General features: G+C 69.4%; 69 protein-coding genes and 2 pseudogenes (1 of these 71 cut by a window edge). 38 read left to right on the forward strand and 33 right to left on the reverse strand.

Annotated elements, in window-relative coordinates; translation table 11 throughout:
• The 5 genes from ACFQV6_RS11415 to ACFQV6_RS11435 form a co-directional block, all read right to left on the reverse strand.
• A protein-coding gene (locus tag ACFQV6_RS11415; protein ID WP_378027374.1) for an alpha/beta hydrolase crosses the window boundary here: on the reverse strand, nucleotides 1-739 show its 5' portion. Its footprint begins 83 nt before the window's first position; 739 of the gene's 822 nt are visible here — the first part of the coding sequence; it begins with the start codon at nucleotides 737-739; its stop codon lies beyond the left edge, outside the window.
• A 25-nt stretch (nucleotides 740-764) separates the two neighbouring features.
• Nucleotides 765-1,589 carry an alpha/beta fold hydrolase gene (locus ACFQV6_RS11420; protein ID WP_378027375.1) on the reverse strand — a complete coding sequence of 275 codons (825 nt, stop codon included), beginning with the start codon at nucleotides 1,587-1,589 and terminating at the stop codon, nucleotides 765-767.
• A gap of 419 nt (nucleotides 1,590-2,008) precedes the next feature.
• The gene (locus ACFQV6_RS11425) at nucleotides 2,009-3,463 is read right to left on the reverse strand and encodes an endo-1,4-beta-xylanase (protein WP_378027376.1); all 1,455 of its coding nucleotides are present in this window, start codon (nucleotides 3,461-3,463) and stop codon (nucleotides 2,009-2,011) included.
• 23 nt (nucleotides 3,464-3,486) lie between these two features.
• On the reverse strand, nucleotides 3,487-6,165 hold the full coding sequence (locus ACFQV6_RS11430) for an RICIN domain-containing protein (protein ID WP_378027377.1): 2,679 nt from the start codon (nucleotides 6,163-6,165) through the stop codon (nucleotides 3,487-3,489).
• Between the two features lie 11 nt (nucleotides 6,166-6,176).
• Entirely contained in the window at nucleotides 6,177-8,576 is a 2,400-nt protein-coding gene (locus ACFQV6_RS11435) for a ricin-type beta-trefoil lectin domain protein (protein ID WP_378027378.1), read from the reverse strand.
• Nucleotides 8,577-8,946: 370 nt separating this feature from the next.
• Here ACFQV6_RS11435 and ACFQV6_RS11440 point away from each other — a divergent pair, with 370 nt between their 5' ends.
• Together ACFQV6_RS11440 and ACFQV6_RS11445 are read left to right on the forward strand one after the other, a co-directional pair.
• Nucleotides 8,947-10,374, forward strand: a complete 1,428-nt coding sequence (locus ACFQV6_RS11440; protein WP_378027379.1) for a non-reducing end alpha-L-arabinofuranosidase family hydrolase — start codon at nucleotides 8,947-8,949, stop codon at nucleotides 10,372-10,374.
• 26 nt (nucleotides 10,375-10,400) lie between these two features.
• Nucleotides 10,401-11,600, forward strand: a complete 1,200-nt coding sequence (locus tag ACFQV6_RS11445; protein WP_378027380.1) for a cellulose binding domain-containing protein — start codon at nucleotides 10,401-10,403, stop codon at nucleotides 11,598-11,600.
• A gap of 79 nt (nucleotides 11,601-11,679) precedes the next feature.
• Here the strand turns inward: ACFQV6_RS11445 and ACFQV6_RS11450 are convergent, their stop codons facing one another.
• Both ACFQV6_RS11450 and ACFQV6_RS11455 read right to left on the reverse strand, forming a co-directional pair.
• A complete protein-coding gene (locus ACFQV6_RS11450; protein ID WP_378027381.1) occupies nucleotides 11,680-12,051 on the reverse strand; it encodes a GntR family transcriptional regulator in 372 nt (123 codons plus the stop codon).
• A gap of 5 nt (nucleotides 12,052-12,056) precedes the next feature.
• A complete protein-coding gene (locus tag ACFQV6_RS11455; protein ID WP_378027382.1) occupies nucleotides 12,057-12,854 on the reverse strand; it encodes a hypothetical protein in 798 nt (265 codons plus the stop codon).
• Nucleotides 12,855-13,109: 255 nt separating this feature from the next.
• On the opposite strand from ACFQV6_RS11455, the gene ACFQV6_RS11460 reads away from it, so the two are divergent.
• The 3 genes from ACFQV6_RS11460 (at nucleotide 13,110) to ACFQV6_RS11470 (ending at nucleotide 15,643) form a co-directional block, all read left to right on the forward strand.
• On the forward strand, nucleotides 13,110-13,424 hold the full coding sequence (locus ACFQV6_RS11460) for a hypothetical protein (protein ID WP_378027383.1): 315 nt from the start codon (nucleotides 13,110-13,112) through the stop codon (nucleotides 13,422-13,424).
• Entirely contained in the window at nucleotides 13,421-13,912 is a 492-nt protein-coding gene (locus tag ACFQV6_RS11465; RefSeq protein ID WP_378027384.1) for a GAF domain-containing protein, read from the forward strand. Before ACFQV6_RS11460 ends, ACFQV6_RS11465 begins: the two co-directional genes overlap by 4 nt.
• A 330-nt stretch (nucleotides 13,913-14,242) precedes the next feature.
• Entirely contained in the window at nucleotides 14,243-15,643 is a 1,401-nt protein-coding gene (locus ACFQV6_RS11470; RefSeq protein ID WP_378027385.1) for an FG-GAP-like repeat-containing protein, read from the forward strand.
• On the opposite strand, the gene ACFQV6_RS11475 is transcribed toward ACFQV6_RS11470, so the two are convergent.
• The 4 genes from ACFQV6_RS11475 to ACFQV6_RS11490 all read right to left on the reverse strand — a co-directional run bounded on the left by ACFQV6_RS11475 (nucleotide 15,633) and on the right by ACFQV6_RS11490 (nucleotide 20,791).
• Nucleotides 15,633-18,671 (reverse strand): BTAD domain-containing putative transcriptional regulator, encoded by a 3,039-nt coding sequence (locus ACFQV6_RS11475; protein WP_378027386.1) that lies wholly within the window; start codon nucleotides 18,669-18,671, stop codon nucleotides 15,633-15,635. The two genes, ACFQV6_RS11470 and ACFQV6_RS11475, sit on opposite strands and share 11 nt — an antisense overlap.
• A 217-nt stretch (nucleotides 18,672-18,888) precedes the next feature.
• Complete coding sequence (locus tag ACFQV6_RS11480; RefSeq protein WP_378027387.1) at nucleotides 18,889-19,785, reverse strand: DUF5996 family protein; 897 nt, start codon at nucleotides 19,783-19,785, stop codon at nucleotides 18,889-18,891.
• A 221-nt stretch (nucleotides 19,786-20,006) separates the two neighbouring features.
• Complete coding sequence (locus tag ACFQV6_RS11485; RefSeq protein WP_378027388.1) at nucleotides 20,007-20,648, reverse strand: hypothetical protein; 642 nt, start codon at nucleotides 20,646-20,648, stop codon at nucleotides 20,007-20,009.
• A 5-nt stretch (nucleotides 20,649-20,653) separates the two neighbouring features.
• Nucleotides 20,654-20,791 carry a hypothetical protein gene (locus ACFQV6_RS11490; protein WP_378027389.1) on the reverse strand — a complete coding sequence of 46 codons (138 nt, stop codon included), beginning with the start codon at nucleotides 20,789-20,791 and terminating at the stop codon, nucleotides 20,654-20,656.
• Between the two features lie 157 nt (nucleotides 20,792-20,948).
• Between ACFQV6_RS11490 and ACFQV6_RS11495 the strand changes: the two genes are divergently transcribed.
• Nucleotides 20,949-21,356, forward strand: coding sequence for a hypothetical protein (locus tag ACFQV6_RS11495; protein ID WP_378027390.1), 408 nt, complete (start codon nucleotides 20,949-20,951; stop codon nucleotides 21,354-21,356).
• A gap of 50 nt (nucleotides 21,357-21,406) precedes the next feature.
• Here the strand turns inward: ACFQV6_RS11495 and ACFQV6_RS11500 are convergent, their stop codons facing one another.
• Nucleotides 21,407-22,399 (reverse strand): cellulose binding domain-containing protein, encoded by a 993-nt coding sequence (locus ACFQV6_RS11500; RefSeq protein ID WP_378027391.1) that lies wholly within the window; start codon nucleotides 22,397-22,399, stop codon nucleotides 21,407-21,409.
• 211 nt (nucleotides 22,400-22,610) lie between these two features.
• Between ACFQV6_RS11500 and ACFQV6_RS11505 the strand changes: the two genes are divergently transcribed.
• The 5 genes and pseudogenes from ACFQV6_RS11505 to ACFQV6_RS11525 all read left to right on the forward strand — a co-directional run bounded on the left by ACFQV6_RS11505 (nucleotide 22,611) and on the right by ACFQV6_RS11525 (nucleotide 28,967).
• Nucleotides 22,611-24,104 carry a cellulose binding domain-containing protein gene (locus tag ACFQV6_RS11505; protein ID WP_378027392.1) on the forward strand — a complete coding sequence of 498 codons (1,494 nt, stop codon included), beginning with the start codon at nucleotides 22,611-22,613 and terminating at the stop codon, nucleotides 24,102-24,104.
• Nucleotides 24,105-24,250: 146 nt separating this feature from the next.
• Nucleotides 24,251-24,610, forward strand: a complete 360-nt coding sequence (locus tag ACFQV6_RS11510) for a hypothetical protein (protein WP_378027393.1) — start codon at nucleotides 24,251-24,253, stop codon at nucleotides 24,608-24,610.
• A gap of 75 nt (nucleotides 24,611-24,685) precedes the next feature.
• Complete coding sequence (gene secD / locus ACFQV6_RS11515; RefSeq protein WP_378027394.1) at nucleotides 24,686-27,085, forward strand: protein translocase subunit SecD; 2,400 nt, start codon at nucleotides 24,686-24,688, stop codon at nucleotides 27,083-27,085.
• Between the two features lie 86 nt (nucleotides 27,086-27,171).
• Nucleotides 27,172-27,504: pseudogene (locus tag ACFQV6_RS11520) on the forward strand (transcriptional regulator); the annotation flags it as partial.
• Between the two features lie 113 nt (nucleotides 27,505-27,617).
• A complete protein-coding gene (locus ACFQV6_RS11525) occupies nucleotides 27,618-28,967 on the forward strand; it encodes a PQQ-dependent sugar dehydrogenase (protein ID WP_378027395.1) in 1,350 nt (449 codons plus the stop codon).
• A 206-nt stretch (nucleotides 28,968-29,173) separates the two neighbouring features.
• Here the strand turns inward: ACFQV6_RS11525 and ACFQV6_RS11530 are convergent, their stop codons facing one another.
• Both ACFQV6_RS11530 and ACFQV6_RS11535 read right to left on the reverse strand, forming a co-directional pair.
• Entirely contained in the window at nucleotides 29,174-29,608 is a 435-nt protein-coding gene (locus ACFQV6_RS11530; protein ID WP_378027396.1) for a hypothetical protein, read from the reverse strand.
• 58 nt (nucleotides 29,609-29,666) lie between these two features.
• Nucleotides 29,667-30,986 (reverse strand): ROK family transcriptional regulator, encoded by a 1,320-nt coding sequence (locus ACFQV6_RS11535; protein WP_378027397.1) that lies wholly within the window; start codon nucleotides 30,984-30,986, stop codon nucleotides 29,667-29,669.
• A gap of 191 nt (nucleotides 30,987-31,177) precedes the next feature.
• Between ACFQV6_RS11535 and ACFQV6_RS11540 the strand changes: the two genes are divergently transcribed.
• From ACFQV6_RS11540 to ACFQV6_RS11550, 3 genes are all read left to right on the forward strand, one after another.
• A complete protein-coding gene (locus ACFQV6_RS11540; protein WP_378027398.1) occupies nucleotides 31,178-32,674 on the forward strand; it encodes a cellulase family glycosylhydrolase in 1,497 nt (498 codons plus the stop codon).
• Nucleotides 32,675-32,819: 145 nt separating this feature from the next.
• Nucleotides 32,820-33,290: a hypothetical protein gene (locus tag ACFQV6_RS11545; protein ID WP_378027399.1), complete on the forward strand. Its 471-nt coding sequence runs from the start codon at nucleotides 32,820-32,822 to the stop codon at nucleotides 33,288-33,290.
• A 74-nt stretch (nucleotides 33,291-33,364) separates the two neighbouring features.
• A complete protein-coding gene (locus tag ACFQV6_RS11550; protein ID WP_378027400.1) occupies nucleotides 33,365-34,453 on the forward strand; it encodes a LacI family DNA-binding transcriptional regulator in 1,089 nt (362 codons plus the stop codon).
• Here the strand turns inward: ACFQV6_RS11550 and ACFQV6_RS11555 are convergent.
• On the reverse strand, nucleotides 34,437-35,651 hold the full coding sequence (locus ACFQV6_RS11555; protein ID WP_378027401.1) for an alginate lyase family protein: 1,215 nt from the start codon (nucleotides 35,649-35,651) through the stop codon (nucleotides 34,437-34,439). The genes ACFQV6_RS11550 and ACFQV6_RS11555 overlap by 17 nt on opposite strands.
• A 232-nt stretch (nucleotides 35,652-35,883) precedes the next feature.
• Between ACFQV6_RS11555 and ACFQV6_RS11560 the strand changes: the two genes are divergently transcribed.
• Nucleotides 35,884-36,891: a hydroxyacid dehydrogenase gene (locus ACFQV6_RS11560; RefSeq protein WP_378027402.1), complete on the forward strand. Its 1,008-nt coding sequence runs from the start codon at nucleotides 35,884-35,886 to the stop codon at nucleotides 36,889-36,891.
• Between the two features lie 52 nt (nucleotides 36,892-36,943).
• Here ACFQV6_RS11560 and ACFQV6_RS11565 read toward each other — a convergent pair whose 3' ends face one another.
• From ACFQV6_RS11565 to ACFQV6_RS11575, 3 genes are read right to left on the reverse strand one after another with little or no spacing between them, the layout of a single operon-like run.
• Nucleotides 36,944-37,795 (reverse strand): carbohydrate ABC transporter permease, encoded by an 852-nt coding sequence (locus ACFQV6_RS11565; RefSeq protein ID WP_378027403.1) that lies wholly within the window; start codon nucleotides 37,793-37,795, stop codon nucleotides 36,944-36,946.
• Nucleotides 37,792-38,751: a carbohydrate ABC transporter permease gene (locus tag ACFQV6_RS11570; protein ID WP_378027404.1), complete on the reverse strand. Its 960-nt coding sequence runs from the start codon at nucleotides 38,749-38,751 to the stop codon at nucleotides 37,792-37,794. The genes ACFQV6_RS11565 and ACFQV6_RS11570 overlap by 4 nt, the downstream gene beginning before the upstream one ends.
• A gap of 30 nt (nucleotides 38,752-38,781) precedes the next feature.
• A complete protein-coding gene (locus ACFQV6_RS11575) occupies nucleotides 38,782-40,095 on the reverse strand; it encodes an ABC transporter substrate-binding protein (protein WP_378027405.1) in 1,314 nt (437 codons plus the stop codon).
• 210 nt (nucleotides 40,096-40,305) lie between these two features.
• Here ACFQV6_RS11575 and ACFQV6_RS11580 point away from each other — a divergent pair, with 210 nt between their 5' ends.
• The 5 genes from ACFQV6_RS11580 to ACFQV6_RS11600 all read left to right on the forward strand — a co-directional run bounded on the left by ACFQV6_RS11580 (nucleotide 40,306) and on the right by ACFQV6_RS11600 (nucleotide 48,741).
• Complete coding sequence (locus ACFQV6_RS11580) at nucleotides 40,306-41,823, forward strand: glycoside hydrolase family 43 protein (RefSeq protein WP_378027406.1); 1,518 nt, start codon at nucleotides 40,306-40,308, stop codon at nucleotides 41,821-41,823.
• Between the two features lie 147 nt (nucleotides 41,824-41,970).
• The gene (locus tag ACFQV6_RS11585; RefSeq protein ID WP_378027407.1) at nucleotides 41,971-42,105 is read left to right on the forward strand and encodes a ThuA domain-containing protein; all 135 of its coding nucleotides are present in this window, start codon (nucleotides 41,971-41,973) and stop codon (nucleotides 42,103-42,105) included.
• 149 nt (nucleotides 42,106-42,254) lie between these two features.
• The gene (locus ACFQV6_RS11590) at nucleotides 42,255-43,190 is read left to right on the forward strand and encodes a family 43 glycosylhydrolase (protein WP_378027408.1); all 936 of its coding nucleotides are present in this window, start codon (nucleotides 42,255-42,257) and stop codon (nucleotides 43,188-43,190) included.
• Nucleotides 43,187-45,313: an alpha-galactosidase gene (locus ACFQV6_RS11595; RefSeq protein ID WP_378027409.1), complete on the forward strand. Its 2,127-nt coding sequence runs from the start codon at nucleotides 43,187-43,189 to the stop codon at nucleotides 45,311-45,313. Before ACFQV6_RS11590 ends, ACFQV6_RS11595 begins: the two co-directional genes overlap by 4 nt.
• A complete protein-coding gene (locus ACFQV6_RS11600) occupies nucleotides 45,310-48,741 on the forward strand; it encodes a putative Ig domain-containing protein (RefSeq protein ID WP_378027410.1) in 3,432 nt (1,143 codons plus the stop codon). The genes ACFQV6_RS11595 and ACFQV6_RS11600 overlap by 4 nt, the downstream gene beginning before the upstream one ends.
• Here ACFQV6_RS11600 and ACFQV6_RS11605 read toward each other — a convergent pair.
• Together ACFQV6_RS11605 and ACFQV6_RS11610 are read right to left on the reverse strand one after the other, a co-directional pair.
• Nucleotides 48,683-49,435 (reverse strand): hypothetical protein, encoded by a 753-nt coding sequence (locus ACFQV6_RS11605; protein ID WP_378027411.1) that lies wholly within the window; start codon nucleotides 49,433-49,435, stop codon nucleotides 48,683-48,685. The two genes, ACFQV6_RS11600 and ACFQV6_RS11605, sit on opposite strands and share 59 nt — an antisense overlap.
• 20 nt (nucleotides 49,436-49,455) lie before the next feature.
• On the reverse strand, nucleotides 49,456-56,709 hold the full coding sequence (locus ACFQV6_RS11610) for an RHS repeat-associated core domain-containing protein (protein WP_378027412.1): 7,254 nt from the start codon (nucleotides 56,707-56,709) through the stop codon (nucleotides 49,456-49,458).
• A gap of 223 nt (nucleotides 56,710-56,932) precedes the next feature.
• Between ACFQV6_RS11610 and ACFQV6_RS11615 the strand changes: the two genes are divergently transcribed.
• Nucleotides 56,933-57,415 (forward strand): helix-turn-helix domain-containing protein, encoded by a 483-nt coding sequence (locus ACFQV6_RS11615; protein WP_378027413.1) that lies wholly within the window; start codon nucleotides 56,933-56,935, stop codon nucleotides 57,413-57,415.
• Here the strand turns inward: ACFQV6_RS11615 and ACFQV6_RS11620 are convergent.
• Together ACFQV6_RS11620 and ACFQV6_RS11625 are read right to left on the reverse strand one after the other, a co-directional pair.
• A complete protein-coding gene (locus ACFQV6_RS11620) occupies nucleotides 57,393-58,472 on the reverse strand; it encodes a Dyp-type peroxidase (RefSeq protein ID WP_378027414.1) in 1,080 nt (359 codons plus the stop codon). The two genes, ACFQV6_RS11615 and ACFQV6_RS11620, sit on opposite strands and share 23 nt — an antisense overlap.
• 96 nt (nucleotides 58,473-58,568) lie before the next feature.
• Nucleotides 58,569-59,582, reverse strand: a complete 1,014-nt coding sequence (locus ACFQV6_RS11625; RefSeq protein WP_378027415.1) for a LacI family DNA-binding transcriptional regulator — start codon at nucleotides 59,580-59,582, stop codon at nucleotides 58,569-58,571.
• A 218-nt stretch (nucleotides 59,583-59,800) separates the two neighbouring features.
• Between ACFQV6_RS11625 and ACFQV6_RS11630 the strand changes: the two genes are divergently transcribed.
• A complete protein-coding gene (locus ACFQV6_RS11630) occupies nucleotides 59,801-60,766 on the forward strand; it encodes a glycoside hydrolase family 6 protein (protein WP_378027416.1) in 966 nt (321 codons plus the stop codon).
• Nucleotides 60,767-60,813: 47 nt separating this feature from the next.
• On the opposite strand, the gene ACFQV6_RS11635 is transcribed toward ACFQV6_RS11630, so the two are convergent.
• A complete protein-coding gene (locus tag ACFQV6_RS11635; RefSeq protein ID WP_378027417.1) occupies nucleotides 60,814-61,035 on the reverse strand; it encodes a hypothetical protein in 222 nt (73 codons plus the stop codon).
• Between the two features lie 249 nt (nucleotides 61,036-61,284).
• On the opposite strand from ACFQV6_RS11635, the gene ACFQV6_RS11640 reads away from it, so the two are divergent.
• The 4 genes and pseudogenes from ACFQV6_RS11640 to ACFQV6_RS11655 all read left to right on the forward strand — a co-directional run.
• Nucleotides 61,285-61,518, forward strand: coding sequence for a hypothetical protein (locus ACFQV6_RS11640; RefSeq protein ID WP_378027418.1), 234 nt, complete (start codon nucleotides 61,285-61,287; stop codon nucleotides 61,516-61,518).
• A complete protein-coding gene (locus tag ACFQV6_RS11645) occupies nucleotides 61,481-61,846 on the forward strand; it encodes a siderophore-interacting protein (protein WP_378027419.1) in 366 nt (121 codons plus the stop codon). Before ACFQV6_RS11640 ends, ACFQV6_RS11645 begins: the two co-directional genes overlap by 38 nt.
• A 444-nt stretch (nucleotides 61,847-62,290) precedes the next feature.
• Entirely contained in the window at nucleotides 62,291-63,349 is a 1,059-nt protein-coding gene (locus ACFQV6_RS11650; RefSeq protein WP_378027420.1) for a lytic polysaccharide monooxygenase, read from the forward strand.
• A 278-nt stretch (nucleotides 63,350-63,627) separates the two neighbouring features.
• Nucleotides 63,628-64,530: pseudogene (locus tag ACFQV6_RS11655) on the forward strand (non-reducing end alpha-L-arabinofuranosidase family hydrolase); the annotation flags it as partial.
• Nucleotides 64,531-64,745: 215 nt separating this feature from the next.
• Here the strand turns inward: ACFQV6_RS11655 and ACFQV6_RS11660 are convergent.
• Both ACFQV6_RS11660 and ACFQV6_RS11665 read right to left on the reverse strand, forming a co-directional pair.
• The gene (locus ACFQV6_RS11660) at nucleotides 64,746-65,684 is read right to left on the reverse strand and encodes an alcohol dehydrogenase catalytic domain-containing protein (protein WP_378027421.1); all 939 of its coding nucleotides are present in this window, start codon (nucleotides 65,682-65,684) and stop codon (nucleotides 64,746-64,748) included.
• 332 nt (nucleotides 65,685-66,016) lie between these two features.
• Nucleotides 66,017-66,763 carry an SDR family NAD(P)-dependent oxidoreductase gene (locus ACFQV6_RS11665; RefSeq protein WP_378027422.1) on the reverse strand — a complete coding sequence of 249 codons (747 nt, stop codon included), beginning with the start codon at nucleotides 66,761-66,763 and terminating at the stop codon, nucleotides 66,017-66,019.
• A 141-nt stretch (nucleotides 66,764-66,904) separates the two neighbouring features.
• Between ACFQV6_RS11665 and ACFQV6_RS11670 the strand changes: the two genes are divergently transcribed.
• The gene (locus ACFQV6_RS11670) at nucleotides 66,905-67,516 is read left to right on the forward strand and encodes a TetR/AcrR family transcriptional regulator (protein WP_378027423.1); all 612 of its coding nucleotides are present in this window, start codon (nucleotides 66,905-66,907) and stop codon (nucleotides 67,514-67,516) included.
• Between the two features lie 332 nt (nucleotides 67,517-67,848).
• Here the strand turns inward: ACFQV6_RS11670 and ACFQV6_RS11675 are convergent, their stop codons facing one another.
• A complete protein-coding gene (locus tag ACFQV6_RS11675) occupies nucleotides 67,849-68,490 on the reverse strand; it encodes an NAD(P)-dependent oxidoreductase (protein WP_378027424.1) in 642 nt (213 codons plus the stop codon).
• 209 nt (nucleotides 68,491-68,699) lie between these two features.
• Here ACFQV6_RS11675 and ACFQV6_RS11680 point away from each other — a divergent pair, with 209 nt between their 5' ends.
• Nucleotides 68,700-69,380, forward strand: a complete 681-nt coding sequence (locus ACFQV6_RS11680; RefSeq protein ID WP_378027425.1) for a TetR/AcrR family transcriptional regulator — start codon at nucleotides 68,700-68,702, stop codon at nucleotides 69,378-69,380.
• A 41-nt stretch (nucleotides 69,381-69,421) separates the two neighbouring features.
• Here ACFQV6_RS11680 and ACFQV6_RS11685 read toward each other — a convergent pair whose 3' ends face one another.
• From ACFQV6_RS11685 to ACFQV6_RS11695, 3 genes are all read right to left on the reverse strand, one after another.
• Nucleotides 69,422-70,273, reverse strand: a complete 852-nt coding sequence (locus tag ACFQV6_RS11685; RefSeq protein WP_378027426.1) for an NAD(P)H-binding protein — start codon at nucleotides 70,271-70,273, stop codon at nucleotides 69,422-69,424.
• A 21-nt stretch (nucleotides 70,274-70,294) separates the two neighbouring features.
• Nucleotides 70,295-70,852 carry an LLM class flavin-dependent oxidoreductase gene (locus ACFQV6_RS11690; protein WP_378027427.1) on the reverse strand — a complete coding sequence of 186 codons (558 nt, stop codon included), beginning with the start codon at nucleotides 70,850-70,852 and terminating at the stop codon, nucleotides 70,295-70,297.
• Between the two features lie 164 nt (nucleotides 70,853-71,016).
• Nucleotides 71,017-71,937: an NADP-dependent oxidoreductase gene (locus ACFQV6_RS11695; RefSeq protein ID WP_378027428.1), complete on the reverse strand. Its 921-nt coding sequence runs from the start codon at nucleotides 71,935-71,937 to the stop codon at nucleotides 71,017-71,019.
• A gap of 100 nt (nucleotides 71,938-72,037) precedes the next feature.
• On the opposite strand from ACFQV6_RS11695, the gene ACFQV6_RS11700 reads away from it, so the two are divergent.
• Nucleotides 72,038-72,721 (forward strand): TetR/AcrR family transcriptional regulator, encoded by a 684-nt coding sequence (locus tag ACFQV6_RS11700; RefSeq protein WP_378027429.1) that lies wholly within the window; start codon nucleotides 72,038-72,040, stop codon nucleotides 72,719-72,721.
• A gap of 47 nt (nucleotides 72,722-72,768) precedes the next feature.
• On the opposite strand, the gene ACFQV6_RS11705 is transcribed toward ACFQV6_RS11700, so the two are convergent.
• On the reverse strand, nucleotides 72,769-73,365 hold the full coding sequence (locus tag ACFQV6_RS11705; protein WP_378027430.1) for a TetR/AcrR family transcriptional regulator C-terminal domain-containing protein: 597 nt from the start codon (nucleotides 73,363-73,365) through the stop codon (nucleotides 72,769-72,771).
• A gap of 379 nt (nucleotides 73,366-73,744) precedes the next feature.
• Here ACFQV6_RS11705 and ACFQV6_RS11710 point away from each other — a divergent pair, with 379 nt between their 5' ends.
• Genes ACFQV6_RS11710 through ACFQV6_RS11720 form a run of 3 tightly spaced genes read left to right on the forward strand, consistent with a single transcriptional unit; the run spans nucleotide 73,745 to nucleotide 76,889 of the window.
• On the forward strand, nucleotides 73,745-74,899 hold the full coding sequence (locus tag ACFQV6_RS11710; RefSeq protein ID WP_378027431.1) for an MFS transporter: 1,155 nt from the start codon (nucleotides 73,745-73,747) through the stop codon (nucleotides 74,897-74,899).
• A 26-nt stretch (nucleotides 74,900-74,925) separates the two neighbouring features.
• Entirely contained in the window at nucleotides 74,926-76,656 is a 1,731-nt protein-coding gene (locus tag ACFQV6_RS11715; RefSeq protein ID WP_378027432.1) for a glycoside hydrolase family 3 protein, read from the forward strand.
• A gap of 59 nt (nucleotides 76,657-76,715) precedes the next feature.
• Nucleotides 76,716-76,889: a hypothetical protein gene (locus ACFQV6_RS11720; RefSeq protein ID WP_378027433.1), complete on the forward strand. Its 174-nt coding sequence runs from the start codon at nucleotides 76,716-76,718 to the stop codon at nucleotides 76,887-76,889.
• Nucleotides 76,890-76,943: 54 nt separating this feature from the next.
• Here the strand turns inward: ACFQV6_RS11720 and ACFQV6_RS11725 are convergent, their stop codons facing one another.
• Nucleotides 76,944-77,474 carry a MarR family winged helix-turn-helix transcriptional regulator gene (locus tag ACFQV6_RS11725; RefSeq protein ID WP_378027434.1) on the reverse strand — a complete coding sequence of 177 codons (531 nt, stop codon included), beginning with the start codon at nucleotides 77,472-77,474 and terminating at the stop codon, nucleotides 76,944-76,946.
• Nucleotides 77,475-77,612: 138 nt separating this feature from the next.
• Between ACFQV6_RS11725 and ACFQV6_RS11730 the strand changes: the two genes are divergently transcribed.
• Nucleotides 77,613-77,963 carry a DoxX family protein gene (locus tag ACFQV6_RS11730; RefSeq protein ID WP_378027435.1) on the forward strand — a complete coding sequence of 117 codons (351 nt, stop codon included), beginning with the start codon at nucleotides 77,613-77,615 and terminating at the stop codon, nucleotides 77,961-77,963.
• A gap of 154 nt (nucleotides 77,964-78,117) precedes the next feature.
• Nucleotides 78,118-78,354, forward strand: coding sequence for a hypothetical protein (locus ACFQV6_RS11735; protein WP_378027436.1), 237 nt, complete (start codon nucleotides 78,118-78,120; stop codon nucleotides 78,352-78,354).
• A gap of 158 nt (nucleotides 78,355-78,512) precedes the next feature.
• Here the strand turns inward: ACFQV6_RS11735 and ACFQV6_RS11740 are convergent, their stop codons facing one another.
• Nucleotides 78,513-79,133 carry a TetR/AcrR family transcriptional regulator gene (locus tag ACFQV6_RS11740; RefSeq protein ID WP_378027437.1) on the reverse strand — a complete coding sequence of 207 codons (621 nt, stop codon included), beginning with the start codon at nucleotides 79,131-79,133 and terminating at the stop codon, nucleotides 78,513-78,515.
• Nucleotides 79,134-79,279: 146 nt separating this feature from the next.
• Between ACFQV6_RS11740 and ACFQV6_RS11745 the strand changes: the two genes are divergently transcribed.
• From ACFQV6_RS11745 to ACFQV6_RS11760, 4 genes are all read left to right on the forward strand, one after another.
• Nucleotides 79,280-79,699 (forward strand): hypothetical protein, encoded by a 420-nt coding sequence (locus tag ACFQV6_RS11745; RefSeq protein ID WP_378027438.1) that lies wholly within the window; start codon nucleotides 79,280-79,282, stop codon nucleotides 79,697-79,699.
• Between the two features lie 76 nt (nucleotides 79,700-79,775).
• On the forward strand, nucleotides 79,776-80,816 hold the full coding sequence (locus ACFQV6_RS11750; RefSeq protein ID WP_378027439.1) for an LLM class flavin-dependent oxidoreductase: 1,041 nt from the start codon (nucleotides 79,776-79,778) through the stop codon (nucleotides 80,814-80,816).
• A gap of 7 nt (nucleotides 80,817-80,823) precedes the next feature.
• Nucleotides 80,824-81,096, forward strand: coding sequence for a flavin reductase family protein (locus ACFQV6_RS11755; RefSeq protein WP_378027440.1), 273 nt, complete (start codon nucleotides 80,824-80,826; stop codon nucleotides 81,094-81,096).
• Nucleotides 81,097-81,169: 73 nt separating this feature from the next.
• Complete coding sequence (locus ACFQV6_RS11760; protein ID WP_378027441.1) at nucleotides 81,170-81,955, forward strand: maleylpyruvate isomerase family mycothiol-dependent enzyme; 786 nt, start codon at nucleotides 81,170-81,172, stop codon at nucleotides 81,953-81,955.
• Nucleotides 81,956-82,440: 485 nt separating this feature from the next.
• On the opposite strand, the gene ACFQV6_RS11765 is transcribed toward ACFQV6_RS11760, so the two are convergent.
• Nucleotides 82,441-82,888 (reverse strand): hypothetical protein (locus ACFQV6_RS11765; RefSeq protein ID WP_378027442.1); only part of this gene is annotated, 448 nt, incomplete at its 5' end.

Here is an 82,888-nt window from a genome sequence, read left to right on the forward strand (position 1 = left end):
GTAGATGCGGGAAGCCCTGGTAGAGCTTGACCTCGGTGAGTGTGTCGGACTTGTAGTGGTCGGCGTTGGAGCGCTGGATCGCCGGCGGCATGATGTGGTCCTCGCTGCCGGAGACGAACAGCAGGGGTGCGCGGTTGTTGTTGTGGTAGTCGACCCAGGTGTCCTGGTGGCCGGGCTGGAAGTTGGCCAGGACGCTGCCCCAGAGGATGCCGCCGTTGGCGGGGATCGCGTAGCGCTTCCAGAGGGCCTCGGATTCCTCGGGGGTGAACGTGTTGGTGAACGCGTAGGTCCACTCCTCCAGCGACAGCGGTACGGCCTTGTGCCGGTTGGCGGGGCTCTTCAGGACCGGGAAGGTGGACTTGACCTGGGAGAGCGGCACGACCCGGACGCCTTCGGTGGGTGCGGAGTTCATCGCGACGCCGACCGCGCCGTAGCCGTGGTCGAGCAGGATCTGGGTGAAGGCGCCGCCGGCGGAGTGGCCGATGAGGATGGGCGGTGTGGGCAGCGCGGCGATGACCGACTCGAGGTGTTCGATGATCTTCGGGACGGTGACGTCGAGGATCGGGGCCGGGTCGGCGTTGAGCGCTTCGACTTCGGCCTCGAAGCCGGGGTAGGCGGGGGTGATCACCCGGAAGCCCTTGCTCTCGTAGTGGGCCTTCCAGTCCTCCCAGCTGCGCGGGGTCACCCAGAAGCCGTGGATGAGGACGATGGTGTCGGGGGTGTTCGTCTCGGTGCTCATGTCTTCTCCTGGAGTGTGGTCGCGGTCAGGCGTTGAGGAAGGTGAGCAGGTCGCCGGCCAGCTGGGCCTTGTGCGTGTCGGTGATGCCGTGCGGCGCGCCGGGGTAGACGATCAGCTCGGCGCCCTTGATCAGGGCGGCGGAGGCCTTGCCGCCGACCTCGAACGGCACGACCTGGTCGTCGTCGCCGTGGATGACGAGGGTCGGCACGTCGAACGCGGCGAGGTCCTCGCGGAAGTCGGTGGCGGAGAACGCGGCGATGCATTCATAGGCGTTGCGGTGCCCGGCCTGCATGCTCTGCAGCCAGAACGCGTCGCGGATGCCCTGCGACACGGTCGCGCCGGGCCGGTTGTTGCCGAAGAACGGGCCGTCGGCGAGGTCCTTGTACAGCTGGGAGCGGTCGGCGAGGGAGCCGGCCCGGATGCCGTCGAAGACCTCGACCGGTACGCCGCCCGGGTTGCCGGGCGTCTGCAGCATGAACGGCGGGACGGCGGAGACCAGCACCACCTGGGCGATGCGGGCGGTGCCGTGGCGGCCGACGTAGCGGGCCACCTCACCGCCGCCGGTGGAGAACCCGACGAGGGTGGCGTCGTGCAGGTCGAGCTCGTCGATGAGGGTGGCGAGGTCGTCGGCGTAGGTGTTCATCTCGTTGCCGTGCCAGGTCTGGGTGGAGCGGCCGTGCCCGCGGCGGTCGTGGGCGATGACCCGATAGCCGTGCTCGGCGAGGAACAGCGCCTGCGCCTCCCAGCTGTCGGAGTTGAGCGGCCAGCCGTGGCTGAGCACGACCGGGCGGCCCGATCCCCAGTCCTTGTAGAAGATCTGTGCGCCGTCGGCGGTGGTCACGTATCCCATGGTCATTCCTTAAGGTGAGAGGTGAGCGGAGTCGGTCAGCGGGCTGATTGGCTGCGGCTTGTGCTATGAACCTAGAAGTGACGAGGGGTGGGCCGCTGCTGTCAGATGACTGCACCTGAGGGGTGTTGCAGTACTGCAGTAGTGGTCCACCGTCATCTGACTCAGCTGCGGTGTATCCGGCGCCGTACCGTGCGCAGGCATGGGTTGCGGGGCATGGTGGGGCCTGCGGCGGGCGTCGCGTGTAGAGCATTCATGCTCGTCTGCCTCGCCGGCGTGGATCAGCCGGTGAGGAAGCCGCACCGCGGCCCGTGACAGAGCCGCGCCGCGGGGCCGAGGGGTGACCAGGACGGCGCAGGGCCCGGAGCGGATGCTCCGGGCCCTGGCGTGTCCCTACCCGAGTGGCTGCTCCCCGCCGCCGGTCAGGGACTGGTGCAGGAGAGGTTGCTGGGCGCCGTGCTGCTGCTTCCGTTGACCAGGAAGCCGTAATTGGTCGAGGCGCTCGGGCCGACGGAGCCGTTGTAGGAGGCGTTCCGAACGCTCACCGCACCCGTCGTGCCGGTGTTGGTGCCGTTCCAGACGTTGACGATGGTCTGCCCGCCGGCCAGCGTCATCCGCACGGTCCAGCCGTTGAGGGTGGTGGCGCCGTTGTTGGCGACGACGACCTCGCCCTGATACCCGCCGCTCCAGGTGCTGGCCATGCGGTACGTCGCGGTGCACACGCCCGGCTGCCCCGGGTCGGGTGACGTGCTCGTCGAGGTGCTCGGCGACGGGCTCGGCGACCAACTGTTCGAGATGCTCGGCGACGGGGTGCTCGTTCCGGGCACCGTGGTGGAGGCGGCGTTGAGGGCGTTGAGCACCGAGGTGTACGCGGGCTTGGGGTTGCTGTTGCGATCGAACAGCAGCGGGTTCTCGTTGCCGCGCCAGGAGTCGCTGTCCCGTACGCCCCACGTCGTGATGCCGATGCAGCGCGGGACGTTCATGCAGGCCTGGGTCAGCCCGTCGTACTGCGACGCCGAGGCGTTCGTGACATCGGCCTCGGTGAGGGCGACGTCGACGCCGAGGGCGGCGAAGCTGGACAGGGTCTGCTGGAAGTTTCCGGGCAGCGAGCTGCCGCCGGTGAAGTGGGTTTGCAGGCCGACGCAGTCGATCGGTACGCCGCGGGACTTGAAGTCCCGGATCATGTTGTAGACGCCCTGCGTCTTGGCGTAGGACCAGTTCTCGATGTTGTAGTCGTTGTAGCAGAGCTTGACCGACGGGTCGGCGGCGCGGGCGGCGCGGAAGGCGACCTCGATCCAGTCGTTGCCGGTGGATTGCAGGTTCGACGAGCGGCGGCTGCCGTTCTCGGCGAAGGCCTCGTTGACCACGTCCCAGGCCGCGAGCTTGCCCCGGTAGTGCGCCATTACACCGTTGATGTGGTCGATCATCGCGGTCCGCAGGGCGCCGCCGCTGAGGCTTCCCCAGAATCTCGGCTGCTGCGCGTGCCAGGCGAGGGTGTGCCCGCGGACCTTCATACCGCGCTGGGTGGCCCAGTTGTAGATCGCGTCGCCGGCCCGGAAGTCGAACTGGCCACGGTTGGGCTCGGTGGCGTCGGGCTTCATCTCGTTGACGGCCGTCATCATGTCGAACTCTCGGCTCGCGATCGCCTGGAAGCCCGCGTCGTTGAGGCGGTCTCCTCCCATGGCGGCGCCGAAATACCGGCCGCTGCGCTCGGCGGCCGCCTTGAGCGTGGTGCCGGGCGGGCCACTGAGTCCGGCGTGGGCGAGGGTGGCCATGGCCACCGTGGCCACGGCGGTCGCCACGGCGAGGACACCACCGGCGAGCAGCCGGGCGCGACCGCCGCTACGGCGTTGAGGGGGGACGGGAACGTGGTTCATCTGCGCGCTTCTCTCTCGATGTCTCAACTGCTCAAGGTCCATCGCTGATTCGCGCCGCCGTTGCACGACCACAGGATCATCTTGGTGCCGTTCGCGGTGGCGGCGTTGTAGGCGTCCAGGCAGAGCCCCGACTGTGCGCTGGTGATCGTTCCAGCGGCGTTGACGTTCCACTGCTGGTTGAGCCCGCCGTGGCAGTCCCAGATGATCACCGCGGTGCCGTTGGCCGTGCCGTTGCCGTTGGCGTCCAGGCACTTGTTGCCGTAGACCATCAGCTGCTTGCCGGCGGTGTAGGCCCACCGCTGCTGCACGCTGCCGGCGCAGTCCCAGAGCTGCACCTGGATACCGTTGGCGGTCGAGCCGTTGGGCACGTCGGCGCAGCGACCCGACTGGCTGCCCACGATCTGCCCACTCTGCTGGCCGCTGCCGCCCTGCCGCCGGACGAGCGACGTGGACTCGACCGATCGGCTGCCCTGCGCGTCGAGGACGAAGAGGCGGTAGTCACCCGCTGACGACGGCACCGCGATCGAGGTGGCCGCACCGTCGGTGGCGGTCATCGTCGGACCGGCGACGAAGTTCGTCGTACCGGAGGGCGCCAGCCAGATCCGCCTGCTCGCGTCGCCGGAGCCGCGGATCCGCAGTGACGACGTCCCGCTGCCGACGAACGTACTGGCCGGCAGGACGTGGTCGGGCAGGGAGAGAAGGCCCGGCGGGACGATGTCCCGGTACGCGTCCTCGAGCCCTGACTCGACGGCGATGCTGTACGCGGCCGCCGGCCACACATAGTCGGACGACACCAGGATGTCCTGGACCGTGCTGTTCGGCAGGTTCTTGTTGGAGACCTTGTTGATCGGCCCGTACGTCTGGGTGATGCTCACATCGTGCTTGCGCCCGAAGTCATCGGAGTTGATCAGCCAGGTGACGTTCTTGTCGACGCTGAGCACGTTGTCGCGGAAGGTCAGGTAGGCCGAGCCCTCGTCCGGGTGCAGCCCGTACTTGTGGCCGGACGGAACGCCCTGCAGGTAGTTGCCGGTGATCGTGGTCCCGGGCTGGCTGCCGAGCGTGTAGATCGGGGCGGTGTCGCTCAGGCGCTGCACCGTGTCGACGATCTGGTTGTGGCTGATGGTGTTGTTGCGCGCCGTCGTGGTGGGCCGGTTGGGTGCGATGGCGCCCGGCGACCCGTCGAAGTTCCACCAGCCCCAGCCGAGTGTGATGCCGGACCAGGGCGCCTTCTCGATCCGGTTGTGCTGCACCGTCAGGGTGTCGGCGAAGTATGCCGAGATCGGGCTGTGCCCGTTGAACAGCACCGCGCTGTCGTACAGGAAATTGTTCTTGATCTCGATGTTCCGGCACAGTCCCTCGACCGGGGCCGAGTATTTCTCACGGTTGCCGGACGTGTGGTCGCCGATATAGACGTGCTGCGGGTGACCCACCGTGATCGCTGATCCGCCGATGTCGGCGGTGTGGTTCCCGATCAGCTGACTGTTCTGCACGTCGTTGATCATGTTGATGCCGTCGGCACCGGTGTGCTGGATCCGGTTGCGCTGGAACAGGATCCCGTCGGCGTTCTGGACGTGGACGATGCCCGGGGTCACATCGACGTTGCGGTAGTAGTAGGCGTGGAAGTTCTGCTTGGCGTAGGCGATCGCGCTGAGGTTGCCCTGCTGCGCCTGCTTGTACGCGGAACCCGCCACGTTCATCAGGTTCCAGTCGGAGTGCCGCACGGTCAGGCCCGAGAACGTGAGGTTGCGCGCGTGGCTGCTCGTCGAGGTGCCGGCGACCCGCAGCAGCGTGGTCACGTTGCTCGGCGCGAAGACCGTCGCGGCCCGCATGTCGTCGGCGGAGGCCTTGTAGTAGTAGACCGTCCGGCTCCCCTTGTCGAAGTAGAACTCGCCGGGGCTGTCCAGGAACTCGTACGCGTTCATCACCTTGTGGGTGCCGCCGGTCTGCGCGTTGCCGTTGAACGCGCCCTGGGCGATCGCCGCGCCCGGCTGCTGGAACAGTGCCACCCGGTTGCCGCCCTCGGTGGTCACCTGGCGGACGCCGACGATGGCCGAGGTCCAGGTCGTCGCGGTCTCGATCTCGATGTCGTCCTGGTTGGCGGCGATCGCCGGGAAGTCCGACGTGCTGTACCGGGAGCCGGCGCACTGTGACCCCGACTCCCACGCCCAGTCGGCCTGCCCCGCGGTGATCGTGTACGTCCCGTGGCACCCGGCCGAGGTGATCGTCTTCGAGGCCATCAACGCCCGCTTGTTGTTGACGTAGAGCGCCCGCAGCTTGTTCGGCCGGTTGAGCGGGGCCTTCCAGATGTTGCCGCTGTGCTGGGTCCATCCGGTCACTTGGACGCCGCCCTCCAGCACCGGCGCCTCGTTCTGGTAGGCGGCGTAGACGACCCGGTGATCGCCGGTGCCGGAGTCGGCCGCCCCGAACTCGATCGTGCTGGTCACCGGGTAGCCGCCGCCGCGCAGGTAGACGTTGATGTCGCCGGTCATGGTGGTCTTCGCGGTGCGTACGACGTCCCGTGCGTGCTGCACGGAGCGGAACGGTGCCGTGATGGATCCCGCGTTGTTGTCGTCGCCGTCCGGAGCGACGTAGAAGGTCGCCTGGACGGCGGCCACGGCGGGCGCCGCGACCGCCGAGGTGGCGGAGACGACCATGGCGGCTGCCAGCAGCGCCTTCCCGGCTGTGGAGATGGCGGCGCTCATGCGGGGCTCCCTCATGATCGGGTCCAGCGCTGGTTGCTGCCGCCGTTGCAGGTCCACAGCCCGACGGCCGTGCCGTTGGCCGTGCCCTGGCCGGTTACGTCCAGGCACAGGCCGGACTGGGCACCGGTGATGGTGCCGTCGACGTTGATCAGCCACTGCTGGTTGGCGCCACCGGTGCAGGACCAGATCCGGACCCGGGAGTCGGCGGCGTCGAGGCACTTGTTGCCGTACACGGTCAGCTGGTTGCCGGCGGTGGCCGTCCACCGCTGGTTGGCGCCGCCGTTGCAGTCCCAGATCTGCACGACCGCCCCGTCGGACTGGCTCTGCGCGTTGACGTCCAGGCAGCGGTTGGAGCCCGCGCCGCGGATCTCGCCCGTGGGAGTCGGCCCGGTGCCGACCGGGGTGATCGACAGGTTGTCGAACTGGGCGGTCACCCCCTGCCCGGTGGCGTAACCGATCTGGCCGGCGACGAACGCGGGGTCCGAGACGCTGCCCACTGTGGTGCCGTCGATCGCCGCTGTCAGCGTGCTGCCGTTGAGCGTGAGCGACAGCCTGTGCCAGCGGCCGGTGCCCAGGGCCGCCGTGGTCCCGGAGGCCAGGGTCCGCTGATTGCCGCTGGTGGTGTTGCCGCGGATCGACCACAACCCGTTGTCGGCCACCCGCAGGTAGTAGGCGTTCAGGTTCTGCGGGCCGTCGTGGTTGTAGTTGCCGGCCCGTCCGACGAGCTGGACGTAGCCGCTCCTCTCCAGCATCACGTCGGTGGACACCGTGTAGTTGCGCCAGTTCAGGTCACCGAGCAGCGTGAACGGCTCGGCGTGGCCCGAGGTCCAGAAGATCGGCGCCTGCTCGGACATCTGGCGTACGCACTGGCCGGTACGCCCGCCGCTGCACCCCACCACCTCGAACGAGCCCTGGTGGTCCGACAGGTACCTGGCCTGCCGCCCGGTCTGGTAGCCGTCGAAGTCGTCGGCGTAGGGCAGCGGCAGAACGCCCTGCGCGGGGCTGGTCGCGGTGCCCCGGCCCTGCCCGGAGGTGGTGGTGAGGCTGTAGACGTATCCGGGCTGGACGGTGAGCGTGAACGAGCCGTTGGACGGGGTGATGTCGGTGCGCCGGACGAAGTGGTCGGCCGGGTTGCTCGACCTGAGGTTGGTGGACCACACCCGTACGGTCCCAGCCGACAGCCCACCGGTGACGCTGAACTGGAGTTCCTGGGCGCTTGCGGCGTCGATCGTCTCGATGACGGTGCTGTAGCCGCTGTTGTCCGGCGACTTCAGCGAGACGTAGCTGCCGTTGGCGCGGTTACCGCCGAGGTAGCCGGTGGAGCTGTCGAGATAGCGCCAGCCGGGTGCGGTGAACTGGGTCGTGTGGGCCATCACCCAGGTGCTGCGGCCGATCGAGTAGTAGCCGGACCACGGCTGCGGCGCCACCGCCACCCCCGTGGTGGACCAGGGGACGTTCGGTGTGACCGCGGCAATGACCGGCCAGTTCAGGTACGCGGTCATCTTCCCGTCGATGTAGTCGCGGTTGATGCCACGGGCCAGCGCCGGCGCACCGGCGTTGTAGTCGTCGGACCCGTTCTCGCTGGCCCACAGCGTCTTGCCGGAGTTCACGGCGTTCGCTGAGCTCGGGCAGTTGGTCTGTGCGCTGCGGTACCCGCAGACGTAGTGGCTGCCGTACACCGAGACGGCGGCCCCGAACGCCGGGTCGCGCAGCCCGTCGTCCGCCGAGCCCCAGCCGAAGTCGTCCGACGCCACGATCTTCACGCCGGCGTACCCGCGGGAGTTCAGCGCCGAGCGCAGGTTCTTGTACCAGTTGAGATCGCGGCCCCGTTCGTTCCAGCCGCCCAGGTAGTCGATCGTCAGACCGTGGGAGGTGGCGCATCCGAGCCAGGCGATCAGGTAGTCGATCGAGTCGGTGGACCAGAAGTTGCCGTTGCCGATCCACCCCGGTGCTCCCCAGGACAACCCGACGAGCTTGATGTTCGGATTGCGGGCCTTCGCCTGGGCCATCATCCACCACTCGTAGCCGCGATCGCAGTTCACGGCACCCCGGGTGTGCTGATGGCTGGGTTCGGCACCGGAGGTGGAGTTGGTGTCCCCGCCGATCTCCACCTTCATGATCTGCATCGCCGCGCCGTAGCCCGGCTTGAACAGATAGTCGAGAATGTCGCTGCGCTGCGGCTCGGGGTAGTCGAACAGCAGGCGGCTGTTGCCACCCCCGCCGCTGATCGCGCCGACACCGTCGAACACCCGGCCGCCGGACGAGCCGTTGATGGTGATCGCCGTCGCGGCGCGCGCCGGCGCGGGGAGCACGACCAGCACACCGGCGAGCGCCAGCAGCAGGGCTGCCGCCCCGGCCCAGCCGCGAGATGACCACGACCGGTGATTCTGCCAGTCCGCACGTGTCGTCATGAACTCGGTTCCCTTCCGCGGGGCGCTTCTCGGAGCCGTTACATGGCCGTGAAGTTAGCGTTAACTATCTCACTCATCAAATGACACATGTCAATACCAAAGCCCACTGCGGATGCCCTGCGTCGTCGACGAACCGATATAGCTCACGACTTATCTTCAACTCGTGACATGGTGCCGACGCGGACTGGTGGCCTGGCGTAACACTTTCTCGGCAACTTATTGTCAACGGTATTTGCCGGATACGGAAAATCGCGCCGATACCGTTTCCCTTCTTGACCCGGCACTTGTGATGGTTAACATCGACGAAACACCTTTGATTGCCGCCACCGGGAGGGCGCGGCCATTCCCGATGGCACCGAGGAGAGAGTCCATGACGAGATCGAGAACGGCCAAGGCCCTCCTGGCGCCGGCCGGTGCCGCCCTGCTGGCGACAGCCGCCGTGGTGCTGCCGGCCGATGCCGCGGCCGCCGGCTGTGCGGTGAACTACGCGGTGTCGTCGCAGTGGCAGGGCGGGTTCGGCGCGAGCGTGTCGGTCACCAACCTGGGTGACCAGTTGTCCGGCTGGTCGCTGACCTGGTCGTTCGGCGCCGGGCAGACGGTGACGCAGGCGTGGAACACGACGCTGACCCAGAGCGGCTCGGCGGTGACCGCGAAGAACGTCGGCTACAACGGTACGGTCGCGACGAACGCCACCGTGTCGTTCGGCTTCAACGGGGCGTGGAACGGCAGCAACCCGGTGCCGGCCGGCTTCGCCCTCAACGGTGTGGCCTGCACCGGATCGACAGTGCCGGCGTCGCCGTCCACCGCACCCTCGAGCTCCGGTCCGGTCAGCCCCTCCCCCTCGAACTCCGGTCCGGTCAGCCCGTCCCCCTCGGTCTCGACGCCGGGTGGCAACTGCACCCTGCCGTCGAGTTACCGCTGGACTTCGACGGGTGTGCTGGCCAACCCGAAGTCCGGGTGGGTGTCGCTGAAGGACTTCACCACCGTCATGTACAACGGCAAACACCTGGTCTACGCGTCGAACGTCTCCGGCTCGGGCTACGGCTCGATGAACTTCGGCCTGTTCACCAACTGGTCCGACATGGCCTCGGCGAGCCAGAACGGCATGAGCCAGGGCACGGTGGCGCCCACCCTGCTGTACTTCGCCCCCAAGAACATCTGGGTGCTCGCCTACCAGTGGGGCCCGACGGCGTTCAGCTACAAGACCTCCACCGACCCGACGAACGCCAACGGCTGGTCAGCACCGCAGACCCTGTTCACCGGCAGCATCACCGGCTCCAGCACCGGGGTGATCGACCAGACCCTGATCGGCGACGGACAGAACATGTATCTGTTCTTCGCCGGCGACAACGGCAGGATCTACCGGGCCAGCATGCCGATCGGGAACTTCCCCGGCAGCTTCGGCTCCTCCTACACCACGATCATGAGCGACTCGACGAACAACCTGTTCGAGGGGGTCGAGGTCTACAAGGTCGCCGGCCAGAACCAGTACCTGATGATCGTCGAGGCGATCGGGAGCCAGGGCCGCTACTTCCGCTCCTTCACCGCCAGCAACCTGAGCGGCTCGTGGACCCCGCAGGCCGCCACCGAGAGCAACCCGTTCGCCGGCAAGGCCAACAGCGGCGCCACCTGGACCAACGACATCAGCCACGGGGACCTTGTCCGCAGCAACCCGGACCAGACCAAGACCATCGATCCCTGCAACCTTCAGCTGCTCTACCAGGGCAAGAACCCGAGCGCCGGCGGCGCGTACGACCAGCTGCCCTGGCGGCCGGGCGTGCTCACGCTCCAGCGCTGATGACGTCGCGACCCGTGGAGGGTGCCATGCTGAGAAGAACCGCCATCGGCGCGGTGCTGACCGCCGTCGTCGTGTCGGTGACCGCCGGAGTCACGGTGCTGGGTGCGGCCCCGGCCGGCGCCGCCGTCGGCGGATCCGGCCCGTACCCCGCCGACTACGAGACGTCGGCCGGCCTGCCCAACCACACCATCTACCGGCCGCAGACGCTGCCGGCCGAGCGTCTTCCGGTCTTCGTCTGGGGCAACGGCGGCTGCTCGGCCAACGGACTCTCGCAGAACAACTTCCTGCGCGAGATCGCCTCCCACGGCTTCCTCGCCATCGCCAACGGAGCGCCGAACGGAGTCGGCTCCACCACCTCGTCGATGCTCACCCAGTCCATCGACTGGGCCGTCGCGGAGAACTCCCGGCAGGGCAGCAAGTACTACGGCAAGGTCGACACCACGAAGATCGCCGTCGGCGGCTTCTCCTGCGGTGGCCTGGAGGCCTACGCCGTCTCCAACGACCCGCGCGTCACCACGACCACCATCTTCAGCAGCGGTCTGCTCAACGACGCCGACGACTACCAGCTCAGGAGGCTCACCAAGCCGATCGCCTACTTCATGGGCGGCCCCGGCGACATCGCCTACCCGAACGGCATGGACGACTGGGGCAAGCTCCCGGCCGGGCTGCCCGCCTTCATGGGCAACCTGAACGTCGGCCACGGCGGCACCTACGACCAGGCGAACGGCGGCGAGTTCGGCCGCGTGGCGGTGCTCTACCTCAAGTGGCGGCTCAAGGGCGACACCACCGCCGGCAGCACCTTCGTCGGCAACACCTGCGGTCTCTGCCGCACCCAGTGGCAGGTCCAGCAGAAGAACCTGACGCTCGACGGCCCCACTCCGGAGCCCAGCACGTCTGTCTCACCGTCCGCCTCGCCGTCAGTCCCGGGCAACCCCGGCTGTTCCGCGGTCTACGCGGTGCAGGACCAGTGGAGCGGCGGCTTCGTCGCCAACGTCACCGTCACCGCCGGATCCGCGGCGATCAACGGTTGGCGCGTCTCCCTCGGCCTGCCGAGCGGGGCCACGATCAGCTCGCTGTGGAACGCCGTGGCCGGCGGCACCAGCGGAGCCGTGACCGTCACGAACCAGAGTTACAACGGGCGGCTGGCCGCCGGCCAGAGCGCCACCTTCGGTTTCCAGGGCAGCGGAACCGGCAGTGGGGGCACGGTCAGCTGCGCCGCCGGCTGAGGGGTGGGGCCGATGCCTCGGCATCGGCCCGACCCCCGTGATGCGCCCATGGCACCGGAGATGGCGGTCTTCCCGGCGTTCAGCTGACCTTGGGAACGCCCTGGGTCAGCGCCGCTTGGACGATGCGGACGGCCTCGGTGGTGTCGATGCCGACGCGGGCGATGACGGCGGCGTACTCGGCGGCCGCCCGCCGGGCCCGTTCGCGTCCCTGCTCGCCGGCTGCGGACACGAACGAGCCGGCCGCGCCGCGGGTCTCGATCAGCCCGGCCTCCTCGAGTTCCCGGTAGGCCCGGCCGACCGTGTTGACCGCCAAGCCGAGGTCCGCGGCCAGCCGGCGGATGGTCGGCAGCCGAGTACCCACGGCCAGCGTGCGTTCCTGAATCTGCCCGGCGAGCTGGGCGCGGAGCTGCTCGAACGGCGGGACGGGCGAGGCCGAGTCGATGACGATCATGCGAATCACCGGGCGCTGGGGCCGTGCTGGGCCGCCAGGGCGATCCGCCCGTCCCAGGCCGTGATCAGGGCCAGCGCGATGACGCTCAGGATGATGAAGACGAGCCAGCCCGTGTTCCACGGATCGAGCCCGGTGTCGAATACCGACACGACCGGCAGTGACCACACCACGGTCGGTACGGCAACCTCGCGGGCATCCTCGACGCGCATGAGGAAGTCGGCCCTCAGCGAGCCCTCGTCGCCGGCCACTACCGGGTGGGTGAGCACATGGCGCAGTTGGACGGCCGTACCCACCGCGACCCCGCACAGCCCGATGAGCAGGATGACCGCCGCGTACCTGGCGGCGCCGTCCCGCATGATCAGAGCAGCGATCGCCAGCACTGCCGCGCCCGCATAGGTGATCACCAGCAACGCGGCCCGCGGCACGCCGAGCACGGTTCGCCAGCCGGGCCGCACGGAATGGGCCGCTCGTCGCGGCAACTCCGCACCGGCCCGCTGATCGACCCGCCGCACCCACCGGGCCAGCAGCGACAGACCCAGCACCAGCCCGGCCACCAACACTGTCAGCACCACCAGCGCCCAGCGCTGCTGCGTCCCGAACCCGTCATCCGCGGGACGGATCGGCAAGGCAGAGACGTAGACGAGCGCCGTTGCGATGAGAAACACGGCCGGCAGGACGGCAGCGGCCAGCCGCGCACGTCGCCGGGCCGTCAGGCGCGCCGCCAGCATCGGTGCCGGCGTGACGTCGGCCAGGCCACGCGCGGCCAACCACAGACGAGCTATCTCGCGCTCTGTTGCACGCACCTTCCTCGGCATAGCGGCCTCCCCAGCTTGTCGCAAGTCTTGTCTCACCATGTTGAGACAAGACTTGCGACAAGTCAATGGGTGTCCCGGGCGAAGCACTCACCCGGCGCAACGCCAACCGCCCGATGCAACGCGTTCGGCGTTCCGAAGCTGGCCCGGCCGACGGCCAGCAGGAAGTCAGTGGGCTCGGCTCAGCCGCGCCGGGTCTTGGCCGAACTGAAAGGCGAGGTATGCGCAAGCCGACGAAGGGCCCCGATGCCGGAGAACAACCCGAGACCAGACGTCTCATCGCCGGGTGCCGCGTACGAGATCGAGATGCCAACCCTCGCGACAGCCAGGGCGGCGCTGACGGGCTTCTACGGCCCGCACGCCGACGACGTCTGGCGCACCCTGCTGTTCACCTGCGGCCTGACCGGCGAGGAAACCGATCGCGGATCCTTCAGCCGGCTGATTTCCTCCATGCAGGTCGCCCAGCCGATGACCCGCCTGTGCGCACGCAGCCTCGCGGTACGCGCCGCGGCATACGAACGCCTCGTCGAGCGGCACGACAAGAACGGGACAACCGCATGAGCATCCCGACCCCGAACCGCTTCGAAATCATGGCGCGCATCAACCTGGACGACCCGGAGCTGCGCCGCCGCCTGGACAGCATCGCCAAACGTACGGCCGACCGGCTCGGCCAACCGATCGCCCTGGTCAGCATGGTGCTCGACACCGCACAGATCTTCCCCGGTTCGTACGGGCTCCAGGGATGGCTGGACGAGCTGGCCGGCACCCCGATCGAATGGTCGTTCTGCGTCAACGCCGTCAATTCCGGAACCGCCTACGTCGTACCGGACGCCACCACCGACGCACAGCAATCAACCAACCCGTTGGTGACCATCGACGGTGTGCGCAGTTATGCCGGCGTCCCGATCGTGGTAGACGGCGCCATCCTGGGAGCGCACTGCGTCCTGGGCCCGAACCCACACCCATTCACCGACGCCGACCTCGCCGAACTCCGCCGAGGCGCCGAGGAGATCAGCCAAATACTACGCTCGTTTCCCCTTGCCGACTGACCTCCCGGCCGCTCGTCCGAGCCGGCCGCATGACCATCGACCGCTGCGCGTTCGCAGGCTCGGCTTCGGCGACCACTTCCTCACCGAATCCCGCCGCACCCACCATGCGGCGGCTGTGCAGTGTGGATGTGAACTCGGCGGGTGATCGCCACGCTCAGTCAGTGTCCACGGCGCAGTTCTTCTGCTGCCAGGCGCGGTAGGTGTGGATAGCCGTGTGTAGCGCACGTGTGGCTGCTGTATGAGCACACCTTTGCAGGATCGGTGGCACCGCAATGACATGCGGTGCTGGTGACGATCGTCGCCGGCCGAATCCACGGGAGGGCTCGACAGATGAGCAGCAGATTCACGGTGCGGCTGCTGGTGGCCGCAACGCTCGCCGGCGCCGGGGTCGCGGCGTTGCCCGCCGCCGCGCTGGCCGCAACGCCCGCGCCGGACTTTGAGGCGCCGTTCGCGTGCGGTACGCAGGTCAGGATGGAGACCGGACCATCGCATGACGGGTCGCAGCGGGAACGGGCGCTCGACATGTACAGGCCGCCGGCCGTGGGTACCGCCGTCGTCGCGTCGTCCGGCGGCGAGGTGCACTACACGGAGCCGGGCGGTGTGATGATCGAGCACGGCCGCGGCTGGTTCTCCCAGTACATCCACATGCGCAACCGGATTCCGGAAGGCTCGAAGGTCTTGCGGGGGCAGCAGATCGGCACGGTGAGCGACGTGGGCACCGGTACGGCGCACCTGCACTACGAGCAACTCTATGACGCCAACGGTGACGGTTGGGCCGACAACGGCGAATGGGTGCATCCGACGTTGAACGGCATCACGTACCGGCTGGGCGCCAGTGGTCAGCCCACGGAGACGACGATCGTCAGCCAGAACTGCGGCCAGGAAGACGATGCCACCGTGCAGTTCGCGGAGATCAACGGAGGTGGCCGGGAGGGCGACTTCCGCGACGAGATCGTGAGCGTCGGGTACACGGGAGCCACCTGGGCATATCTGAACCGCGGCTGGAACGCGTCCGGCGGGGTCTACTACGGGCCGGACTCGGCGCGGGTCGCGAACGGGTTCCACCCGCCGGCGACGCGGTTCGCCGACCTCGACGGTGACGGCCGGGACGAGATCATCGGCATCGACGGCAACGGCACGGCCGGGGCGTACCGCAACCGTGGCTGGGGCGCCGCCGGCGGTGTCTACGCCGGGGCGGACTCGAAGGTCGTCGCGCTCGGCTTCCGCGACTGGGAGGCCACGAAATTCGCCGACGTCAACGGTGACGGCCGCGACGATCTGATCGGCATCGACAGCAACGGCTCGGTCCGGGCGTACCGCAACCGCGGCTGGACCGCCGCCGGCGGGGTGTTCGACGGCGCCGACTCTAAGGTCGTCGCGCTCGGGTTCCGCAACTTCACCGCGACGAAGTTCGCCGACCTCAACGGCGACAGCCGCGACGAGATCCTGGGCATCGACGGCAACGGCACCGTCGTCGCGTACCGCAACCGCGGCTGGGACGCCGCCGGCGGCGTCTACACCGGCTCGGACTCCAAGACGGTGGCGCTCGGGTTCCGCAATCACGCGGCGACGAAGTTCGGCGACATCGACGGTGACGGGCGTGACGAGATACTGGGCATCGACCCGTCGGGCACGGTCGTCGCGTACCGCAACCGCGGCTGGGACGCCGCCGGCGGCGTCTACACCGGCTCGGACTCGAAGATGGTCGCGCTCGGCTTCGTCATCGCCTGACAGCCAGCGCGTCGATCTCCCGGATCGCATCATGGTTGCCGAGGTCCGCGTACACCGCGCGGGCCTCGGCCCTCGCTTCGTGGGCCGCGGCGAGGCGGCCGGTGGCGGCGAGGGCGTCACCGAGGATTCGCAGCGCACCGGCCAGGAACGACGGCCACCCGCGGGTCCGCCACATCCGCACCGACTCGGTCAGGTGCTGCACCGCCCGGCCCGTCCGGCCGGCGTGCAGCTCCGCCTCACCGAGGACGGACAGTGCGTCGGCGACGTGATGGGTCATCGTCGAGCGGCGGCCGAGGAAGACGGCCCGTTCGGCCAGGTCGCCGGCGCGCGGGTCGCCTTCCCGGACGGCCACGCGGGCCTGAGTGATCAGGGTCAGGACCTCCGCGTACCGATCGCCGTGCCGCCGCGAGATGGCCAGCGAGGCGTCGAGGGCGGCCCGGCTGGCGGGCAGGTCACCGGCCCGGCAGTGCACGATCCCCATGAACTGCAGGACCGTCGCCTCGAACCGGTCGTTGCGCAGCTCGGCGGCGAGCGCCAGCGCCTGGGTGAGGCGGTCGCGGGCCACGTCGAGGCGGCCGTCCTCACCGTGGCTGAGGGCGAGCGCGACGTGGGCACGGGCCTGCCCGCCGAGGTAGCCGGCCTTCTCGGCGAGGCGCAGCGCACGTTCAGCGGCTTCGACGGCGGCAACCGGCCTGCCTCCCCCGGCGAGCGCCCACGCCGTCAGGACCGCCGCGTCGCACTGCCCGACCGGATCGCCGAGCCGGTCGAACAGGTTCGCGAGACGGGTCGCCTGCGTATGCATCCGGGCCATCGCCGTACCGCTGTGGTGCGCGGTGTTCCAGGTGGTGACCTCGATGAGGCCACGCAGCATGACGGCCTGGCCGCGCAGGTGGCCGGCGGCGGCGCAGGCGTCCGCGACGCGTTCGTTGGTGGCGAGCCAGTCGGTGTACATGCCGCGGATGTCGAAGTACTTCTCCAGGCACCCGGCGAGGTCGAAAGCCACCTCGACGCGGCCGATGGCGCAGGCCTGCGCGACGGCGGCCTGCAGCGCGGCCCGCTCGGCCTCGAACCAGTCCGCCGGTTCTGCTGTGGACAGCCCGGCGGCGTGCAGGTCGACCGGGACGCGCTCGGCGGTGCCGTGCATGAGGGCGTAGCAGGGGCCGTATACGCGGGCCCCGAACCGCTCCGCCAGCCACAGCCAGGCCCCGAACCCCCGGTCGAGCGCGGCACCGTCGTCGCTGTCGGCCAGCTCGCGGGCGAACAGGCGGACGAGGTCGTGAAAGCGGTACCGGCATTGGCCTGTCGCATCGGGAGCCGTCAGCGACAGCAGCTGTGCGTCGACGAGGGTTTCGAGGTGTGCCGACACCGCATCCGCCGATTCGCCTTCGCTGTCGCTCAACACCGCGGCGGCCAGCCAGGGAGCGAAGTCGGGCACGTCGAACGTCGCGAGCCGCCGCAGCAGCCTCCGCGGCTGTGGACCGAGACCTTCGTAGCTGAGTGCGAGCGACGCGCGGACTTCCAGGTCGCCGGTGACGAGCCGGTCGAGGCGGCGCCGTTCGTCACCGAGCAGACCGACGAGGTGCGCGAGTTGCCACGTCGGCCGCGCGGCGAGCCGCGCCCCGGCTATCCGTACGGCGAGCGGTAGCCACCCGCACTGCCGGACCAGCGCGGTCGCGTCGGCCGGGTGCGCACCGACCCGCTCCTCGTCGACGACCCGGCGCAGCAGCGTCACTGCCTCCTCCGGGGCGAACACGCCGAGGTCGAGCCAGTGCGCCCCGGCAAGGCCGGTCAGGCGGGAGCGGCTGGTGACCAGGACCGCGCAGCTGCTCGATCCGGGTAGTAACGGCCGCACCTGCTCGGCGCCGGCGGCATTGTCAAGCAACAGAAGAACCCGGCGTACGGCGAGACGGCTGCGGAACATCGCGCTGCGCTCGTCGACGTCGCGGGGAATCGCCTGGCTGTCGACGCCGAGGGCCCGCAGGAACCTGGCGAGCACGTCACCCGGCTCCTGCCCGCCGATGTCCATGTACAGCTGCCCGTCGGGGAACCGGCCGGCGACGCGGTGCGCGATTCGGACCGCGAGGGCGGTCTTGCCGATGCCACCCATTCCGGCGACCCCGACGACCTTGAGCCCGTCTCTGCCGCCGATGCTGTCGGACAGGCGGGAGTCGAGCTCGGCGAGCTGGCCGGCGCGGCCCGTGAAATCGTTGAGATCCGGTGGCAGCATTCGGGGCACCGCGACCGGCAGTGCGCCTGCGTGTGGGGGCTCGATGCTGGCATCGGCGCGCAGGATCGCGGTCGCGAGCCCGGCGATCTGCGGTCCGGGATCGAGACCCTCGGCGTCGGCCAGAGCCGCGCGGTAGGCGCGGTACGTCCGCAGCGCCTCGAGCTTTCGGCCGCTGTGGAACAACGCGTCCATCTGCCGCAGCCGCAGCCGTTCCCGCAGTGGATGCTTTGCGACGAGTGGCGCGAGGTCGGCCGCGACCCGCCCGGCGTGCCCGTTGCCGACCTCGAGGGCGGCGAGCTGCTCGACGGCGGACAGCCGCCGGTCGACGAGGGCGGCCCGGGTCGCCTCGACGAACGCCCCGGCGGCGTCGGCGAGCGGTTCGCCGCCCCACCCGGCGAGGGCCGCCTTGAACAACCGTCCGGCGGCCGGATCCCCGCGCGCGGCAGCTGTCTCGGCCTGCCGCAGCAGCGTCTCGAACCGCACGACGTCGACGTCCTCGGCCGGATCCGGCCCGGCGGGCGGTCCGGCCAGCCGATATCCGAACCGGTCACCGGTCACGGCATCGCCGGCTCCGATCTCGGCAAGGGCCCGGCGGATCGCGGCGACAGCGTTGTGGACCTGCGCACGTGCCGTCGACGGTGGCGCGCCGCCCCACAACGCGTCGATGATCGTGTCCTGCCCGACCGTGCGACCGGCGTCGAGGATCAGCAGCGCCAGCAGCCCGCGGGTCTGCGCCCGCGGCAGGACGAGCCTGCGCCCGCCGGCCTGCGCGCCGACGGATCCGAGCACGGTGAACCGCATGCCACCCCTCCTCGGCCGAAACCGATGACCGCCCCAGCGTGACACGGTCCGGCCAGCCGGGAGGTACCCCGGCGGCTACTGTGCGATGTCCGATCACCGACCTGCCAAGCAGCAATCCCAGCCTCTCCGGCCGCGCCCGAGGACGACTCCGGCCCTGAATGACGGCCGGCGCGCCGCACCCGGCCACACTTCGGTTGCTCAGCCGCCAGCCGGAGCGTTACGCCTCCAGGGCGTGGCGATCCCACCCTGCTAGGTCGGCGGCGGCCTCGTAGGTCGTGCGGAGGAACTCGGTGAGCACCGCGTCGGGGTCGGGCGCGTCGGCGACGGCCTCGTAAGGCAGCACACACTCTTGCAGCGCCTTGTCGTAGTAGGCAGCCGTGCGCTCGGCGTAGCCCGGCGGCTCCGGATAGGCGTACGCGTAGAAGGCGCCCTCTTCGCCGCCGCCGGGCCAGAAACCGAAGCTCGCCAGCTCGTGCGAATAACCCTCGCGCATGACCGACGGCGGGCAGTTGGGAGCGCCGCCCGGGTGCGGCGGGGCGATGCGACCGGAGAAACGGGTGTACGCGAGGTCCATCGCGCCCCAGAAGAAGTGGACGGGGCTGGCCTTGCCGACGAACTCGGAGCGGAAGCGCCCGAGGACCCGCTCGGCCCGCAGCAGCTGCCGCCAGAACAGGTGGGCGGCCTCCCCGTCGTACGTCTGGTGCTCGTGGTCGTCGGCGAAGGGGACCGCGTGCTCGACCTCATTGGGGACGGCGTGGATCCGCGGTTCGACGCCGAGCGCGGCCAGCGCCTCAAGGGTTTCACCGTAGAAGGTGGCGACCGACTTGGGCTCGAGGGCCACCTCACGCGAGCCGCCGTCGCTGGTGCGCACGTGCAGGCGGTGGTCGAGGAAGTCGAACTCGAGGTCGAACACGCCATCCCCGTGCGGCACGGCCGAGGTGGTGAGGCCGCGCGCGCTGGGATAGAGGGTGACGTGCCACCAGTGGTTGACCGGCGGCGCGTACGCCATGCGCACCTTGCCGACGATCTGCGTCCACATGTGCAAGGTGTCGCGGGTGTCGGCCCAGTCGGCGACACGCAAGCGGGGCCACGACCCGGTGCTGGTGTTTTCCATCGCTCTAGCCGATCGACCGGGCAGTATCGAGAATGATCGTGGGTTTCACATCAGTTCCTTTCGGCGAGTGTTCGGGTGTCGTCCTGATGCATCATGATCGGGACTCCTGGATCGTTACGACGACGCTGGACCAGGAAGACAGGTAACCGCCGGTCTTGGACGTGAGTGTCACCCGGCCGGGACATCGGCGCGGCAATACCCGTCTCCCCCCAGTGACCTGGTCAGGTGCCCAAACCGTCCAACAGCCAGTGGTAACGCAGCCGCCAACTGCGTTCCACAGCCCCCACCGCGGCGGCGGCACCGAGCGCGACGTTGACCCACACGGGCAGGTCGATCGGCGACTCGAAGCGCCCGAACCGCTCGACGATCGGCGGAGCCCCCAGGGTCGGCTCGAGCAGCTGCACCAGGTTGAGCCCGATGCCGACGACGAGCACCACCACGGAGAAGGCCGCGATCCAGCGGCTCAGGACCCGGTGCTCGCGGTCGAAGCGCAGCCGCCGGCCGATCGCCGACCGCGGATCGGGGAGCAACTGATATTCCTCACCCGCGGTCGTCACGTAATGGGCGCGTTTGAGACCCACCGTGGACATCGCGACCTGAATCGTGCCGCCGTCGACGGGGATGGCGGCCGGCATCCGCGACCGGGCATGGTGGCGGCCGTTGGCGTACAGGTGCACCATCCCGTCGTCGCCCGCTTCCTTGCCGGAGACGCGCACGTCCACGGCATAAACGGTCCGGGCCACCTGAAGCGAGAAGAGCTTGCGCCCGGTGAACAACTGCCACCAGCGGAATCTCTCCAGAGGGTGACCGTCGCCGGCCCGGACACGCTTCGCGGCCATGTGTTGCCTGAGCTCGTCGAACATCGCCGTCAGCTGCCCGGCTGGCGCGGCACGGCGCCGTTGTCGACGAATGTCGCCGCGACGTCCGGCGATTCGTCGGTGCCGCATGCGTACGTGGTGAGACCAACTCCGGCCAGCAGTACTGCGCCGGTGCGAGAGCGAGACATGACATTCCTTCGGGCTTGTGGAAGCGCTCGACGGCTACTCGGCGACTACGGTAAGCCGCCATCAGAAACCGTGTGCTCGCCACACAGTCAAGGTCGCGATCGCCGACTGAGATGATGTCGAGCTGCGCGGTGGACCGACCGAGGGGACGAGTCCGGCGTGGACGTGGTGTTCCACGTCGCCGGGCCCTTGCTCGACACCGAGTTCACCGGTACGGACCGGCCGGTACGCGCGGCCGGTACGCGCGGCCGGTACGCGCGGCCGCTTCGGCTCGTCGCCGTGCAGATCGCGGTGCCGGCCGACCTGGAGAACCGGCCGCCGGAGGAGGTGCTGCCGATGCTCGCCGACCATCTCGTCGAGGCCACCGAGCTGGCGGCCGCGACCCTGGCGAAACGCAAGAACGCGCTGCCCGTCCGGCTGGCGGTCGACGTCGCCCGGACGGCGCGGAGGTGGCCCGCACCTGACGGCGGGCTGCCCACCGATCAGGTCCACAGAGCACGGGGTCGGACAAGATGGGCAAGGTCGACCGCAGGCGGGTGCTGGTCGCCGGCATCGCGGCCGCAGTGACGGTGTCAGGGTGACGGTCGGGGTCTTGCGGGCAGCGGCCCGGCAGCGATTCAGGATCTCGATGCGGGCGGGGCTTTCGAGGTGGCCGAGGCGCTGGGACCCGGGTCGATCGAGATCATGACCTGCGTCGGGGTGGAGAGGTTGCCGGCGCCGTCGAAGGCGCGAACGCTGACGAAGTGTGTCCCGAAGCCGAGCCGGACCAATGCCGTGGTGCCGCCGACCCGGCTGACGACCGCGCCGTCCAGCGCGATCTCGTAGCCGGCGACGAACTGGTCGTCCTGGGGCGCGTCCCACCGGGCGGTGAAATAGCCGCCGCTCGGGCTGACGAGTCTGAGGTTCGTCGCCGGGCCGGGCGGGGTGACGTCCGGTGAGGTGCCCAGGCCCAGGGTCGCGAAGGGGGAACGGTTGCCGGCCGCGTCGACCGCCCGTACTCCGAAGGTCATCACCATCGGCGGTGGGATCGGCATGCTGTGGCTGGTGGTGGTCACCGTAGCGGTCGGGCCCGAGCTGGTGCCGGTGTAGATCTCGTATCCGACGACGCCGGTGTCGTCAGTCGACGCATCCCAGCGCAGGGTGAAGGTGTTGCCCTGCGTGTCACTGCGGAAGTTGGCCGGTGTGCTGGGCGGCTGGGCGTCGCGGGCGGCCAGATCGCCGGCACACGACCCGCCGTTGAGCAGGCACGACTGCGGCACGCCCGGACCGGAGGCGATCCAGCCGAAGGACGTCGACGCGCCCGGGTCGAGACTCGCGTTCCACGAAGCGCCGGTGATGACGTAGTGCGTACCGGTCCGGGTCACCACGGCGTTCCAGCTGTGGTCGAGCGTGGTGCCGTCCAGCAGGTCGAACTCCACCCGCCAGGCCGCCATGCGGTCCACGCCGTCGTTGGTCACCGTCATCCTGCCCACATAGCCGGTGGGCCAGGCGCTCTCCTTCAGGAACACAGCGGTCGCGGCCTGGGCCGGTCCCGGAGTGAGCATGATCGTCGTCAGTCCGGCCACCAGCGCGGCCAGGACCGCGGACACGCGCGACCTGAATCGACTCATGTCGATGAACGCTACATGCTGGATTCGATTGCGGACGCAGCGTGTCAGGATGCGGAATGCGCTGGCGATCATCTTCGCCGCGCTCGCGAAGGTGCGCAAGTCCGCCCTGCGGTAAGCCCGCCGGGACACGGTGGCGTCGCCACACCGATCGGCGTAGCTTAATCGGTTAAGAATCGATGATTCTCGATTCAGTGACCTTTGGAGGCTTCGCGTGCGCTACATCCGTTCCCCGCATCGGCAGGCGATCGCGGCCGCGGCGACCGTCGCCGTGGCCGCGGGTGTCGTGCTGACGACCACTCTCGCCGCGCACGCCGCTACCGGATGCCGCGCCACCTATACGGTGACGAGCCAGTGGCAGGGCGGCTTCGGCGCCCGCGTCGACCTCACCAACCTCGGCGACCCGGTCACGAGCTGGCGGCTGACCTGGTCGTTCGGCGCCGGGCAGACGGTCACGACGCTCTGGAACGGCGTTGTGGCCCAGTCCGGCGCGCAGGTCACCGTCACCAACGCCGGCTGGAACGGCGCCCTCGGCACCGGTGGCTCCGTCTCCGTCGGTTTCAACGGCTCGTTCAGTGGCGGAAACCCGGCGCCGGCGGACTTCGCGCTCAACGGGGTCACGTGCAACGGCGGCACGACGCCGACCAGCACCGCACCGTCCGGCCCGCCCCCGGCCAGTGTTCTCGACCAGGTCGCCACGCCGAGCCGGGTGAGCACGGCCGGAGCCGCAGTGCAGTACACCTGGCCCGGCACGTACTTCGAGGGACGGTTCCGCGGTACAGGCGTCGGCCTGGTCCTCAACGACTCCAGCAACGACTACGTCGTGCAGGTCGACGGTACGACGGTCGCGACCCTCGTGACGCCGGGCAACACCACTCACTGGGTCCGCAATCTTGCCGCCGGGGATCACACCGTGCGGCTGGCGAAGCGTACGGAAAGCCCCTGGGGTGTGGGGGTGTTCGGCGGCCTGGTCGCCGACACCGGCGGCGCGATCCTGGCCGAACCGGCCGCGCGCACCCGGCAGATCGAATTCATCGGCGACTCGTGGACCGCCGGCTACGGCGACATGTCGACCTCCCGCGACTGCAACAGCACCGGCGGCGTCAACCGCAACACCAACGCCGACGTCTCCTTCGGCGCGCTCACCGCCAAGGGCCTGAACGCCGACTACCAGATCACCGCCTGGTCCGGCCTCGGCATGGTGCGCAACTACGGCGGCCAGAATGCCGGCTACGACTTCCGCACCTACTACGAAACCGACCTGCAGGCGCTGTACAACAGCCAGACCTGGCCGGTGCCGAGCACCTGGCGGCCGCAGGTGGTCGTGATCGGCCTCGGCATCAACGACTTCTCCACGGCCCTCACCTCCGGCGAGCGGTGGACCAGCGTCGACCAGCTGGCCGCCGACTACCGCACCGCGTACCTCGCCTTCATCGCCAAGCTGCGGACCCGGTACGGGACCGGCACTCAGATCGTGCTCACCTACCCGGACCTCTCCTACCAGACCACCGCGTTCGCCACCTCGATCCAGCAGATCGTCAAGAACCGCAACGACGCCGGTGACGCCCGGGTGTCGGCGCTGTACTACGACAACACGGCCCTCGGACTCGACCTGCTCGGCTGCGACTGGCACCCGTCCCAGCGCGACCACCGGATCCTCGCCGACGCCGTCACGAAGCACGTCGCCACGCTGCCGTCGACCTGGTAGGCGTTCTTGCAGATCCTCGGCGGGCGGTCTCCCGGGCCGCCCGCCCGATGGAGCGCGAAGCCGCCCCTGCCGGCAGACGCTTGCTTCTCGATCGGCGGGTGTGACACCGCGCGGTAGGTTGGGCCTGGCCGGAGAGGGGAACGGGCGTGTGGGTTGAGCGGCGGGCACGGCAGGCATGGCATGCCGCCGTCCTGACGCTCGTGCTGGGTGCCGCCTGGATCGCCGTGCTCGGTGTGGGCCGTGGCGAGTGGTCCTCGGCGGGTGAGTCCCGCCCGGCGGCGGTAACCGCGGTGCCGCCCTCGTTCACCCCGGTGCTGCCGGAAGCCCGCCCCATCGGCAAGCCGCTGCGCAGCGCGCTGTTGCTGCTCATCGCCGTGGTCGCTGTCCTGTTCGGTGCTCGGCGACGGGTCACGTGGCCCGCCGCCGCCGGGACGGCGTCGACCGCGACGACCTCGACGCTCCTGCACGCGATAAGAGGCCGGGCACCGCCACGCCTGCCGGCGTAGCTGTCCCTGTTCTTTCACCCGCGGTGGCGCCCGATGGCAGCCGCGCGGGCCTTCCTGCGTTGAGGAGCATCCGAAATGTCGCGCGCCATTGTCGTGCGCGCGGTTCTGGCCCTGGTCGTGTTGGCGGTGTCGGGGTGGCTTCTGGCCACCCGGCCGCCCCGGCTCGGGCTGGACCTGCGCGGTGGAACCCAGATAGTTCTCGAAACCCGTGACGGCGAGTTCGCCCAGGCGAACGCCGCCACCACCGACGAGGCACTCGAAGTGCTACGTCGCCGCGTCGACGAGCTCGGCGTGGCAGAGCCGACCCTGGCCCGCTCCGGTGAGCGGCGCATCATCGTCGAACTGCCGGGCGTGACCGAACCGGCCGAGGCGGTCCGGGTCATCGGCCGTACCGCTCAACTGAGCTTCCGGCCGGTTCTGGGCGCCGGGCCCGAGCCGTCGGCCTCGGCGACTCCGTCCGCCCCGGCGCCGGCACCGTCCGCCTCGTCGCCGGCAACGTCCGCCTCGTCGCCGGCAACGTCCGCCTCGTCGCCGGCAATGTCCGCCTCGTCGCCGGCAATGTCCGCGGAGATCGTGCTCCCGTCCGAGGACGGGCAGCCACTGCGGCTGGGACCGGCCTCACTCTCCGGTCAACAGGTCGACGGCGCCACCGCGACCCTCAGCGAGTTCGGTGAGTGGCACGTCAACCTCGACTTCCGCGGCAACGGCGGTGAGGCATGGCGAAAGCTGACCGGTGTGGCCGCCTGTGCACCGCCCGGCGACCCGGCCCGGCGGGTGGCGGTCGTGCTCGACCAGGAAGTGATCTCCTCGCCTCAGGTGAACGAGGACATCGCCTGCGACGTCGGCATCAGCGGCGGCCGCACCCAGATCACCGGATCGTTCACCGAGGCCGAGGCGAAGGACCTGGCGCTGCTCGTCCGCGCCGGTGGTCTGCCGGTCCCGGTCGAGATCATCGAGCAGCGTACGGTCGGCCCGAGCCTGGGCCAGGCCGCGATCGACGCCTCGGCGCTGGCCGCCGTCATCGGGATGATCGCCACGATCCTGTTCATCACCGCCGTGTACCGGCTCGTCGGCGGTGTCGCCGCCATCGCGCTGATCTGCTACGGCGTCATCTCCTATGCGGCGCTGCTGGCCATCGGCGCCACCCTGACGCTGCCGGGACTGGCCGGGTTCGTCCTCGCGATCGGCATGGCTCTCGACGCCAACGTGCTGATCTTCGAACGAGCCCGGGAGGAGTACGCCGCCGGCGGGCCCCGGCGCAGCCTGCGTACCGCCCTGCGGTCCGGGTTCGCGAACGCCTGGTCGGCGATCGCCGACTCCAACATCACCACCCTGCTCGCGGCCGGACTGCTGTTCTTCTTCGCCTCCGGCCCGGTACGCGGGTTCGGCATCACACTGTCCATCGGCGTCGTGGCGTCGATGTTCACCGCGCTGGTACTCACCCGGGTGCTGGCATCGCCACTGGTCGGCACCCGCTGGCTGACACGCCGACCGGGTTGGAGCGGCCTGGCCGGCATCGGCTGGGTGCGCCGCAAGCTGGAGGCCCGCGACCCCGACATCATGGGGCGCCGGCGCCTCTGGCTGGGCGTCTCGGTGGCCGCCACCATATTGGCGTTGGCCGGTATCGGTGTGCGAGGACTGGAACTGGGCGTGGAGTTCACCGGAGGCCGACTGGTCGAGTACGCCGCGACCAGACCCTTGTCGGCCGATGACGCCCGCACCGCGGTGACGTCGGCCGGCCTGGACCGGGCAGTGGTCACCACGTCCGGCGATGGCAACATCAGCGTCCGCGCCGGCAGCTTCGACGAGGCCACCGAAGCCGGCGTACGCTCCGCGCTGACCCAGGCAGGCGGCGGTGACATGCAACGGCTGCGAGACGAGAGGATCGGCCCCACCCTCGGCGCCGAACTACGCCGCAACGCCCTCATCGCACTCGCCGTCGCCCTCGCCGCCCAGTTGGCCTACCTGGCCCTGCGGTTCCGCTGGCAGTGGGCCACCGCGGCCGTGCTGGCGATGTTCCACGACGTGCTCGTGCTGGTCGGCGTGTTCGCCTGGCTGGGCAGGCCGGTCGACGGTGTCTTCCTGGCCGCCCTGCTCACCGTGATCGGATACTCGGTCAACGATTCGGTCGTCACCTTCGACCGCATCCGGGAACTGGTCAGGGCCGGAGACAACCGCCGTACCCCGTTCGCCCGCCTGGCCAACACCGGCTGCCTGCAGACCGTGCCGCGTACGGTGAACACCGGCCTGGGCGCGATCTTCATCCTCACCGCGCTTGTCGCGCTAGGCGGGGACTCGCTGGTGGACTTCGCCATGGCGCTGCTCATCGGCATCGGTGTCGGCACGTACTCGTCGGTTTTCCTCGCCACCCCGTTGGCGGTCGTGTTCGAGTCGGGCCACGGTGGTCTCGTCACTCGGCACGGACGGCACGCGCCCCGGGCGACAGCGGACCTCGCGACACCAGGACGTTCGTGAGGGCGGCCCCCGCCCCGGCGTACTGCCGGGGCGGGGGCCCACCAGACACGGGCACTGCCCGTCGTTGATTTAAGGCGGCCCGCTCCGCCGTCGCTGCGCTGCGCATCGCGGCCGCCCAGAACCCCGACGACCAGCAACTGATGAACCTGATCGGCGAGTTGTCCATGCGCAGCGAGCCCTTCCGGACCATGTGGGCCGCTCAGGATGTCTACGTGCACCGCCACGGCACCAAACGTCTGCGCCACCCCGCCGTCGGCGAGCTGGATCTGGCCTTCGAGGCGCTCGAGTTGCCCGGTGACGACGGGCTGACCGTCATGACGTACTCCGCCGAGCCGGGGACCCCGTCCGGCGACGGCCTCGAGTTGCTCGCCACCTGGGCGGCGACGCAGGCAACCGCAACGGCCCAAGCCGGCGAATGACGGCACGGTACAGGGGTCCCTGGCAGGGTCTCCCACGGCCCTTATACTTTCATTATCGTCGATGCGTTGGCCGACAAATCGCAGTTCGAGCCCCTTCGACGAGAGGTACCGCCATGCGCACTCCCCATCCGGACTCCACACAGCCCGGCGTACACGGCAAGCGGAGACTCCGGTCCGGCGCCGCGGCAACGCTGTCGCTCGGTCTGGTGATGACGCTCGGTGCATATACCCGCGATGACCTGACTCTGACCGCCGGGGCTTCGGCCATGGCGCCCGGCACCCTGTCGCCGGTGGCGCTGACGGTGGCGGGAGGTGTCGATCCCGGTGCTGCCGCCGGCCGGTCGCTGAACCTGCGCGCGGGCTGGTCCGCCGAGGTCTGGGCGAACGTCCCCGGTGCGCGGCGCCTGGCCTGGGCACCGGACGGCCGCCTGCTCGTCTCGACCGGCGCCGCCGGATCGATCGTGGCGCTCACCCCGGCGCTCGGCGGCCGGGGCCCGGCCGTCACGACCCTGGCCGGCGGGCTCAACCACCCGCAGGGGCTCGCCTTCGCCAAGCAGCGCGGCCGGCACATCCTCGTGGCCGGCGACCGCAGCCGGATCGTCGCGTGGGACTATGCAGACGGCACCGTGTCCAACCAGCGGGCGGTCGTCGACGGGCTGCCCACCGGCGGACACGACCGCATCACCCCGGTGGTCCGCGGCGACCAGATCCTCTACAACGTCGGGTCGCGAACCAACGACGACCCGATCGACCGCACGTCCACGCCGCAGCGGGCAACGGTCGCCCAGGTCAAGCTGGACGGCACCGGCAACCGGACCGTCGCCACCGGTGTCCGCAACGGCTCGGGCCTGTCCTTCGCCCCCGACGGCACCCTGTTCGCCGCGATCAACCAGGCCGACAACCAGCCCTATCCGTTCCGCGACGACACCGGGCAGTACGGGCTGCAGGTCCCGGCGTACATCAACGAGAACCCGGTCGATCAGATCGCGCGGATCACGAAGGGCACCGAGCTGGGCTGGCCCTACTGCGTGCCGGACACCACCGGGCGACCCGACCTCACCAACCTGGGGTACGTCGCCCAGCCGCTCAGGAACCCGGACGGCACGGTGCTCGACTGCGCGGATGTCGACCGCACCGCCCTCGGCCTGCCCGCGCACAGCGCCGTCCTCGGCTTCGCCTTCACCCACGGCTCCACGCTGCCGAAGTCCCTGAGCCGCGGCGCCCTGATCACCGTGCACGGATCGTGGAACCGTACCCCGCCCCGCGAACCGTCCGTCTCCTACAGCGCCTGGGACAATCGCAAACGCACCCTCACCCCGCCCCAGCCGCTCGTGACCGGCTTCCAGAACGCCGACGGCACCCGCTGGGGTCGCAGCGTCGATGCGATCCCCGGCCCGGACGGCGCGCTCTACGTGACCGACGACGCGGCGGGCCTGGTCTACCGCCTGACCCCCGCACGCTGAACCGCAGGCCGCGTCCGGAGCCCGGCGTGACGCCGGGCTCACGGAAACGGCCGCCACGACCGGCACACGTGCCGTTCATCAAGGCCTCGGCCGGCTCAGCTCAAACCGACCCGCACCCAGCCAACATCCCGATGATCTCGACGCGTACCGCGAAAGACCAGCTCACACTGTGTGCGACTGGTTTGGCACGGTACACCCTGGGATGGCTACCACGGGCTCGGGTCCTCCCTTCTCGACTCTCCACCCTGCCGCTCCCTGGCCGGATCCGGCTCCAGTGGTTGGCGAGCCGACGGGCGGTCGACAACGCGTAGTAGCAGCCAGAGCGCGACTGCGATCGCCAGTGCGAGGACTCCGATAAGCATGATCCGGTGGAAGATGACACCCATGTCGCTCTGTGGCGCCTGGGAACGCTCGAACCTTTCAGCATCACCGCGAAAAAGAAGATCGGCGGTGCCCGCATCGCGCTCAGCGGATTTGTAATACAGATAGGGGGAGCTGACGACCAGCAGGATGACTCCGATGGCACCCGAGAAAGAGCAGGCAATGGCGAGGATCAGTGTGATCCCGGCGGCGACTTTCCGGCAGGCTCGCGTCAGGAGGGTCGCCGCTTTTCGCGACGCGGAGCTCGCAACATTCGGCATTTCGCACGCCTTGTCGTGGCATCGGTTTCTTAAAGGGTAAGTCCGCCTGAGGCATCGTTCAATCTCGGTCCGGCTGCGCCGGCGCCGGCTGTTCGTCCTCATCGCGGCCGTCATCGCCGCCGCCGGGCTCGCCGTACTCGCGTTCGCGCCACCCGAGCGCAGCTCGATCCCGGGCGCGGCCGGCGGTCAGTTCGCTTTGCAGTACGAGCACGGCTCCACCGATCGCCGCCGCGTCGGATCCGCTGACCGATGGCACGACACGCACCGGGTGCGCCCGGCGGGCGAAGGTGCGGCGGTCCACCTCCTGCTGGATCAGTGTTTGGTAGATCGAGCCGGCCACGGTGAAGCTGGGTCCGGCAAGCACGATCAGGTCCAGATCGAAGAGGCTGGTGATCGTGACGGCGGCGCAGCCCAGATATCGCGCTGACTGCTCGATGAGGTGTCGCGCCTGTGTGTTGCCGGCGTTCGCGGCGGCGGCGATGCGTGCGAACTCGGTGAGGAAGTCTGTTCCGGCCGGGTCGAGTACCAGTTGATCGGCGAGCTCGGGCGTGGCCAGCGCCTGGCGGACCACGGCGGCCGGACCGGCATAGTTCTCCAGACAGCCGCGGTTGCCGCACGGACACTCGTCGCCGTGGACGTCGATGGAGATGTGGCCGATCTCCACGCTGTTCGAGGAACTGCCGCGATACACCTCGCCGGCCACGACGACCCCACCACCGATGCCGGTGGCCATGTAGATGCAGCCGTACGTGCTGCGCGGCTCGACCGTGCCGATCCAGTATTCGCCGATCGCGGCCGCGGCGGCGTCGTTGTCCAGCAGGACGGGCATGCCGAGGATCTCGGAGAGGCGGGGTGCGACCGGATAGTCGAACCACTCGCCGGTCGGTTGCGGGGTCAACAGCAGGCCGGCGTGCCGGTCCTGAGGGCCGTAGCTCACCAGGCCGGCCCCGAGCACCCGGTCGCGGTCGACGGCCGCCGCGTCAAGGAGCGCGTTCACCTGTGCGGCCAGGAACGGCAGCGCCTGCTCCGGCGGCATCTGGGCGGTGCCGCGGAACGAGGTCCTGGCCACCTGGCGCCCGGCCAGGTCGACGACCACGATGACGCAGGCGTTGCGTTCGAGCTGCACACCGACGCTGTAACGGGCGAGCGGGTTGAGCTGCAGCAGCGTGGGCGGCTTGCCGCCGGTCGACGCGCCGCGCCCGGCCTCGACGACCAGGCCGTCGGTCATCAGGTCCCGGACAACCTCGGAGATCGTCGGCGGTGTCAGCCCCGAGGAGGCCGCGAGTTCGATCCGGCTGATCGTGCGGGCCGCCCTGATCAGGTCGAGCACCACCCCGCGGGTTTTCAGCCTGCTGCCCCAGACCGGGCTCGTCGCCATGCAACCTCCTCGGCAGCGGTGCATCGACTTTCATCAGTCAGCTTACTTTGTGCCCGCAGCGGTGGCCGTACGCATTCAGGCCGGCGAGGTCTTGCCGGGTTTGCCAGCACATTGACTTTGGTAAATAGCCTTAATAAGCTTGTGGGAGCGCTCCCAAAATGATCACCTCTGAACACCCAGGAGATCAGATGATGAGATTTCGTCCTCCCTTGCTGGCCTCCGGCGCCGCCATGGCACTCGTGGCCGGCGCCGTATCCGCGGCCACGATGCCGGCCGCGGCGGCGGCCACCGGATGCTCGGTCACCTACACGGTGCAGAGCCAGTGGTCCGGCGGGTTCACCGCGAGCGTCGGCATCAGGAACCTGGGGTCGGCCGTCACCAGCTGGACACTGGCCTTCGACCTCCCGAGCACCGCCCAGAAGGTCAACCAGGGCTGGAGCGCCACCTGGGCGCAGTCCGGCACCCGCGTCACGGCGGCAAGCTTGAGCTGGAACGGGCAGCTCGGCACGGGGGCGTCCACGTCGATCGGCTTCAACGGCGCGTGGAGCGGCACCAACCCGGTCCCGGCCTCCTTCTCCCTCAACGGCGTCGCGTGTACCGGCTCTGTGGTCCCGCCGACGTCGGATCCGACCTCCGCCCCGCCGAGCACGCCGCCGGACAGCGGACCCGCCCCGAAGCTCAAGGTCTCAGGCAACAAGATCGTCACCGCGGACGGCCGGGCGTACCGGCTGCTCGGCGTGAACCGATCGAGCGGCGAGTTCGCCTGCGTGCAGGGCAAGGGACTCTGGGACTCCGGCCCGGTCGACCAGGCGTCCGTCGACGCGATGAAGACCTGGAACATCCGTACCGTTCGTATTCCGCTCAATGAAGAGTGCTGGCTGGGCGTCAACGGCACACCCAGCGGCACCACCTACCAGCAGGGCGTCAAGGACTACGTGAACCTGCTCGTCGCCAACGGCATCAACGTGATCCTGGACCTGCACTGGACCTGGGGCGCCTACACCACCGGGCCGGACTGGCACTGCACGGACGAACACGCCACCTGCCAGAAGCCGGCGCCCGACGCGCGCTACGCCCCGCAGTTCTGGACCGGCGTGGCCACTGCCTTCAAGGGCAACGACGCGGTCGTCTTCGACCTGTTCAACGAGCCGTACCCGGAGATCGCCAGCGATTGGAACAAGACCCTGGGTTGGCAATGCCTGCGCGACGGCGGCACCTGCACCGGCATCCCCTACGAGGTGGCCGGCATGCAGGACCTGGTCGACGCTGTCCGTGCCACCGGCGCCACGAACATGCTGATGGTCGGCGGCCTCGAGTGGACCAACGACCTGCAACAGTGGCTGGCGTACAAGCCGGTCGACCCGCTGAACAACATCGCCGCGTCGTGGCACGCGTACAGTTTCAACGCCTGCGCCAACGAAACCTGTTGGGACAGCCAGATCGCCCCCCTCGCGCAGCAGATTCCCGTGGTCCTCGGTGAGTTCGGCCAGGACAACTGCGCCTTCGACTACATGCAACGGCTGGTCACCTGGGCCGACGCGCACGACATGGGATACCTGGCCTGGACCTGGAACCCGTGGGGCTGCACCACCGGCGCCGTACTCATCAAAGACTGGTCCGGCACACCGGAACCCGGCGTCGGTGAAGGCTTCAAAGCCCACCTACTGACCCAGACCCCGTACGTCTAGCAATCCTTCCGGCCGGTTCCGCGAACGCGGGACCGGCCGGAAGCCCTTCACCATCGTGGGACCCGCGAGAGCCGGCCCGTCAGCGCCCGGCGACGTTGGCCAAGCCGTCGATCTGATCGGCAGCCACACGTAGTCAGCGATCGCGGTGTTCTCTCCCAGCCCGGCGGCCATCGCCGCGCGGCTGCCGCCGTCGCCGTCCTGCGGCGAGGACTCCCCCGCCCTGCGCCATCCCGGCCACCACGTCGTAGACGTTGGCAACCGCAGGGTCCGGGAACTGCACGACAGTAACCGGGTTGAAGGCCTTGGCCCTCGGCACCTGTCCGCGACCAAGGCGATTCTGGAGAGCAAGGACGCCTCCGACATCCAGGATGCGATCAACCGCTACACCGTGATCAAAGCGCTGGACACGGACCAGCGCACGCTCGATCTTCGGGGTTTCGCACCGTCGTCGATCACCGAGGCGTTGGTCCTGTGCGACGAGGACCATTACGCGGTGAATACGCTCGCCGATCCGCAGCGGGTGTCACTGCGTGCCCTGAAAGCAGCGGTTCTTGACGGCGGACGACTGGCGGTCACCCCGCCGCCGGTCTCGTGGGCAGCAGTCGCACTGCGCTGAGGACTGTGGAAAACGTGTTCTGTCATCGTCGACTATCCTGTGCGACACACAGCGTGATCGGAGAGGTATCGCCCGTGGCAAGGAAGTCGGCGCCGGTCAACGCCAGCAGGACCACTATCAAGGACGTCGCGGCGCGAGCCGGGGTCTCCCCCGCCACCGTGTCCCGGGTGCTGCTGGAGAACTATCCGGTCGCGGCAGCCACCCGCACGAAGGTGCTGCGGGCGATGCGCGAGCTGGACTACGTGGTCAACGCGCAGGCGCGGGCGCTGTCCGGCACGTCGACGAAAAACGTCGCGTTCCTGGTCGACGACGTCACGGGGGCGTTCTACGCCTACATCGCCCGTGGCGTGATGCACCAGGCCAAGGACGAGGGCCGGCTGTGCATCGTGTGCAACACCGACGCGGACTGGGATCAGATCGTGCGGTTCATCGACCTGATGCGTCAGCAGGCTGCCGACGCCGTCATCCTGGTCGGCGGGGCCCGGGACAACGAGGCTCACGAGCAGCGGCTGATCCACTATGCGCACGCCCTCGACCGGTCCGGTTCCCGCCTGGTGCTGGTCGGCCGGCCGCCGCTGGCCGACCCGACCGCTCCCGCAACGGTCGTCGAGTACGACAACGTGGGCGGCGCCTACGCCATCACCGGGCATCTCCTGGCCGCCGGGCACCGCAGGATCGCGTTCGTCGGGCAGGTGCCCGGTCTGGTCACCAGCACGCAGCGGGTGACCGGGTTCCACAACGCCCACCGGGCGATGGGCGTCGAACCCGACCCGAAGCTGATCGTCTCCGGCGACCACAGTCGCACGTTCGGTCATCAGGCCACCCGCAAGCTACTGGCCGAGGGTGCCGAGTTCACCGCGGTCCTGGCCGCCACCGACGTGGTGGCGGCCGGCGTGTTGCAGGCGTTGCGTGAGGCGGGCAAGCGGGTGCCCGAGGATGTGGCAGTCGCCGGTTACGACGACATACCGCTGGCCGCTGATCTGTTCCCGGCGCTCACCACGGTGCACGTACCGCAGGAGGAGTTGGGCCGGGCGGCGGTCCGGCTCGCGCTCGGCCGCGGTGTGAACGCCGGGCCGCAGCACGTGATGCTGGGCACCCACGTGGTGGTCCGCGACTCGGCGCCGCCGCCCGGCCATACTGCAGTGGCTATTTCGCGTACATGAGGGTGCCGAATCCGAGCTGGTCGAAGCCGCCGCTGTTGGATCCGTAGTCGCCACCGCCGCCTTCGGGCCGGCCGAGTCCGGCGATGGCCGCGATGTTCGGCACGGACCGGCGCAGCCGCCCGTAGTAGTGGTAGTAGAGCTGGTCCCAGACCGGGCGGATCTGACCGCGGCCGGCGGCCGAGATGACAGTCTGGGTGGCGGTGGCGCAGTTCTGCCCGGTTCCCCAGGTGTAGGTGGTGAACGGGACTTCGTTGCCGAGGTTGTACCGGGCGACGTATTCGGCGGCGCGCATGAATCGGGTGTTGTCGTAGCTGTACAGGTCGTCGCCCTGGTTCCAGGCCATCTCGCAGATCGCGCCCATCTGGCCCATGCCCATCAGGCTGTGGCCCTGGTCGCGGCCGGACTCCTGCCATTGGGCGAGACCCTGGCTCGCGTAGACGAACGGCACGGCGCGGCTGATGGATCCGTTGCCGGGGCCGTTCTTGAAGTAGTTGACGGCCTGGTCGTATTTGGCGGTGTCGTCGCAGAGGATCCCGATCGCCATGATCGACGCCATGGTGCACAGGTCCCAGTTGGCCCAGTAGTTGCTGATGCAGGCGTCGTTGTGGTTGGTCAGGAAGTCGTTGTTCACCGGGTAGAAGACGCCGAGCATCATCCGCTGGAAGCGCGCCAGGTCGAAGCCGCTGTATCCGCGCATCAGCTCGGCGGCGTTGGCGAACTGCCAGCCGTAGATGCCGGCGGCCAGGAAGCGGTCGGCGTTGCCGGTGACCGTGGTCAGGGTGGCCGACCACGCGTTGAGGATGTCGCGGGCGCAGTCGGCGGCGGCGGTGTCGCCGGAGATCCGCCAGCGCAGGGCGTTCTGGTAGGCGGCGTGGATGTCGTTGTAGAGGATGCCGTAGTTCTGTCCGGTGCCGCCGCGGATGATCGTGGCCTGCGGGTTGGCGACCCAGGTCGGCCGGGCGTGCGCGTTGGCGATCAGCCGGTTCCAGCCCGACAGCCAGGGGTCCTGGCCGGCGCCGACACGCACGCGGGCCCGGTTGAGGTCGCCGGCACTGTGCAGCATGCCGGGATGGGTGAAGGTGGCCGGGGCCGCGGCGGCCGGCCGGATGACGGGTGTGACAGCGGTGCCGGCGAGCGCGGCGCCTGCCGCCGTCAGCAGACCACGACGACTGAAGCGGGGGTGGTGACCGTTGCTCATGATCACTCTCCAGATCTGATCGGCGCCCGGGACCGGCGAAGGGGGATGACTCGGTCACCGGACGGTTCTGCAGGAAGTAGAGAACGTTATCTGCGCAACATAGGCGTAACATTGATGAGCGTCAAGGAAACAAGGGCAACCCCACCACGACAGGCACATTGACGCGCGCTCGCCGGATTTCTAGGATAGAGAACGGTTTCTATCGCCGCTGCTGAGCTGGAGGACAACAACCGTGGTGCAACGCCCAGTGGCACTCTTCGCGATGCGTTCCCGGCACATGGCCGAAGTGTTCACTCCCGACGTGCTGGAGCAGATCTGCCGCCTCACCCGGGTCGACCCCCGCCTGGTCGCCGAACGCTTCAACACCCCCGCGATCAGCCGCGTCCTGGCCGAGGCCGAGGTGCTCATCACTGGCTGGGGCTGCCCACCGCTGGACGCCGTCACCCTGGCCGCCGCACCCCGGCTGCGTGTGGTGCTGCACGCCGCGGGCACCGTCAAGGCGCACATCACCCAGGCATGCTGGGACCGTGGCCTGCTGGTCTCCTCCGCCGCCGCCGCCAACGCGATCCCGGTCGCCGAGTACGCCCTCGCTGCCATCCTGTTCGCCGGTAAGGGCGTCTTCACGCTGCGCGAACGCTACCGCGACGACCGGGTGTTCACCCCGGCCGCGATGGTCCCCGGCGTCGGCAACTTCGGCCGGCGCGTCGGCATCATCGGCGCCTCCCGCACCGGCCGCCGGGTGCTGGAGCTGCTGCGCCCCTTCGACCTCGACGTGCACCTGGCCGACCCGTACGTCACCGAGGCCGAAGCCGCCGGCCTGGGCGCGACCCTGCTGCCCCTGGACGACCTGTTGCGCCGGTGCGCCGTGGTCAGCGTGCACGCGCCCGCCATCCCGGAGACGCACGGCATGCTCAGTGCCGAACGGATCGCCCTGCTCCCCGACGGCGCGGTTCTGATCAACACGGCCCGCGGCGAGATCGTCGACACCGCCGCCCTGACCGCCGAGGTCACCACCGGACGGATCAGCACGGTCCTCGACGTCACCCACCCCGAACCGGTGCCACCCACGTCACCGTTGTTCGACCTGCCCGGTGTCTTCCTCACCCCGCACGTCAGCGGCTCCCACGGCAACGAGATCCACCGCCTCGGTCAGTGCGTGCTCGACGAGCTCAGCCGGTTCGTCGCCGGCCGGCCCCTCGCCCATCGCATCCACGAGAACGAGCTCGCCCGCAGCGCCTGACAAGGAGAATGGCCTGGTCCGTCAACGGACCAGGCCATTCTCCGCGGACTTTCTACTTGAGGCTGCCGAGGGTGATGCCGGAGCGCCAGTAGCGCTGCATGGAGAGCATCAGCGCCACCATCGGAATCAGGGAGACCAGCGCGCCGGCCTCCACCAGGCTGGTCAGGTCGAGGGAGTTCTCCACCTTGACGTTGAGCCAGGAGTAGAGGCCGATCATCGCCGTCCACTTCTCCTCACCGCGCAGGAACACCAGCGGGAAGTAGAAGGCGTTCCACGAGCCGATGAAGCCGAGCAGGAAGATGGTGGCCGCGCCGGTGCTCATCAGCCGGACACCGATCTGGAAGAAGATCCGGTACTCGCCGGCACCGTCGATGCGGGCGGCCTCCAGCAGCTCCGGCGGGATGGCACCTTCGGCGTACACCTTGGCCAGATAGACCGACAGCGGGGCGAAGAACCCGGGCAGGATCACCGCCCACGGCGTGTCGACCAGGCCGAGGTCGGTGAAGAGCAGGAACGACGGGATGGTCAGCAGGGCACCGGGCACCAGGAAGGAGCCGATGATGCAGGCCATCAGCACGCCGCGGCCGGGGAACCTGTACATGGCCAGGCCGTATCCGCAGGCGACACAGATGAGCGTCATGCCGACGGTGCTGGTCAGCCCGTACCAGAGGCTGTTGCCCATCCAGCGCAGGAAGATCCCGTCGTTGTGGGTGAACAGCATCGTCAAGTTGTCCCACAGCCGGAAATCGGCGAACCACAGGCCATTGGTGTTGTAGAGATCGTGCTGGGACTTCGTCGACGACACCAGCAGGAACCACATCGGGGCCAGCGAGTAGGCGGTGAACAGCGTGAGCCCGGTCAGCACCAGGACCTTGGGCGTTCGGCGGCGGGCGGTGTCGGTCATGTCGGCGTCCTGTTGGTCAGCTTGTAGAAGATCGCGGAGGCGAGGCCGACCACCGCGGCGAGGATGATCGACAGGGCCGAGGCGTAGCTCAGGTCACCGACCGCGAACGCCTGGTCGTAGATCATCATGATCGGCGTGAAGTTGCGGTCGACCGTCTCCGGCGTCATCGACCGGAACAGCATCGGGTCACTGAAGATCTGCAGGGTCCCGATGATGGCCAGGACCGAGGTCAGGACCAGCGAGGTGCGCACGAACGGCACCTTGATCGACCAGGCGATCCGCAACGCCGACGCGCCGTCGACGCGGGCGCTGTCGAAGATCTCCCGGGGAATGTTCTGCAGCGCGCCGTACACGACCAGGATGTTGAAGCCGATCCCGCTCCACACCATGATGTTGCCGATCGACACCCAGATGAGGCCACCACTGTAGAAGTCGGCGTCGATGCCGAACAGCTGGAAGAACGGGGTGAGCGGGCCGACCACCGGGCTGTAGAGGTAGATCCAGATCAGGATCGCCACGATCCCGGGAACCATGTGCGGAATCAGCAACGCCACCCGGAACCGGCCGGCCGCCCGGCGCCCGACCTCGTCGATCAGCAGCGCCGCGGCCAGGCCGATGATCTGGATGACCGGGATGACGATCAGCGAGAACAGCGTGACCCGCAGCAGCCCACCCCAGAACGCCTCGTCGCTCATGCCCCGGGTGAAGTTGTCGAGCCCGCTGAAGGTGATGGTCTGCCCGCCGAAGCCGAGCCCGGAGGACTTCTTGGTGTAGAGGCTCTCGCTGAGTCCCACGATCACCGGGACGACGATGAACAGGGCGAAGCCGAGGAAATAGGGAACGGTGAAGGACGCGCCCTGCCAGGTCGTACGACGGCGGATCTTGGCGGACGGGTTCTCGATGGGGGGCGGCACGGCCGGCGGCTTCAACGCCTGCCGTGCCAGGGTGATGTCCATGGCTGTACGTCTCTCCTGTCGGCCGGCCGGTCAGCTACTCGCGACGTTGATCCCCTTGGCCTTGAGGTCGTCGACGGTATATGTCTGCATGTGCTCCAGTAGCTGCTGGAAGGTGATTTTCCTGGTGACCGCGAGAGCCCACTGGTCCTGCAGTTCCTTGAAGACACCGGTGTAGTTGGGGCCGACCGTCCACGGGTCGATGCCGGCCTTGGTGGCTTTGAGGATGACCGGGACGGCCTCCGCACGGCGGTCACCGAACAGGTTCTTCGGAACCACCGACTCGACCCACGGTGACGGGTCGGGGATCGCTCCGGGCCAGGCGTAGGCGCCGGTCGCCGGGAGGTAGGACGCGTCGATGGCGTCCTTGCTGCTGTTCAGCCAGACGCCCACCTCGGTGGCCTCGGCGAGATGGGCGCAGCCCTTGGGGATGAGCGTGGCGCTGCCGTGGGCGGGAGTGACGAACGTGGAGGCGTCGGCGTATTGCGGCAGATCGATGGGCTGCCAGTCGCCGAGGGAGTTCTTGAAGTTGGTCTCGTAGTTGGACAGCTGCCAGGTCTGGGTCGGCAGGGAGGCCATCTTGCCCTGGTCGAAGTAGGAGATCAGGGCGGGCCGGTCGGTGTAGGTCTGGTTCGCGACGATGCCGTTGTCGACGAGCTGTTGCACGACGGCGGCGGCCTTCCGCGACTCCGGGGACAGGAAGCCGACCTTCCAGGCGCCGTCCTGCACTGTGTACCAGGTGCCACCGGCCTGCTGGGTCAGGTTGACCAGGATGCTGGGGTCCTCGCCGGCCAGGTTCATCACCTGGACGCCATGCGGCTTGAGCTTGATCCCCGCGGCGATGATGTCGTCCCAGGTCTTGGGGACGGCGATGCCGTGCTGGTCGTAGACCGCCCGGTTGATCATCATGAAGCTGGGAGCGGCCCCGGCCGGAACGCTGTAATGCTTGCCTTCGACGGTGACGGCCTTGACCGAGGTGTCGGTGAAGACCTTCTTCCCGATGTAGGGCGTGAGGTGCTCGGTGACGTCGGCGAGCAGCCCTTCGGCCAGCAGGGACGGCACCTCGCCGAAGCTCTGCACCAGGCAGGGCACGTCCTTCCCGGCGGCGACGGCGTTGCGCAGCCCGCTGGCCGCGGTCGGATTGTCGGCCTGCTTCACAAATTTGATCTTGACATCGGTGTGCGTCTCGTTGAACTTGGCCACCACCGGCTCGTTGTTCGGCGACCAGGCCCAGTACTCCACCTCGACCGGCCCCGCCGACGCCTCGTTCTTCCCGCACGCGGTGATCGCGAAAGCCATGCCCACCGCCAGCGCGGCGGCCAGTCCTCGCCTGCCCCTGCCGTTCATCCGTAAGCCTCCGAAGATGTGTCACGCTATAGAAATCGATTTCTACAGAACGTAAGCTTCGGGCTCAACGTCGTCAATAGCTCGTTGCCGCGAAGTTGCCAACGTGGAACGTCGCAGCTCGCAGTACCCTGACGTCCTGATGCGTCGATGACTACGGCCGCCCCGATAGAGACCGTTACCAGGATTCCGGCGACGAGGAGCGCTCTTCAAATGATCATCAACCCGATTCTCCCGGGCTTCCACCCGGACCCGTCCGCCATCCGCGTCGGTGCTCGGTACCTGATCGCCACCAGCACCTTCGAGTGGTTTCCGGGGGTCGGCCTGCACTCGTCGACAGACCTGCGCACCTGGCAGCCGATCGGCGCCGCGCTGGACCGGCCGGAACAACTCGACCTGCGCGGGGTTCCCGACTCCGGCGGCGTCTGGGCGCCGGCGCTCAGCTACCACGACGAGCTCTACTGGCTGGTGTTCACGGTCGTGCGGACCATGAGCGGGGCCTACAAGGACCTCGACAACTACCTGGTCACCGCGACCGACCCGGCCGGGCCGTGGAGCGACCCGGTGCACCTCAACTCCTCCGGCTTCGACCCGTCGCTGTTCCACGCCGCGGACGGGCGGCGCTACCTGCTCAATCTCAACTGGGACCACCGGGCCGGCCGGTTCTCCTTCGGCGGGATCCTGCTGCAGGAGTACGACCACGAGCGCCGGGAACTCATCGGCGAGCCGGAACTCGTCCACACCAGTGCGGAACTGGTGGAGGGCTCGCACCTGTTCGAACGCGACGGCTGGTTCTATCTCATGCTGGCCGAAGGCGGGACCGGGTACAACCACGGGATCCGGCTGGCCCGATCGAGGGAGCTGCGGGGGCCGTACGAGACCGATCCGCGGCCGCTGCTCACCTCCCGCGACGACCCGCGCGCCGCGATCCACAAAGCCGGGCACGGGCAGCTGATCACCACCCCGGACGGGGAGCACTACGTGGTGCACCTCGGGTCGCGGCCGGTCCTGGGCAGGACGGGGCTGCGGTCGCCGCTCGGGCGGGAGACGTTCCTGCAGCGTGTGTTCTGGGACGAGGACGGGTGGCTGCGGCTGGCCGGGGGCGGCCATCACCCGTACATCGAAGTGCCCGGCATCGACGCCGCACCGGAACCGGCCATGGACGAGAAGCCCTTTCGGGGACCGGAATGGGTGAGCCCCCGAGGACCGGCCGAGGCCGACCTGGTCAGCCGGCCCGGCCGGCTGCGGCTGCGCGGCCGGGAGAGCCTGGACTCGCTGTTTCACCAGTCCCTGCTGGCGCGCCGCCTGACCAGCCTCGACTGCACCGCCGAGGTGACCGTCGACGCGGAACCACGGCGATTCACCGAGATGGCCGGGCTGGTCGTCTACTACAACACCAGCGGGTACCACTACCTCGCGGTCACCCATGACGAGAGCCGGGGCCGGGTGGTCGGCGTGATCAGCAGGTCCCCCACCGGAGTCATCGAGCACGGCTGGCATCCGGCGGGTTCGGGTCCGCTGCGACTGCGAGCCGAGATCGACGGGCTCCGGCTGGTGATGACCACCGGCCACGGCCATCGCTGGGAACTGGATCTCGACGCGCTGTCCGACGAGATCGGGCCGCCGCTGCGGTTCACCGGCAGCATGATCGGCGTCTGCGTGCAGGATCTGGCCCGGCGCCGCTTCACGGCTGAGTTCACCGAGTTCGAGCTGAAAGGCAGCGACCGATGAGGGCACTGATGGTCCGGGGCGGCTGGGACGGCCACGAACCGGTCGCCTGCACCGAGCTGTTCGCGACTTCCTGACAACCAACGGCTTCGCGGTACGGACGGCCGAGACCCTCGACGTCCGGAGGCACCCGAGACGGCCGGCGCCGTCATGCCGGTCGCGTGGATCCGCCGTTTCGGCGCGGGCCGCGTCTTCGTCTCCACCCTCGGCCACTCCCCCGCGGACTTGCTAATCCCGCAGACCCGGACGCTGACCGAACGCGGTCCGCTCTGGGCTGCCGGCTGACCGCCTGCCCGACCAGCCACCGCTCGCCACCGCTCGCCACCGCTCGCCGCCGTCGAGATAACGATTTCTATTCTCAGTCAGTATTGACGTCTTTTCAGCACGGAAACACGCTGATAACGTTCTCTACGCGCTCGCTCCAAGGAGGACACATGTCCACGCCCGCGCCACCCGGAAAGATCGTTCCGGGCTCCCTCTTTCTCGACCAGGCCGGCCGGGTCGCCCAACTGCACGGCGTCGGCATCCACCAGATCGACGGCCTCTTCTGGGCCTGGGGTGAGGACAAGTCGGCCGGCCCCACCTTCGGCGGGGTGGCTTGTTACTCCTCTCCCGACCTGGCGACCTGGACCTACCACGGCCACGCGCTGTCGCCCGACCCGGTGGTGCCCGACCTGGCTCCCGGTCGCATCGTCGAACGGCCCAAGGTGCTGCGCCGCCGCGACGGCGCATACGTCATGCTTCTGCACCTCGACGCCCCCGACTACAGCGACGCCCGAGTCGGATGGGCGATCGCCGACCGGCCGCAGGGGCCGTACCGGTACCTGCACGGCGAACGACCGCTCGGCAACGAGAGCCGCGACATCGGGGTCTTCACCGATGAGGACGGCACCGCCTACCTGCTCTCCGAGGACCGCCCCCACGGCCTGCACATCTACCGCCTCGCCCCCGACCAGCTGTCCGCCGAGGAGCGCGTCTCGACCACGCTGACCCCAGCCGGCACCCACGGCTACGAGTCGCCGGCACTGGTCCGGCACGACGGTCTCTACTACCTGTTCGGCTCCGATCTGACCGGCTGGTCCACCAACGACAACAAGGTCGCCACCGCCACGGACCTGGCCGGGCCGTGGAGCGAATGGGCCGACTTCGCGCCGCCCGGCAGCGCCACCCACGACTCACAGACCTCCGTCGTGGTCACCGTCCACGGCACCCGGCGAACCAGCCACATCTACGTCGGCGACCGCTGGCGCAAGGACGACCTTTTCCACTCGGCTCCGGTGTGGCTGCCCCTCGAGATCAGCGGCGGCAAAGCCCAACTCCTGTGGCGTGATGTGTGGACGATCGACCCGGTTACCGGAGTCATCTCGTGACGGTCACCCTGCCCGGCCTCGCCGCGGACGCGGAACAGCAACTGACCTGGGGCAACGACGTGCTGCGCCTGGTCATCGCCCACGGCCCGGACACCGCCCCGCGGCTGGTCGCGCTCTGGCACACCGCCGAGCCCCAACCTGACCTGGCCGGGCTGCGCCGGTCCGCGCTGCCGATCCTGGAAGTCGCTCTCGCCGGTGAGGGGCGATCGGGCACCTCCGGAAAACGCCACGTCGACGGCGCGGCCGGCCAGCGGATGCGCCTGGGCGACTCCGGCGCGGAACGCCGTGACGGCGTCGCCCGGCTGCGGCTTCACCTGGCCGACGAGCGATCCGGGCTGCGGGCGACCGTGCACTACGAGCTGGCCGAGGGCACTGCGGTGCTGCGATCGTGGGCCGAGTTGACCTGCGACCGGCCGGTGACCGTGGAGCACGTCACCACGGGTGCGGTGTCCGGCATCGGGCACGGCGCACGCTGGGAAAATGAGGTCGCGCTCTGGACCGCGGCGAACCCGTGGAGCGGCGAGTTCCGGTGGCGGCGGGCCACCCTGGCCGAACACGGCCTCCACGACGTCGGGATGACCCGGTTCCAGCAGGTCGGCTCGAAGAACCGGATCAGCCTCACCTCCACCGGCGCCTGGTCCACCTCCGAGCACCTGGCCATGGGCATCGTCGAGGACAGCCGGACCGGGCGGATGCTGGCCTGGCAGGTCGAGTCCAACACCACCTGGCACGTCGAACTCGGTGACCGCTATGACGACGTCTACCTGGCCGTGTTCGGGCCGACACTGCTGGAGCACCAGTGGAAAGGCAGGCTCGACCGGGGCGGCTATCTCCGTACCGTCGCAGTGGCTCTTGCGGTCGTGCCCGGATCGGCGGAAGGCGCGCTCACCGCCGTGAGCGCCGCATTGGCCGCGCACCGGCGCCGGATCCGGCGACCGCACCGCGACCACGGCACGCTGCCGGTCGTGTACAACGACTTCCTGAACGCGCTGATGGCCGATCCGACGACCGAGCGGGAACTGCCGTTGATCGAGGCCGCCGCCGATCTCGGGGTGGAGACGTTCGTGATCGACGCCGGCTGGTACGACGACGAGGCCGGTGGCTGGTGGGACTCGGTCGGCACCTGGGAGCCGTCGGTCACCCGGTTCCCGGGCGGTGGCCTGGACGCGGTGATCGACCGGATTCGCGGCGCCGGGATGACGCCGGGGCTGTGGCTGGAACCCGAGGTGATCGGCCTGCGCAGCCCGGTCGCACACACCCTGCCGGACGAGGCGTTCTTCCAGCGTGACGGTGTCCGGGTCGCCGAGTGGGGCCGCTACCAGCTCGACCTGCGGCATCCCGCGGCCCGCGCGCATCTCGACGCGGTGGTGGACGGGCTCGTCGCCCGGTTCGGGCTCGGCTATCTGAAGTTCGACTACAACGTCGACACCGGGCCGGGTACCGACGGCGGCATCGGTGAACCGGCCGGGGCGGGGCTGCTCGGGCACGGGCGGGCGCTGCTGGACTGGGTGGCCGCGGTGATGGACCGGCATCCCGGCCTGGTCGTGGAGGGCTGCGCGGCGGGTGGTTCGCGGACCGACCCGGCCAGCGAGGCGGTGTTCCCGATCCAGTCGCTGACCGACCAGCAAGACTTCCGGGCGATGCCGCCGATCGCCGCCGCCGCACCGCTGGCGATCCCACCGGAGCAAGCCGGGATCTGGGCATCGGCAGACGGTTCGATGAACCGCGACGAACTGGCGTTCTCCCTGATCAGCGCCATGCTGGGCCGGATCCACCTCGCCGGGCGCATCGACACGCTGAACCCGCAGCAGCGGGCGGTCCTCCGCGACGGGCTGGCCGTGTATCGCGATATCCGGGCCGCGGTGGCCCGGTCGACGCCGGTGTGGCCGCTGGGGCTGCCGGGCTGGCGTGATCCGTGGATCGTCGTCGGCGCCCGTGACGCCGACGACCTCTACCTGGCCGTCTGGCGGCGCGACGGCGGCGACGACGTGCTGCAGCTCGACATCAGCGGGCACGCCACCGTGCTCTTCCCCGCCTGGGGCTCGGTGAGCGGCGGAACGGAACTGGAGATCCGGCTCGCGCCGTACTCCGCACTCCTTCTCAATGTGAAAGGAATCCGATGAGACGAGCCGGGCGCTTCGTCGCTCTGACCACCGTCCTCTGCACCGGGCTCGGCGTGACCGCCACGGTCCTGCCCGCGTCGGCGGCCGACCCCACCGGCCTGATCACCGGCGACGTCGTCGCGATCACCGAGACCGTCAGCGACGCCGGGTTCGTCCACCCCGGCGTCGGATTGTCGGCCGCTGACCTGCGCACCGCCCAGAATCAGGTGCGCGCCGGGCAGCAGCCGTGGGCGTCGTACTTCGGCGCGATGGCGGCCACCAGTTTCGCGTCCACGACCTACCGGGCCTCCAACGCGAAGTCGGCGGCCCAGCCCGACGTGCCCCTCGATCCGGCGTTCACGGCGGCCGGTATGCGCAACCGGGAGACCAACGACTCCTTCGGCGCGCTGACCCAGGCCCTGATGTGGACCGTCACCGGTGACGAGGTGTACCGGCGCAACGCCGTCCAGGCCCTGCGCACCTGGTCGGGCATGGATCCGAACCGGTTCGTGTACTTCCCGGACGCGCACATCCACACCGGGCATCCGCTCTACCAGTTCCTGATGGCCGCCGAGATCATCCGCGCCACCGCGCCACTGGCCGACGCCACCCCGGGAACCCACGGCGGCTACGACGTCGTATGGAGCGCCGAGGACGACCGGCGGCTGCTGACCAACTTCGCGAACCCGGTGGTGGAGAAGTTCCTGTACTCCAACACCACATGGATGAACCAACACAACTTCGGACTGTTCGGCCGGATCGCCACCGCGATCTATGCCGACGACCGGGCGGGATACGCCAAGGGCGTCGAGTGGTTCACCGTCAACTCCGCCTATGACGGCTACGACAACGGCGCGCTCGCCCCGCAGATCCCGCTCATCACTGCCGACAATCCGCACAACCCGTACGGCTACGACTTCGTGCAGGTCCGAGAGATGGCCCGCGACCAGGCCCACGGCGAGTGCAACATCGACAACTACACCGGCCTGGCACGGATGCTCGAAGTCCAGGGCACCCGGGTCGACCCGTCGGCAGGCACCGTGTCGGCCCGGCCGGACGCGGTGAGCGCCTACGACTTCCTCGGCCGGCGGCTGCTCGCCGGCGCGAACGCCTTCTACGGTTTCATGCAGGGTGTCTGGGTGCCGTGGGCCGACGAACGCGGCGACGGCTGGAACGGCACCACCTCACAGGCCTACCGGGGCCGGCTGTTCAACCCGGTCAACGAGCTGTACTACGAGTACGCCCTGGAACGTGGGGTCGACGTCGCCGCCGAAGCGCCGTGGCTGGCCGAACTGTCCGCCCGGCAGGACGGCCCGTACTACTACAACGGCACCGCGGTCGCCAACTTCTGGGCGCCCGGTGACAAGAACCCCGAATACTGGGTGGCCTTCCCGGCCGCACTCGCCGGCACCACGCCGCCCGCTCAGCCCGCGAACTCCGACCTCGGGTTCGGACGGTGGAGCCTTCCCCTCGACGACCGCACCGAAATCATCGACGGCTTCGCCCGCGCCCACGTCACCCCACAGGGCACCACCAGCGTCGTCGACCGCATCATGCACGACGGCAACGGCAGCAACGGTGTCCTCGTCCGCGCCGACGGGCCGGCCACCCTGCAGGTGCTGGACAAGGAACCGGCCTCGCCGCTCAACCCGGACGAGAGGAAATCCACGGTGCTCGCCACCGTCGGCATCCCCGCCACCGATGGCCAGTGGCGTTACGTCACCTACCCGGAGGCCGGGTCGTACGCCCACCACTACCACCTCACCGGGGCGGCCGGCACCACGGTCGACCTCGGCCACGTGCGGCTGCAGGCGCAGTCCACCCTCACGCCGCCGCAGTTCACGCAGGTCGCCGGCACGTACTACCTGACGGCCGGGCACACCTCGGCTGTCGACCTCGCCGCCACCGGCACCGGCGGACCGGTCACCCACACGGCGATCGGGCTTCCCCCCGGTGCCACCTTCGACGCCGGGTCGCTGAGCTGGACGCCCGGAAAACGCGCCACCGGCCGTTACGAGGTGCGCATCGTCGCCGACGACGGGCAGAGCATCGCCACCCGTACCTTCGTTATCGTCGTCTCCAAGGACCGGGCGAAAACCGTGGACGCAGCGGTGGCCGACGGCACCGACCGCCGGGCCGTCTACACCACGGCCACCCGCACGCCCTTCGAGACCGCATTGCACACCGCACGCAAGGCCGCGAGGACCGGCGCCGGCTTCGGCACGGCACTCGCCACACTGCTGCAGACCATCCGCGATCTGCGACTGCTCAACCCCAAGCTCGGCGACGGGACGCTGGACTACCGCGACGGGGTGGTCACGCCGACCGTGCTCGACGCCGCCGCGCTGCGCAACCTGACCGACGACGACTTCGACACCAGCATCGGTGATCTGCGGGTCGCGTCGTTCGTGCTCGACTTCGGCACCCGGTACCGGATCGCCCCGAAATCCTTCGACCTGCAGGCCCGCTTCACGTTCGGCAACCGTCTGCAGGGCACCAACGTGTACGGCTCCGACGACGGCATCACCTGGGACCTGCTGACCTCTCGGGAAGCCGCCGACACCAACCTGTGGCAGAAGATCAACGTCGTCTCCCGGAACAAGTACCGCTACCTGAAGTTCCAGGTCGACCATCCCGGCGTCGCCACCGATCCGGCGTACCCCGGCCTCTGGTCGTTCGCCGGTCTACGGATCCACGGACAGCGCTCGGAGGTGCCCGGCACCGTCGACACGGTCGCGGTCACCTCGCCGGACGCCGTGGCCGGACGCGTCACCGCCGGCGACACCGTCGACGTCGCCTTCACCAGTCCCACCCCCATCAGGCGCGTGAGCGTCACGGTCGCCGGACAGAACCTGCCGGCGACCAGCACGGACGGCCGGTCGTGGACCGCGACGGGCGCTCTCGGCGACCTCGACGGCGGCGGCTTGCTCGACGTCACCATCGATCACACCACCGCCGGCGGACGGCGGGCCGCGACCGTGCACGCCGGCACGTTCCTCTACGGATCCGACGAACGTCACCTGATCGACCTGCGCGCCGCCCAATCGGATCCGGCCGCGCAGGGCGCACTGATGCTCGACGCGAACGCGGCCACCTTCAGCGACGTCGCGAACGCCGTCACCTTCGACCTCGGCGCCGGATCGGCGTTCCGGCTCGACCGCCTGGACCTGCTCGCCCGACGGGACAACACCGGCATGGTCCGGCTGGCCGACCTGGTGTTCCAGGGCTCGAACGATCGCACGAACTGGACCACTCTCACCGGTGCCAAGTTCAAGACCCTCTCCTGGCAGAACCTGCCGTCGCTGACCGACGGCGAGTTCCGCTACCTGCGGGTCGCGAGCAGCACCTACGTCAACGTCGCCGAACTACGGATCTTCGGGGACCTGCGGCTCAGCGCAGGGCCTCGGTGGCCGCGACGATGTGCGCCGGGACCTCGCCCTTGCGGGTGAAGTCGGCCGGGCGGAGCCACAGCTGGTGCTGGCCCTGGGCGACCTCTCGGTCGAGCAGGCTCTGCAAGAAGGCGCGCGCCCGGTCGTCGGTCAGGGTCGCCTGGGCGCGGGGCAACGCCGCGGCGGCGTCGGGGACGTAGATGTAGCCGGGGCCGGACGGGAGCTTCTGGATGGTCAGGTCGACGCCGAAGCGGAAGTTCACGTCGATCAGGGTGGCCTGGCTGAAGTCGTTGCCGCGGACGTCGTTGTGGGGGCGGAGCATCAGCGACTCCACGGCCGGCGGCGGCGCCGGGAGGCCACGCCGGGCCAGCGACGTCGCGTGGCGCCGGTAACGGCCGGGAGCGTCCAGCGGGGCGCCCCAGAAGTGCAGGCCGGTCAGCTTGCCGGTGAACGTGCAGTCGACGAACTCCAGATAGTCGGGGGCCGGCTTGGTCACCCGTACGTTGCGGAAGGTGCAGTTGACGAAGCGTGTGAAGCCGCCCAGGGCGCGCAGCGACGTTCCGTCGAACGAGCAGCCGATCAACTCCGACAGCTCAGCGCCCGCACCGAGACCGGCGTCCTGGATGCGGGCGCGGTCGAACCGGCAGCCGGTGAGGGTGGCGCCGACCGTGGTGAACGTCGCGAACGTCTGCCGCGACCAGTCGGCGCCGGCCACCTGCTGATGCTCGATGATGACGCTCTGCGAGTCGGACATCGCCACACTCTACCGGCGGGTCACTTGTACGTGGCGTAGTCGCAGGTCGCGTAGTCCGGGTCGTAGTAGGACTTGTCCTTACTGATCTCCTTGCCCTTGCGCTTGTGCGCGTCGATCGCCTTCTCCGTGGTCAGCTCGATCTTCTTGCCCGAGCTCTTGTGCGTGAAGTCCGGGCCGACCGTGTGGTACTCGAACTTGCCGGGATATTGGGCCTTGAGCTCCTCCCAGGTCATCTTGTGCACCTCGGAGCCGCGGAAGATCCAGCGCAGCCACTCCCCCTCCGCGTCGATGGCCGCGTTCTGGTCCGGGGTCAAGCGCTTGTCGACGTTGTCCCAGCCCTCTTCCACGATGTCCCGGGCGATGTCCTCGATGACCTTGCGCGGGTCGTCGGGGTCCTCCGGGAGGCTCGGACCGCCGCCGCTGCAGGGCTTCTTGGGCTTGGTGCCCATCGGGTCGGTCAGCCCGGTCGGCTGGTTGTCCACGTACGAGTAGGGGTTGATCCCGCCGATCACGCCGATCGGGTCCCGGCTGACGAAGCGCTGCTGGCCGGGCGCGTAGTAGCGGGCGCGGTAGTGATAGAGCCCGTTGCCGTCGTCGGAGCGGCCGGTGAACCGGGCCGGGTTGCCGAGGTCGTCACCGTCGACGGTGGTGGCGCCGAACGGGTCGTACGTGTACTCGGCCGCGATCGCCGAGCCGTCGGCGGTGGCCACCGTGCTGCCCAGCGCGTCGGTCAGCAGCGACTGCGAGCCGCCGGACGTGCTGCGCGTGAAGATCTCGTCGAGCCCGCCGCCGAGGATGGTGGCCGAGATCGCGCCCGCGGTCCTCTCCTGCAGCGCGTTGTCGCCGTCGTAGAGATAACTCGTGGTGACGCCGGCCTGGGTGCGTCCGGTCCGGCGGCCGAAGGCGTCATAGGCGTACGAGGCGCCGCCGAACGAGGTCAGCTCGTTGCGCGCGTTCCAGGCGTAGGTCGCGACCCCGTCCGAGGTCAGGTTGCCGTCGGCGTCGTAGGTGAAGCCGTTGCGCTGGTCGGCCGCGTCGTAGGTGACCGGCCCGGACTCGGCCGGCAGGTCGACCCGGGCGAAGGCGCCGGTGACGCGTACGGTCCGGCCGACCTTGTCGAGCGTGTAGCCGATCGAGCCGAGCGTGCTGCCGCCCTGCCGGTAGGTGATCCCGGTGAGCCGGCTGACGTCGTCGTACGCGTACGTCTGGGAAAGGTTGCCCGGCAGCGAGAGCGAGTCGCGCCGCCCGGCCGCGTCATAGGCGATGGTCGTGGTCTGCGCGCCCCGGGCGACGGTGGTGAGCTGCCCGGCGCCGTTGTAGGCGTAGGTCGTGTCGGGCTGCCCGGCCACCGCCAGCGTGGTGCGCTGGTCGGCGGCGTTGTAGGCGTAGGACACCGTGCCGCCCGGTTCGGCGACCTGCACGTTGCGGTTGAAGTTGTCCGGCGTGATGGTGACGGTGCCGGAGACCGAGTCGGTGACCGTACGCAGCCGTCCACCGGCGTCGTACGTGTATCCGGTCCGGCTCTCCTCGCCACCGGAGGTCACGCCGAAGCGCACCAGGCTGACCGAGTCGTGCTCGTCGTACGCGTATTCGGTCAGCTTGCCGCTCGGGCTGCGGACGGTTCGCGTGTTGCCGTTGGCGTCGTAGGTGTAGGTGGTTGCCCGGCCGAGCGGATCCGTGACCGTGGTGACCTGGTCGGACGGGTCGTACTCGTAGACGGTCGTGTTGTCCCGGGCGTCGGTGAGCCGGCGCAGGTTGCCGTTGGCGTCATAGGTGAAGCCAGTGGTGCGGCCGATCGGGTCGGTCTGTTCCCGCAGCCGGCCGGCCGCGTCCCAGACGGCGGTCGAGACGTTGCCCTCGGCGTCGGTCTCGCTCAGCACCCGGCCGCCGCTGTCGGTGAAGGCGCGGCTGACGTTGCCCAGCGGGTCGGTGACAGTGGCCGCGTCGCCGAGCTGGTAGCCGATCTGCGTGACCTGGCCGGCCCGGTCGGTCGACCGGATCACCTGCCCGGCCTCGTTGGTGTCCAGGACGACCTGACGGTTCATCGGGTCGGTGACCGTACGCAGCGCGCCGTTGGCCTGATAGCCGTAGGTGGTCGCCCGCTGCAGGGCGTCGATGGTTCGGCTGACCTGCCCGAAGGGGCCGTTCCGCTCGATCCGGCGGGTGCGGGCGTCGGCCGTGCCGGCCAGCTCGGTGATCGCCGTGATCTTGCCGGCCGCGTCGTAGGTCAGCTCGGTGCGGCGGTTCAGCGGATCGACATACGCGATGGCCACGTGGGTGTCCGGGTCGCGGACAGTCGTGTAGGTCCGCGCGGCAGCCGTGCCGTGGGCGGTCGTGTCGCTGGTGACGTACCCGCCCGCGTCGAAGGTGACCCGGCGGATCAGGCCGCGCGGATCGGTCAGCTCGGTCGCGATGATCTTGCCGGCCGCGTTCGTGGTGTACGCGAACCCGTAGACCGCGTTGCCCGGCATCGTCTGCCGGATCACCCGCCCGCTGGCGTCGTAGTCGTTGGTCAGGTAGACAGTGCCCCGGGCGTCCCGGATCGTCTTGAGGCGCCCGTCCTCATAGGTCTGCGTGGTGACGCCCTGGACGACGTCGGTGACCGTGCTGAGCCGGCCGTTCTCATAGGCGTAGGTGACCGCCCGGCCGAGCACGTCCTCGGCCCGGGTGATCCGGTTGTCGGCGTCGTAGCTGAACTTGATCCACTTGCCGTTGGGCGAGGTGACCTGGGTGATCGGCCCGCGCGCCCGGGTGATGCCGTCGGTCCACGGCGGCGAGGGCGCCCGGGTGATCGTGACGGTGTTGCCGTGCCTGTCACGGATCGCCTGCAGCGGCGCCTCGTCGCCGAAGACGTACGTGGTGCCGTCGCGCAGCCGCAGGTCCCAGCCGTCGCCGTTCCAGGCCAGGATCGACCCGCCGAACTCGGTCGGGGTGGGGTCGGCGGCGAAGACGCCGTTGACGTATCCATTGGGCGGCTCGCCGCCCGGGCTGATCCGGTGGAACCGGATCCGGCCCCCGTCCGGCAGGATCAGCCAGCAATCGTAGAAGCGGTTCTCCGAGTAGAGATCGAGGGAGTAGCTGAACTTCGCGCCGATGCCGAAGGCCCGCCGCCCGGTGTCCGCCTGCTGGTAGGTGCGGGTGACCGAGATCGGCATGACGTCGTCGAGGGCCAGGTCGGTGTGCTCGTCGACGAGCAGGCCGGTGCCCAGGTCGACCGGGTCGCCGCCGCTGGCGCCACCGGCCGTGGCCGGCTGGGCCTCGGGCGGCGCGTCCTCGCCCGGCGTGATGAGCATCGCGCCGGTGAACTGATAGACCTCGGTGCCCTTGTCCGGCGTGACACGCTTGCCGTCCGGCGAGACGGTGCCCTTGCCGTAGATGAACCAGCCCTTGCCGGCCGGGTCGTAGTGCCAGAAGTCCATCTTGGCGCCGGGCTTGGCGTGCGTGAAGTTCGGATAGATCACCCGGGCGCCGGTCGGGAAGACGTACGAGCTGCCCGGCTGCACGGTGAAGTAGCTGGGCACCTGCGAGCGCGGCAGCGGGAACGGCGCACGGTCGGTCGGTATCGCGGTGATGCCGAGCTCGGTGACCACCTTGCCGTTGACGTCGCGGACCACGGCGCCGGCCGGGAGCTTGACCTCAAGGCCGGGGATGGCCGGGGTGCCGATGGTGACCTCGCCCTTGGTGGGGGTCTCGAAGGTCACGGTGTGCTGGGTGTCCAGTTTGGACAACCAGATGGTGTACGGGAGAACGACTGTCTGCCCGGCCGTCAGATCGACGCCGATGTCGTGCAGCCCGAACCGCCGCTGCGGCGTGGAGGCCGAGGCCCCGTCCACCCGCAGCACCCGATGCCCGGCGCGCAGGCCGGTCAGCAGGAACCGTCCCTGCGCGTCGGTACGGGCCCGGATGCCGTCGACGCCGACCGTCACGTTCGCCAGCGGCGTGTCGTCCAGCGTGCGGACCCGTCCGCTGAGCGCGGTGACGCCCGGTCCGGCGCGCACTGGATCGGCGGCCTTCTGCGGCGCGCCGCGTCCCGTGGACCAGCCGTTGCCGGCCAGGTTGGCCCGGCTGGGCTGCCATCCGGCGGGGTCTCCGGCGGCGGCGTTCACCGAGGTGAGGCTCTGCCCACCCGGGTACTTCTTGGCCGTCGGCCCGGCGCGCCCGGCAGCCGGGTTCCGGGCCGGCACCGCCGGCTCGGCGATCTTCCGCGGCGGCGATCCCTTCGGAGTCAGCTGCTCCGGCGCGGCGGCCGCCGTGCGCGTCCGCAATGTCGCGGTCGCGTTGCCGGTGAACGAGTAGGGGCTGATCAGGATCTCGTAGGTGCCGGAGATGGGCAGGCTCGGGATGCTGACCGTGGCGCTGCCGTTGATCCACGCCAGTTGCTCGCCGTTGGGCCGGCGTACCCAGACGTAGGGGTAGTAGGGCATGGTCACGTTCGTGTACGCGATGGCCAGGTTCTGTCCGGCCGTGCCCACATAGGTGAACCAGGTCGCCTGCCCTGCGCGCGGCGCGGACACCGTCTTGGCCGCGTTCAGCGCCCAGGGGCCGCCGCTGATCTGCGCGGACGCGGTCAAGGTGACCGCACCCGAGCCGCGGTCGGAGGCCATCACCGAGAGCCGGTAGGTGCCGGCCGGCAGCTGATAGGTGTCCGTACTGGATTCCTTGGGCAGGATCTCGGCCAGGATCAGCTGGCCGGACGGCCCGACCAGCCGGATCTGGATCGTGGTGGCGGCGAAGGTCCACCCGGTGAAGCCGAACGACAACCGCTGGTTGGCGGTGACGGCCATGGTGGTGTCCACATAGCGCCCGGCGCTGGACGCGGTGAGCGTCTTGGCCACGCCGCCGACCGTGGTGGCGCCGGCGTCGATGGCCTGGACCAGCGTGAAGGTCATGCTCCCGGTGGTGGCCGCCCGCGGCTGGATGTCGAGCCGATAGGTGCCGGCCTGGGTGAACGGCTCCATCGCGAGCCAGATGTCGTCCAGCCACCCGTCATAGATCAGGAATCCGTCCGGCCGGGTCACCCGGGCCCAGGCCCAGTAGGTGTAGCCGTAGTTGCTGACCGACAGGCTGAGGCGCTGACCGACCGCGCCGGTGAACGTCATGCGGTTCGGCTGACCGAGCCGCGGCGAGCTGATCGTCTTGGCGGTGCCGACGGTCACCGCGCCCGCGGCGATCGTGGGCGACGCGGTGACCAGCACCGACCCGGTGGCGCCGGCGGTGGGGCGCAGCACGACCCGATAGGTGCCGGTGGTCGCGGCGGCGACCGTGATGGAGCTCAGTGAATACGCGTACGTGTCGTGGATGACGACCCCGGCCGGGTTGCTGACGCTCATCGCGAGGCGCCCGCCGGACGGCAGCGTCCAGTTGCTGAAGGCCACCGTGAACTCGTCGCCGGAGGTGATCGGCACAGTCAGCGTGACCGCCCGCCCGGCCGTGAACGACACCGAGGTGCCGGCCCCGGTGAGGCTGAGCGCGCCGCCGGACTGCGGGAGATAGAGCCCCAGCGTGTAGTTGCCGGTACCGGAGTTGGTGCTGACCAGCAATGTGTAGGTGCCATCGGCGGGCAGCGCCGGCAGGTCCGACCAGCTGGCCTGCACACCGTACAGGGCCAGCGTGGCACCGTCCGGGCCGAGCAGCTCCACGGTCGGGTAATAGGGCATGGGGTAGTCGGTGAACTCCAGCCCGAGCGTCTGCCCGGCGGCCCCGGTGAAGGTGAACCGCGAGTCCTGCCCGGGGCGGGTGACGCTGACCGTACGGGTCGAGCCGACCGCGACAGCGCCCTCGTTCCGCGCCGTGGAGAGTGTCAGCGTGACCGAGCCGGTGGCCTGGTCGCGGGCGCGCACGAGCACCGTGTAGCGGCCGGCCGCGTGGGTGCTGAAGTCGGCGTCGAAATCGGGCAGGTCGAGGACGTGCCGCCAATAGCCGTAGGTGCCCGGCCGCGGGAAGACCACTGGTACGCCGTGCGGGTCACGCACCTCGATCGTCAGCGAGTCGGACGGCAGCGTGACGCCGGAGACACCCAGCCCGACGCGCTGGTTGCCGGTCGAGTCGAAGGTCAGCTCGGCCTGCAGGCCGGCCCGGCTCAGGTTGATCGTGGGGGCCGCGCCGTCGAGATTGAGCGCGCCGGCCAGGCTCTTGGACAGGGTGGCGGTGATCGTGCCGGTCGCGGTGGCCGACACCGGCTGGAGCACCACCTGATAGGTGCCGGTGAACGGCAGCGGCCCGGTGGTCCAGCCGCCGCCCAGCCGGGACACCAGCCAGGGCGCGTCGAACTCGTCCCGCCCGATCGACCCGCCGAACGGCGTGTAGCCGTAGATCCGCACGTCGCCGACCGTGGAGCCGGTCAGGCCGAGGCTGAGCCGGTCACCCTTCACGCCGGCGTAGCGCAGCACCGCCACCTTGCCGGCGGTGGAGAAGTTGACCGTGGTGGCCGCGCCGTCGACGCTCAGCGTCACCGACGGCCCGATGTCCCCGGCGCCGAACGGCGTGGTCACCGCGGTGAAATCGGTCGAACTGGTGGCCGTTCCGCCCGGCGTGGCCACGCTGATCCGCCCCGACACCGCGGCGCCCGGCACGACCACGGTCAGGCTGGAGGCGCCGGCCGCGGTGACGCGCGCGCGGGTGCGCCCGAACGAGACGTTGTTCTCCTCCGGGGTGCCGGAGAATCCGCTCCCGGCGATCGTCACAGCGGTCCCCGCCGCCCCGCCGGCCGGGCTGAACGAGGAGATCGACGGCGCCAGCCGCGCGGCCGTGACAGTGAGGATCTGCGTGCTGGTCGTCGACGCGGTCCCGGTGGCGACGGTGACCGTCCCGCTGGTCGCCCCGGTCGGGACCGTGGCCACGAGGCGCGTGGCCGAGGCGGCCGTCACGGTGGCGGCGGCGCCGTTGAACGACACCGAGTTGGCGCCGGTCGTGGCGGCGAATCCGGTGCCCGCGATGGTCACCGAGGCGCCCACCGGCGCGCGGCTGGGCGTGATCGCGGAGACGGTGAGCGCCCCGGCAGCCGAGCGGGTCACTCCGGTCGGGTTGCCGGCCGCGTCGTAGGAGTACGCCGCACCGGCGCCGTCGGACGAGTGGCTGACGCCGCGGAGTTGCCCGGCGCCGTCGTACGCGAAGTCGGCCGGTGCGCTCGCGGCGGCGGCGACCGGCCCCTGTTGGGCGAGCGGCTCACGGTTCGGTGGCGCGGCCGCCGCGGGCGCGGCCGCCCCGGCCACCGACAGCTGCCCGGCGAAGAGCAGCCCCGCGAGGAACATCCCGATCCGGCCACGACCACTCATGCCGACCTCCCGCGCATAGTCGCCCGGAGTCGAGTGTCGGCATCACAGAGATCGGCGTCGATAAGTTGCCCCGAACGCGGGACAGAGGCGGGACAGCGGAGATCAGCGAAGGGCGGTGACATTTATCGATATCTGCGACGTTGAGCGGGACGGAAGTGGGACATGGCCGAGGCGTGATCTGCTGGGACCCCGAGACAGTCACCTTGTTCATGGGGGTGTAACCGTGATTGTCGATACCGGACCGCGCGAACTTTTCGCCACCGAACTGCGCAAACTACGCGAACGATCCGGACGGACCCTTCGTGAGCTGCAAACGATCACCTTCGCCAGCGACTCGGCCCTGTCCCGTTACTTCTCCGGCCGCTCGGTGCCGCCGTGGAACGTCGTGGCCGCGCTCTGCGGCCTCACCCGCACTGATCCCGAACGGCTCAGGCCTCTGTGGCAACAGGCACACGCCCGCCGCCGCCATACAGCGTCCAACCCGGACCTTCAGGAGGGCCCGAGCCTGTCGAAGACCGTGTACGCCCTGTCCGAGAGCATCGCCGTGATCTCCGCCCAGATCGCCGAGGCCATCCGCGCCGCCCACGCCCTGGGCGAAGCCGTGCCCCAGCACCTACTCGCCCTCCAGTGCTCCAGCGCCGACGCGGCCACCCGCCTCCGCACCGCCCAGTGCCTCCTGGCACTCAGCCCGCCAACAGATCATTGAGCACGGCCACCGACGGCGGCACGAACCAGTAGCCGCCGCCGAACGGCAGCACGTACCGGTCGAGAGCCTCCCCCGCAAGCCGCCGCTGTGTGGCCGCGAAGCCCGCCTCCGGGTCCCGCTGGAAACAGACGAAAACCAGCCCTTGGTCAGCGTCGTCGCGCCGGTAGGAGAAGCCACGGCGGAGGATGCGGTGGGCCTTGCTGTCGGCCGTCCGGGGGTCGGCTCGCCGGATGTGCGAGTCGAGCGGCGTCATGGCGCCGTCCGGATCGGACTGAAAGTCGAAGGTGTCGTCCTCGGCCCCGCCGGCCAGAGGCGCCCCGTCGTCGCGGCGCCGGCCGATGATCTCCTCCTGCCGCGCCGGCGCGTCCCGGTTCCAGAGCTGCACCGCGAACCGGATCAACCGCACCACCTGATAGGTGCCGCCGAGCGCCCAGGCCGGCTCGCCCGACCCGCGGCCGGCCCAGACCAGGTCGTCCATCAGTTCGGTATCCCGGGGATCAGGGTTGCCGCTGCCCTCCCGAAACCCGAACAGGTTGCGGGCGCTCGCCAGCCCCGCCCGGGTCCGGGTGTTCTCCGCCCGGAACCCGGCCAGCCGCCATCGGGCCCGCAGGCCCTCGCCGAGTCTCCGCACCACCTGATCGAGCACGTCCACCGACGACCCACCCACCTGAAGAAGCACGTCCCCGTGACACCAGGCGCCGTCGAGCACATCGTTGGGGAACGCGGTCATGGCCGTCAGAAGGCGCGGCCGCTCCGCAGCCGGCGCGACGCGACCATCGAAGAACGACGCCCCCACCCCCACGGTCACTTCCGCGGTACCGCTCGCCGCCACAGCGGCTACCCGCTCGACCAGGCGAGCCACGGCCGGCGCGGGCTCGTCGCCCACGTCGAAGGCGGCGAAGACCGCGTGATCCCCGGGCGCTGTAGTCACACCGTCCTGATGCGGATAGGACACCGGCGCGACCGAGGCCGAGGGGACAGACGGTGCGGAACACCCGGCCAGAGCGGCGGCGGCCGCGCCGGCCACTACGCCGCGGCGGCTGAGTCGAGGGCCCACAACCCCGCAGCGTACGCATTCCCCGGCCGCAGGGCGGCCCTCGGCGTGGTTGAGGGACAACAGTGGGACAGATCCTCGTGGCGACCGCCGCGCCGATCAGGCGGATCCGCGCCGCACCAGGCGGGTGGGCAGGATGAGCGACGCGGGATCCTGACCGGCGATCACCGCGACGAGCATCCGCGCCATCTCCTTGCCGAGATCCTGGATCGACTGGTGGATCGTCGTCAGGGGCGGATCGGTCTGCTGCGCGATGCCGAGGTCGTCGAAGCCCACCACCGCCACGTCGGCCGGCACGGACCGCCCGGACTCGGCCAGCACGCGCAGGGCACCGGCGGCCATGTTGTCGCTGGCGGCGAAGACGGCGTCGAGATCCGGGTGGAACTGCAACAGGGCTCTCATCGCAGCGGCGCCGCCGGTCTCGGTGAAGTCGCCCTCGGCGGTGCCGTACGGGGTGAGGCCGGCGATGATCAGCGCCTCTCGGTATCCGCGGTAGCGCGCCGCACCGGCGTCGGTGGACATCTGGCCGGTGATCGCGGCGATGCGGGTGCGGCCGAGACTGGTCAGGTGCTCGGTGGCGAGCCGCGCGCCGCCCGCGTTGTCGGAGTCGACCCACCACTGCGGCTGGAGGTGCAACGGCCGGCCGCCGTAGACGGCCGGGACCCTGGCCTGGGCGACGATGCGTGCCAGCGGATCGTCGCCGTGCAGCGCCATCAGCATGAGGCCGTCGACGCCGCCGGCGCGCAGCAGGTTGGTCAGCCGGGACCGGCCGCGGCCCGAGCTGGCCAGACACAGCAGCAGATGCAGATCGGTGTCCTCGAGTGCCGCGGACACCCCGACGATGACCTGCGCGAAGAAGGGGTCGGCGAACAGCTGCGGGTCGTCGTGGGAGACCGCGAGCGCGACGATGCCGGTTTGCCGGGTGGCCAGGGCGCGGGCGGTGCGGTTGGGCAAGTAGCCCAACTCCTTGATCGCCCGCTCGACGGCGTCGCGGGTGGCGCGGCTGACGTGCGGTGCCTTGTTGATGACCCGCGATGCCGCAGAGCGTGAGACGCCGGCCCGCTCGGCCACCTCGTCGAGGGTGGGCTGCCGCCGGGGCGTCGATGCTGTCATCTGGCTGCCGGGTCCTTCCTGTCCGCAGCGATGGTATCGATGCTCCCGCCATAGCCCGTCTTTCTGGGAGCGCTACCAGTTCTCCTTGACATTACTGGTCTGGATGTCGAGCATCAGATCGAGACATGGAGATATATAAAACTGGAAGCGCTTCCAGTCTCAGCTCCGGACGGCGCACCCCCGCAGCCGATCCCCCTCCGATGCTCAGGAGACCGTTGATGAGCCGACCTGTTCGTTCCCGGGTGCTCGCCGCCCTGGCCCTCGTGGTTCCCGCAGTGCTGTTCAACGCACCGGCCGCGCACGCCGATCCGATCAGCCAGACCAGCGGCTTCTACGTCAATCCGAACTCCAGCCCGGCGGCGTGGGTCGCCGCCAACCCCGGTGACGGCCGGGCCGCCGCGATCCGCACCGCCATCGCCCAGAAGCCGATGGCCGGCTGGTTCGGCAACTGGAGCGGCAACATCGCCGGCGCGGTCGGCGGCTACGTCGGCGCCGCCGACGCGGTGGACAAGCTCCCGCTGCTGGTGGCGTACAACATCCCCGGCCGCGACGCCTGCGGCGGCCACTCCGGCGGAGGCGCGGGCAGCGTCGCCGCCTACGACGCGTGGATCGCGTCGTTCGCCGCCGCGATCGGCAACCGGCCCGCCGTGGTGGTCCTGGAACCCGACTCACTGGGCGACTTCAGCTGCATGAACCAGAACCAGATCAACGAACGCGTCGGGATGCTCTCGCGCGCCGTCGGCCAGTTCCGGTCCAAGGCGCCGAACACCTGGGCCTACCTCGACGCCGGCAACCCCGGATGGATCGACGCCACCACGATGGCGCAGCGACTCAACTCGGCGGGGGTGTCGGGCGCCCGTGGTTTCGCGCTCAACGTGTCGAACTACTTCACCACCGGAGAGAACGTCACCTTCGGCAACCGGCTCTCCGCCGAGCTGCGGCGGTACGGCTACAGCAAGCCGTTCGTGATCGACACCAGCCGCAACGGCAACGGCGCCAACGGACAGTGGTGCAACCCCGCCGGACGCCGGATCGGCACCCCGACCCAGATGGGTGGCGGCGCGGAGATGCTCCTGTGGCTCAAGACGCCGGGCGAGTCCGACGGCAACTGCGGGGTCGGCGGCGGCTCGTCGGCCGGGCAGTTCCTGCCCGAGGTCGCGTACAAGATGATCTACGGCTACTGACCGTGCGGGCCCGGCCGTACCGGCCGGGCCCGCACGGCTCCCCCTGGTCAGTGGCTCGGCCTGATGCCGATCTTGCTGCGTCCGGACTCGTGTGCGCCGTCCTTCTTCTCGAGCGTGGCGCAGGCGGCGGCGATGTCCTGGGCGAGCATGTCGACATGCTGCCGGATCATCGTCTCCTTCACGAGCGCCCGCATGATCGTCACGTGCTGGGCGTTCGGCGGGAGGGTGTAGGGGGCACCATCCAGCCGCGCTCGGCCGACAGCTGCCACCGCAGGTCGAACTCGTCGAATCTCGTCGGTGACAGCACGACGTGCGGCGTCTGGCGTCCCTTACCACGAATCAGGCGACGTCACGAAACACCGTCCGCGCCGTCAGCCGCCTCTGCCAGCCACCTGTCACGGTCGGGGTCTCCGGACAGATAGAGCAGCCAGCGTAGAAGCCCGACACCATCATCGCGCCGCAGTCCGTTCGTTACGGCATGCGGAGCTATCGCCGTAGCAACTTGGTTCTGGACCGGGATGGACGTGCAACTCGTCACCACCGACGGGCAGACCTCGGCCGTGCTACGCCGCGACGGCACCCTGTTCGGCGTCCTCATGGTCACCGCCTCCACCGCCGGCATCGGGCAGCTGCTGTGGATGGTCAACCCCGGTTGTCACAAACCGGCACGTCATCCGGTCTTCCTTCGCGACAGCGAAAGACCAGAGGACGCGGATGCGAACGAGTCAGGTAGTCGGTGGCTACCGGTCTGACGATGTCCTGCCCCGGTTCGCCCAGGCCTGCCGGTCCGGAGACACCGCCGCGGTCCGGGCCGTCCTGACCGCCGAGGCCATCGCGGTGTGCGACGGCATCGGAGTCGTGTACGGCCGGGCCGACGTGGCCTGGCTCGCCGGTCTCCTGCTGGCCGAACGGCCGCGGACAACGATCACCCACGAGGCCGTAAACGGCCGGCCCGGGCTGGCCTTGCGCTGTCTCGGCCGCGTCGTCGCGGCGATCGCCACCGAGACCGCCGGAACCCGGATCACCGCCCTGTGGATCGTCCTCGACCCGGCCAAACTCCGCGCCTGGCACCGCGACTGAGCCTGGCCCGGATCCATCGGCCAGTTCACCGGTGGGCCGGCCGAGCTGCCGATCTACCGACGCCGCTGACGCCACCGGCTCCGGGAAGGCGTTGGCGACAGAAAGTTTCTTCCGCAGGAGTCAGCCTTTCGTAACCGGCCTCTGCGTGAAATGCGGTGTTATAGGCGTCCGGCGAGGTACTGCCGTTCACAGGGTGGCCCAATATCTACCGGAATGCCGTGGCGGCACCCTGCGCAGGGGCCTGCGCCGACCGTAACTCATTGACGGTCATCGAAGTGCGCGGTAGGTTCCGAACGAAATAGAGTCATTAAGAGATTGAAACTTTCTAGTCGCAGCGATGCGGCAGAGGGCGCGCGTCAGCTGCGCCAACGCGAAACGCGCGTCACCATGCACGCCGGATCCCCCTCCGGCGCGTTCCCCGTTCCCCCAGCACCTGGAGGCACCGTGTCTTCCTCCGGCACCCTCGGCCGACCGCGGGTCCGCCGCCCGCTGACCATCGCGGCGCTGGCCGCGATGATCCTTTCCTCGTTCCTGCTCGTTGCCCGTCCCGCCTCGGCGCACGGTTCGGCAATCGACCCGCCGTCGCGACACTATGGCTGCGCCCAACGCTGGGATACCACCTGGGACAACCCGGTCATGGAAAAGCTGGACCCGATGTGCTGGCAGGCTTGGCACGCGAACCCGGCCGCGATGTGGACCTGGAACGGCCTGATCCAGGACAACGTCAACAACGACCATCAGGCCCGTGTCCCCGACGGGACACTGTGCGGCGGTGGCGACGACACCTACACCGCCTTGGACACCCCGGGCTACTGGCGGGCTCAGAACGTGAACAACACCTTCACTTGGACCATGCACGACCAGGCCCGGCACGGCGCCGCCTACATTCACCTCTACGTCACCAGGCAAGGCTTCGACACGACCACGCAGCGCCTGACGTGGGACGACCTCGAACTGGTCAAGGACACCGGCCCCTTCCCGGATTCAGGTTGGCCGACCCGGCCGAACGACCCGATCCTCAACGGTGTCGACTACTCGTTCCAGGTCAGCGCGCCGGGCCGGACCGGCCGGCACATCGTGTACGCGGTCTGGCGGGCCGGGCACGCCGACCAGAACTACTACATGTGCTCCGACGTGCGCTTCCCCGGCGGGAAGCCGGACCCTGCACCGCCGTCCGCACCGCCTCCGCTGCCGGCCGACGCCGGCTGCCACGCCACCTACAAGCTGGTCCAGCAGGAGTCCGGACGATTCCAGGGCGAGATCACAGTGTCCGCCGACGCCGCGGCGATCCGGGGCTGGACAGTCACGATGCAGTTCCCGAACGGCCAGGTGGTCGACTCGGCGTGGGACGCGAACGTGGCCGCGAACGGCCCGAACTGGGCGGCCAGCAATGTCGGCTACAACGGCGCGTTGTCCGCCGGCGCCAGTAGCAAGTTCAGGTTCCTGGGCAACTGGCTGATCACCAATGATCCGCCCAAGCTCAGCTGCGCGGCGACTGCATAGGTTCCCTGCCCGGCGGGCCGGCTCCAGAGTCGTCCCGGCCCGCCGGGCGCGGTCCGCGCCCAAGCCCGAAGCAACGGTCCCGCGCATCCTGTCTGCCAAAGGAGATCACCATGCCACTCACCCGTACTGCGCCCTCGCGGCCCCGGCTTACGGCGTTAGCGGTGAGCGCTTTGACCATCGCGACCGGCACGCTGTCAGTTGTCGCGGGGCCCTCAGCGTCGGCGGCCACCGCATGGAGCCGGTCGAGCAGTTCCAGCAGCACTTCCTCGGCCGCGGCATGTGCTCTTCCCTCAACCTACCGCTGGACGTCGACGGGTCCGCTGGTGAATCCGAAGCAGGGGTGGGTCGGGCTCAAGGACTTCACCAACGTCGTTTACAACGGCAAGCATCTGGTCTACGCGTCGACGACCGACACCGCCGGTTCGTACGGCTCGATGAACTTCGGCCTCTTCACCAACTGGTCAGACATGGCCTCTGCCGGCCAGAACGGGATGTCCTCCTGGGCTGTCGCGCCGACCCTGCTGTATTTCGCCCCGAAGAACACCTGGGTGCTGGCCGGCCAGTGGGGTGCGACAACGTTCTTCTACAAGACGTCGAGCGACCCCACCAACGCCAACGGCTGGTCAGCGAACCAGCCGCTGTTCTCCGGAACCATCGAGGGCTCGTCCCCTCTAGATCAGACACTCATCGGGGACAGCACGACCATGTACATGTTCTTCGCCGGCGACAACGGCAAGATCTACCGGTCCAGCATGCCCATCGGCAGATTCCCTGGCAGTTTCGGTACGACGTCCACAGTCGTCATGAGCGACACGACGGCCAACCTGTTCGAAGGCGTTGAGGTCTACAAGGTGCAGGGCCTGAACCAGTACCTCATGCTCGTCGAGGCGATGGGCGCAAACGGGCGCTTCTTCCGCTCGTTCACGGCCACCAGCCTGGGCGGCACGTGGACACCGCTGGCCGCAACCGAGAGAAACCCGTTCGCCGGCAAGGCCAACACCGGAGTCACCTGGACCAACGACATCAGCCACGGCGACCTGGTACGCAACAACCCCGACCAGACCAAGACCATCGATCCCTGCAATCTGCAGCTGCTCTACCAGGGACGCGACCCCAAGTCCGACGGCGTCAGCTACAACCTGCTGCCATGGCGGCCCGCGGTGCTGACCTTGCAGCGCTGACGCCGTGAACAGTTAAGAGGTCGTCGCCCGCATCGACGACTGGCTTCTCGCCAACACCGCGGCGAATTGGCCAGCGGGCCCAAGTTGCTCGGCACTTCCAGGAACCTGCCGATGAAGAACCGAAGGACAAGCCGGAGAGGGCGATCAGGCCGTCCTTGCGGCCGGCCACGTCGCCGGGTTGGGGCGTCGGCGCTGCACCAAACGGTGTGCCGACCTCAGTCGCGCACGGCAACGTTGCGACCGGAGACCATACCTCGCCGAACCGCGCCGAGGCCCTCGCCGATCTGGTCGAACGAGAGAGTGGTGATCTCAGGCGCGAGCTCGCCCCGGCCGAGGTACCCGTACACAGCGATGACGTCTTCCTTGCCGGCACCGAGGCTTCCGACGAGCGTGACATTCTTCGTGACGAGCAAGACGACGGGGATCGAAGCGTCGGGCTTACCCGCGCCGATCTGCACCACGCGGCCGCCGGGCTTGACCGCCTCGATGGCCGGGCCGGTCGTGTCGAAGCCGGCGAAGTCGATGATGACGTCCAGTTCGAGCGGGGCGAGGTCGGCCACGGACGTGAAGAATCCGGCAGCACCGATTTCTTCGGCGGTGGCGCGGCGCTCTTCGCGGACGTCGACTCCGTAGGCCTCGGCACCGAGCAGCACCGCGATCCGGGCGCCGGTCTGCCCGAGCCCGCCGAGCCCGATGACACCGACGCGCGTGCCCTTGTGGACGCCCGCGGTGACGGCGACGGCGTGGTAGGACGTCGCACCGGCGTCGGTGCCGGCCGCGGCCTGTGCGAAGGACACGCCCTCCGGGATTCGCACCAGTTCGTCGACCCGGGCGACGGTCTGTTCGGCGTAGCCGCCGTCGCGCCCGACGCCCGGCCCGTTCAGGTCGACGGCGGCAACACCCACCGCGTCGCCCACCGCGAACCCGTCGACCCCCTCACCTACGGCGCGGATGACTCCCGCGACCTCGTGCCCGAGCACGATGGGCAGATGGTTCGGCATGCCCGGCACCTCGCCGTCGATGAACGAGATGTCGGTGTGGCAGAGGCCGGCGGCCTTGATGTCGAGCAGGACCTGGCCCGGGCCCGGGACCGGTTCAGGAAGCTCGACGTTCTGCGGGGCTGTGCCGAAACTGGTGAGCTGCCAAGCCTTCATGGCGATTCCTTCGTCTTGCGAGGGTGTGGGTGGCTGGGTGGCGGGGCGGCAACCGCGTAACGCGCCGCTTGGTACCTCGGTTCGCCGTCAACGAACGGTCCGGTCTCTGTGACGGGCCCGCTCGGTCGGCGGAGTGGGCGGCGGTACTCAGTCCATGGCGAGAATCAGCTTGCCGAACCCGTGTCCGGTCTCGCTGTGCCGATGAGCTTCGGCTGCCTGGGCGAGGGGAGCCCGGTCTCGGCCACCGAAGGCAGACCGGCCGCTTCGAACCAGGACATCGTGGGTGGTCGTGGGGCCGTGGCCGTCGGGTCCGACGACTGCTCGCATGAGGCTCACTGCCACATGAGCCCGCCGTCGATGAGCAGGCCGGCGCCCGTGACAAAGCCGGCCTCGTCGGAGAGCAGGTACGCGACGGCGGCGGCCACTTCCTCCGGCGTGCCGAGCCGGCCGGCCGGGATCATCTCGGCCCACTCGCGCTGGTTCTCCTCGGGGAACGACGCGATGCCGGGAGTGGCGATCGTGCCCGGGCACACGGCATTGACCCGGATGTTGCGGCGGGCGTAGTTCAGCGCGGCGTTCTTGGTCAGGCCGATCACGCCGTGCTTGGCGGCGGTGTACGCGGCCATACCCGGGGCGTTCTTCACACCCGCGTTGGAGGCCATGTTGACGATGCTGCCGTGCCCGGCGCCGACCATGACCTTCAGCTCGGCGCGAAGGCATAGGAACGTGCCGCGCAGGTCGACGCCCATGACCTGGTCCCAGGTCTCGATCGACAGCTCATGCAGGTCACCGGGCACGTGGCCGATGCCGGCGTTGTTGACCGCCAGGTCCAGTCCGCCGAGGAACTCGACCGACCGGGCGATCAGCTCGTCGACCGACGCCGGGTCCGACACGTCGGCGACGACCGCCGTCGCCTGACCGCCGTTGCCGAGGATCTCCTCAACGGTGCCCTTGGCGCCGCTCTCGGAGACGTCGGACACCACGACCCGTGCACCCCGCGAGGCCAGATGCACCGCAGTGGCCCGGCCGATACCCGCTCCCGCCCCGGTGACGAGCACTCCCTTGTCCGCGAAGCTCATGACGTCCCTCTTCCGCAGCCGCCCGCAGGCGATCCCAATGGACGCCACCGCGGTTAAGTGCACCGGCCCGGTGACGTAATCCGACCGTAACGCCGCCGGAACGATTTACGCAACCACACCGGTAACAGATATCCTCGGGCCATGCCGACCCCCGGTGCCGCCCGCGGCCGCCCCCGCGATCCGCAGGTCGACGACCGGATCGTGCAGGCCGCCGTGGCGGAACTTGCCGACACCGGCGCGGCGACCTTCAGCCTCAACGCCGTCGCCGCCCGGGCGGGGGTGGCCAAGCGCAGCATCTACAGCCGCTGGCCCAACCGTGAAGATCTCATCATCGCCGCCCTCGGCTCGCTGTCGGTCGGCCTGACGCCTCCGGCCACCGGCACGCTCGCCGGCGACCTGGACTCCCTCTTCGACCAGGTCGCCGAGACGCTGGCGGAACCGCGCCAGTCCATCCTGGCCCGGTACGCGGCCGAACTGTCCACCTATCCCGAGCTCTACGCCGTCTTCAAACGCGACGTGGTGGACCAGAGCATGGCGGTCATCGAGGACGCCCTCATCGAAGCAGGCCGGCGCGGCGAGATCCCGCCCGGCCGGCCGCTGGCCCTGGCCGCCGAGTTCTTCGTCAGCGCGGTCTTCGGCCGCAGCGCCTACGCGCCGCACACCCAGCCGGGCGACGTGCCGGCGATGAAAGCCGGGCTCATCGCCCTGACTCTGGCGGCCCTTGGTAATCAAGAACGTTCAGCGCATCGCTGACGTGTCACGCTCAGCGGCGTCGGTCCGCACTGGGATCCCGTGACTGACAATGGCCGCCGGCGTGGGCCCATCGCTCGGTTCCCAGAGCCGATGGTGGTTCACGTCGGGCAGGACGTCAGCGAGCAGGTCGTCGTATGCGCCGGCCGGACGCCAGCGGCTCGATCGCGGGGACGTCATCGTGGCCACCTGGCGAGGCTGGTCGGGCATGGCGCGCATGCCTTGTCACACATCATGGTCATGGGAAGACCTTTCGCCGATGGTCCAGGACGTCACCGCTGTCGAAGGACGGGCCGATAGCAGCCACCGCGGGACTGCTATCGGCTTGGTGCGGGTCAGTTGCTGATCGCCGGCGCGGCGTTGCGGTAACGGATGTCGGTGAGCTGGGCGGCAGTGAAGGCGGCGATGTCAGCGCGGGTGACGGCCATGCCGATCTTGTCGGTGCCGAAGAAGCCGTGTCGCTTAACGCCCTTAGCGGGCCCGTCCTTGGGGGCGATGAACCGGACGATGGTCCAGTTGATCCCGCTGTTGACGATGAGGTCGGACATGCCGAGCAGTTCCTGGTAGGCCCGCGGCAGCATGGTGCGGCCCATGAAGCCGACGAACTTCTGCTGCAAAGTGGGCTTGTCGCGCTTGTCGATGACGCTGGGCGTGCCGTTGCCGATGAAGCGCTTGACGCCGCGCCGCTGCATGGCCTCGATGATCAGCTTGGTGCCCTCGACCAGAGGCAGGCCGGTCGCCTTCTTGTCCATGCTGGGGCCGAGCGCGGCGATGACGGCGTCAGCGCCGGCCACCGCGGTGTCGATGGCGGCGGCGTTGGTGATCTCGCCGACGATCACGCGGACGGCGTCCGGCCAGGAGGCTGGGATCTTGCCGGCGTTGCGGGCGTAGGCGGTGACCGCGTGCCCGGAGGCGAGCAGGTCGGCGACGACGAGCTGGCCGATGGCGCCGGTGGCACCGAAGACGGTGACGTTCATGATGTCGGTCCTTCAGGTATGAGGCGGAAGGCTACGTGGTGCCGCGGCCATAAGTGGAACCTGCACTCCACTTACACCAGCTATGGTAGCGCACAAGTGGAGCGATGATTCCACTTGTGGCGCGGTGCCGGGTGGACTGCGCCACACCCGGCACCGCGCCCCGTGAGGCGACTCGCCGGGACTCCCTCTCACGCCGTTACGCTGGCGATATGCCCAGAGGGAAGATCATGCCGGACGGTGACGGGGAGTTGCGGGTCGACGCGGAGCGCAACCGCAACCGGGTCCTGGCCGCGGCCCGTGAGGTTTTCGCCGAGCAGGGCCTGCAAGCTCCGATGACTACGATCGCCCGCCGTGCCGGTGTCGGCGTCGCTACCTTGTTCCGCCGGTTCCCTTCCAAGGACGACCTGGTCACCGAGGTCTTCGCGGACAAGATGCGCGCCTACTCGCAGGTCGTCGACGAAGCGCTGGAAGACCCGGATGCCTGGCACGGCTTCCGGACCTGCGTGGAGCGCATCTGCGCGATGCAGGCCGCCGACCGCGGGTTCACCGACGTGCTCACCGTCGCGTTCCCGTCGGCGACGGCGTTCGAGGCCGAGCGCGAGCGTGCGGTGGCCCGCCTGTCCGAGTTGATCGACAAGGCGAAGGGCACCGGCCGATTGCGGGCGGACTTCGTCCACCAGGACATGATCATGGTGTTGATGGCGAACAGCGGTGTCCTCGCCGCGACCGCCGAGGCGGCGCAGGACACGTGGCGGCGCCTGGTCGCGTACCTGATCCAGTCCTTCGCCGCGGAGGTAGCCGCTCCCCTGCCCGACCCGGCCACGCCGGACCAGGTGACACAGGCGCTGCTCCGCCGCAACGCGGCGCTGATCGGCCGCTCCCACGACTGAGGCGGTGGCGCGGGGCCCTCCCGCGCCGCCGTCACTCGTTGTCAGTTGCCCTGCCGCAGTCCCTCCACCAAGGACATGGTGGGGTGGCCGGTCAGGCGCGCGAGGTCGTCGCCGGTGTGCGCCATGATGCCCGCGCCCATGCTGCCGTCGAGTGCGACCAGGAACCCGGCGGTTCCCTCGTCGAGGCCGGCGCCGGTGAGCATGCCGTGGTACTGCTCGGCGGGCACCGCCTGGTAGGTCACAGGCTTGCCGAGCACCTCACTCATGGCCTCGGCGAGTTCGGCATAGGTGTAGTCGCGGTCGCCGCTGAGGTCATAGGTGCGGTTGTCGTGACCCTCGCCGGCGACGACGGCCGCCAGGGCCTCGGCGAAGTCCTGCCGACCGGCCGGGGCAACGCGCCCGTCACCGACGGCGGCGGCGAAGACCCCGGTCTGCGCGGCGCCCTGCATGGACTGGAGGTAGTTCTCGATGTACCAGCCGTTGCGCAGGATCGTCCAGGTCAGCCCGGAGGCCTTGATGGCGTCCTCGGTGGCTTTGTGGTCGGCGCCGAGCAGGAAGCTCGGGTCGTCGACGCGCAGCCCGCTGGTGTAGTAGAGGTGCGCCGCACCGGCGGCCTTGGCTGCGTCGATGACGTTCTGATGCTGTTGCAGGCGGGTGGGTTCGCCGCCGGAGATGAGCACCACCTGATCGTGACCGGCGACGGCCGCGCGGACCTGCTCGGCGTCACCGAGCTCCACCTGCACGGTGCGGTAGCCCTCGGCAGCCAGACCATCGAGGACCTCCTGCTTGCGTCCGGCCGCGGTGATGTCGGCGGCGGCGACGCCACGCTTCTGCAATTCGGGCAGCAGCAGGCGGCCGAGCTTGCCGGTAGCGCCGAAGACGAGGACAGACATGTCGATATCTCCTTCTCGAACTTAGTGGACGTGCGGCGCCGGCGAACCGGTCTGCGCGCGTACGGCCGGAGCGATCTCGGTGGCGAAGCGGTGCACCGAGTCCTCGACCAGGGTTCGGGGCAGGCCACCCCAGTCGAACTGGGCGAAGAACCGGTCGATGCCGAGCATCCGATGCGCGTCCAGGATCTTCTCGGTGATCTGCGCGCTGGAGCCGATCATGATGGCTTGCCCGCGCTGGGTGCCGGCCGCGAACGCCGAGCGGCTGACAGTCAAGCCGCGACCACCCGGTGTCTTGGGTCGCAGGTATTCGTAGTAGTAGGGGTAGACGTCGTCGGGGCCGGCGAAGAAGTGGGTGGAGATGCCCAGCCGCAGCTTCTCCGGGTGCCCGGCTTTCTCCCCCGCCGCCCGGTAGATGTCGACGGCTTTGCGGGCGTGGCTCAGCGGTCCGCCGATGTAGCCGAGGACCATCGGCAGCCCGAGCCGGCCGGCGCGTTCGGCGCTGCGCGGTGAGCCGCCGACACCTGCCCACACCGGCAGTTCCGGCTGGACGGCCCGGGGCGCGATCTGCGCGGCGGACACGTCTCGGCGACCCGCCGCGCCGCACTGATCAGCTGGTCGGTCGCGGGGTCCTGTTGCAGGTCGCTGAGCGACAGGATGCCGAGTTCCATGCAGGTCTGCTCCTGTCTGGGTGCGCGGTCTCCAGCGAGGGGTGAGGTGGTGGCGCATCGTCAGGGAGCGGGTGTTCAGGAGACGGTGATGCCGATCTTGCCGAGGGTGCCGCCGGCGAAGTCACCGAACGCGGCGGGGACCTCGGCCAGGACGTAGGTCTTGGCGACCGGAACGGTGATCTTGCCGGCGGCGAGGTCCCCGGCAAGCCGGTCAAGGGTCGCCGGGGCCGGGTTGGCGTACACGAACGTGGCCGCCGGGTGCTGGTCGGCGCCGAAACCCATGGTGCTGGCGACGCGCCCCTTCTCCGTCAGCAGCCGCACCAGGGCGGCCGCGTCACCGGCCAGGTGCACGATCACGTCGACACCGTCCGGGCTGACCGCGCGGACCTGGGCAGGCACATCACCGGAGTGGTCGACGACCTCGTGAGCGCCGAGGCCGCGGACGAACTCCTCCTCCGTGCCGGGCTTCGCAGTGGCGATCGCCTTGGCACCGGCGGCCACCGCGTACTGCAGCGCGATCGCACCGACACCGCCGGTGGCGCCGCTGATCAACACGGTTTCGCCGGACTGCGGCGCGGCCGCGTCGAGCGCGTCGACGGCAGCGGTCCCGGCCAGGCCGAGGGCGCCGGCGGCGTTGATGTCGACGCCGTCGGGGAGCTTGGCCAGGCCGACCGTCTCGGGGACGGTCACGTACTCGCCGAAGCCGCCGTCGCCCAGGTAGGCCTTGGTGACCACGCCGAACACCTTGTCACCGGCCGCGAACCGGGTGACGCCCTCACCGACCGCCTCGACGGTGCCGGCGAAGTCCTTGCCCAGCACCACCGGGTAGCGGTGTTCCATCATCCCGGCGACGTGTCCCCCGGCGACCGACAGGTCGAAGCCGTTGATCGAGGACGCCTGCACCTTCACCAGGACCTCGCCGGCGGCCGGCTCGGGCTTCTCGATCTCGGTGACCTCGACCTGCGCGCCGTGCCCGGGAACTACTACTGCCTTCATCTCGAGTCTCCTAGCAATAAGTGGAGTGTGCTTTCCATTTGCTGCACGGAGCGTAGCAGACAAGTGGACGGGCAACTCCACTTGTCCGTACCCTCAACCTATGAGCTCCCCGACTGCACCCCGTGCCGATGCCACCGGCCTGCGGGTCGACGCCGAACGCAACCGGCAACGCATCCTTACCGCCGCCCGAAGGGCCTTCGCCGACCTCGGGCTCGACGTGCCGATGGAGGAGATCGCCAAGCGCGCGGGCGTGGGCGTCGGCACGCTGTACCGCCGCTATCCCACCCGCACCGACCTGGTCGCCGCCGCCTTCGAGACCAAGATGTGCGCCTACGCCGACGCCGCCCGCCAGGCCCTGGCTGACCCGGACCCATGGCACGGATTCTGCTGCTATGTCGAGAAGGTCTGCGCCATGCAGGCCGGCGACCGCGGCTTCACCACCGTGCTGACCATGACGTTTCCCACAGCCAAGCAGTTCGAGGCGTCGCGTGACCAGGCTTTCGCCGACTTCACCACGCTCATCGAGCGCGCGAAAGCCGTCGGCCGGCTGCGCGCCGACTTCGCCACCGAGGACATGCCGATGTTCCTGATGGCCAACGCCGGCGTGCTGACCTCGATCGGCGACGCCGCTCCGGACGCCTGGCGTCGCTTCGTCGCCTACCTTCTCCAGGCCTGCGCCGCGCAGTCCGCACAGCCGCTGCCCGACCCGCCCGCACCGCGGCAGATGTACCGGGCCATGCTGCGTGCCACCGGCCGTCAGCGTCAGCCGCGCGCCGCACACTGACGGCCAGGAACCTTGACCCCGCACGCCCTGGGCGCGGACCGCTCCCGTTAGTCGCCCGGTGAACTCTTCGCCGCCAGCAGGTGGTCCAGGCCGGCGACGAACACCGTCAGGTCAAAGTCGAACTGCGCCTCACCGGACTGGAAACTTCTGGCGCTGAGGCGGCGCAGCAGCCCGTACTCGTTCTCGTCCGCCTCCTGCATCACCCTGGAGATCTCCGACAGCTGCGGATGCACCCCGTGTCGGCGGATCATGATGGCGTCGCGGGCCGAGGTGAAGACGAACTCGGCCATGAAGGCGACCGCCCGGGCAGCCTGGTCCTCGTCGAAGCCGGCCACCAGCAAGGCTTCGACGCAGCGTTCGACCGGGGCGAAGATGGCCAGGCCGGAGGCCGCCGGGAATCGGACGTACTCGACGAGTTCCCCGGCGCGCACCAGGCTATTCCGCATGTGGTGGGCCACCGCCCGGGTGACTGCGCGCCAGTCTCCGCTCGCCGCCAGGTCACCGGGACCGGCATCGGCGTTCAGCGCGTCGAGGGCCATCAGTTCGAGCAAGCCCTCGCGATCACTGACGTGGTAGTGCAGCGTCTTGCGGTCGACGCCCAGTTGCTGCGCCACCGCTTGCATGGTGAGGGTCTGCGGATCCATGGTCCGCGCCGCGGCCACGATCCCAGCGCGGTCGATGCGCGCCGGCCGCCCTCGCCTGCGCTTCTGCGGTGGCGTACCCGGTTGTGCCATATGAGCGATCGCCCCCGTCAGTCAGTGTCGCTCACAGCATATTTCCCCACTCGGGAACTTAACCAGCCCGGCCTATTGACCCGCGCTTGCCACCGGACTTACTTTTCCCCTCACGGGGATTATTAACCCGGCCGTAACACCGGGATCAACCACACTCTGCCGCTCCTCGGTGCCTTGCACCCTTTTGAGAGGACTCTCCGTGGCCATCCAGTCGCTTCCTGTGCAGGAAGAGTCCTCCGGACGCTCCCTGCGTCGCTTGAAATTCACGATGCTCCCGGCCAATGTCGGCATGTTTCTGCTCTGGGGCGCGATCCCGAGCATCCTGCTGCCGCTGCAGATCGAGGACCTCGACCCGGACAACAAGGCGGCCAACCTCGCCGTCGTCGCGACCATCGGCGCCCTCGCCGCCATGCTGGCCCAGCCGCTGGCCGGCACCATCTCCGACCGGACCCGGTCGCGCTTCGGCCCCCGCGCCCCGTGGCTCATCGGTGGCGCTCTGGCCGGCGGCCTCGCCCTGCTCGGCATGGCCGCCGCCAACACCCTGGTCCAGATCGCCATCGCCTGGACGATCACCCAAATCGCCTACAACTTCGCGCAGGGCCCGCTCAGCGCCGTCATGCCGGACCGCGTGCCCGAAGCCAAACGCGGCACCTTCGCCGCCATCACCGGATTCGCCGCCATGCTCGGCGCCCTCGGCGGCCAGATCATCGGCACCCGGTTCGCCGACCACGTCGGCGCCGGCTATCTCACCTTCGCCGGCGTCACACTGGTCGCCTTCACCCTGTTCGTGCTTTTCAGCCCCGACCGCGACAACCGCGGCGACGAACGCCGCCCGTTCGACCTCACCGCGCTGCTGCGCACCTTTTACTTCAACCCGCGCCAACACCCCGACTTCGCATGGGCGTTCCTCGGCCGGTTCCTGCTCTACCTCGGCTACTTCGGCATCAACGGCTACCAGCTCTACATCCTGCAGGACCACATCGGCCTCGGCGACGCCGCCGTCGACTTCGTCCCCATCCTCGGGCTTGCCAGCCTCGCCACCATGCTGATCTCCATCGCGATCGGCGGCCCGCTCTCCGACAAGGTCGGCCGCCGCAAGATCTTCATCTACATCGCCGCCATCATCTGCGCGGCCGGTCTGATCGGCCCGTGGCTGATGCCCACCAAGACCGGCATGGTGATCTTCGCGCTCGTCAGCGGTCTCGGCTTCGGGTTCTTCCAGTCCGTCGACACCGCCCTGGTCACCCAGGTCCTGCCGTCACAGCAGGACGCCGCCAAGGACCTGGGCGTCGTCAACATCGCCGCCACCCTGCCGCAGGTCCTGGCGCCCGGTATCGCCGGCGCGATCGTGGTCTCTTTCGGCTACACCGCGCTGTTCCCCATCGCCATCGTGCTCATGGTCCTCGGCGGCTTCGCCGTCGCACCCATCAAAGCCGTCCGCTAACGTCCACCAGCTGAAAGGTTCCACCCATGACCGCCCAGCACCCCTACCAGGACGCCACCCTCGCCGTCGACCAGCGGGTCGAGGACCTGCTCTCCCGGATGGCCCTCGAGGACAAGGCCGGCCTGCTGTTCCAGCAGCTCGCCAGCGTCGGCGACTTCGAGGCGCCCGGTCTGTTCGGCTCGTCCTCGGTCCGTGAGCTGCTCGACCAAGGCCTCACCCACTTCAACATCCTGTTCGCGCCCAGCGCCCGCGAGATCGCCCAGTGGCACAACGCCATGCAGGACGAGGCTCGCAAACACCCGCTGGGCATCCCGGTCACCATCTCCAGCGACCCGCGGCACAGCTTCACCGACAATCCCGCCACCGCACTGCTGGCCGGCCCCTTCACCCAGTTCCCCGAATCCCTCGGCCTGGCCGCGATCGGCTCGGAGGAGCTCGTCACACGGTTCGCCGAGCTGACCCGCCGCGAATACCTCGCCGTCGGCATCCGCACCGCCCTGCACCCGCAGATCGACCTGGCCACCGAGCCGCGCTGGGCCCGGCAGTCCGCCACCTTCGGCGAAGACGCGGCACTGACCACCCGGCTCGGCGTCGCCTACATCAAGGGCCTGCAAGCCGGCACCGAGATCGGGCCGGAATCCGTGTCGGTGATGGCCAAGCACTTCCCCGGCGGCGGCCCGCAACTCAACGGCGAAGACCCCCATTTCGCGTACGGTCGTGAGCAGATCTACCCCGGCGGGCAGTTCGATCTGCACCTGGAGCCGTTCAAGGCGGCCGTCGAAGCCGGTGTCGGCCAGATGATGCCGTACTACGGCATGCCGGTCGGCCTCGACGGCATCGAGGAGGTCGGCTTCGGCTTCAACAAGGACATCATCACCGGGCTGCTGCGCGACAAACTCGGCTACGACGGCATCGTCTGCACCGACTGGGGCATCCTGTCGCGCACCTTCTGGGGCGTCGAGGACCTCACCTACGAACAACGCATGGTCAAGTCGCTGGACGCCGGCGTCGACCAGTTCGGCGGCGAGTACCGCGCCGACATTCTGGTCTCGCTGGTGAAGAACGACACGATCAGCGAACAGCGCCTCGACACCTCGGTGCGGCGACTGCTGCGCGAGAAGTTCCGGCTCGGCCTTTTCGACAACCCGTACGTCGACGCCGGCCGCGCCGAGGCCATCGTCGGCACCGCCGGCGCCAAGGCCGAAGGCCTCGCCGCCCAGGCCGCCGCACACACCCTGCTCACCAACGCCGAGGACGGCCCCGCCCGGCTTCCCCTGGCCCGCGGCCTCAAAATCTACGCCGAAGGGCTGGCTGCCGAGGCGGTCGGCGCCCGCGGTGAACTGGTCGCCACCCCCGCCGAAGCCGACGTGGCGATCCTCAAGTTGCAGGCCCCGTTCGAGCAGCGCGGCGACGGCACCACGATCGAGTCCTTCTTCCGCGCCGGCTCCCTCGCCTTCCCCCACGACGAGATCGAGCGGATCCAGCGCATCACCGAGGCCGTGCCCACCGTCGTCGACGTCTACCTGGACCGGCCCGCCATCCTCGCCGACATCGCCGGGTCAGCGGCCTCGCTGGTGGTCAACTTCGGCGCCTCCGACGAGGCCACCGTCCAGGTGCTGTTCGGTGCGGCGCGGCCGCAGGGCAGGCTGCCCTTCGACATCCCGTCGTCGATGGCCGCGGTCGAGGCCAGCCGACCCGACGTACCGTTCGACACCGCCGACCCGACGTTCCGCTTCGGGCACGGCCTGACCTACTGATCAGTCTCGGCCGGTTCCTGCTCCCGGGCGGGAACCGGCCGGGTTTTGATGTAGCCCGAGTGAACCGAGCGGTCCGAGACATCACCGGCTCCGGGGCCGACCACGTCTTCGACTTCGTCGGGGCCCGCCCGGTCGCCGCGCAGGGCTTCCAGAGTCTGGCCGACACCGACGCGGGGTACGAGGCGCTCAAGGAACCGGGCACCGCCCGGGTCGTCATCACCGATCTCAGCTGAGCGTCTGACCTCAAACAGGCCCTGATCCCGCCGGACCGGGGCCTGTTCGCGTGTTCAGAGGTCCGTATCCGCCTCGCCCTCGCAGACGCCGCCCTGAGTGGTGCGGACGCGGGCCAGCAGTGCGTGCAGGGTGTCGCGTTCCTGAGCGGTGAGGTCGGCGAAGAGCTCGTCCTCGACCCGGCCGATGGCGGCGCCGAGCTTGGTGGCGGCAGCCACGCCCGCTTCGGTGATCTCGACGATGTGGCGGCGGCGATCGGCCGGATCCCGGCGCCGTCGCACCAGGTCGCGGTCCTCCAGCGCGTTGAGAAGAGTTACCAGCACGCTGGGGTCGACACCCAGCCGGGTGCCGAGGTCACGCTGGCCGATCCGACCGCCGTCGAGGTGCATCAGCACGATGGCGTGGCGAGGAGTGACCCCGGAGGTGGTGAGTGCCTCACGGATTCGGGCGTCAGTGCTGCCCCCATGCCGCGCCAGGAGAAGAGAGAGGCGCAACTCCGGCCCGACGGATGCCGGAGCGCCGTCGCAGCCGGGGGTGTCGACGGGAGCGCTGGCGGTGAAGGCACTGCCGCCGGTTCGTGGAGCCATGATCCGACCATACCAAGCCGAACATCGTCGTTTGACGTCAATCGTTGAACCACTTACATTATCGACTGCCGCACATCACGTGCGCACTGTGGTCCTGGCCGTTCGGCGGACCCGTCCCGGCTCTCTCTGGAGTTCTCCGTGTTCATCGCCTATGTCGTCCTCGCCGTCCTGCTGTCTCTGCTGCTGCTCGCCTCCGCCCGCGGCGACATCGCCCGTGACCCGAAGATCACGGAGACACTCAAAGCGGTCGGGGTGCGCGACAGCTGGTTCCTGCCCCTCGGCCTGGTGAAGATCGCGGGCGCGCTGGGGCTGCTCGCCGGCATCTTCTACCGCCCGCTGGGCATCGCGGCAGCCGTCGGTGTCGTCCTCTACTTCGTGGGCGCCGTGATCATGCACCTGCGCGCGGGCGACAAGAAGGGCGTCGGCGCACCGGCCGCCATCATGCTCGTTGCCGTGGCCCCGCTGGTGCTGGGTATCGCGACAGCCTGACGGTTCGCCACCCTCACGTGCTGACGGATCGATCATGAACGGTCAGCCCGGACCAGGCATCGTCGCTGAGTCCGGGCGACGACCTGAACCCCTCGGCGACTGAACCCAGAGGAGAACCCCGTTCGGACGCCGGGCCTACGAGGAGATCCGCGGCATGACCGACCCGGTGATGGCCTCCGACCTCGACTGGACGATCGTGCGCTTCACCCGCCCCACCAACGGGACGAAGACGGGCCGGGTTCGCTCCGGCCCTCACCGAGCTGGCCGGGCAGGTCGCCGACGGCACGACCGTGCCGTCGTCAGCACCGAGCTGCCGCTGACCACCGCCGCCAAAGCCATGGCGATCGGCGAGACCGGCCACAGCCGCGGCAAGGTCGTTCTACTCCGCTGATCCCGGCTACGCCGGCTGCGGCGCTCAGGGGCGTACGCACCGGCAGCGGCGAGAATCATCGCATACTCCGGGAACTCCGCCTCCATGCCTGCGGTGCCGGGAAAGGTGAAGGCAGTGCCCACCCAAGCTCAGCAGAGCGCCCGGCCGCGGTCGTCGCCCTATGCACTGCTCGGCTCAGCAGGCAGCAACCACCGCACGCCGGCGATGTAGTCGCCGGGGTTGGTGTCGTTGATCAGCAGTCGTTGCAGCACGAAGCCCTGCACGAGGCTGAGCATCGCGGAGCCGACCTGTTCCGGCACCGCTTCGGCGGGCAGGTTGCCGGCGGCCTGCCAGCGGCGGGCCACTTCGGCGAAGTGTCCCCGCAGCTGCAGGTAGACGTCGTTGGCGCGGGCAGCGAGTTGAGGGCTGCGCAGCGCCTCGGCCCAGACCTGCAGTCCGACGCGGGTCAGGTCGACGCCGGTGGTGGGGTCACGGACGATCTGGTCGGTGATCGTCCTGATGATCTTTGCTAGCGCGTCCTGCGGTGACGGGGTGGCGCCGTCGGCGAGCATCGTCCGGAACACCTCGTCGGCGGTGCCCAGAGCCGTCTCCGCCACTGCGCCGATCAGCTCTTCCTTGCCGCGGAAGTACCGGTAGACCGCGCCGGCGGACAGGCCGCACTCGGTGATGATGTCGGCCATCGATGTGGCGTGGAAGCCGTTGGCGGCGAACAGCCGGGCCGCGGCGCTGACGATCTCGGCGCGACGCCCGGCCCGGTACTCCTCAGAGACGCGGGGCATGTGACGAAGGATAAAGGCGAGCGTTCGTTCTTGTTAGCTCGCCGCCCAAAATGCGATAACCGCAAAGCGAACTGTCGTTCTTTTAAGGGAGTTCCCATGGCCTCTGAGGCCCCGGTAGCAAGCACCTCACCGTCGCCGTGCCGGTGGTGGCCAAGGCCGTCGCGCTGCTCACGCTGATCATCAGCGTTCTGGTCACGGCGTTCGCCTGGCCGGCAGTGCGATCCTCCGTCCATGACATCGCCATCGCCGGCCCTGCCGCCGCCGTCGACCAGGTCAGCGCGGCCCTCGATCAGCGCCTGCCGGACGCCTTCGACGTCACCCGCGTCGACGACACCGCCGCCGCCGAGACGCTGATCCGCGACCGCGAGGTATACGGCGCGATCGACGTCAGCACCGGCACCCCGCAGGTCCTCGTCGCCTCCGCCGGAAGCGCCGCGATCGCCCAGACCCTGCAGAGCGTGGGCGCCGCGCTCAGCCAGGCGCAAGCCCGGGGCACGACCCAACAATCGAGGTGGCTCAGAACAAATGGAGACTATCTTCCATTTCACCGGCCGGATAAGTGGTAGGTGCCTTCCACTTGTGCGATCGTAGTGACGTGACCGACCGTCACACGACCGCCTGACATCGACTAAGGAGCACGCCATGACGCTTGAACTCGGCGTCTACTCGTTCGGCAACACCCCCCGCACCGCCGACGGCAGCTCCGGCAGCACGGCTCAGGCGATCCGCAACGTGCTGGAAGCCGTGCACGTCGCCGAGCAGGTCGGGCTGGATTTCTTCGGCTTCGGTGAGCACCACACACCGTCGATGCCCCTCTCCTCCCCCACCTCACTGGTCAACGCCGCCGCGGCCTCCACGCAGCGGATCGGGCTGGGCACCACCGTCACGGTGCTGTCCACCGACGAGCCGCTGCGGGTCTTCGAGCAGATGGCCACCGCCGCGGCGATCGCTCCCGGACGGGTCGAGATCGTCGCCGGGCGCGGCTCCTCCGACATCACGTTCTCGCTGTTCGATCTGGACAGCCGCAACTACGACATGCTCTTCCGGTCCAAGCTCGACCTGCTGATCGCGGCCAACGACAACGAGCGCGTCACCTTCAAGGGCCCGCACCGGCAACGAGCCCTGCGCGACGCGCTGATCGTCCCGCGCCCCGAGCAGCCCTTGAAGATCTGGCTGGGCACCGGCGGCAGCCCCGAGTCCGTGCTGCGCGCCGCCGAGCTCGGCCTGCCGATGTTCCTAGGCATCCTGGGCGGCACCGTGGATCACTGGACACAGTACGGCCACGCCTACCGCCAAGCCTGGGCCGAGCTCGGACACCCCGCCGAGCAGGCGGAGATCGCGGTCGCCGTGCACGGTTTCGTGGGCCCCGACAACAGGCAGGCGAAAGTCGACTACCTCGGCTACGAGACGCGGATGTTCACCACCGGCGCCGCCGAGGTCGGCCGCACCGGGATGGCACCGACCGGCCGGGAGCACAATTACGAGCCGGGCGCCATGGTCTTCGCCGGCGGTCCTGACGAGATCGCCGACCGCATCCTGGATCTGCACCAGAAGCTCGGGCACAGCCGACAGATCCTGCAGATGGACGTCGGCGGCATGTCGCACGCCACCTTCCTCAAGGCCATCGAACTGCTCGGCACCGAGGTCCTGCCCCAGGTCCGCAAGGAACTCGGACAGCTCTGACCGACCGGTGCGCCGGGCCAAGATCCAGCGCACCGGCAGCCTCGCGCTGACGTTCGCCCGCAAGGGCGACGACAAATTCACCGGCGTGACCTGGAGCGAGCAGCACGGGCTACCCCAGCTCGACGCCGTCACCGGCTGGCTCGCCTGCGACGTGGACCAGCTGATACCCGGCGGCGACCACATCGTGGCCATCGGGCGCGTGACAGCCGCCGAACACGATGCGCAGTCACCGCTGACCTACCATCGCAGGACGTTCGGGACGCATGCGGTCCTGAGCTGAGCGGCCAGCCCATCTTCACAAAAATGGATGAACGTTTCCACTTCCCGCACCGGCATCGGTAGGCTCATCACTCATGACAACCCTTGCCGGCCGCACGATCGCGGCCCTGCGCAGCGAGCACGACACCCTCGCGGGCGTGGTCTCCGCGCTTTCGGTTGAGCAGCTCACCGGCCCGTCCGGGGCATCCGAATGGACCATCGCCGACGTCCTGTCCCACCTCGGTAGCGGCGCGGAGATCACGCTCGCCGGTCTGCGGGCGGCCCTCGGCGAGACGCAGGCGCCCGGCCCCGACTTCAACCAGGGCATCTGGGACCGGTGGAACGCGCTGAGCCCGCAGGACCAGGCCGCCGGCTGGGCGAAGTCCGACACCGCGCTGGTTACCGCCCTCGAAGCGGTCCCGCAGGAACGATACGACGACATCAAGGTCCCCTCGTTCCTGCCCGAGCCGCTGTCGCTCGCCTCGTTCACCGCCATGCGACTGAGCGAGGTCGCCCCGCACGTCTGGGACGTCCGCGCCGGCCTCGACGCGACCGCGGCCCTCGCCGAACGGTCCACCACGCTGCTGGCCGAGCACCTCAGCGGCAGCCTCGGCTTCCTGCTCGGATTCATCGGCAAACCGGACGCGGCCGGCGAGCAAGCGGTCATCGAGATCAGCGGTACGCCGTACCGCATCGTCCTCGATGACAGGGTGCGGCTCACCACGCAGGCCCTTTCGGCGACCGCGACGTTCACCGGCCCCCTGGAGTCCGCGCTGCGGCTGATCTACGGCCGGCTCACCCCGAAGCACACCCCTGCCGAGGTCGAGGTGACCGGCAACGTCTCCCTCGACGAACTACGCGCCGTCTTCCCCGGCTTCTGAAGCGCGCCCGACAGATCCACTCCTCAGGAAGCTGCCACAGCGTTATGCGCACCCCGCAACCGGCGCCGCATCGTCGCCAACTGTGGCTGCACGTACTGCGGCGGGAAGGGCAGTTGCACCGGCATGCTTTCCCGCCATGCCTCGGTCCCCGGATCCGGCACGGACCGGAACCCGGTTCGACACCTCGCGGCGATGTCGCCGCGCAAGCCTGGGGACAACTCACTGCACGCTCATCCACGGCACCCTCATGCCTACCGACATCGTCGTTGAGGTCGAGCCGTCCTTGACGCCCTAGAGACCCGGATCGGGGTCGCCGAACAGCCGGCGCGCCTCCACGCTGACATAACTGCGCCGACGGCAAGTTCGATGGCCTGCGTGCTTTCGGGAACGCACGCGCAGGGTGCCCACTATGACGGTGGACACCCTGCGCGCTGGGAGATGTTGCCGGACCTAGTGAACGCCTAGTTTGCGCCCGGCTGTTGTCGTTAGGCGGTTGCCGTGACGCGCTTGATCAATCCGCTGTCGGAGACATACAGGAAGGTGCCGTCCGAACTGACGCCGTTGATGTTGGTGAGGTTGGTTGCGGCAATGATTCTGCTGGCGCCGGTCGCCTTGGTGATGCGGATCAGAGTCGGGTAGGTCTCGCCAGGAGTCCAGAGACTCGCGTAGAGATAGTTGCCGACGGAAAGCAGTGCGGTGGGGGTACGTCCTGCGGTGGCCACGGCGCGGGTTTCGAGGACCGCCCCATCCTTGTTGATCTTTGACACGGTGTCGTTGGTGACGATCCACACGTTGTCGCCGTCAGCGGCGACCGCGCCGGTGTGGCCGGTGTGCAGCACGGCCCGAGCGCCGGAGTTCAGGTCGATGCGGGCAAGGCCGCCGTAGGTGTTGTCGACGGTGTACATGTACTGCCCGGCGATCGCCACCGAGGCG

The sequence above is a fragment of the Actinoplanes sp. GCM10030250 genome (genome assembly GCF_042666575.1).
Lineage (GTDB): Bacteria > Actinomycetota > Actinomycetes > Mycobacteriales > Micromonosporaceae > Actinoplanes.

Bases quoted from the DNA above. Each gene is read 5' to 3' on its own strand.
- ACFQV6_RS11680 (WP_378027425.1), top strand. From the start codon at position 68,700: ATGCCCAGAGGGAAGATCATGCCGGACGGTGACGGGGAGTTGCGGGTC.
- ACFQV6_RS11570 (WP_378027404.1), bottom strand. From the start codon at position 38,751: ATGGACATCACCCTGGCACGGCAGGCGTTGAAGCCGCCGGCCGTGCCG.
- ACFQV6_RS11465 (WP_378027384.1), top strand. From the start codon at position 13,421: ATGAGCATCCCGACCCCGAACCGCTTCGAAATCATGGCGCGCATCAAC.
- ACFQV6_RS11735 (WP_378027436.1), top strand. From the start codon at position 78,118: ATGACCGACCCGGTGATGGCCTCCGACCTCGACTGGACGATCGTGCGC.
- ACFQV6_RS11725 (WP_378027434.1), bottom strand. From the start codon at position 77,474: ATGGCTCCACGAACCGGCGGCAGTGCCTTCACCGCCAGCGCTCCCGTC.
- ACFQV6_RS11460 (WP_378027383.1), top strand. From the start codon at position 13,110: ATGCCGGAGAACAACCCGAGACCAGACGTCTCATCGCCGGGTGCCGCG.
- ACFQV6_RS11575 (WP_378027405.1), bottom strand. From the start codon at position 40,095: ATGAACGGCAGGGGCAGGCGAGGACTGGCCGCCGCGCTGGCGGTGGGC.
- ACFQV6_RS11540 (WP_378027398.1), top strand. From the start codon at position 31,178: ATGAGATTTCGTCCTCCCTTGCTGGCCTCCGGCGCCGCCATGGCACTC.
- ACFQV6_RS11705 (WP_378027430.1), bottom strand. From the start codon at position 73,365: ATGGATCCGCAGACCCTCACCATGCAAGCGGTGGCGCAGCAACTGGGC.
- ACFQV6_RS11565 (WP_378027403.1), bottom strand. From the start codon at position 37,795: ATGACCGACACCGCCCGCCGCCGAACGCCCAAGGTCCTGGTGCTGACC.
- ACFQV6_RS11695 (WP_378027428.1), bottom strand. From the start codon at position 71,937: ATGAAGGCAGTAGTAGTTCCCGGGCACGGCGCGCAGGTCGAGGTCACC.
- ACFQV6_RS11590 (WP_378027408.1), top strand. From the start codon at position 42,255: ATGTCCACGCCCGCGCCACCCGGAAAGATCGTTCCGGGCTCCCTCTTT.
- ACFQV6_RS11760 (WP_378027441.1), top strand. From the start codon at position 81,170: ATGACAACCCTTGCCGGCCGCACGATCGCGGCCCTGCGCAGCGAGCAC.
- ACFQV6_RS11715 (WP_378027432.1), top strand. From the start codon at position 74,926: ATGACCGCCCAGCACCCCTACCAGGACGCCACCCTCGCCGTCGACCAG.
- ACFQV6_RS11685 (WP_378027426.1), bottom strand. From the start codon at position 70,273: ATGTCTGTCCTCGTCTTCGGCGCTACCGGCAAGCTCGGCCGCCTGCTG.
- ACFQV6_RS11585 (WP_378027407.1), top strand. From the start codon at position 41,971: ATGCCGGTCGCGTGGATCCGCCGTTTCGGCGCGGGCCGCGTCTTCGTC.
- ACFQV6_RS11420 (WP_378027375.1), bottom strand. From the start codon at position 1,589: ATGGGATACGTGACCACCGCCGACGGCGCACAGATCTTCTACAAGGAC.
- ACFQV6_RS11475 (WP_378027386.1), bottom strand. From the start codon at position 18,671: ATGCGGTTCACCGTGCTCGGATCCGTCGGCGCGCAGGCCGGCGGGCGC.
- secD (WP_378027394.1), top strand. From the start codon at position 24,686: ATGTCGCGCGCCATTGTCGTGCGCGCGGTTCTGGCCCTGGTCGTGTTG.
- ACFQV6_RS11580 (WP_378027406.1), top strand. From the start codon at position 40,306: ATGATCATCAACCCGATTCTCCCGGGCTTCCACCCGGACCCGTCCGCC.
- ACFQV6_RS11675 (WP_378027424.1), bottom strand. From the start codon at position 68,490: ATGAACGTCACCGTCTTCGGTGCCACCGGCGCCATCGGCCAGCTCGTC.
- ACFQV6_RS11710 (WP_378027431.1), top strand. From the start codon at position 73,745: ATGTTTCTGCTCTGGGGCGCGATCCCGAGCATCCTGCTGCCGCTGCAG.
- ACFQV6_RS11490 (WP_378027389.1), bottom strand. From the start codon at position 20,791: ATGTCTCGCTCTCGCACCGGCGCAGTACTGCTGGCCGGAGTTGGTCTC.
- ACFQV6_RS11530 (WP_378027396.1), bottom strand. From the start codon at position 29,608: ATGCCGAATGTTGCGAGCTCCGCGTCGCGAAAAGCGGCGACCCTCCTG.
- ACFQV6_RS11670 (WP_378027423.1), top strand. From the start codon at position 66,905: ATGCCGACCCCCGGTGCCGCCCGCGGCCGCCCCCGCGATCCGCAGGTC.
- ACFQV6_RS11425 (WP_378027376.1), bottom strand. From the start codon at position 3,463: ATGAACCACGTTCCCGTCCCCCCTCAACGCCGTAGCGGCGGTCGCGCC.
- ACFQV6_RS11665 (WP_378027422.1), bottom strand. From the start codon at position 66,763: ATGAGCTTCGCGGACAAGGGAGTGCTCGTCACCGGGGCGGGAGCGGGT.
- ACFQV6_RS11555 (WP_378027401.1), bottom strand. From the start codon at position 35,651: ATGAGCAACGGTCACCACCCCCGCTTCAGTCGTCGTGGTCTGCTGACG.
- ACFQV6_RS11640 (WP_378027418.1), top strand. From the start codon at position 61,285: ATGGACGTGCAACTCGTCACCACCGACGGGCAGACCTCGGCCGTGCTA.
- ACFQV6_RS11660 (WP_378027421.1), bottom strand. From the start codon at position 65,684: ATGAAGGCTTGGCAGCTCACCAGTTTCGGCACAGCCCCGCAGAACGTC.
- ACFQV6_RS11435 (WP_378027378.1), bottom strand. From the start codon at position 8,576: ATGACGACACGTGCGGACTGGCAGAATCACCGGTCGTGGTCATCTCGC.
- ACFQV6_RS11610 (WP_378027412.1), bottom strand. From the start codon at position 56,709: ATGAGTGGTCGTGGCCGGATCGGGATGTTCCTCGCGGGGCTGCTCTTC.
- ACFQV6_RS11535 (WP_378027397.1), bottom strand. From the start codon at position 30,986: ATGGCGACGAGCCCGGTCTGGGGCAGCAGGCTGAAAACCCGCGGGGTG.
- ACFQV6_RS11605 (WP_378027411.1), bottom strand. From the start codon at position 49,435: ATGTCCGACTCGCAGAGCGTCATCATCGAGCATCAGCAGGTGGCCGGC.
- ACFQV6_RS11750 (WP_378027439.1), top strand. From the start codon at position 79,776: ATGACGCTTGAACTCGGCGTCTACTCGTTCGGCAACACCCCCCGCACC.
- ACFQV6_RS11645 (WP_378027419.1), top strand. From the start codon at position 61,481: ATGCGAACGAGTCAGGTAGTCGGTGGCTACCGGTCTGACGATGTCCTG.
- ACFQV6_RS11525 (WP_378027395.1), top strand. From the start codon at position 27,618: ATGCGCACTCCCCATCCGGACTCCACACAGCCCGGCGTACACGGCAAG.
- ACFQV6_RS11625 (WP_378027415.1), bottom strand. From the start codon at position 59,582: ATGACAGCATCGACGCCCCGGCGGCAGCCCACCCTCGACGAGGTGGCC.
- ACFQV6_RS11480 (WP_378027387.1), bottom strand. From the start codon at position 19,785: ATGGAAAACACCAGCACCGGGTCGTGGCCCCGCTTGCGTGTCGCCGAC.
- ACFQV6_RS11630 (WP_378027416.1), top strand. From the start codon at position 59,801: ATGAGCCGACCTGTTCGTTCCCGGGTGCTCGCCGCCCTGGCCCTCGTG.
- ACFQV6_RS11440 (WP_378027379.1), top strand. From the start codon at position 8,947: ATGACGAGATCGAGAACGGCCAAGGCCCTCCTGGCGCCGGCCGGTGCC.
- ACFQV6_RS11450 (WP_378027381.1), bottom strand. From the start codon at position 12,051: ATGATCGTCATCGACTCGGCCTCGCCCGTCCCGCCGTTCGAGCAGCTC.
- ACFQV6_RS11470 (WP_378027385.1), top strand. From the start codon at position 14,243: ATGAGCAGCAGATTCACGGTGCGGCTGCTGGTGGCCGCAACGCTCGCC.
- ACFQV6_RS11700 (WP_378027429.1), top strand. From the start codon at position 72,038: ATGAGCTCCCCGACTGCACCCCGTGCCGATGCCACCGGCCTGCGGGTC.
- ACFQV6_RS11500 (WP_378027391.1), bottom strand. From the start codon at position 22,399: ATGAGTCGATTCAGGTCGCGCGTGTCCGCGGTCCTGGCCGCGCTGGTG.
- ACFQV6_RS11485 (WP_378027388.1), bottom strand. From the start codon at position 20,648: ATGTTCGACGAGCTCAGGCAACACATGGCCGCGAAGCGTGTCCGGGCC.
- ACFQV6_RS11600 (WP_378027410.1), top strand. From the start codon at position 45,310: ATGAGACGAGCCGGGCGCTTCGTCGCTCTGACCACCGTCCTCTGCACC.
- ACFQV6_RS11740 (WP_378027437.1), bottom strand. From the start codon at position 79,133: ATGCCCCGCGTCTCTGAGGAGTACCGGGCCGGGCGTCGCGCCGAGATC.
- ACFQV6_RS11445 (WP_378027380.1), top strand. From the start codon at position 10,401: ATGCTGAGAAGAACCGCCATCGGCGCGGTGCTGACCGCCGTCGTCGTG.
- ACFQV6_RS11430 (WP_378027377.1), bottom strand. From the start codon at position 6,165: ATGAGCGCCGCCATCTCCACAGCCGGGAAGGCGCTGCTGGCAGCCGCC.